The organism is Novosphingobium sp. DS6-6, assembly GCF_057784975.1.
This window is the reverse complement of the sequence record NZ_JBYNTS010000003.1, coordinates 113317-224674: the sequence shown is the minus strand read 5'-3', so window position 1 is coordinate 224674 and position 111358 is coordinate 113317. Positions and strand designations below refer to the sequence as shown.

Genomic DNA, 111358 nt, shown 5'->3' with positions numbered 1-111358 from the left:
CGTTTCAGCCGTTATCCTTCAGCCGCCCGCCGCTGAGCCACCCGGCCAGCGGCGGGCTTGCCTTTTGCAGGACCGCGCCCAGCGCCAGCGTCGCCGCCAGCGCCAATAGCGGCTGGGCGAGCAGGAACAGCGGATAGAGCGGTGCGCCAAGCGGGCCGGTGAGCAGGCCGATAGCCGGGCCGAAGCACCAGATCAGGATCAGGTGGCAGCAGAACAGCAGGAACATCGACGGCTCCAGCCTTGTCAGCCTGGTGCCGGCCCGCGTGGATGCCAGGCGCCAGGCCAGCGCCCAGAAGCAAAGCGCGGTGATCGCCCGCATGGCCAGATCGACGCCGGCTATCAGGCTGGGGCCGGGCCAGCCGCCCTCGCCGATCAGATCGACCCAGATCTTGAGGGCCGCCATCGCCAGATAGGGCACCGCCAGCAGCGGCAGCGGCAGGCCGCCCAGCCGTGCCGCCAGGTCACGCCGCCGCACCAGCATGCCGGCCACGAAGAAGGCAAGGATCGACGGGCGCTGCAACAGCGGGAAAACAGGGGGCGCCAGGCTCCACCCCAAGGCGGCGATCGCCACGACGACCAGCACCCGGTCACCCCGCCGCGCCAGCAAAGGCGCCGCCAGCAGGCAAAGGAACAGATCACGCAGAAACGGCATCTGCACGTTGATTTCGTTGGGATAGGCAAGGCCGGTAAGCTCGTTGGCAAGCCACGCCCACGATGTGGGCTGCGGCGCATGGAGCCAGCCGAAATAGGCTGCGCCCGAGACGATCGCGACGGCGATGGCATTCCATGCGAGCATCGGCACCAGGACGGTGCGGACCTTGCCGGCCAGGAACGCCCGCGCACCGTGCCGGGCAAGCGAGGGGCCGACCAGCCAGCCCGATGCCATGCTGAGAAGCGGCACCGATGCACGGGCAAGAAGTTCGATCATGCCCCAGCGCAACAGACCCTGGGCAGTATGGTCCTGCGCGGTCAGCGCGGGCCCGTAAAGGCCGGTCCAGGCATGGACGTAGACAATGCCCAGAATACACAGCACGCGGGCGATGCCAATGGCGCGGAACGTCCGCATCCGGGCATCGGCAAACGACTGGCTTTCCTGAAACACGGACCCTCGCATCTTCGCAGCCGTGCCCCCGCCGCGGTTCAAAGCGGCAGGGGATGCCATGTCAAACCCGCGAAACGGCTAAACGTGCCGTCAATCAGGCATGCCTGCCCTGCGTGCCGGGGGGGCGGTTGCCGCGCGATTGCTTTCAGAATGCCATATTTCGGGAACCATGGCGCTTTGCGGATCTTTGCCGGAATGCACGGATGCCAAAGGAGATCGGTCGTGCCCCAAGGCAGCAAGGACGCCTATACGGCCAAGCAGAAACGCAAGGCCGAACATATCGAGGAAAGCTACAAGGAACGCGGTGCGAGCCAGGAAGAGGCCGAACGCCGCGCCTGGGCAACGGTGAACAAGCAGGACGGCGGCGGCCGGAAATCAGGATCGGGCCGGAAATCAGGATCGGGCCGGAAATCAGGATCGGGCCGCAAACCTTGAGCGAGCGCGGCTCAGCCGAGCCAGTCCACCACCTGCCGCGCAACATCGTTTGCCGCCTGATTCAGCGCCGGGCCGATCGCCGCCGCATTGTCGTCCACATTCGGCACGCGGCTTTCGAAGCGGCGCGTCTCAATCCGCCGCGCGGCGTTTTCCTTCACCGCGTCAAACCGCACCACCGCACTGCGGCTAGGCAGATCGTAGCCGATGGCCAGCAGCCGGCCGGAAAGGCGCTGCTGCCATTGGCTGACATCGCCTTCCACCACCAGGCGGCTGCCCTTGGCGCGCAGAGTCTCGGCCACCAAATGCTGAAACTGGCGTGAAGGCCGTTCGACCCATTGCGTCTTCTTCAGATAAGCGACCTGGGTGGCATCGATCTGCACGGCAACGCGCAGCACCGCCACGCGCGCATCGGCCGCCGGTTCCATCACCACGGTGGACCTGGCCAGCGTGCCCGAAGCACCCTGCCCGGCCGCAACGCTGGCCTCGGGCGTCAGCGCAAGCAGGCTGCCGGGCGCCTTGGCGCCAATGCTGACGCAGCCGGTCAGGCCAAGAGCGGCAGAAAGCATCGTGCCGAGCGCCAGAGGCGAAACGCGGCGCAGCGAACGAGATGGCATGTCAAATTCCCCTTGCGGCGATCAGTGCTTGTAATCGGGCAGCTTCGAGCCGCCGACGATGCTGCCGACCCCGCGATCGTTGATCCGTTCGGTCAATTCGCGCAGGGACCGGGTCGTGGCCTGAAGATCGTGCATGGCCGCTTCGGCTGCGGGCAGCGTCTTTTCATCGAAACGCCTGAGGCCCGGCTGCGCCGCATTGGCGGCAGCACTCAAGGCATCGGCCGTTCCTTGCGCCGCCTTGAGCGTGCTGCGCAATTGGTCGACCAGGCCGTTCCCCTTCTCGTTCAGCAGGTTATCGGCCGACCCCGCCACTTTCTCGAACGCCGAAAGTGTATAGGTGGCCTGGCGCAGCGTCGCTTGCAGTTCGGCGAACGTGCGCTGCACCTGGGGCGAGGCTTCGGCCAGATTGGCAGTCACCTTGTCGGTATTGGCGAGGATGTTCTCGAACGACTTCTGGTTCTTGTCCGACAGAACCATGGTCAAGCGTTCGGTCAGCGTGGCCAGCCGTTCAAGCAGCAACGGCGCGTTGGACAGGATTTCGCCCAGGCCCGAACGCTTGGTGGGAATCACCGGCGCGCCTTCGGGCCCGGGCTGATCGATTGGCGGTGCCCCCTTGACGGCGCCGGCCAGCTGGATCGTGGAGACGCCGGTGAAGCTGCCCTGGATGCTGGCCGTCGTGCCCATCAGGATCGGCACACGCTTGTCGATGGCGATGCGCACGCGCACGAACTCGGGGTCCTTTTCCCAAAGTTCGATGTCCTTCACCTGACCTGACGGCACGCCCGAGAACGACACTTCGGAACCTTTGGCAAGACCATCGACCGACTGCTTGAAAAAGATGTCGAATTCGTTCTGTTCATGCTGGTTGAGCCGCGCGATCCAGATGGTGAGCAGCGCCGCGCCGACCAGCAGCAGCAGGGTGACGGCCCCGACCCAGATATGGTTTGCCCGCGTTTCCATCGCCTGTTCCTATTCCATCTGCGGGGCAGGTTGTACCACCGTCCCCGCTTCGCGGTCTTGCGCGTCCTTGGCCGCCCGGCCGCGCGGCCCATTGAAGTATTGTTGTATCCAGGGATGATCCAGCGCCAGGAGTTCCGGAATCGTGCCCACGGCGATGACTTTCCTGTCAGCCAGAACCGCCACCCGGTCACAGATTTCATACAGCGTATCGAGATCATGGGTGATCAGGAAGACGGTCAGGCCCAAGGTTTCCTGAAGCCCGCGGATCAGCCGGTCGAAAGCGGCCGCGCCGATCGGATCGAGGCCGGCGGTCGGCTCGTCGAGAAACAGCAGTTCCGGATCGAGCGCCAGCGCCCGCGCCAGCCCGGCGCGCTTCTTCATCCCGCCCGAAAGCTCGGACGGATACTTGTTGGTGGCGTTGGCCGGCAGGCCCGACAACAGGACCTTGTAGCGGGCGATCTCGTGGCGCAGATCCTCGGTGATCTCGGGATGGAACTCGCGCAGGGGTACTTCCACGTTTTCCGCCACGGTCAGCGTGGAAAACAGCGCCCCGCCCTGAAACAGCACGCCCCACTGGCTGCGGATATCGATGTCGTCGTCATCGCGCGCGTCGGTGATCGAGCGGCCCAGCACGTCGATCGAACCTTCGGCGGGAATCTGCAAACCGATGATCGAGCGCATCAGCACCGATTTGCCAGTGCCCGATCCGCCCACGACGCCGATGATCTCTCCCCGCTTCACATCCAGATCGAGGTCTTCGTGAACCGTGTGATCGCCAAAGCGGTTGACCAGGCCGCGCACGCGGATGGGGAAATCGTCAGCCGCATCTGCAAGAACCGGGGCCGTGGGGGCCTGGGGATCAGGCATCGCTCAACCCCACCCGATCTTGGTGAAAAATACGGCGAAGAACGCGTCGAGCACGATCACCGTAAAAATCGCCAGCACCACCGCAGCCGTCGTGCGGGTGCCGACTTCTTCGGCATTGGTCTTGACCTGCATCCCCTGATAGCAACCGGCCAGGGCCACCACCAGGCCAAACACCGGCCCCTTGACCAGGCCGACCCAGACATCGTGCAGCGGCACCACTTCCTGGATGCGCGAAAGGAAAGTCAGGAAGGGAATGCCCAGCGACAGCGAACCCAGCGCCGCACCGCCGATAATGCCCAGAACCGAGGAATAGATGCCCAGCAACGGCAGCATGATCATCGTGGCCAGGATGCGCGGCACGACGAGCGCTTCCGTCGGCGAAACGCCGATGGTGCGCATGGCGTCGACTTCCTCGGTCAGCTTCATCGTGCCAAGCTGCGCGGCAAAGGCCGATCCGGATCGCCCGGCCACCATGATCGCGGTCATCAGAATGCCCAGTTCACGCAAGGTGAGCCGGCCGACCAGATTGATTGTATAGATTTCGGCGCCGAACTGCTGCAACTGCACGGCGCCCTGCTGGGCAATCACGACGCCGACCAGAAAGCTCATCAAGCCGATGATGCCCAGCGCGTTGACGCCCACCAGTTCCATCTGATGGATCAGCGCCAGTGCGCGAAACCGGCGCGGATGGCGCAGGATCGAACCCGCCGCGGAAATCGCCTGGCCCAGGAAACCCACCACCTGCAGAAAACCCGTGCCCAGCGCGATCACCACCTGGCCCACTTCATCGGGCACACGGCGCAGCAAAGGCAGGCGCGGTGCGCGGATGCTCTGCGTATTATCATCGGTTTCGCTGATCGCGCTGATCAGGCGTTCGGCTTCATCGCGGCAATTGACGATGCGGGCATCGAGCTCGCGCGACAGGCGCCACACGATCCAGGCGCCCACGGTGTCCATCCGGTCGACCTCGCGCACGTCGATTTCGGCAACGGGATCGGCGATCTGGCGCAGCCGCCTGTCCACCAGACCCAGCGTGGATACCACCATCGGGCCGCGCAAGCGCAGCACGCCGCCGTGGCCCCCCTGGCCCGGCTCTATGGTGAAATCGGCTGACGCTTTCATTCTGCCCGCTTCATGGGGGAAAATAGCAGGGGCGACAAGTGCATCACGTGCGGTGGAACGCGCCAATGGTCTTTTCCGTTCCTGCCCGTGCTTGCGATGGCAGTCCGCAACTGGCAAGGCGCCCGGCATGAGCGAGACCAATACGCAACAGGAATCGGGCCAGCAACCGTTGGCCCCGGAACCGTTGGCCCCGGAACCGTTGGCCCCGGAACCGTTGGCCAAGACGTTCGAGCCAGGCGCGATCGAGGCGCGCTGGTATGCGCACTGGGAAAGCCGGGGCCTGTTCCGCCCAGAGCGTGGAGCTGCCCAGCCCTTCACGATCGTCAACCCGCCGCCCAACGTGACCGGCTCGCTCCATATCGGCCATGCGCTGGACAACACGCTGCAGGACATCGTGATCCGTCACGAGCGGCTGAAAGGCAAGGACGCGCTGTGGGTGGTGGGCACCGACCATGCCGGCATTGCTACGCAGATGGTGGTCGAGCGCCAGCTTGAACTGAAACAGGACAAGCGCGCCAACTACACGCGCGACGCGTTCATCGCCAAAGTGTGGGAATGGAAAGCCGAGAGCGGCGGCACGATCACCCGCCAGCTGCGCCGCTTGGGCTGCTCGATGGACTGGAGCCGCGAACAGTTCACCATGGACCCGCATTTCACCCGGGCCGTGGTCAAGGTCTTCGTCGATCTCTACAACCAAGGCCTGATCTACCGCGACAAGCGGCTGGTGAACTGGGACCCCAAGCTCAAGACCGCGATTTCCGATCTGGAAGTGGAAACGCGCGAGGTGCAGGGCCACTTCTGGCGCTTCCGCTATCCGCTGGCCGATGGCGTGCGGCTGGACGGGGGCGCCGACCATATCGTGGTGGCAACGACGCGGCCCGAAACCATGCTGGCCGATATGGCCGTGGCCGTGCATCCCGAGGACGAGCGCTACAAGAGCGTGATCGGCAAGCATGTCGTGCTGCCGATCACCGGCCGACGCATTCCGATCGTGGCCGACGAACATGCCGATCCCGAACTGGGCACCGGCGCTGTGAAGATCACCCCGGGGCACGATTTCAACGATTTCGAAGTGGGCAAACGCGCCGGGATCGAACCGCGCGACATGCTCGACATGTTCGATGCCGAAGCCCGCGTGGTGCAGACCGCCGATGGCCTGATCCCGGACGCGTTTCTGGGCCTCGACCGGTTCGACGCGCGCACGGCGGTGGTTGCCGCGCTCAAGGCGCAAGGCCTGCTCGTGCCGCATGTCACCTGGGACAAGGACGGCAATGCAACCGATCACGAGGCCGAACCGCGCGCCATCCAGACCCCGTTCGGCGATCGCGGCGGCGTGGTGATCGAACCCTGGCTGACCGACCAGTGGTATGTGAACGCGCAGGTCCTGGCGCAAAGGCCGATCGAGGCGGTGCGTTCCGGCGCCATCGAGATCGTGCCGAAGAGCTGGGAAAAGACGTTCTTCAACTGGATGGAAAACATCCAGCCCTGGTGCGTCTCACGCCAGCTTTGGTGGGGGCATCAGATCCCGGCGTGGTACGATGCCGAGGGCCAGGTCTATGTGGCCGAGACCGAGGAAGCGGCCATGGCGCTGGCCGGCCGCAAATCGCTTACCCGCGATCCCGACGTGCTCGACACCTGGTTTTCCTCCGCGCTCTGGCCTTTCGCCACGCTGGGCTGGCCCGACGAGACCGAGCTGGTCAAGCGCCACTATCCGAACGACCTGCTGGTGTCGGGCTTCGACATCCTGTTCTTCTGGGATGCGCGCATGGCCATGCAGGGCCTGTATTTCATGAACGACGTGCCGTGGAAGCGGCTTTACCTGCACGGGCTGGTGCGCGCGGCCGATGGGCAGAAGATGTCCAAGTCCAAAGGCAACGTCGTCGATCCGCTGGGGCTGATCGACACCTATGGCGCCGATGCCTTGCGCTTTTTCATGGCGGCGATGGAAAGCCAGGGCCGTGACGTGAAAATGGACGAGAAGCGGGTGGAGGGTTATCGCAACTTCGCCACCAAGCTGTGGAACGCGGCGCGGTTCTGCCAGGCCAACGGCATTGCCGCCTCGGCCACGCTGGAAGCCCCGCCGGCAACCAGCGCGGTCAACCGCTGGATCGTGGGCGAAGTGGTGGAAACCCTTGCCGCGCTCGATCAGGCCATGGACGATCTGCGGTTCGATGCAGCGGCGAATGCCATCTATCACTTCGCATGGGACACGTTCTGCGACTGGTACATCGAACTGATCAAGGGATCGTTCGACGATGAGACGCGCGCCGTGGCCGGCTGGGTGCTGGACCAGGTCCTCGTCATGCTCCATCCGTTCATGCCGTTCGTTACCGAGGAGCTGTGGCACGCGCTGGCGACGCCCGCCCAGCCCCGCAATGGTGAGCTGATCGTTGCCCGCTGGCCCGCCCCCGGGGCCGGGGCGGGCGTCGATGCCGCCGCCAAGGCCGAAGTCGAATGGCTGATCGCGCTGGTTTCCGCGCTGCGCACGGCCAAGAACGAGCTGGGCATCGCGCCCGGTGCCAGGCTGGTAGCCTATCTGGCTGAGCCTGACGCCCGCACTGCCGCGATCATCGCCGGCAATCCCGCGGCGATCGAGCGGCTGGCGCGGCTTTCGGCGATCCACTTTGCCCCGGCACCGGCGGGCGCGGCCATGCAGATCGTGGCCGGGGATGCCACGCTGGTGGTGCCGCTGGAGGGGATCATCGACATCGCCGCGGAAAAGGCCCGCCTGGAAAAAGCGCTGGCCGCCGCGAAAAAGGAAGCCACGGCGCTGGAAAGCCGCCTTGCCAATGCCTCGTTCGTGGAACGCGCCAAGCCCGAAGCGGTGGACAAGGCCCGGGCCGACCATGCCCATCACAGTGCCGAGGCGGAACGCCTGGCAGCGGCACTGGGGCGTCTGGGGTGAAGGCCGTGGTGCCAGGCCAGACGACCGGCCCCGCGCGGCGCCCATGACTCTTGCCCTTGCCACCACCACGCCGGGCGAGCCGGAGATATTCGCCTCGCTGCAAGGCGAAGGCCCGTCGGCGGGGCGACCTTCGCTGTTCATGCGCCTGTCGCGCTGCAACCTGGCCTGCCAATGGTGCGACACCGCCTATACCTGGCGCTTTGCCGGCGACAATCGGCCCCATCGCGATGCCCTGACATTCGACCGCGAGGCGAACCAGGTCCTTCTGCAAGAAGACGATGTGGTGGCCCGGCTGCTTGCCTTTCCGCAATCGCGGCTGGTGGTGACGGGCGGCGAACCCCTGTTGCAGGCGGCAGCGCTGGCCCGCGTACTGGCCGCGTGGAGAACGGCGCGCCCCGGCGTGTACGTGGAGATCGAGACCAACGGCACGATCGCGCCCACAGCCGCCATCGATCCCTGGATCGACCAGTTCAACGTCAGCCCCAAGCTTGCGCATTCGGGCAATGCCGCCGATCTCGCATTGATCCCCACGCGCCTCGATGCCTGGGCGGCGGAACCGCGCGCGTTTTTCAAGTTCGTTGTCGCCAGCCCAGAAGACTGCGCCGATATCGCCGCGTTGCAGGCTGCCCATGCCATTCCCGGCGACCGCCTGTTCGTGATGCCCGAGGGCACCAACAGCGAAATTCTGCGCACCCGCGAAAAATGGCTGGCGCCGTTGGCGCTGGAGCATGGCTGGCGGATGAGCGACCGCCTGCACATCCATCTTTACGGCGACACGCGCGGCACATGAGGCGAAAGGCGGAACCATTCGTCGCAACGCCTTTGTCATTGCCCTCCCGGCCTGGCTATCACTCTCGCCAACACGGCAAAGGAACATGAAATGAGGGTCAATCCATTGCTTGCCGCAGCGCTGCTGGCCATGGCCCTGCCGGTTGCGGCACATGCCGACGATCCCGCCGATCGGTCGATGCGCAGCAGCGCGGCGCGGATGCGCGACCATGAAGCGATCCGCCGCCTGAATCAGGCTCAACTCGATTACGTGCGTCAGCGCGATGCGCGCTGGGCGCGCGAATATCGGGAATCGGTGGCGCGCAGCAGTACCGATGCTCCGAACGGCGATACGGGGTACGCAGAGGCACAGGCCCAGTACCAGCGTGATCTCGCCGCCTGGCGCCAAGCCGTGGCCGCCTGCCACGCCGGCTATTACGAGGCCTGCGCACGCTAATGCCCGTGGCGCGCGCAGCTTGGCACCTTAGCGGCGCGCGTTGTATTCCAGTTGAGCCGCGGTGAGCTGAAACCCGATCAGATGCTCGAAGGTGGCGGAAGCAATCGCCTTTTTCACTTCGGGCAACGAAAGCGGATCGACCGCGGCGTCGGGCTGGCCCGGACGGCGCTTGCGCGACAGGCGGCGGCGCACATCTTCGGGCAGGCTGGCAGCCGCGCGATTGATGCTTGCCCCGGCCTTGGCGCGAACGGCGGCGCGCTCCTGCCCATCGGCAAAGTCGAGCCCCACGGTGCCCAGGCGCTTGGCCACGACGGCCGTGCCGCCCTGCATGACAACCGAAAAATAGGGCAGTTCGACATGGCGCGCGCCGCGCGTATCGGTGCGGCGCGCCAACACGTCGAACGTGGCTTCGCTGTTCACCGGGTCCGCGCCTTCGGCACAGGTCGAACGCAGGTTGGTGATCGTGGCAACCAGATCGACCGCCTGCGAATCAGAGCGGGAAGGATCGGCGAACAAGGTGACGTCGCCGGTCATTTCCGGAATTTCCACAAGCGGGCACGCCGTGCGCAGTGCCGTCACGCCGACCCCGTCTTCCACCACCAGTTCGCCCTTGTTTTTGGCGCAGCCAGTCAGCACCACGGCCACGAGCGTGGTGCCGAACAGGGCCTTGGCAAGCGAGAAACGGCGGCTTTTGGCGATCATCAGGGCAACTTCCTTGGGCGCGAAACAAAGGCGGCGAGGTGCCGTCCGGCACACATAGCGCTTTCCTCTACTCACGCGGTGGCACTTGGGCAATGGCGCTGCCCCGGGGCTATCATGTTTTACGGCATGTTTTACGGCATGTTTTACGCGGGGGCGCTGCGCTGCTAAGGGCTGGGGCATGAACTCCACCTTTCCGCAATCCGCCCCCGATGCCGCCACGCCCGACAAGGGCTTGCCGCCCCTGCAACTTCTCATTGCCGCACCGCGCGGGTTCTGTGCGGGGGTAGACCGGGCGATCGAGATCGTGGAACGCGCGATCGAACGCTATGGCGCGCCCGTCTATGTGCGGCACGAGATCGTGCACAACCGCTTCGTGGTCGAAAGTCTCAAGACCAAGGGCGCGGTTTTCGTTGAGGAACTGGACGAAGTACCCGATGGCAGGCCGGTGGTTTTCTCAGCCCACGGCGTGCCCAAAGTGGTGCCGCAGGCCGCCATCGAGCGCGGGCTCGACTGGCTTGACGCCACCTGCCCGCTGGTCAGCAAAGTGCATCGCCAGGCCGAACGCCGGGTGGAAGCGGGGCGCCACATCCTGTTCGTGGGTCACCGCGGCCATCCCGAGGTGGTCGGCACCATGGGCCAGGTGCCGGAAGGCGCGATGACTCTGGTGGAAACGATGGAGGATGTGGCCAAGCTCGATTTCCCGGCCGACATGCCATTGGCGTTCCTTACCCAGACCACGCTCTCGGTCGACGATACGGCCGAGATCGTCGCGGCGCTCAAGGCCCGGTTTCCGGCCATCTCCGGCCCCCGCGCCGAAGACATCTGCTATGCCACATCCAACCGCCAGGCAGCGGTCAAAGCCATTGCACCGCGTTGCCAGCTGGTGCTGGTGATCGGCGCGCCCAACAGTTCCAACTCGCTGCGCCTGGTCGAAGTGGCCGAGCGCGAGGGCTGCAGCGCCCGGTTGATCCAGCGCGCCAGCGAGATCGACCCTGCCTGGCTTGAAGGGGTGGAAAGCCTGGGCCTGACGGCCGGGGCTTCGGCGCCCGAAGTGCTGGTGCGCGAGGTGGTCGCGCGGCTGGGCGATTGGCGGCAGGTGCACGAGGAACAGGTGACCACGACCCAGGAACAGATGATTTTCAAGCTGCCCCGCCAACTGATGAGCTGAAAACGCGGATATGGCCGTCTACACCAACCTCGGCGCGGAGGATATTGCCGCGCTGCTCGCGCCCTATGGTCTTGGCCAGCTGATCACCGCCAAGGGCATTGCCGAAGGCGTATCCAACAGCAACTGGCTGATCGAAACCGCAGGCCCCGGCGGGCGCACCGCGCGCTTCATTCTGACGATGTACGAATTCCGCATCGCAATTGCCGATCTGCCTTATTTCCTCGGTTTGCTCGATCATCTGGCTGCCAAGGGCTGCCCGGTGCCGCGCTCGATCCACGATCGGCAGGGCAACCTCTATCGCCTGGTCGATACTCCGCGCGGCGAGCGTGCCCTGGCCCTGATCGAATTTCTGCCCGGAGTTTCGTTGCGCGATCCGACCGTGGCCCAGGCCCGTGCCGTTGGTGCCGCGCTGGCCACCCTGCACGGCGCGGCGGCGGACTATGCCACCATGCGCGCCAATGCCATGGGGCTCGCCGAATGGCAGCGGCTGGCCGATGCCTGCGGCACCGGGGGGTTGGCCAGCATCGACCCGACCCTGGCCCGCCTGGTGGCCGAGCATCTGCCCCGCCTGGCGGCTCAATGGCCCCAGGGCCTGCCCGAGGGCGTGATCCATGCCGATCTCTTTCCCGACAACGTGCTGATGCAGGAGGAGACGGTGACCGGGCTGATCGACTTCTACTTCGCCTGCAACGATATTCTGGCCTATGATCTGGCCGTGGCGCACGCAGCCTGGTGCTTCGACGCCGGAGGCACGACATTCCGCGCCGATCTTTCCGCCGCGCTGCTTGAAGGCTATGCCGGGGTGCGCGCGCTGTCACCGGCAGAGCGGGCGGCCATGCCGGTGCTGGCGCAAGGGGCGGCAATGCGCTTTGCCATGAGCCGCGCGTTCGACTGGCTCAACACGCCCTCCGACGCCCTGGTGACGCGCAAGGACCCGATGGCCTTTGCCCGGCGGCTGCAATTCTATGCCGATCCGGCCAATGCCGGCGTCTTTGCGGTATGAAACACGTCGAGATCTTCACCGACGGTGCCTGCAAGGGCAATCCGGGCAAAGGCGGTTGGGGCGCGCTGCTGCGCATGGGCGAACATGAAAGGGAACTGACAGGTTCCGATCCCGAAACCACCAACAACCGCATGGAAATGATGGCCGCGATCCGCGCACTGGAAGCGCTGACGCAGCCCTGCCGGGTCACGTTGCATACCGACAGCCGCTATGTGCTTGACGGTATCACCAAGTGGGTCTTCGGCTGGCAGAAACGCGGCTGGAAAACCGCCGACAACAAACCGGTCAAGAACGAAGACCTGTGGCGGGCGCTGGTTGCGGCGACTCGCCCCCACACGATCGAATGGGTCTGGGTCAAAGGGCATGACGGGCATCCCGAGAACGAACGGGTGGACAAGCTGGCCAGCGATGCGGCCCGCGCCGCCTGATCCGTTTCGGGACACGCTTGCCCCTCGGCTGCTTGGGTGCCGCAAGGCGATATGGTAATTTCCTGGCGCTGCCCGTCGGGGGTAGCCGCTTGCGGGATTTTGCGATGATTGGCCGTTTTCTCCTTCGCCTGACCTTTGCCTGCACTGGCATTGCCGCAGTCACGGCACCAGCCCTGGCGCAACAGCAGGCGTCACTCCCGCCGCCGGCCGCCGCGCCGGCGCAGCCCTATGCTACACAAACCGGAATGGTTCCTTATTCCGCGCCTGCTATGCCATGCACGACAATTAGCGAACCAGATCGGCATGATTGGCCGCCTGCCTGCAGCGGCCCGGCGCCAATGGCTTATCCGGCACCGGTGCCTGGTTATGGCAACACCTGGGTGGCGCCACCCGGCTATTACGTGGCCGGCGTGGTCATGGTGCCCGTACCGGCGGCGGCCACGGCCTGTCAGCCGTGTGGAACACGCACCGTCACGACCACGCGTTTCGTCGATGTGCCGGTTCGCCGGTCGTATCGCGTCTCACGCCCGGCGCCGCGGCACGACAAGCGGATCAAAGTCACGGAAAGGCGCGCGCGGGAAAAGCGCACAAAGGGATAAGGCCAGGTCTGGTTACCGATGCGTTGACCTTGCTGCCTAACCACGTTGCAGGCGCGATCAGGCTTTGGCCAGCATGAAGCGCCCGGGGGCATAGTGCGCCGGCTCCAAAGTCCGGGTCATAGCGTCAGGACCATGACCAAGCAGCAGTTGCGCCGCCAGGCGGGCGGCTGCGGGCGCTGTCTGAATGCCGAACCCGCCCTGTCCGGCAAACCAGAAGAATCCGGCAATCTGCGGATCGAAGCCATAGACCGGTGCACGATCCGCGGCGAAGCTGCGCAAGCCTGCCCAGCGCCGCTCCACGGCCTCCACCCGCCAGTCCACCACGCGGCCCAGTCGTGCCACGGCTGTTGCTACATCGATTTCCTCGGGCGCCGCGTCGCGTGGCACGTCGGGCGTCTCGTCGTGCGGGGAAAGCCACAGGCGGTCGCCCGCTGGCTTGAAATAGAAATCCCCGGCCCATCCGAACGCAAGCGGCAGTGCGGCCGGCACCGGCGGATCTACGCGCAACTGCACGATCGTGCGGCGCAGCGGCGTGATGCCCAGCGGCGTCGCGCCGGCAAGGACGGCCAGCACATCGGCCCAGGCGCCGGCGGCGTTGACCACTAGCCCGGCGCGGGCCTGCCCGCCACGCCAGACAAGACGCCATCCCCCCCTTTCGCGTAACAAATGCTCCACACGCCCGCGCAGCCGCACTACCGTGCCGGCCCGGCGTGCCAGTGCCAGATAGTGCTGGTGGAGGCCGGCGACATCGATATCGGCGCAGCCGGGCTGCCACACACCGACGCTCCAGGATGCCCGCAAACCGGGCACCAGATCAGCCATGGCGCCCCGGCCGACCAGATCGAGGCGCGCACCCAGCGCCGCATATTGCGCCACGAACGCTTCCAGTTCAGCCCGATCCCCCACCTCGCCCATCACCAGCGATCCGCGCGGCTTGAGAAAGCCGTGTTCGGAAAGGTAGGCACCCGAAGCCAGTGTCAGCGGCACTACCGCCGGCCCGCCATAGACTTCATCCCAGAACGCGGCAGAACGGCCGGTGGTATGATAACCGGGCGCGTCTTCGGCTTCGACCAGCAGAACGCGAGCGTGGGAAGCGCATTCGGCAGCAAGACTGGCCCCGGCCATGCCGGCGCCCACGATGGCAATGTCGAACTCCTCCATCCTCGCGCCTTTCCCCCTCACGCCGCCGTGGCGGCCGGCGCTTCGCGTTCGAGGAATTCGTCGATCGCGGCAAGGACGCGATCGCGCACGCCGTCGCTTTCGCGCAGCAGTTCGTGCCGCGCCTCGCGCCCCCATGCCTCCAGCCGTGCATGGGGCAGGCGCCGCGCGGCCCGCGCGATGGCGCGCCACGAAACCAGCCCGTCATAGCGCGTGGCCAAGAGCAACACGGGGGACGTGATCGCTTCGAGCACGCCTGGGGCATCGATCCGGTCGAACGATTCGCTGGCCTTGTGCAGCCAGCGCCAGCTGGCCGGCCCGAGCGCCAGCCACGGCCGCTGCGCCCGCCACCATTGCTCGTCTTCGTACCGGACGGGATCGTGCGTCAAGAGGTTGGCCCGCAGTGCCGCACGCGCACCAGGCTTTTCGCTGGCTTTCCAGGCGGCGCGCGCCGGGTCGCCGATCCGGATCATCAACGCGGCATAAAGGCGCTGAGCCCAGCGTGGCAAAGGCGTCGCAAATCCCAGCATCGGCGCGCTGAGCACCGTGGCGACCGGATCGATTCGCTTCTCCGCCAGCGCCCGCAGCACCAGATGGCCGCCCATCGAATGACCCACCACCACATGGGGTGCGGGCGTCGCAGCCCGCCATGCCTGATAGAGCTGGGAAAGATCGTCCACCCAGATCGCGAAATCGGCAATGTCGCCCACATCCGGTCCGGGCGGTGGCCCGGCGGAGCCGGCCTGGCCGCGCCAGTCGGCTGCCGTTACGCGCCACCCCCTGGATGCCCAGTCATCGAAGGTTTCCAGATACTTTTCATAAAAGTCGCCACGTCCGGGCAGAAACAGGAGCGATCCTCTGAAAGCCTCCGGAGCATGCCAATCAATCCGCCGGATTGCCGTGCCATCGCTCGCCGTCCAGGTCGATTCGGCGACGCCCGCCGGGATCTCGCGGCCGCGCACATTCTTCCAGACATGCTTAATCATCGTTCTGCAATGCCCAGTTTCATGCGCGATTCCGCCATCCGGCTTGGTTACCGTTTGGTAAGTGGTTGTCCGGTATTCCCTCAACATCGAGGGGAATTTCCATGGTTTACGGGTTGGTCGGCCTATTGGCAATTGCACTGCTGGTTGCAGCCACAACAGATCTGCGTCGCAGGCAGATCGACAACTGGCTCAATGCCGCCATAGCCGCTCTCGCGCCCGTCTATTGGTGGGCTTGCGACCTGCAACTGTGGCCCGACATCGCCATCCAACTGGGGGTGGCAGCCGCGGCGTTTACGGTGCTGGCCGGGCTGTTTGCGGTGCGCGCGATCGGCGGGGGAGACGTCAAGCTGCTTACGGCGCTGGCGCTGTGGCTGAAACCCGCACTGTTTGGCGAACTGCTGCTGATCATGGCGCTGGTGGGCGGCGCGCTCACTTTGGCCATGGGGACCTGGCACATCGCGCGCCGGCGCAAGGATCGTCTGAAAATTCCCTATGGCGTGGCAATCGCCACGGCAGGGCTGTGTGTTCTGGGCACCACCTACGGCGCGGGCTTGCACGCCATGGCCGCTGGCTAAGGTCAATTTTAACCATTTTGTCGGATGGCTGCGGCTGTTCTGTAAGGGCGGGATAAGTTGCGATGGACAAGAGAAAGCTGATTCTGCTGGTAGGGGCGCTGATCGTGGCGACGATCACTGCCTTCGCCGGGCTGGGCCTGCTCGGTCGCGGCGGTTCGCCCCAGGTCATCGCCGCCGCCAAGATGGACATGGGTGCCAAAGTGCTGGTGGCGCAACGCGCCCTGCCGGTCGGCACGATCATCACCGCCGATGCCATCGGGTTCAAGGCATGGCCCAAGGAAATGGTGCAGGACGCCTATTTCGTGGAAGGCGAGGCCGACATGCAGAAACTGCTCGGCACTGTCGTGCGCAATCCCGTTACCGCTGGCGAACCGATCACGCAGGGTTCGCTGGTGTCGCCGGGAGACCGCGGTTTCCTTGCCGCCGCTCTCGGGGCGGGCATGCGCGCGGTAACCATTCCGGTTTCCGCGCGAACCGGCGTGGCCGGTTTCGTGTTTCCCGGCGATCATATCGATTTGGTGCTGACGCAGACCGTCAAGGGCAACGATGCCCAGCCGCTCAAGGCATCCGAAACGATCATCCGCAACTTGCGCGTCCTCGCCACCGACCAGTCGGCCACGCAAGAGCAGATCGAAGGCAAGACGAAAGTCAAAGCGTTCAGCACGGTGACGGTGGAAGTGACGCCGAAAATCGCCGAAAAGATCGCCGTGGCACAGACGATCGGCACGATCAGCCTTTCGCTGCGCTCGCTGGCCGACAATTCGGCCGAACTCGAGCAGGCGATCGCTTCGGGCGATATCAAGGTTCCCGCCGGGGCCACGCCGCAGGACGAGGAAAAGCTGCTGAAGCAGGCGCTCGGCCGCCCGCTCGACAGCGGCACCAGCTTCGTCACCGGCGGCGACGTTTCGCGGTTCCAGCGCAAGTCGATGCCGTCCCAAGGCAATAGCGGCTTTGCGGCTCCACCACCGCAGGCACCCGGGCCGATCGCCATGGCCGGCCCGGCGTCACCCCCCCGCCCGCGTGGCCCGGTCGTCAACATCACCCGCGGCAAGAACACCGTTACCGTCAGCGTGGGAGCGCAGTGAGATGACCACGCCTTCCGCTTTCCGCCCGCTCGCCCGTTCGCGGCAGCACGCCAAAGGCCTCAGCATGTCGAACCGCTTCTCTTCCGCTTTGCTGATGGCCATGGCAGCGCCCCTGGCCGTGTCGGTCGGCATCGCATCTGCCCACGCGCAGAGCGTGACCAGTCCCGCCCGATCGATTGCCGTCGGCCTGAGCCGGGGCGAACTGATCACGCTGCCCTCGCGCATGGCCGATGTTTTCGTGGCTGACGAGAGCATTGCCGATGTCCAGGTGAAATCGGCCAACCAGCTTTACGTCTTCGGCAAAGGGCCGGGCGAAACCACCGTCTATGCCAGCAATGCCAAGGGCGACGTGATCTGGTCTGCCAACGTGCGCGTGGGCACCAATATCGACAGTGTCGATCAGATGCTGCACCTGGCGATGCCCGATGCCAGGATCCAGGCCGCGACCATGAACAGCACGGTACTGCTGACCGGCACCGTCGGCGCGCCGGAAGACGCGGCCGAGGCCGAGCGCCTGGTCAAAGCCTTCGTGGGCGACAAGATGCAGGTCATCAGCCGCCTCAAGATGGCAACGCCGCTGCAAGTCATGCTGCAGGTGCGCTTCGCCGAAGTAAGCCGCACGCTGACCCGCGCGATCGGCATGAACTGGGCCAGCGCCGATAGCTCGAGCGGGATGAAGTTCGGCATCGGCCAGGGCTCTGCCGCCACGCAATACGTGTCCGGTGGCTCGCTTGTCACTGGCATGAATACGGCACTCGACACTACCAGCACCGTGAGCGGTTCGGCGACATCGGGTACGCGTCTGACGCTCAATGGCAAGATTTTCGGTCTGGACGTGCTGGGCGCGCTGGACCTGGGCGAAACGATCGGCCTTGCCAACACGTTGGCCGAGCCCAATCTTACGGCGCTATCAGGCGAAACCGCCGAGTTCCTGGCCGGCGGCGAATTTCCCATTCTGCTGTCGCAGGGATTGGGCGCGGTTGCCGTGGAATTCAAGAAGTACGGGGTGAGCCTTGCCTATACGCCCACCGTGTTGGCCAATGGTCGCATCTCGTTGCGCGTGCGCCCCGAAGTGTCCGAGCTTACGACCGATGGCGCCGTGACGACATCGACGTCCACCATTCCGGCGCTGAAAGTGCGCCGCGCCGAAACCACGGTGGAGCTGGGCTCTGGCCAAAGCTTCATGATCGCCGGGCTGCTCAGCAATTCGGCGCAGAACACGATCACCAAACTGCCTGGTGCCGGTGACCTGCCGATCCTGGGTTCGCTGTTCCGCTCCACCTCGTTCAAGAAGGGCGAGACCGAGCTGGTCATCGTGGTCACCCCGTTCCTGGTCAACCCGGTCGATGCCAAGGACATCAAGCTGCCGACCGACGGTTTCCGTGCCGCCGATGCGCTGCAACAGGTTCTGGGCAATCAGGAAACCGTGCCGTTGAAGGGTGAAGCACGGCCGATGCCCAGCGAACGGGAAGGCTCTGTTCAGGCGACGCCGGCCGCACCCAAAGTAGGCGATGCCCGCAATGCCCAGGGGGTGAAGAACCGTCAGGCCAATGCCGACGTCAAGCCGGGCTTCAGCCTGTGAGCGCGCCCATTACCGGTTTCGCGACCGATCCCGCGACGAGGAACCACGCCATGTTCACTTCCCGCAATCGCATCGCCCGCACGGCCATCGCGCTGGGCCTCACCGCTGTTCTGGCTGGCTGCATCGGCGGGCAGCCGACCAACCGTTCGCTCGACAGCGTGCATCAGCCCGTGGTGGAACGCAGCCGCTACACGCTCGACATCAACACGCAGCCCGGCGGCGGCGTGCCGGTGAGCGAACAGCGCCGTCTGGCCGGCTGGTTCGATTCGCTGAGCCTTGGCTACGGCGACAAGGTGGCGCTTGACGATCCGGCCGGGGACCCAGCCACGCATGATGCCGTGCAGGCGGTGCTTGCCGCCCATGGCCTGGCCCTGGGCGATACCGCGCCGGTAACGGCAGGCAACCTGGCACCCGGCACGGTGCGCCTGGTGGTTATGCGCACGACGGCGTCGGTACCGGGATGCCCCGACTGGTCCACCCATAACGATGGCAACGGCAAGAACGCCACGTCCACCAATTACGGTTGCGCGGTGAATTCCAACCTTGCGGCGATGGTGGCCAACAAGGAGGATCTGGTGCGCGGCCAGACCGGCGATGGCCGCACCACGGTGATGAGTTCCAACAAGGCGATCCAAGCCTATCGCGACAGCGCGCCCACCGGCAGCGGTGGTGGTGCGGTCAAGAAAGTCACCACCTCCACAGCAAGCACGAGCAACTGACATGAGCGCACCCTGGAAATCGGGCAACCGCGATATCTTCGCCGCCTTTCTGTGCGACGATGCCGCTCTGGACGTGGTGCGTGCAGTGGCCGCGGACATGGGCTGGGCGCCCGAGAAGTGCGCCCGTGGCGGCCTGCGCAACGCGGTGCAGTCGCTTTCGATCACGGCCAGTCCCGCGATTCTGATGGTCGATCTTTCGGAAAGCGGCGATCCGCTGCACGATATCAGTGCGCTTGCCGAAGTGTGCGAACCGGGCACGGTCGTCATCGCGGTGGGCCAGGTCAACGATGTCCGGCTCTATCGCGATCTGGTGGCGTCCGGCATCCAGGATTATCTGCTAAAGCCGCTGTCGGTGTCGCAGGTGCGCGATGCACTGGGCCAGGCCCAGGCCATTTTCAACGCGCCCAAGAACCAGGACGGCACCACGGCCAGGCGCCATGTCACCACGGCCGTGGTGGGCACGCGCGGGGGCGTGGGCGCTTCGACGCTGGCGACCTCGCTGGGCTGGTCGTTCAGCACGGATTTCAAGCGATCCACCGCGCTGCTCGATCTCGACGTCCATTTCGGCACGGGGGCGCTGACGCTCGATCTGGAACCGGGCCGGGGGCTGACGGACGCGATCGACAATCCCAGCCGCATCGACGGACTGTTCATCGAGCGCGCGATGATCCGCGCCAACGACAACCTGGCAATCCTCTCGGCCGAAGCCCCGGTTACCGCACCGTTGATGACCGACGGCAGCGCTTTCATGCAATTGCAGGAGGAATTTCGCCAGGCGTTCGAGATGACCGTGATCGACATGCCCCGTAACATGCTGATCAATTTCCCGCATCTTCTGGCCGACGTGAACGCCGTGGTGTTGACAACCGAGCTTACGCTTGCCGGCGCGCGCGACGCCATCCGCCTGCTTGCCTGGCTCAGGGCCAATGCCAGCCACGCGCACGTACATGTCGTGGCGAACAAGGTGCACCAGGCGGTCGGGGAAATCAGCCGTAGCGATTTCGAAGCCTCGATCGAGCGCAAGCTGGGCTTTACGATACCGTTCGATGCCAAGGCAGCCGCCAATGCGGCCAAGCTGGGCCAGACGTTCCTGGGTGCCAACCGTGCGACCAAGGCGGCGCTGGCGATCAAGGACGTGGCGCAGGCGATCATCGACCTGACAGAGGAGAGCGACGGCGGCTTGGCGGAAAAGGCCAACGCCAAGGGCGCATCGCTGCTAGGCAAGTTCGATCTCAAGAAGATGCTGCCCAGCAACGCCAAACCGAAACGCAAGACAAAGGCCGGCGCTTCAGCCTAGGCGCATTGGCGGCCAAGCCCGAAACCCGTTCAACCAGCAAGGCGGACCCGTCGATGCTAACACCCCAGCTGATCTTCATTCTTGGTGGGATCACCATGGTCTTTCTGCTGGGCCTGGCGGCATTGTCCGGTCCGAATGCAGCCAAGGAAAGCGCGCGGCGCCTGCAACAGGTGCGGCTGCGCCATTCCGACAGCGCCGTGGACAAGGTCGAAGCGCAGTATCGCAAAGCGATCGCGTCGCGCACGCCCAGAAGCTATCGGGTGGCCGGCTCCGGCTCGCGCATAGAGGCACTGGCGCTGCGCCTGCATCGTACCGGCAAGGGCTGGACCTTGCAGCAATACATCTATGGCTCGCTCGGCCTCGGGCTGGCGGTGACAGCGCTGGTATTCCTTAAATCGGGTTCTCTGCTGTTTGCCCTGGCCACCGGCGTGCTGGTGGGTGCGGGTATTCCGCACATGGTCGTGAGCCGGGCCATCAAGAAGCGCACCAACGCTTTCGTGACGCGCTTTCCCGATGCGCTGGAACTGCTGGTGCGGGGTCTACGCTCCGGCCTGCCGATCAGCGAAACGCTGGGTGTCGTCGCCAGCGAGCTGCCCGGCCCGGTGGGCGAGGAATTCAAGCTGGTGACCGACCGCATCAAAGTGGGCAAGACCATGGAAGAAGCCCTTCAGGATACGGCAGACCGGCTCGACATGGCAGAATTCAGCTTTTTCTGCATCACGCTGGCCATTCAGCGGGAAACCGGCGGCAACCTTGCCGAGACGCTGGCCAATCTGGCCGATGTTCTGCGGAAACGCGCGCAGATGAAGCTAAAGATCAGGGCGATGAGCTCCGAATCCAAGGCATCGGCCTATATCGTCGGTTCGCTGCCGTTCATCGTGTTCGGCCTCATTTACTGGATCAACCCCGCCTATATGGGCAATTTCTTCGTCGACGAGCGCCTGATCATCGCCGCGCTCGGCGGGTTGTGCTGGCTGGGTATCGGCGCTTTCATCATGGCCAAGATGGTCAGCTTCGAGATCTGAGCCAAGGAACGCGCTGATGGACCCGACCCCCGCCCCCACCCTGCTCGGCTTCAACGTCATCCATGTCGGCTCCGTCCTGATGATGATGGCCGCCGGCGCCATGATGCTTGCCATCTATGCCGCGATCACCGTGCGCGATCCCATGGCCAAGCGGGTCAAGGCACTGAACGAGCGCCGCGAACAGTTGAAAGCCGGGATCACCACCGCGACTGCGCGCAAACGCCAGTCGATCGTGCGCGGCAACCAGACCACCGATACCATCCGCAACCTGCTTCAAAGACTGCGCGTCTTGCAGGACAGCCAGCTGGCCGTGGTCCAGCAGAAACTGGCCCAGGCCGGTATCCGCAAGAAGGAATGGGCCGTTGCGGTGATTTTCGGCCGGATGATCGGGCCGATCGTGCTGGGCGGCCTGGCCATCCTGTGGATCTATGTCCTGCAAATCTTTCCGGAATGGGGCGCGTTCAAGCGGTTCATGGGTTTTGCCGTCATGGTCATCTTCGGCTACAAGGCGCCCGACATCTGGGTTGCCAACCTCGTGTCGAAACGCACCCATGCCATCCGCAAGGGCCTGCCCGATGCGCTAGACCTGCTGGTGATCTGTGCGGAAGCCGGTCTTACGGTAGACGCCGCCTTTGGCCGCGTGGCGCGCGAACTGGGCCGTGCCTATCCTGAACTTGGCGACGAATTCGCCCTTACCGCAATCGAACTCTCGTTCCTCACCGAACGACGACAGGCTTTCGAAAATCTGGCCTATCGCGTCAATCTGGACTCGGTCAAAGGGGTTACCACGACGATGATCCAGACCGAGCGTTATGGTACGCCCCTCGCCTCGGCCCTGCGTGTGCTGTCTGCGGAATTCCGCAACGAGCGCATGATGCGGGCCGAAGAAAAGGCCGCCCGCTTGCCGGCGATCATGACAGTGCCGCTCATCCTGTTCATCCTGCCGACGCTGTTCATCGTCATTCTCGGGCCGGCAGCCTGTGCGATCAGCGACCAGTTCATCAACCGCAAGACCCCCGTGACCTGACGCGGTTCGAGCGCGGCGTCAGGCCGGCACGCGCACGGCCTGTTCGATGGCACCGAACAGGCTGCGGCCGGCGGCATTGCGTGCTTCCACGCGCAGGGTTTCGCCCGGTTCCAGGGGGCCGCCAGGCAGCGGGGCGGAAAGACTGACGAGCGTGCCGGCAGCCAGCGCCCGTTCGGTGGCAAGGCCGGCAATGGTTTCGCCCAGCGCCGGCGACAGCCTTATCGCATGCGTATCGTTCCCCCGGATGACCTTGACGGGCATCGCCAGCGCGCCATCGGCCCAGGCTTCGCCCAAGGCCGTAGGCGTGGCGAAGACAGGCGAGAAATGGCCGGTAGCGCCGGGCGCGCTCTGCACCGCGACGGCGTGGGCCAGGCCCACCAGGCGCACCAGCCCCAGCGCTTCGGCCGCATCGACACCCTGCGGCACGTCGGCCGTCATCGCCACCAGCCCCACGGCCGAGGCACCGGGCCGCCGGAGCGGGTCGCGCGCGCCCATAAGGCCATCGCCGGGCTGGTGGCGCAGGGCGTCAGCCGCGTCGGTCCAGTGGAACGTGCGCGGCAGGGGCGCTGCCGCTTCGCGTTCGTGAAAGCGTTTGCGCGGGATGGCGCCGTGGGCCAGTTCGATGCTCAGGCTTTCGAGCAGATCGGCATGGCGGTGCCAGCCATCGAGCAACTGCTGCATGGTGGGCACGATATGATCGGCATCGGCATACCAGGCCAGATCGTCCGACACCACGATAAGGCGCCCGTCGCGCCCTTGCGGCAACGATGCCAGTTTCATGTCGATCTCTCCCGTTATGGCTGCATCGCCGGTATTAGGCGGCGTGGGCAAATTCCACAACGTCTACCCGCCCCTATCTGCCTCTCACGGTCCTGATCGTTACTTTGCCCGGGCTTCGAACCGCCGCACCGCGTTCAGGAGTTTGTCGAGCAGGGTGCGCAGCTTCTCGGTTTCGCGCGGAGTCAGCGCGGAAAAGATCTGCTCGTAAACCGCGATGGCCTGCGGCCAGATCTGGACATGGATGTCGCGCCCCCGCGCGGTCAGTTCCAGGTGATGGGAACGCCCATCGGCAACATTGGGGCTGCGCTGAACCAGTCCGCGCTCTTCGAGAACCTTGCAGGCCCGGTTGACTGCGACCTTGTCCATCTGCGTGGCGCGAACAAGATCGCGCTGAGTCAGCGGGCCGGCATCGCCGAGCACCGTCATGACCCGCCATTCCGAGATTTTCAGGCCGAATTGAACACGATATTCGTTGGCAATCGCCTGGCTCACCGCGCCGGTGGTAATGGCCATGCGGTACGGCACGAATTCGGCAAGGCGGGTCCGGGTTCCAGGCATAGTAGCGTATCTACGGAAACTGGCGCCGATAGCAATAACGATGTTAACTATATTTGCGAATAAGTCTTTTGATCGAACAAGACAAGCTTTCACGTCAACTAACGGGATATGAGAATCTACAACATGTTATGTGCCGAGCACGCGCCCGGCAATGGCACCCAGCCGCGCGACCAGCGCCGGATCGCGCTGTGCCGGTGCTGTCATGATCGCACCGTCGAGCGCGCGATCGAATGGGCTGGGCGTCCGCACCGGCGGAAGCAGGCCGGCCAGCGCCGTTACCGTGGCGCGTGCCGTGGCGGCATTGCCATGCATCACGCGCAGCACTTCGCCCACTTCGACATGATCGCCATCGCGCCAGGCATCGTAATCGGTGACCATGCCGACAAGGGCATAGGGCAGTTCCGCTTCCCGTGCGAGGCGCGCTTCGGGCATGGCCGTCATGCCGATGACATCAGCACCCCCTTGCCGGTGGAGCCGGCTTTCGGCGCGCGTGGAGAACTGCGGCCCCTGCATGGCCAGATAACAGCCCCCGCGGTGCACGATGGCCCCGGCGGCCTGCGCGGCATCGGCCAACAGCGCTGAAAGCCGCGCACAGACCGGATCGGCGAGCGACACATGCGCCACCAGCCCTTCCCCGAAAAAGCTATGCGGGCGGCCGTGTGTGCGATCGATGAACTGGTCTACCGCCACGAAATGGCCGGGCGCCATTTCCTCGCGCAGGGAACCGATGGCCGAAATGGCCACCAGATCGGTCACGCCGCACCTTTTCATCACATCGATGTTGGCGCGATGGTTGATGCTTTCAGGCGGTATGCGATGGCCGGCGCCATGCCGTGCCAGAAACACGAAATCCACGGTGCCGATGCGCCCCAGCGTCACCGGCCCTGAAGGCGCACCGAACGGGGATTGCACGGCAATCTCCTGCACGTCTTCCAGCACCGAAAGATCATAGATTCCCGATCCGCCGATGATCCCGATGCGCCAGCGGGCGCTGCTCTGTTCAGTCTGCAAGAATCCCTGCCATGATGATTTCAACCATGTGCTCGCGATAGCGGTCGCGCAGCCTCGCGGTCAATGAATCCTGCCTGATGCAATATCGCCGCGCGAGGCCCGCGGAAAAGAAACGGTCGGCCGCACCACCGACGGGAAAATAGAACAGGCGCGGATCGGCAAGGGCGGAAAACGCCCGCTTTCATGCCCTCGCCGCCGGCGCGCAGGGACGGACCGGCATTGCCCTGCGCGGGTTGAGATGCTGCCGTGGTCATGCCCTGCTTCACGCACTCTCGGCCGGTCGGTCAGGCGGCCGGGGAACCAGGGGGCAAGCCACTTGCAAAGCCGGGCTGTGTGGCTAGGGCAAGGGCCGATGGATGAAGCCACTTTCATTGCCGCGCTGCGCGCGCTTGCGCCCGATCCCGCCGCGCGCGGCCTGGATGACGATGTGGCCGTCATCGCCATAGGCGGCGAACACCTTGTGCTCACGCACGACATGATGGTCGAAGGGGTGCACTGGCTGCCCGGCCAGGACCCGGCCGACGTGGCCTGGAAGCTCGTGACCACCAATCTGTCCGATCTGGCGGCCAAAGGTGCCGAACCGCTGGGCGTGCTGCTGGGCTATGGGCTGGGCGGCGGCGAGGAGCGATTCCTGGCTGGCCTGGCCCAGGCGCTGGCGGCCTTTTCGGTGCCGCTGCTGGGCGGCGACACGGTGCACCGCGCCGGCCCTGCGGCACATGGTCTTACCGCGCTGGGCCGCGCCACGCACCGGCCGGTGCCCTCGCGCAGCGGCGCCCGGGCGGGCGATGCCTTGTGGGTCACCGGCACGCTGGGCGATGCGATGCTGGGTTTCGAAGCCCTGCGCGACGGGCGCAGCGATCGCGACACCGCGCGTTTTGCCCGACCCGCGCCGCGTCTTGGCGAAGGCCGCATGCTGGCCCCGCTGGTCGGCGCGATGATGGACGTTTCCGATGGCCTGCTGCTCGATGCCGCGCGGATGGCGCGGGCCAGCGGGGTGACACTGTCGATCGAGTCGGCGGCCTGCCCGGTGCCGGCCGACCTGCCGCCTGCGCGGCGGCGGGCGGCCCTTTCATGGGGCGATGATTACGAACTTCTGTTCACGCTGCCCACCGGGATGACCCCGCCCTGCCCGGCCACCCTGATCGGGCAGGCATTGCCCGGCCGCGACGCGCCGCTGCTGCTCGACGGCGCACCCCCGCAGGGCGCGCTGGGATACGAACACCGGCAATAATCACAAATTCCCGACAATACCGCTTGCGAGTAACGACAAATGATTTAGCCTTATCCTTCTGTTTCCCGCCAACACGCAGGAAACGCCGTGTACCTGGCAATTGAAACAAGCCGGGGCACGGGGAGTTAGGGGGATGCCATCGTGAACCTTGTCGTAACCGCCATCGGGTTCGGGTTGCTGGCCATAGTTTATGGCTTCGTCACCAGCCGTCAGGTGCTGGGAAGCCCGGCCGGAAACCGGAAAATGCAAGACATTGCCGGCGCTATCCAAGAGGGTGCGCAGGCCTATCTCAAACGTCAGTACGGCACCATTGCCATTGTCGGCGTGGTGGTGGCCGCAGTCGTCGCGATGACGCTGCACCCGCTGCCCGCCTTCGGCTTCGTGATCGGCGCGGTGCTTTCGGGCGTCGCGGGCTTCATCGGCATGAACGTGTCGGTGCGGGCCAACGTGCGCACCGCGGCGGCCGCGCAAAGCGGGCTGCAGGAGGGACTTACCCTGGCGTTCCGCGCCGGCGCAATCACCGGCATGCTGGTGGCGGGGCTTGCCCTGCTCGCGATCGCCGGGTTCTTCTGGTATCTGGTGCAGGCGGCCGGCTATGCGCCAGGTGACCGCATGGTGGTGACCTCGCTCACCACGCTCGCGCTGGGCGCCTCGCTCGTATCGATCTTCGCGCGGCTGGGCGGCGGCATCTTCACCAAGGCGGCCGATGTCGGCGCAGACCTGGTAGGCAAGGTGGAAGCCGGCATTCCCGAGGACGATCCGCGCAATCCGGCGGTGATTGCCGATAACGTGGGCGATAACGTGGGCGATTGCGCCGGCATGGCGGCAGACCTGTTCGAAACCTATGTCGTCACCGTGGGTGCCACGATGGTGCTGACGGCGCTGCTAATCAAAGGCGTGGGTGACATGCTGCTGCCGCTGATGGCGCTGCCCCTGCTGATCGGCGGGGTCTGCATTCTCACCTCGATCATCGGCACCTATTTCGTTCGGCTGGGCGGCAGCACCAACATCATGAGCGCCATGTACAAGGGCTTCCTGGCCACGGCGGTGCTGTCCATTCCGGCGATCTGGATGGCCATTCAGCAGGCATTGGGCGGCATGGACATTCCGATCGGCGAAGACGGTTTTACCGGCCTCACGCTGTTCTACTGCACGCTGATCGGCCTCGCGATCACCGGGCTGATTATCTGGATCACCGAATATTACACCGGCACGGGCTATCGGCCGGTGCGGTCGATCGCCAAGGCTTCCGTTACCGGTCATGGCACCAATGTGATCCAGGGCCTGGCCGTCAGCCTCGAAGCGACGGCCCTGCCCACGCTGGTGATCTGCGCCGGCATCGTCGTCGCCTACCAGCTCGCAGGCCTCATCGGCATTGCCTATGCGGCGACGGCCATGCTGGCGCTGGCAGGCATGGTAGTGGCGCTCGATGCCTATGGCCCGGTGACCGACAATGCCGGCGGCATTGCCGAAATGGCGGGCCTGGAAGACGCGGTGCGCGAACGCACTGATGCGCTCGATGCGGTGGGCAATACGACCAAGGCAGTGACCAAGGGCTATGCCATCGGTTCGGCAGGCCTTGCCGCGCTGGTGCTGTTTGCCGCCTATACCACCGATCTCCGGGAATTCTTTCCGCAACTGACGGTCAATTTCAGCCTGGAAAATCCCTATGTGATCGTTGGCCTGCTGCTGGGCGCGCTGTTGCCCTATCTGTTCGGCGCCATGGGGATGACGGCGGTGGGCCGTGCCGCCGGTGACGTGGTGGTGGATGTGCGCGAACAGTTCGCGGCCGATCCGGGCATCATGGCCGGCACCAGCCGCCCCGACTATGCCCGCACGGTCGATCTGGTGACGCGCGCGGCGATAAAGGAAATGATCGTGCCGTCGCTGCTGCCGGTGCTGGCCCCGATCGCGGTCTATTTCGTCATTCTGGCCGTGGCCGGGCAGGCCAATGCCTTTGCCGCGCTGGGCGCCCTGTTGCTGGGCGTGATCGTCGGTGGGCTATTCGTGGCCCTTTCGATGACGTCAGGCGGCGGTGCGTGGGACAATGCCAAGAAATACATCGAGGATGGCCATCATGGCGGCAAGGGTTCCGACGCCCACAAAGCGGCCGTGACCGGCGATACCGTCGGTGATCCCTACAAGGATACCGCCGGCCCGGCCGTGAACCCGATGATCAAGATCACCAATATCGTTGCCCTGCTGCTGCTGGCCGCTCTTGCCAGCCACGCCGCGGGCTGATCGACGGGCTTGGTGCGAGCGTGAAGGCATACCCCGCCGGGCCTTGGGTCCGGCGGGGTATGCCTGCCTCCGAACAGGATATTTCACTTTCGTGACAGCGAAATAGGATGCGTTGACGGTGCGCCGGCGGCTGGCATAGGCGCGCGCTCATGCTTGATCCCCTTTCGACAACCCTGCTTTCCGCCTCGAGCGACCCGGCCGCCAGCGTCGCCGGCCTGGTCAGGCTGTTGACCGCGACTGCCGACACCACCCGGCCCGGCCGGTTCGTCGGCCCCGCCAAGCCGGGCGGCACGGGCCGCGTGTTCGGCGGCCAGATCGTGGCCCAGGCCCTGGCGGCTGCGCAATCCACGGTCGCGGCGGACCGGCCGGTTCACGCGCTGCATGCCTTTTTTCTGCGTCCCGGCACTGACGATCACGACATCGGCTACAGCGTGAGCCACGATTGGGACGAGGGCGACCTCGCCAACCGGCGCGTGACGGCCGATCAAGGCATAGGGCCGATCCTGACCTTGACGGCCTCGTTCCATCGCCGGGGCGACGGCGTGCAGCACGCTCTGCCGATGCCTGCCGTGCCCCCGCCCCACGCCTTGCCCAGCGAGGCAGACTTGCTGACGATCTATGCCGACCGGCTTTCCGAACGGCGACGGGCCTTGCTCGCCCGCCCGCGCCCGATCGAGGTACGCCCGGCCGAGCCGCTCAACTGGCTGCGCGATACACCGGCCGAACCGGTTGCCCATACCTGGCTGCGCTGCGTCGCCCCACTGCCCGATCATGCGGCGCTTCACCGCGCGGTTCTTGCCTATATGAGCGACATGACGCTGCTGGGCACCAGCATGCTGCCCCATGGCATGAGCGGCAAGGCCGGCACCGGCACCGGCACCAGCCTGACGCATGCCGTCTGGTTTCACGAAGACGCGCGTGTGGACGAATGGCTGCTTTATGCCTGCGACAGCCCCTGGGCCGGCGGGATGCGGGGGTTCAGCCGGGGGCGGATCTACACGCAGGACGGCCGCCTGGTGGCGGAAACCGCGCAGGAAGGCCTGATCCGCCGGCTGGATTGAGCGAGCGCCAAATGCGCAACGGTCTATCTGCCCGCAAGTGCGCGCCTGGTGGTGGCCATGGCCACTGTCGTTTCGGCGATCGCGCCTGCGGGCTTTGCCGCACTGCCGGGCGTGGTCGGGGCGACGCAGGCCATATGCTCCATTTCCGGGTGGGCAACCATCGCGCCGGCGACAAACCGCAGCTTGCTGCCGGTGGCATCGGCAATGATGCCTTTGACCGTTCGGTCGATCGCCGCGCAGGCGGTGGGGTTGGTGCTGCCGCCGCCATACCGATTGGCCACTTGCGTGGCATACGCATCATACGCATGCTTTGCGGCAAAGCCGTGGGCCGGACTGATATAGCCATGCAGAATCCGTTCGGCTGCCGCAAAGACGACCCGATGCTGTGTCGTCATCTGCGAAAAGCTGGTTTCCACATCGACGCCATAAGCCTTGCAACGAAGCGACACCGTCATGATCATCGTCTGGAACTGATGAACGCGCGCCGCTTCCAGCACGGTCGCTTCCAAGCAAGTTGCCGCCGCAGGTGCAGCCGCCTGGGCCAAAGGGGCATAGAGCGCGGCCGAAAGCATGGCGGCGCGGGTCGATATCACGAGGGGCCGGCGCCACCTCATTGGCCGGCACCGCACGAAACGATCGGAACGGCCATCAGCCCGTCGAACTGGCGCACCAGGGCTTCTTGCGCCTGAAACGTGCTGTCGGCGATCTGCTTGTATTCGCGCCCCTCTCGAGCCAGAGCATTGCGCGCATCGCCATCGCCCAGCGCCATGGCATCGTACCGGGCCTGGATCGTGCGCAGATAAGTGACCGCCTTGGTATTGTTGGCTTCGGCCGCATCGCTGGCCGGGCGAAATATCTGCGCATGGAACGTATTGCGTTCCTGGGCGCTGCAAAAGCGCGCCGGCAGCTGCACGGCAGGCACAGGCTCGAGTTGCGGCCGGCCTGCCGTAAGGGCAGGCGCCGGGGTGACAACGGGCGCAGCCGGGGCCATGGCGACGGGCGGGGGCGCAACGGCGAGCCCACCTGGCGTTTCCTGCGATGCGGCCAGCGTCGCCAGCTCACGTTCTTCGGTAACGCCCATGGCTACCGATGCCAGAGCGGGCGTGCCGGCCGCTGCCGGTTTTGCCGTTGCCGGCGCTGTCATCGCCACGGGGGAAACGATAGCGGCATGAGGCGAGGTGGCCGGTGTCGGGGCAGCGGCCGGGGCGGGAACCGGCGTTACCGGGATTTGCGCCATGCCCGGTGTCGGGCCGTCCGATGCGTCCAGCGTAGCCGCCCCGCGCCGCAAAGCCGCGGCTTTGACCTTGGCAAGCGGGGCGAACGTACCGTTGGGAAACTGCTGAAGATAGGCATCGTACATCTCGGGATCGGTGCTGCCCGCGATCGATCGCCAGAATTCCAGTTCCATTGTCTTATCGGAAACCGGGGCTTCCTGCGCCATCGCCGGAAATACGCTCAACCCGCCAAGAACCAGGCTGCCAAGCACAAAGCTTGGCCCCGCGGCACGCGACGTCAGGCTCAGCGCGAGCCTGACAAGCACACCCGCGCGCATTCTTGCAAGGCCGGCACCCGCCGGCCACGCCGCCTCATGGCTGCTGCGTTCGGTAAACTGCCTCATATTCCCCCGACATCGCCATGTCGATCCGTCCGACTGCCCCCGACTCGGCCCTGTGAAAAGGTCCGGCCAGCGCAGCTACCTTCAGCAGGCAATTACTTGCCTTGAATACTTTAAAAAGTATGTACCACGCTGCCAAACAAGATCAGCGAAAACAGATCATCATCTTCGTTTTCGGGCGTAGCGGGCGACGGCAACCCTATCCCCTGGCATGATAGAAATCGAAAATGGTCTGCGCTACCGCGGCGCTCACGCCCGGCGCGCGCATGAGATCTTCGAGCGAGGCGGCACGCACTTTCCCGGCCGTACCGAAATGCAGCAGCAGCGCGCGTTTGCGCGCAGGGCCGATTCCCGGAATTTCGTCAAGCGGGCTTGCGGTTATGGCCCGGCTGCGCTTGGCGCGATGCGCGCCGATGGCAAAGCGGTGCGCCTCGTCGCGCAGTTGCTGCAGATAGAACAGCACCGGCGAGTTGAGCGGCAGCAGTTTTTCCCGTCCGTCGGGAAAATGGAAGTGCTCGCGCCCGGCATTGCGGTCCGGCCCTTTGGACACGGCGATCAACGGCACATCCTCGATGCCGAGTTCTTCCAGCGTCTCGCGCACGGCGGTCATTTGGCCGCGGCCGCCGTCGATGAGTACCAGATCGGGCCAGGTCCCGCTCTGGCGGTCGGGGTCGTCGGTCTGGGCACGGCCGAACCGGCGGGCCATGACTTCGCGCATCATGGCAAAGTCATCGCCGGGCCGGGTTTCGACACGCTTGATGTTGAACTTGCGGTATTGCCCTTTCTGGAATCCTTCGGGCCCGGCCACGACCATGCCGCCCAGGGCATTGGTGCCCTGGATATGGCTGTTGTCGTATATCTCGATGCGTTGCGGCACCTCGGGCAATTCGAGGAATTCGGCCAGATCGCGCAGGATCCTGGCCTTGGTGCCGGTTTCGGCAAGGCGGCGGTCAAGCGCCTCGACCGCGTTGCGCTGCGCCTGTTCCATCAGGCGCCGTCGGTCGCCGCGTTGGGGCACGGTGATCTCCACCCGGCCATTGGCCGCGCCATGCAGTGCCTCGGCCAGAAGATCGGCTTCGGGCAACACACGATCAACCATGATCAGGCGCGGCGGCGGCACTTCGTCATAGAACTGGGCCAGGAAGCTGGTCATGACTTCGGCCTCGTCCAGCCCCTCGGTGTGAGTCGGAAAAAACGCCCGGTGCCCCCAGTTCTGGCCACCGCGGATGAAAAAAGCCTGGATGGCGATCTGCCCGCCTTTGATGGCCATGGCGAAGACGTCGGCATTGCCCACTCCTTCCGCGTTGATCGCCTGGCTGCCCTGGATGAACGTCGCGGCGCGCAGCCGGTCGCGTAGCATGGCGGCCCGTTCGAAATCGAGCGCCTGGGCGGCCGCGGCCATCTGCAGTTCGATCTCGCGCTGGACGGCACCTGACCGGCCGCCCAGGAACTCCCTGGCCTGGCGTACGAGATCGGCATAGTCGGCCTCTTCGATGCGGCCGACGCAGGGCGCCGAGCAGCGCTTGATCTGGTACAGCAGGCAGGGCCGGTCCCGCCGCGCCATGAATCCGTCGTTGCAACTGCGCAGCAGGAACAGCTTCTGCAGCGCATTGATCGTGGTGTTGACCGAACCGGCGCTGGCAAAAGGGCCGTAATAATTGCCCTTGGCCTTGCGCGCGCCCCGATGCTTCATGATCCGCGGGAAAGCATGATCGGCGCGCAACAGGATGAAAGGAAACGATTTGTCGTCGCGCAGCAGCACGTTGTAGGGCGGGCGATAGCGCTTGATCAGCTGCGCTTCGAGCAGCAGGGCTTCGGCTTCGGAATTGGTAGTGACGATCGTCATCGACCGCGTCTGGCTGACCATGCGGCGCAGGCGGTTGGGCAGTCGTTCGACCTGCACGTAATTGGCCACCCGGTTCTTGAGCGCGCGGGCTTTGCCCACATAGAGCACGTCGCCACGCGCATCGAGCATGCGATAGACGCCGGGCTTGGGCTTGAGTGTCCGCACCACCTCGCGAATGGTTTCCACGCCGCGTTCCAGATCGGGCTGGTCGGTGCCGCGTACTGTGCTGATCGCGGCGTCTTCGCGAAAGCGCTGGGTATCGCGATCGGGGGTGGAATATGCGCTCTTGCGGGCCATGTCCGCCAGATAGGCGCTGTGGCGCGGTTTGGGGAGAGCCGAACCGCCACCCGCGGTGGACAAGGCCATCTGCGCAATTTTTGCTAGCCATGTGCAAGACGGCGTTTACTCTGTATCTGCTATGTTCCCCCGATGTCGCAAGCCGGAATTCCAGGCAATAGCGGCCCGCAGGGCACGCACGGGCGCCGCGCCAATGCGCGGGCGCGGCTGCACATTCCCGGCCGGCTGGTGCTGCGCCAAAGGATCGCGAAATGCCTGGTGGAAGACATTTCCCGCACCGGGGCAAGGATGGCACTGGACCCCTTGCCGGCGCTTGGCGAAACCGGCGTGCTCGAAATCAACGGGATCGAGGCGTTCGGCACGACCGTGTGGATCGGCCGCAACTGCTGCGGCTTTCATTTCGACGATCCGCTCGCCCTGCAACAGGTGATCGACCTGCGCCAGTTTGCTGACCATTTTGCCGAACACAGCCGCGAGCAGGTGCTCACCGCAGCGCGCGAATTCGTGCAAGGCCGGCGGTTCGTCTAACCACTTCAGAATTGCTTGCGGAATTCCAGTTTGAACACCCGCCCGGTGGGATCGAGATAGCCCGCCTGGTAACGCAGCGGAATGTTGCCGTTCTGATCCACCACTTTCTGCTGGGCATCGAACAGGTTGTTGATCGCCAGCGATACCCGCGTGTTCTTGAGAAACGGTACCGCCTTGACCACGCCGGGGCGGCGGCCCAAGTCTGCGAACAGGCGCAAGTTGAACTTGGCGATAGGACGGAAATCCAACGAGGTGGCGCCGGAATCGGCACGAGCGCCGCCGGTATAGGTGCCGGCGATGCGCAGCCCGAAGCTGCGGTAGAACCCGCCGCCCTCCAGCTCTATGCTGTGCCGCGCGACACCGGTGTTCGACAGCGCGTCGCCGCCGAGCAGGTTGTAGACGGCGCCGCCCGGGGTCAGTTGCACGCGGTCCATCAGCATGATCGTGTGAGTCAGCGAGAGGTTCCAGCGTCCGCGCCCGTCAAAACCACCGGGACCGCCAGGGCCGCCGGGCGGCGGGCCGCCCATACCCCCACTCAGGCCGCCGCCCGTCCCGCCACGCGCGCCGCCGCTCGGAAACGGCCGGGGGCCGCCGGGGCCAGGGGCGAACCCGCCCGGGACCATCCCTCGCATGCCCCGGCGCGCCATGGCCGGGTCCGGCGTGCCGAAGCTGCCCGAAAGATTGATGCCATATCGCAAGCTGTCGCTTTCTCCGCGGGCGAACGTCACCGGACTTTCGTCGACAGACACGATCGCGCCCGCGGCGTTGCGGGTCACGCGTCGGGGGAAAGCGGCCTCGACTTCGGCCGTCAGCAGGGGAAAGCTGTTGCTGGTATTGAAGCTGCGATTGCGGAAGTATTCCATCACGAACGTGGAGTTGGCGAGGAATGGCAAAGTCCAGTTGGCGGCCAGCTTCACGTCGCGCTGGCGTTCCTTGAGCAGGTCGGGATTGCCGCCGGTGGTCACCGTGGCCAGCACCGTCCTGCCGGTGGCGAAATCGTAAAGTGCCACGTTGGGCGTGGTCGTGGTCGGCGCGCCGAGTTGCGAAAGCGTGGGTGCCGTTTCGGCGCCGATGAAAGTGGCTGTAAAACTCAACTTTTCGGTCGGGCGCCAGGTCAGGCCGGCACCATAGTTGTACAGGCTGCCGAAGTCGGACAGATGATGAGCCTCGCCATTGAAATTGAGCGACAGGTTGCCCAGAAAAGCCCCGAAATTCTCGCGCCTGCTGGTGATCGGGACGTCCAGGCTGAACCCCGCCTGCGCATCGCCGCGGTTGAGATCGATCGCGCCCGTATCGGTGCGACTATCGGTACTGTGGATGCCGGAATAGGCAAAGCCGGCCTTGACCGTCAGCGATGCTGCCCCGCCGGGCAGGCGGAACGGCTGGCCGTTGAGCGTGGCCAGCGATGTCAGGGTGTTGGTGCGGCTGAGCGCGCGGTCGTAACCGCCGCTCACGATCGCGCCGGCCGGCAGCGCGCCGGTGGCGCTGAACGTGCCGTCATCGACCAGCGATTGCAGGGCCGACAGATCGACGGACCGGTCGATCCGCGTATCGCTGCTCACGTGGCTGCCATCGGCCGTAACCGAAAGCTGCCATGGGCCCACCCCGGTGTTCAGCCCCGCCCCGGCCGAAAGCGTGGTGGTATAGGCGCGGGTGGCCAGCGGCTCGGGCAAAAGGCTGGTGCGTGTCACGCGCGTGCCGTCGGCGTCGATCAGCGTCCCGCTGTTGAGGCCGTTCCAGCTGCGGCTGTAGTCGCGCTGCGCCAGGGCATTGAGCGTCAGGCCCGTGCCCAGGCCAAGCGGCTTGGACCAGGTCGCGTTCAGCGCGGCGCTATCGGCCTTGGGCTGCAGCGTGCGATAGGCGGCCGGGTTGGGATCACCCGGCACGGTCGATCCGCTGGTGGTGCCCGCCTGACTGATGCCCCGCTCCGCCTCGGTGATCGCGCTTTGCGTAGAAGCCGTGCCGGTCACGTTGATCCGGGCCTTGTTGGCAATTCTGGTCAGCGTCGCTTCCTCGCTGACTTCGGAATAACTGCCGTTGCCCGGCAGGCTGACTTCCGTTTCGGTGCCGAAGCTCTTGTAACGGTCCTTGAGAATGAAATTTACGACGCGCTGGTCCGGGCGATAGCCGTATTTGAGCGCCACCTCCTCGGGAAGAACTTCCACCCGGCGGATCGCTTCGGGTGGCAACCCGCGCATTTCGCGAAAGTTGGCAATGCGCATGCCGTTGAGCAATATCACCGGCCCGTCGCCACCGCGGCCCCGCCCCGAACCGGTCTGCGGCGCCAGGGCGGCAAGCAGATCTTGAATCGAATTCGCCCCGTACGAAGCGATGACCTCTTCGTCCAGCGTCACGATCGGCGGCTGATCGGCCCTGACAACGCCTTTCACCGCGGTGCCGGTCACCAGGATGTCGCCGGTGTTGTCGTCCAACCCGTCGCCATTGGCATCGACGCCCAGCTGGCCCTGGCTGTTGACCAGGGCCGTGCCGGTTGCACCAGGCGTCGGGTCCTTGGGCGCGGTGGCGAGCGGGGCGGGCACGGCACTGGCCTGATCGGCCGGGACACTGGCCGCAATCGCCGGCTGGCCGCCCAAGAAGGCCCCGAGCAGGACCCCGAGCATGGCCCGCGCCGAAACGGCACACTGCAGGTCGATACGAAAGGACACGCGCATAAATTCCGATGCTTGTCATGGTCGAGCCGAGCGGGCCCGCCAGTGCCGGCAGCAGCGCCAGCGGCGCCGTCGTGCTGGCCTGAGGCGCTTTTCGAAACAACGCACAAATGGTATCAATTTGTCGTTCCCGGCCAGAACCGCCCCGTCCGTGGGCCGCGTGCGGCAGGCGCGTGATGCCGGGGCTTTTCTTTTCGCGGCTGGAACGCTATGGGCGCCACGCGCGTCGTGTTACCGCGATCCTGAAATCCCGTGGCCATGCAACCAGCATCCTTACGGTGCCGGTTGTGGTTTCGGCCATTTAAGACAAAAAAGGCAACTGACCCCGCCGATGGCGAAAGAAGAACTCCTCGAGATGCGCGGCACGGTTGTGGAACTGTTGCCCAATGCCATGTTTCGCGTGCGTCTGGAAAACGATCACGAGATCCTGGGCCACACCGCCGGCAAGATGCGCAAGAATCGCATTCGCGTGCTGGTGGGCGATGAAGTGCTGGTGGAACTCACCCCTTATGATCTGACCAAAGGGCGCATCACCTATCGCTTCATGCCCGGCCGGGGCGGCCCCGGCCCCGGCCCCTATTGACGCCCGGTTGCCGGTGATGGAGGCCCGCGCGGGCGCCCGTGCGCAGCGTCCGTTGCTGGTGCTGGCGTCGGCAAGCCCGCGCCGGCGCGATCTGCTTGCGCGCCTGGGCCTCGTGCCCGAACGGATCGTCGCCACCGGTATCGACGAAAGCCCTTTGCCCGACGAAACGCCGCGCAGCCATGCGGTACGCCTGGCCGCGGAGAAGGCACGCGCGGCGGCCCGTGTCACGCCCGGTGCCGCCATCCTGTCGGGAGATACGGTGGTGGGCGCAGGCCGCCGCATCCTGCCCAAGGCAGAGGACGAAGCCACCGCCCGCCAATGCCTTGCCCTGCTGTCCGGCCGCCGCCATCGTGTCTATTCGGCCGTGGCGCTGCACATGCCCGATGGCACGCTGCGCCAGGCCTTGAGCGAGACCGTAGTGCGTTTCAAGCGCTTGTCGGATGCGGAGATCGAGGCCTATGTCGCCGGCGGCGAATGGCAGGGCAAAGCAGGTGGCTATGCGATCCAGGGCAGCGCCGAGGGGTTCTGCGCCTGGCTGGCCGGCAGCCACTCGGGCGTGATCGGCCTGCCCTTGTTCGAAACCCGGCGCCTGCTCGTTTCCGCCGGCCTGCTGGGCTGACGCCGTGGCCGCCGTCTGGCTGGTGGAAGAGGGCATTGGCGAAACCCGCGCGGCGCTCGTCGCCGGCGGCACGATCCTGGCAGCCCGGCTGGATTGGCATGCTGGCCTTGTGCCCGGCCTTGTCGCGCCGGCACGCGTCGCCAGCCGGATGGCCGGCACGGGGGCCGGCACCGTGGCGTTCGCCGACGGTGCCCTTGCCATGGTCGACGGGCTGACCCCGGCCTTGCCCGAGGGGGCCACCGGCCTGTTCCGCGTGACCCGCGCCGCCATTGCCGAAAAGGGCCGCACCAAGCTGCCCATGGCCCGCCTGGCCGTGCCGGGTGAGGCGCCACGCCCTGCGCCGTCTCTGATGGAACGATTGGCCGCCACCGGCCATCCCGTGCGCCAGGTCCACATAGCCGATCCCGCACTCGACGAAGCCGGGTGGGACGATCTGATGGACGAGGCGATGACCGGCGAAATTGCTTTCCCGCGCGGCGCCTTGTGCATCAGCCCGACGCCGGCAATGACGCTGATCGACGTGGATGGCAGCCCGCCCCTGCCCGCGTTGGCACTGGCAGCCGTGCCGGCCATTGCCGCGGCGATCATACGGCTGGACATCGGCGGATCGATCGGCATCGATTTTCCGACGCTGGGAGAACGGCGCTCCCGCCAGGCCGTGGACAATGCGCTGGGCGAAGCGCTGGAAAGTTTGGGCGCCCATACCGGCTGGCGCTGTGAGCGGACCGCGATGAACGGCTATGGCTTCGTCCAGCTGGTGGCACGGCTCGAGCGCCCCTCGCTCTGCGCGCTGCTGGCGCGCCATCCGTTGCCGGCCGCAGCCCGACGCCTGCTGCGCCGCGCAGAGCGGGTGCGCGAACCGGGCACGCTGCTGCTCACCTGCCACCCTGCCCTGCGCCGCGCCGTGCTGCCGCAATGGGAAAGCGCATTGGCGCGCCGCACTGGCCGGGCACTGCACTGGGCGCTTGACGAAACCCTTGCGCCCACCGCCGGATTTGCCCAGGCGATAATCCGATGACTACGCCCAAACGCTGCCCGATCTGCGGCAAGCCCCGCAGCGATGCCCACAAGCCGTTCTGCTCTGCCCGCTGCCGCGATCGCGATCTGATGCGCTGGCTGGAAGACGGCTACGCACTGCCCGGCCCGCCCGCCGACGCCGAGGAAGAATCGCCCGATTGATTGCCCCGCAAGCCTGCGCCGAAACGGCCAGATGTGGAAAATAGATGCATTTGAGGGCTGGACAAGCCCAGGCCACCTCGCCATACGGCGCTTCACCAAACGCAAGGCGCCAGGCCCAAGGCCCGCCCTGCACGGCAAGCCCGGGTAGCTCAGTTGGTAGAGCACGTGACTGAAAATCACGGTGTCGGCGGTTCGATTCCGTCCCCGGGCACCATTTCCCTGTCCAGCTATGTCTATATACGGCTAGACATACCCCCAAAATCCGCGGTATTTCAGCCTTTATCAGGCCAGGCACGTCCAGTTGCGTCCACCTCTAGCCACCCGTCTACGGGGGTATGATCGGGGGTAGCGCTCATCGGCCTGGGGGTATGTGAGGGCAGGCAATGGCGCTGACAGATATTGCGATCCGCCAGGCAAAGCCGGTGGCGAAACAATACAAGATCGCGGATGGCGCGGGGCTGTATCTTCTGGTGACACCAGCCGGGGGAAAGCTTTGGCGGTTCAAGTATCGCGTCGCCGGCAAGGAAAAGCTGTTGGCGTTCGGCGCCTATCCCGAAGTGACCCTGGCCGAAGCACGCAAGCGCCGGGATGACGCCCGCGAACAGATTGCGGCCAGCAAGGATCCTTCGCGGGAAAAGAAGCGCGCCAAAGTGCAGCAACAGGCGCAGGCCATGAACACCTTTGCCATTATCTCCGCTGAATACTGCGCCAAGCGCAAAGGCGATGGGCACGGCGGCTGGTCGGACACCACAGCCAAGCGCAGCGAATATCTGCTGTCCTGCTTGAATGCAGGCCTGGGAAACCTGGCCATTGGCGATATCGAGCCGAGCGACATTCTTGCCGCTGTGCGCAAGATCGAAGGCCGGGGAAAGCTGGAAAGCGCCAGGCGCTGCCTGCAACTTGCTGGCGTGGTTTTTCGGTATGCCGTTGCCACGGCCCGCCTGGCAACCGATCCAACGCGCGATCTGCGCGGCGCCTTGGCAACGCCCAAGGTCACACATTACGCGGCGATCCTGGAGCCGGTGAAGGTGGGCGAGCTGCTGCGCGCCATAGACGGCTATGAAAGCATGGGCCTTACCCGGCTGGCGCTGCAACTGGCACCGCATGTGTTCGTGCGGCCTGGTGAGCTGCGCCAGGCCCGATGGGAGGAAATCGACCTGGACGGGGCGCTGTGGACGATCCCAGCCGCGAAAACCAAGATGCGCAAGGATCATCGCGTCCCACTGTCCCGCCAGGCTGTGGCGATCCTGCGCGAGCTGAACGCCATTACGGGTCCGGCCGGCTATGTCTTTCCGTCGATCCGCACCCGCGCCAGGCCCATGAGCGAAAACACCTTGAACGCGGGCCTGCGCCGGCTGGGCTATGCGAGCGACGAAATGACGGCGCACGGCTTCCGGGCGATGGCCGCAACGCTGCTCAACGAAAGCGGCAAATGGCACCCCGACGCGATCGAGCGGGCCTTGGCCCATGGCGATCCCGACAAGGTGCGGGCCGCCTATACGCGCGGCGCATACTGGCAAGAGCGGGTGGAGATGGCTCAATGGTGGAGCGACCATCTCGATACCCTGCGCAAGGGTGCGGACGTGGTGCCGATCGGCAAGGCGAAGGGCGGCAGCAAGTGAGCGAACCGGCCACGAACGTTGTGCCCTTCGCGGTAAAGGGGCGCTGGACTGTCGCCGTCGAGAGTGCCTGGCGCCTGGTCAGGGTTCGGCGTCGCCGCGATTGGTATGCCGTGGCGCGGCGGCTGGGGCATGAGGACAGGCGCTATCGGTGTGCCAGCCGCGCCGATGCTTTGTGGATCGCAGAACAGTTGCGCACTGGCTTCCAGCATCTCGCGGCGACGGGGAACTAAAGCGATGGGCACTGCTCGCAAGCCATCCCTGCGCGGGCTGCGGAACAACCTGCCAGCCAACGTGGTGATATTGCCAAACGCGGCAGCACGCCAGGTGCAGCAAAGGGGCGGCCCTGGCTATATGCGGACCCGCCGCGACCTGGAGGCCCGGCAAGCCATCGCCTTTCCATACAAGGCGCCGTTCATTCGTGAACAGGAAAGGCCGGCGCAATCCCTGACACTCCGGGCAGACGTGCCGGCTTTCGATCCCGGCAACCCCGAACACCTACGGGCCTGGGAAGCACTCTGGGATTTCGGCCAGGGCCAGCCGCCAGGCACAGAGCGATAGGGCAATGCCTGGGCGCGCGGCGGCTGGGGGGTTGGGGGATGCCACACGCGCGCGCCATTCCGCGCCTGTCGCTGGCGGCGCGGCCCGCAAGGCGGGGGGGGTGGTCAAAAGTCCAGAGCGGTGGACCTGGCCAGCACCACGCCTCCCCCCATTGGGAGAGTTTTTTCTTGCTCTGCGCATTTCACAGGGGCGGGCCAAGGATCGCAACCGATGGCGGGCGCAAACCCGCCATCCGCCCGGCTGGGGTCTTTGCCAGCCCGAACGCGGCGCCGATCGCCTGGCACGGCCATGGAAGCGGCAAAGGCGCCAGGGCGGATGGCGGGTTTGCGATCTGGCGAAGTGGTGCCGTTTCCAGCCGTTTATTTTTCCACTTTGGCCGCTGCTATCGGGAGCGAATGAATTACAAGGGAACAATGGGAACATGGGAACAAGCTATAGCAAACAGGCAGAATGCCTTGCTTTGGCGGGCTGCTGATCTGTTCCCGCGCGTTCGGGGCTGGCTGGGAACATGGGAACAGAATGCGCCCTTTCCGAACCTGGAAAATCCGCGCGCGTGTGGCATCCCCCTGCTCCCGCCAGCCGGCGGGCGGGAATGATGGCGCGCGGTCCTGTAGCTACTGAACGGCTGGTTTCAGATGCCTTTGCCGCATTGGCGGGGGCCGGCGATGTTAATGCGCAAGCGGCTCAACAGGCCCTTGCTAATGCGGCAAAGGCGTTAGCGCGGGCGCTACCGGCTCGTGACGGAATGTATGATCCGGCCTTGGACGGGCCACCTATGTCGCCGGAACAAATCAAAGCGGTGGCTATTGATGCGCGATCCTTTCTCGAGCTTGTTGCCGATCTGCTGGGCAGTCCTGGCGATCCCGATTGGATGGGCGATGACTTTGCATTTTCCGGGGCGTTGAAAAGGCGGCCTGACTGGAAACCTAAGGCCGAACTAACGGCAGCTCAACGCAAGCGCCATGCGGCGGCGGCGCGGGTTTATGAGCTGATGGCGGCCGCGTTTCTCGACAATGGCCAGCCGCCGAAACAAGAGGCCGCCATTTCCGGCGCGATGCAGGAATTTGGATTGGCGCGTTCAAAGGTGATGCAGGGTCTTAAGGAATACAGAGAAAGCAAGAGCTGGCTGCAATCACGCATCAGCGACGATGACGGCGAATTGAGGATTCCGCTTGTGCGGGAGCAAATGGCGAGAACCCATCGGATGCTTGTGCACCATGCCATGGAGCGCGAGTGGTTCAGGCGAAATCCCGATGCTCAATTTCTCGGGGTTCCTGCTGGTTCCGCCTTGGAAAGGGAGCTACTTAGCCACGAAAGTCCCCGCGATCCGCAAGAGTGAGGGCATTTCGCAGGGACCGCAATCTTGCTGACTGCGCGCAGGCTGTGCCTATTGATCTGAACTCCCTGGACTTGGGAGTTCACAAATGGATGACACTGTTTCAAGCGCGCCTCTCGCTTACTCGATCAAAGAGGCCAGCCGCGCCACCTCGCTGGGACGTTCCCGGCTCTATCAGTTGATTGCCGCTGGCCAGTTGGAGGCCGTCAAGGTCGGCAAGCGAACGCTGATCCCTGCCCATGCCCTGCGCAAGCTGCTGGGCGCCGGCCAGTGATGGGCGACAGCAGCGCCGTGCGATCCGGCAGGATCAATTTCGAGCGTATCAACCGCGCCGCCCTGGCCAGCGCAACGGCGGTGGTGCGCGGCCTGCTGCCCGAAGGCCGGCTGGAAGGGCATGAATACGTGGCGCGCAACCCGCTGCGCCCGGACAAGCGGCTGGGTAGCTTCAAGGTGAATGTCACCACGGGGCGATGGGCAGACTTCGCCACAGGCGATGGCGGCGGCGATCTGGTGAGCCTGGCCGCGTTCGTGTCTGGCCTGCCCCAGCGCGAGGCCGCCATTCGTCTGGCGGAATCCTTGGGGGTGTCCCCATGGCAATGAGCGAACGCGATGCCACGCGGCTGGCCACGCTGCGCCTGGCGGTGGGCGCCGGCAATTTCTCTGCCAGCGCCCTGGGCGTGGCGATCCGCGATGTTGTCGGCCCCGCCCCCCGGCTGCTCAAAGCCGCGCGCGAGCTGCTGGGCTGGGATATCGAAACCTTGGCCACGGCGGCTGGCATCGCCGCGCTAGACGTGCGCGGCTGCGAGCGGGCGGGCGGGGCATCGGCTCGCACCCTGTGCACCCTGCAACTCTGGTTCGAAGGCAAGGGCATCCGCTTCCACGAATGGGATTTTCACGGCGAATATGGGGTAAGGCTGTCCCTGGGCTGGGCAGACGATCGCCGCGCCATCCGTGCCGCCTGTGCCCTGCTGGGTAGCCCCATCAAGGCCCTGGCCGCCCATTCCGGGCTTTCGGCCACCCGCTTTGAAAAGCTGATGCAGGCCCGGCAAGGCATCGTGCCACCCGTGGCGGCGCGCATGATGGTGGCGCGCCTGGAAAACGCTGGCGCGCGCTTCATTCCCGCTTCCCCAGCCGGCTGGGCAGGCATCCGTGCAGGCCAGGGCGAAGGGGTTTCGCTGTGACGGGTGGCCCCGATCCCTTTGACGGCGTGGCCAAGGCCCTGGCGGGTGGCGGCGATGTGCCAGCCGGCGACCTGCCCGAGACGAAACGCAAGAGCGCGCCAAAGCCCAAGGGCGATTGGGTCTGGCCAGTGCCCCCCGATGCGCCGGACGCTCGAACCTCGCACAACCATCATGGCAAGCCATCCGCGTCCTGGGCCTATCGCGATGCGCAAGGCCGGCTGGTCCATTGGGTCTGCCGCTTCGACAAGCCGGACGGGTCAAAGGAAATCCTGCCGCAAACCCTGTGGCGTGATGGCGGGCGGCTGGCCTGGCGCTGGGGCGCCCCGCCTGTGCCCCGCCCGCTCTATGGGCTGGATCGGCTCGCCTTGGCACCAGCCGCGCCCGTGCTGGTGGTGGAAGGCGAAAAGACAGCTGACGCGGCGGTATCACTGTTCCCCGGCTTTGCCGTGCTGTCCTGGTCTGGCGGTTCCAAGGCCGTGGGCAAGGCCGATTGGCAGGCGCTGGCGGGGCGCCGGGTGGCGATCCTGCCCGATGCCGATACACCTGGGCGCGAGGCCGCGCAGGCCGTGCGCAAAGCCGCCCTGGCGGCTGGGGCGGAGGGGGCCGCAATTGTCCAGCTCCCCGCCGCGCTGCCAGCCGGGTGGGATTGTGCCGATACGTTCCCCCCGGCCCTGTCCCATGCCGATCTGCGGGCCTTGATCGGCGCCGCCCTGGAAGCCGCCAGCGCCGGTAGGCTCGATATGCCAGCCGGCTACACCCTCGATGAAGATGGGCTGTATTGGCTTGAGCCTGGCAAGGATGGCGCGGAAGCGCGGCCCGTGCGCCTGTCCGATCCCTTTGATATTCTGGGGGAAGCGCGGGACGGCGATGGCGGCGATTGGGGCCTGTTGCTGCGGTTCTGGGACCGGGACGGCATGGAAAAGCGCAAGACCATCAAGCGCGCGGCCCTGGCATCGGATGCCGGCGCGGTGCGGGCCGAGCTGGCCGGCGCCGGAATGCTGATCCTGTCGGCGCCAGGCCAAAGCGATCGGTTCATTCGCTTCCTGCGAGCGGTGACGCATAGCGCCCGTCTTACCCTGGCCGAGCGAACGGGCTGGGTCGATTCCAGCCGGTTTGTCTTGCCCCATACGATCATCGCGCCGCCTGGCGCGGAACCGGTGCATTTCGATGGCGCCGCGTCTGCCCTGCATTATCGGGAGCGGGGCGACCTGGACGGCTGGCGCAACAGCCTGGCCGCGCTGGCGCCGGGCAATAGTCTGCTGATGTTCGCCATTTCGCTCGCGTTCGTGGGGCCAATCATGCGCTGGCTCGATATGGAAGGAGGCGGCTTCCATTTCCGGGGCGCGTCCAGCACTGGGAAAACGTCGCTGGCCATGGCGGCTGGCAGCGTGTGGGGTGGCGGCGGCTCGCTGGGCTTTGCATCGAGCTGGCGCGCCACCGGGAACGCTCTGGAAGGCGTTGCCCATGGCCATACGGAAACGCTGCTGATCCTGGACGAATTGGCGCTTGTCGATCCTCAAGAGGCTGGCAGCGCCGCCTATGCCCTTGCCAGCGGCCAGGGGAAGGCCCGCGCGCAACAGAGTGGCGCCCTGCGCCGCCGGGCAGAGTGGCGCGTCATGGTCTGTTCGACCGGGGAAATCGGGCTGGCCGATCACATGCGGGCCGCCAAGCGCGGTGAGCGCACCATGGCCGGCCAGGAATTGCGCCTTTTGGACATTCCAGCCGATGCCGGCGCCGGCCTGGGCGCCTGGGAAATGCTGCACCAGATGGCGGGGCCAGCCGCGTTTTCCGACGCCATCAAGGTGGCCTGCGCTGCCCATTATGGCCATGCCGGCCCGGCCTTCGTGCGCGGCCTGGTGGCCGATCCCGTGCATTGGGAGCGCGAGGCGCGGCGCCTGGCGAAAGCATTCGTGGCAACCGCCAGTCAGGATGGCGATAGCGGCCAGGTGCAGCGCGGGGCACTGCGGTTTGCAGCGGTCGCTGCGGCAGGGGAGATGGCAGCGGCCTTGGGAGTGGTGCCGTGGCGCGCTGGGGAAGCGACGGCAGCGGGGGTTTCGTGCTTCAATGCCTGGGCGGCTGGCTTCGGGCGCGCCGGCCTGCGCGAACATCGGCATATCCTGGAACGGGTGCGCAATGCCATTCAGGCTGGGCAATCCCGCTTCGCCAGCGTTCCCAAGGCCAAAGTATATGGCGCCTATGGGGATGAGCCGGACGAAGGCAGCGCCAGCAACAGGCAAGGCGAAGCGCGCTCGCTCTCCACGCTGGGATACCTGCACGACATCGAGCCGGGAAAGTCCTGCTATCTGTTCCATGACAGCGGCTGGAACGAAATCCTGACCGGTTGCGACCCCAAGGAAGCCGCTATGGTGTTGCAGCAACAAGGCTTCCTGGTGCCGGGCGACGGTGGCCGGCTCAAGCGCAAGCAACGTGTGGGCGATCAAACGCCACGGTTCTACACGGTGCGCGCAACCATCCTGGAATGGGATGCGAGCGACCTGGGCAAGCAGGGCGGCGGCGCGCCTGATCGCGCCCCAGCCGGGCAGGCCGATGCGGGAGTGGGCGCGCTTGATCCTGGCGATTCCTTCGATGCCAGCGGCAACGTAGATCCGTTCGGCTGGTAATGGTCACGCCCGCCAGCTCTTCACAATTGGACTTGTTCGCACCCGCGCCAGAACCGGCCAGGCAGCGTGGTGGCATCCCGCGCCATATCCCCAGCCCGGAAGGCTTGTTGCTGGCCAAAGAGATGAAAGCGGCTGGCGCCCGGCAAGACGCGATCGCCAAGGCGCTGGGCATCTGCACAAGCACCCTCGCCACGCACTATTTCCCCAGCCGCGCCGCCAAGCCTCCCAAGGGGCGGCGGCGGCATGAACCAACGCCAGCAACGCGCAGGATCGTTCGGCGCGCTGTACGGGCTGGGATGGGGCCAGCTTCTATTGCCAAGCTGATCGGCATTTCGCCACCGACGCTGCGGCTGTACTACCGCCAAGAATTACAGATATAGGCGATCGCACCGGCTGGGATGCCGGCCGATCGCCAGGCGCGTCCCTGGACCTGGTGCAGCCGACCGCCCGCCAGCTCGACGCGATCGCGGCCGGCCTCGATCCGCACCAGCCGCACCGCCGCTGCGCTGGCCTGGCGCTCGATCGCACCGGCTGGGATGCCGGCCGATCGCCAGGCGTGTCCCTGGACCTGGTGCGACCGGCCGCCCGCCAGCTCGACGCGATCGCGGCCGGGCCTCGATCCGCACCAGTCGCACCGCCGCTGCGCTGGCCTGGCGCTCGATCGCACCGGCTGGGACGCGGGCCGATCGCCCGGCACGTCCTGGCCCTGGTGCAGCCAGCCGCCCCGCCAGCTCGACAGGATCGCGGCCCACCTCGATCCGCACCAGTCGCACCGCCGCTGCGCTGGCCTGGCGCTCGATCGCACCGGCTGGGACGCGGGCCGATCGCCAGGCGCGTCCCTGGACCTGGTGCAGCCAGCCGCCCGCCCGCTCGACACGATCGCGGCCAGCCGATCCGCACCAGCCGCGCCGCTGCGCTGACGCTATACACCTGGCGCCGTCTCAAATGGGTATACCCAAGCGGCGCGGGACAATGAGACGCCAAATATGTCTCATTAGGATTGACATTTAATTTTGAGACGACTAGTCAGAGATGGTCTAGAGGCTATTGAGACATTTTCCCATGCCCGCGATCATCGGTTACGCCCGCGTCAGCACAGACGATCAAGATTGCGCCATCCAAGAGGCAGCATTGGCTGCGGCCGGCTGCACCATCATTCGATCGGAAAAGCGCAGCGGCACGGCGCTGGCAGGACGCTCCGAGCTTGAGACAGTTTTGGCCTTCCTTCAGGCGGGCGATACCCTGATGGTGACGCGCATTGACCGGCTGGCGCGTTCGGTTCGGGATTTGGAAGCCCTGGTGGACACGATCAAGGAACGTGGTGCCTTCCTGCGGGCGACGGAACAACCAATCGACACCGCTACGCCAGCCGGGAAAGCATTCTTGCAAATGCTGGGGGTGTTTGCCGAGTTCGAAACCGCGCTGCGGCGGGAACGCCAGTTGGAAGGCGTGGCGAAGGCCAAAGCCGCTGGTGTCTACAAGGGCCGCAAGCCGTCTGTGGACGTGGCACAGGTGAAGGCCCTTCACGGCGAGGGCCTGGGGGCAACGGCCATTGCTGCCCGCTTGGGCATCGGGCGCGCCAGCGTCTATCGGGCTTTGGAAAGCGAGTGATGCTGGCCCGGCGCGATCGGGCGGCGCGCTCGATCGCACTGGCCGGCAGCGCCGATGCCTGGCGCCTCGCCACGGCGATTGCATGGCGCAGGTGCCGAACAGCCCCGCCGCCGATCGCGCCGGTTGTTCCCAACCATGGCGGCTGGGAACGGATGCGGGCGCGGCTGGGAACATAGTTTAGCCTGCCAAATCATCGCCTTATAGGACGTGTTCCCAATTTCCCAGCGTTCCCGGCATTTCATGAGCATTCCCACAACGCTCCGCGAGCGGCCGGACAAATGGCAGCGGCGATCAAACGTGCGATTGGCACCGGTTCGATGGATCGAACGCCCCAAGGGCGAGCTGGCGGGGGTATGATTGGGGGTATCGTATCGGCCGCCCTTCACGATCACCCAACATTATAAATAGCTTATCGGGATTTTGCGGTTCCGTCCCCGGCACCATCGCCCGCACCCATTTCCCCACTCGCCAGCATCCGCCAAATGTTGGAAAAATGGCAGAAATCTGCTATTTTCCTCATTGGCCTAACCGCTGATGACCACCTTTGTTCGCCCGCAGCCGAGTGATTCTGGTATTACGGTATTACGGCGGGTATTACGGTGACAGGTATTACGGTGACAGGTGCGTAAACCCCGAAATATCCTTCGGCTTTGGCCCCCGCTTCCCGGGAATGAGCGCCAGTCCGGTTTTCCGCTGCATATCTTCCAGCCACTCCCGTGATCCGACTGGACGACCAATGGTCTCGGCATGACGCAGGGCAGCATAGGTGAACGCTTCGTCGAACGCTTCTTCAAGGAATGCGGGAAAGTCCGCGATCCGCTCCAGCGCCGGCGCGACCTTGACGACATGGTCATCCGCCCCGGCAAAATGCGCCCTTACGCTCGACCACGCCCAGTCCTGCGCACGCGCAACCAAACGTGCCCGTACAGGGTTGAGCGCCACATAGCGGAAGGCTGCGTGCAGGTATTGGGGATGATCAGGCTTTGCCCGGCCACCAGGTTGCTCGAAGGCGAGAGGCCGTTGGCATCGGCGATCATGTACCAGAAGCTGGCATCGCCCCACACTTCCAGCGCGATCGATTCCAGCGTGTCGCCCGCTTCGACCGTGTAACGCGAGGCGGTCGCTTCGTAGGTCAGCCCGTTGATCGGGTCATAGCTCTGGTCGAAATCGGCATAGTTCGAGGAATAGGTGCTGCCCCCGCGGAAGGCTCCGGTGCCGCCGCTGGCGGTGTGGCTGGCGATGCTGGTGGCTGGAGCCTGGCCCTCTTGCCCGATATGCCAGAAACCCGTTTACAGCGCTTTGGCAGCCCTATAGACCTGATGCATGACGCGCCCTCGGACCCTTAGCGATGAGCAGATCATCGCTACCGCCCGCGAAATGTTCAGGGAATATGGCCCGGACATCACCGTCGATGCCATCGCCAGTGCGTTGGGCGTTACCAGCCCGCTGATTTTTCAGCGGTTCGGCAAAAAAGCGGACCTGATGATCGCCTGCTTTGAATCGCCGATGACGCAGATGGCGATCTCGGATCTCATACCGGGCCGTCCCGACGAGAGGCCGATCGAAATACAGCTTACTGAAATCGCGCAACGCATCGTGAACATGTATCAGATAGTCGGTCCGCTGCTCAGGATCGCGCAGCAGGGTGTCATGCCGCTTTCGAGATTATTGGATTCCTCGAAAGTCCCTCCGGCGGAGGAGATCATCCAGGATTTGGCCCGCTGGTTTGGTCAGGCGAAAGAGGCTGGGCTGATTTCCGTTCCCTCCCCGGCCACGGCCGCCGCCGTGCTGCTGGGCGGGCTTATCTTCGAACACGGTTTCAATCGCGATCCGAAACTGACTTGGCGCGACGAAGATGAAAACGGGCCGATCGGGTCTTCGATCGCGTCTGAAGTTGTGACTGTCGTTATGCGCGGAATCCGTTGACGATCTGCGCGCGGACCGGGGCCCGCCTGGCCCCGATCCGCCGCGACGGCGCCGTTATCCGGTGGTGAATTGCGGCATGATTTCGGCGGCAAAACGCCGCATGGATCTTTCGGCGACTTCGACAGGCATCAAGCCGATCTGAAACCCGGCCATCATATGCCGCACGCCCATGTTGGCCATATCCTGGATCCGCGCGGCGACGGTTTCGGGCGAACCCGTCGGCATGCCCATCGATGCGCCCCCCGGTCCCATGCCCAGGCCCGCTTGCGGCGGCCCGAAACGGTCGCGGCCGAGCGGGACATCGGGATAGTAGGTGGGGGCCAGGTCTTCCTGCCGGTTGACCCAGATGCCGAATTCCTCGAACGGCTTCTGCAGCGCCGCCAGCGCCTCTTCATCGGTATCGGCGACATGAAAGAACGACGGTATCACGCACCAGTCGAGGCAGAATTCGATCAGTTCGTCGGCATGCCCGGCCGAGCGCAGCACTTGTTCATACGTCGCGTCCTCTCCGGCATCGGCCGAAGGCAGGCCGAAAATGGGCCAGCCGCTGAGCGCCGCATGGCGCACACTTGCCGGACGCTGCGATATGCGGATGATCTTCGGGTGCGGCGCGCCATTGTAGGCAGCCGGGACGATCCGCTCGAACACCTTGCCTTTGAAATAGGGGCCGCTGATGTCCAGGGGCGGGTCCTCGCGCTTCTTGGCCCACAGTTTCATCAGCGCATCGATCGTCGCCGCGTTGCGCTCGTTCGCCTCGTCATGATGAAAGCCCAGCCCCAGGGTCTCGCCCGGAATGCCGCCCTTGCCGAAGCCCAGAAGCAGCCGCCCTTCCATGAGATTGTCGAGCAGGTTGAGATCTTCGGCAAAGCGCGCCGGATGGTAGTTGGGTGGCGAGACCGTCGCAAACGACAAGTACATGCGCTTGATATGCGCCGCGATGTGCGCGCCGAAAACGATCGGATTGGAATAGGCGTTATAACCGCTGAAATGATGCTCACTTAAAAAAACGCCGGCAAATCCCAGTTCCTCGGCAACCTTGACAAGGTGGATGGTATCCTGGATTGCCTTCTGATCCTGATCAGGTTCCAAAGTCAAAGGACAAACGAACAAAGAAAACTTCATAAATTCTCCTGCTTATCAGAATTTCAATGTGCTTATAATACCCCAGCGGGCAATGGGAGCGGGCAAAAGATCTCCGCTGGAATAATCCGCGAAGTATCTCCTATCGAGAATGTTCTTGCCGAACAGGCTAAGGCTCCAGCGACCGCCGATCGATCCCAAGCTCGCCGTAAGGTTGACTATTGCGTAGGGAGAACGGCGACTTTGCGGCGTATTACTGGCAAGCATATAGGTCTCGCCGGTATAGCTCACATCCGAGCTGAAAGTGAAATTAAGCTTGGAGCTTATTTCACGCATATAGTCCATCCTTAGCGATCCAGTGAATAATGGTGCGTAATAAAATCTATTTCCAGCACAGTTATAATTTGGATCATTTGTGCAATTAGGATAATCCAGATATTTTGTCTTGTTATATCCGAATGAGCTGGCAAGCATCAGCCCCTTGAAAACGGCGGCTTGCAGTTCCAGCTCGACGCCGGACGAATAGGCATTTCCGGCATTCGTGATATAGACCGTCTGGAGCAGCGTCGGCGTCACGAAATTCTGGATATGCTTGTAATCTATGTAAAAAACGTTCGCTCCGTAACTCACTCGTCCGTCAAGTATCTTTCCTTTGATACCAAACTCATAGTTGAGCGAGGTTTCCTCACGATAATAGCGAAGCTGGCTTTCCAGATTGGGGGGCAAAGCACCGCCGTTGGGACCACCGGGCTTGAAACCCTGCGCCACGGTTGCGTAGATCGCGTTGTCGTCATCGATGGTATAGCGCAGAGCCGCTTTTCCAGCGATATTGGTTTGGGAATTGGAAAACAGCGTCCGCGGGCGGTCGGTGATGAACGTTTGAAACAGGCCCTGCGTATAATTGGTTTGCGACACATAGAATGTATAAGTGTTATAAGAAAACCGCTCACCCAATATCAATGAGAGCTTTGGCGCGAATTGATACGTCAGCTGTCCGAATATCGCTGCTTCCTGCAAATGCTTGTCGCTGCTGTTGATACCCGATCCGGCAAACAATCCCAGATCTATCAGCACGTCCGACTTGCTTTTTTCGTCATAGGCGAAGGCCCCGACGGTCCATTGCAATGCGCCTCCTCCGCCATTGCCAAGGCGCAATTCCTGGCTGAGCACGCGCTGGTTTTCTCCTTCCTTCGTCAGCCAGGATTCGATTGGCCCGGTATCGACATCGTTGGCCGAAATGCCCGTCCCCTTGCGATACCCGGTAATGCTGGTGAGACTGAGCGGGCCGAAGTTGTGGTCGATCCACAAGGCCACAGAAGTGACCGTCCGATTTCGGTCCCTGGCGGTGTTGTAATCGACACGCAGGGTTTTCAGCGGGTCCGGATCGGTCGGCGTGACCTTGAGGAAGGTAACCGGGGCCGAATCTTCGTTCAGGTGCTCGATCACCAGATTGATGTCGGTGCTGGAATCGGGTCGGTACCGCAGCGCCCCACGTACGGCATGAGACGAGATATAGCCCAGGTCTCTGCCCGCGCCGTCCTGTTTCACGAAGCCGCCATCGTTCGATTTGACGAACGTGATGCGGCCGGACAGCCCATCCACGCCCAGACCGCCATTCGCGGTGGCACGCAGCTTGAAATAGCCGTTCTGGGCGAGTTCCGGCCGGAAGATCAATTCCGGGTCGGACGTCGGCCGCTTGCTGATAATGTTGATCGCGCCCGACACCGTGTTGCGGCCATAAAGTGTCCCCTGCGGGCCACGCAGCACTTCCACCCTGTCGACATCGTAAAGCGATTCGTTGCCGGCCAGACGCCCGCCGGTGTACAGACCATCGACATAAGTGGCCGACGAATTGTCGGAATCAAAGCCGCCGCCGGCCACGCGGATGCCACGGATGACCGTCAGCCCGTTGGACAAGCGGAAATTGGGAATATTCCTGGACAGTTCATCGATATTGCTGATGGAAATGGCGTCGAGATAGTCGCCCTCGAAAGCAGAAACGGCAACTGGAACATCCTGGATTTTTTCCAGCCGCTTTTGCGCGGTCACGATGATGTCACGGATCATATTCCGTTCAGTTTTTTCGTCCGACTGTTCTTGGGACGACGCGTCCTGAGCATGAACAATGACAGGTGAAAGTGCAGAGCAACATAGAATACAACTCACTATTATTTTATCTGTTTTTTTACGTGACATACGTCCCATCCCCTACCCATTTTTGATTTATTTTTTATAGAGGCGAAATTGGATTTCGATTTTCAGGTAGTCAAAGTAAATCCATTAATTATCAGGCTTATTATCTAACGTACGAAATTTGCTGGGCGCGCGCCGGTTCTTTCCCTCCTTATTTATGGAATGTTCGCCAGCGCAGGGCCGGCCAGAGCGCGTGGCCAATGCTCCGGCGGCGCACTCTTCGCGAGGACGGGATCTTCGGTCGCGCTTTGGCGGATACTTCACGAAGCCCGAGCGTTGGTTCACTTGCAACGATTCTGGAACCAACAATCCCCGCGGTGCGGAGACCGGCGGCGGCCTGGGTGGCAGCGGCCCCCATCGGCCTCGCCGGGCACCGGTGATGAAAACCCGACCTCCGATCGCAACGAAAGCAGATGACATGAGCAAAGACCAGCCTCGCAAGGTCGCTATGCAAGCCATGGGAGACGGTGGCCGCCAAGGCGCGCCCGATGGCACGAACACGGCCCCGCCCAATGGCGGACAAAGCAGCGGGGGGCCCTATCCCAATCCTCATACGGGAAAGGACCCGGGCGAGAATCCGCGACCGGACTGGGAAGGAGGGCAGACCGAGGCCGGCTATCACGGGACCGGACAACTCGGGAAACAGGACGTGCAGCCCGGCGGAAATGGCAATTCAGGTGCGAAACGATAACCGCGCAAAGAATGCCCGCGTCAGCAGGTCTGCCAGTCAAAAATCAAGCGATACCCGCGCCGTGATCCGGTCGCGGGCGTGATCCAGGTCGGCAAGGGAGGAAACCGGGGCGACGCTCGAAATATCCGTGCCGGTGTATTCCAGACCGAGCGTAAGGGATCCGGACACCCGCTCCACCCCCAAGGACCAATCGTGATAGCGGCCGGCCGGACGCAACCGGGCCGCCCGGACAGGATCGTCGGTATGCCCGTTCGAGCGGCCTAGGCTCGCCGCTGCCGTATAGCGCGTTCCGGGAATGCCCAGGCGGCCGCGTAGCGAGAGATGGAGATTGCTGCCGCCGATGGCGCGCTGTGCCGGAGCATAGCGCGCCATCGCGGTGATCTGTGCCGGGCCGAACGCATAGCGCGCGCCTGCGCCGCCTTCGACATAGGAAAGCGGCCCCTGCCCACCGGCGAACAGATAGGCTGCAAAGAAGCCATCGAGGCGGACGAGGCCGATTTCGCGCGAATAGCCCAGTGTCGGCTCGACAACCGCATCCGCGCCACCATGGCGGGGGGCTGCCCGCGTTGCCGTGACCCGCACCTCGGCATCGAACCCGGCCGGTAGATCGACGCTTGCCCAAGCCGTTGGGGCGAGTTTCCCCGCGCTCCAGCTGATACCCCGGCGGCGCTCGTCAAGTGCGACTTCGATCCCGCCGTGCGGCACTACCTGGGCGGCTGCCGGCAAGGCCACCGCGCCCGAAAGCGCGGCAGCCACACTCAACCGCAGGGGCACGCCTAACCGCGCGTCCGATCGTGCGCGGCATCAAGTTCGGCCAGCACGGCCGCCTCGTCCCGCGCGGCAACCGCCAGCAGATGATCGCGCACGGCTCCGCTTCTGGCCGCCACTTCCTGCGCGATCGCGTCGCGATGCGTGTCGCACCAGCCCAGACGCGTGCCTTTCAGCGGCGCATCGGCATTGATGTGGCGGGTTGCGACATAGCCGGCGGCATGGCGTGCCTCGCGATGGACATTGACCGACGCTTCCCACGTGCAGCCGAGGGTGCTCTGGCGGCCCGGCGCGCCTACGGCGCCGACCTGGCGGTGGCGGACAGCCACGTCGCTGCGATAGACAACGTCGACGCGCTGGCCGCGATGATCGAGCTGTACCTGATGCGTTTCGGCGGCAAGCGGCGATGCCAGCGCGGCGGCAGCGGCGGCTGCGGCAATGAGCATGGTCATGGCATTTCTCCTGTTGCGATGCCCCGGGCCATCCTGCCCGGTGGCCTGTCCGAGATAGGCGCGCCTCGCCGGACGACAACGCCTGCGGCGCCCCCCGCAACATTACATTACATGCACCCGGCATTACTGTTGGCGCAGGGCTGCGCGTCGCTGAACCATGTCGGCTCAGCGCAATTGGTCGATAAACTGCTTGCGATCGGGGTCTGCATCAATTTGATACATTTGGATTCAACCAGGGGGCCGCGTCGATGGGCAGTATCGCGGCCTCGCCGATGGCGCGGTATCGTTCCGTTTCGGAGATCTCGGGTAAGGTCATGCCTTTGCCTGAGGCGCACTTACCCTGGCAACGCCAATCCGGCGGCCAGCATGCGCGCCAGCCGGCGGACATCGGCAATATAGACGTCCTCCGGCAGGCCGGCGTGCTTGAGCCCGGCAGCGGCATTGACGACCATGCGAGCCGTCTGCGTGCTTTGGGCAGCGCCTGCTTCGGCCAGGCGATTGGCAAGAAGCGCTGCAAAGCGGGCGGCACATTGCGCGTGCATATCCGCTAACTGCACCTCGGCCTCGGCCAGAATCTCGGGCGCGTGCGGTGTTGCGGCCAGAAGGCGGACAAGGGGCAGATCGTGCGCCAGGATGGCGGCTGCCAGACCTTCGGCAACCGGAAGCGCTTGTGGCCATGCCGCTTCGGCAGCGGCAACCGAATCGCCCAGCAATTGGTCGGCAACCGCTCTGAACACTTCCGCCTTGCCGGCAAACAGCGTGTAGAGCAGCGGCCGGGAGCAGCCCGCCGCAGCTGCGATATCGGCCATCGAGGCGCGGCGATAGCCGTACTTGCTGAATGCTTCGAGGGCAGCACGCAGAACGGCGGGCCGGCGCGCGCCTTTGATGGACGCTTCTTCATTTGACATTTCAGACTCCATTTGTCATGATGTATACAGCAATCATGGAAAAGGAAATAGTGACATGTCGCAGGGCAAGGTTCTGGTTACCGGTGCTTCGGGCTATATCGCCGGCTTTGTGATCAAGCACCTCGTGGCCGAAGGATGGACGGTGCGGGGTACGATCCGCAACCTTGCCAAGGCTGAACAGGTTCGCGCCGTGCTTGGCATGCCTGAGCTCGAACTGGTGGCTTGCGACCTTACCTCGGACGATGGCTGGGCAGAGGCCATGGACGGGATCACTTTCGTGCAGCATATCGCGTCACCCTTTCTGGACCGGGAACCGCGCGACGACCAGGAGTTGATCGTACCTGCCCGGGAAGGCGCCTTGCGCGCTCTGCGTTTCGCCAAGGCGGCCGGCGTGAAGCGCGTGGTGATGACGTCGTCCATCGCAGCGATCGCTTATGGCCATCCCGAGCCGCTGCCCGTTTTTACCGAGGCCCACTGGACCAATCCGGCCGATCCCGACAGCTATGCTTATATCCGGTCAAAGTATCATGCCGAAAAGGCGGCGCGGGAATGGATGGCGGAACACGGCGCGCCTATGGAATTCGTCACGGTCAACCCGGCCGCCGTGCTCGGCCCCGTCATGGGTCCGGACTTTTCGACATCGCTGGAAGTGATCAAGAAATTGCTGGACGGGGCGCTGCCGGGTCTGCCGCGCATGGGCTTCGGCATTGTCGATGTTCGCGATGTGGCAGCGATGCATGCGCAGGTGATGACTGCGCCGGGCATGGACGGCGAACGCTTTCTGGCTATCGAGAAATTCATGTGGATGCGCGAGATCGCTCAGGTCCTCAAGCAAGCGCTGGGCCCGCGCGCGAAGCGGGTGCCCCGCCGCGGTCTGCCGGATTGGGTTCTCCGGCTTTCCGCGCTTTTCGACCCCACGGTGCGAATGGTCGTTCCCGAACTGGGAAAACGGCGCGAATGCTCGTCGGACCATGCACGGACGGTTCTGGGCTGGCATCCGCGGTCAGCCGAGGCGACGATCGTCGAGACTGCAAAGAGCCTTTTCGAACAAGGCCTGATCCGCGCCTGAGCGATTAGCCCCACCTGTTCGATATTGTCCTACATTCAGCGATGAGCTATGCCTGTGCGATGACTGATCGCACGTTACACGAGCCCCCTTTCGCACCGGCAACGACAGTGCCCGGCAGAGTGGGTTTTATCGGCCTCGGACGCATGGGCGCGGTCATGGCGGCCCGCCTGATCGATGCCGGGTTCGATCTCGCCATCTGGAACCGGGATGCCACGAAATGCGCGCCTCTTGCCGAAAAGGGTGCAACGATCGCCGTGTCCGCGCAGGCACTGTTCGCCATGGCTGACACGGTGTTCATGATGACCGATGAAGCCGGGACCGGCGCCGTGCTCGCGGCTGCGGAACACGCTGTTGCCGATACGCTTATCGTGCCGCTGGGCACATTTGCGCCCGCTGCGATCGCCCGGCTTTGCCAGACGATCGAAAACGCGGGCGGGCGCTGTCTCGAAGTGCCGGTGCTCGGCACCGTTGCCCCGGCCGCCAATGGGCAGCTCATCGCTCTTGCCGGCGGACACGTGCAGGATCTGGAGACAGTCCGCCCTTATCTGGCGGTGCTTGCCCGGCTTGTGGTCCACACCGGCCCCATCGGCACGGCCGCAACCATGAAGCTGGCGCACAACCTTCTGCTCAGCAACTATTGGGCGGCGCTTGGCGAAACCATCAGCGTTGCTGCGGCCGGCGGGCTCGAACGATCGACCGTGCTCGAAGTGCTGGGCGAAAGCGCTGCCGCCAACGGCGCCTTGCGCATCAAGATCCCGTTGCTTTCCGGGCAACCGGGCCCGGTGGCGTTCGACATTGCCGGCATGGCCCGGGAAATGACGACGATTTGCGCTTTCGCCGAACAACAGGGCCTGACGCTGCCTTTTGCATCCCGAACACGCGATCTGGCGATCGAGGCGACAAACCAGGGAAGCGGCGGCCAGGACGTGGCCATGCTGACATTCGCCGCGCAAGCGCACACTAAGAGCCGCTGAATAGAGTCAAAGTCTGGCTGGAACAGCGGGACGTCAGGCAGCGTCGCCCAATCCGGTTGCCTCGATCCGCAGGCGTACCGCCTCGGCTGCGTGGCGCGCGCCCAGCTTGCCCATCATTTTCATCCGGTGAATTTCCACGGTGCGCGGGCTGATATCGAGATCGCGCGCAATGGCCTTGTTGCTGCACCCCTCGGCAAGGCGATCCAGCACTTCGCGTTCGCGCAGTGACAGGCGGGCAATGCGCTGGCGCGCCTCGGCCGCGCGGGCACGCTGCACGCGATGGGTTTCGGCCTCGTGCGCAGCGCGGGCAATGGCCTCGTTGAGAGGGGCGATCTGGTTGGGAAAGGCCAGGTAATCGAGCGCCCCGGCCTTGATCGCGCGCACCACGGCCCAGGTTTCGGGCGCATCGCCGATGGCGATCACCGGCAGCCAGTGTCCGGCGCGCATCATCGCTCCGATCAGGGCAGGCACGGCCTCGCCCGGCGGGTCGTCATGCGCCAGCAGCAGCCCGGTGCCGGGGGCGTGCGCCAGCAGCTCTTGCGTGTTGCCGTATATCTCGGCGTGATGCCCGGCCGCGAAAGCAAGGCGCGCGAGCTGTGCCCGGCGGGCAGAGTCGCTATCGAGGATGTGGAGTGTGACACGTTCGACCATGGAGACGACGTAATCACCCGCAGGCCCCATCGCGCCATGCGCGAAAGCTTCGTTCTGAACGCTTCCGTTCCGACCTGTGGCGATTACTTGCCCATATTGCTTAGGGATTTCGGCTCCGAAGCGGAGCCGATTAATCATTCGAAGTTCGTCGGAATGTGTCAGATCCTGTCCCATACCGACAATTTGCAGCGGGAAAGTAAGTCAAGTCTTATCAGCGATGCTTGCCGCTTTCTGGCAGAAACCTACGCAAAACAATCAAGTAAATGTGCTAAGTGATTCTACTACGTCGCCTTCCAGAGGCTCAATCGAAGCGGTAATCGGGCAATTGATGGAAGGCGTTACGCAAAGCCTCGCTCCAGCTTGACGAAATCGCATTGAAATAGGGATCGTCGGCACGGATCCGGCGCTGGTGCAGCGGCTCGAACTGATCGCGCGCAATCACCGTGAGGTCGAAGGGCAGGCCTACCGAAAGGTTGGCCGCCACGGTGGAATCGAACGAGACCATCAGGAGCTTGACCGCCTGCTCGAACGCCATGGCCTTGTCATACCCGCGCAGCAGAATCGGGCGGCCATACTTGGTTTCCCCGATCTGGAAGAACGGGGTGTCGAAATTCGCCTCGATAAAGTTGCCTTCGGGATAGATCATGAACAGGCGGGGTTCCATGTCCCTGATCTGTCCGGCCACGATCATCGTGGCGGTAAAGCGCGCGCCTTCGCCCTGCACCGGGCCGGACTGGCGCCTTTCGATCACGTTGCGCAGCAGATTGCCGACGTGCGTGGCAACCTGAAACATGGTCGGTTCTTCCAGAATCGACGGGCGGCGTTCGCTGGGGGCCTTGTTGCGTTCCTCCAGCTGGCTGATGACCGATTGCGTGGTCGCCAGATTGCCCGCCGTCATGATCGTGATGATGCGCTCGCCCGGCACAGACCAGGTGAAGCTTTTGCGGAACACGGAAATGTTATCGACGCCCGAATTGGTGCGGGTGTCGCTCATCAGGACAAGCCCCTTGTCGAGCATCATCCCCACGCAATAGGTCATCGTCCGTCCCCGTCCGGGCGGCCCCTGCCGTGCCCGGTTCCCCTGTTCACACATCCCTGGCCGTTTCCCCAGCCCCCATCCGGGGCGGGGGCGACTCCGCCCGACCCTTATTGTTCCATACGCTGCTGTTCGACGGCAAGGCTGACGTGCATCGCTTCGTCGCGCGCGCCATAGCGGATGCCCGTGATCGGCGCGCAGGCCGCATAATCGCATCCTGTGGCGACATGGACATAGCGCGCATCGGGGCAGATCGCGTTAGCCACATCGAAACCCACCCAGCCCAGGCCCGGAACATGGGCCTGGGCCCAGCCGTGGCTCGCTTCCTGCTCCACCCGGTCGTCCATCAAGAGATAGCCGCTGGCATAGCGGGCGGGTATGCCCGCCAGCCGCGCGGCGGCGATGAACACGTGGGCCTGATCCTGGCACACTCCACGACCCGCCGCGAGCACCTGTTCGGCAGTGGTGGCCACGTCGGTGTGCCCCGCCTCGTAAACGACCGCCGCCCGCACCAGCGCCGAAAGGGCATGCAGGCGGGCAAGTGCGTCTTCCGCCTCAGGCGGCAGTGCATCGACCAGAGCGCGCAGGCGCGGTCCAGGGCGGGTCAACGCGGTCTGCTCGGTAAAGTGCCACAGCGGCAGGCGCCCCTGCTGCCTGCCTATGATGCCCGCACTGTCCGATGTCTCGACCACGCCCTGACTGTGGATCGCCACTTCACGCACGCCCGGCACAAAGGAAATAAGCATGACCCGATTGCCGTTCTCATCGTCGTAAGACACCTCGGGCCTGGCGCCCTCCAGTTCGATCTCCCAGAATTCCGTGTTCTGTCCGCGGCAGGCAAGCGGGGTAAGCCGCAAGCGTTGCAGCCCATGCGTCACCGGGTTGGAAAAGGCATAGCGCGTGGTGTGGGTGATCGCGAGGCGCATGGCTGGCGTTCCCTTTCCTTTATTCGTTAAAGCGGTAATCGCGCTGGATTTGCTGCGCTAGCAAGTTGTTGGCGGCAATGAACTGACCGATCACCTGGTGCAGGCCCTGCTCGAACACGGCATCGATTGTCTGGCTTTTCAACTGCTCATGGGTACGCGCGACAATGGCGTGGGTTTCCAGCCGATCACCGTATTCGGCCGCCAGCCGGTCGAGGTATTCGCGCAACTGGGCATAGCAGAACGCCAGGCTGCGCGGGAAACGCCTGTCGAGCATAAGGAACTCGGCAATGCCGCGCGCCTCCATCCGCCCTGCGTTGAGCCAGCGATAGGCACGATCGCCCGATACCGCGCGCAACACATTGTCCCACTGGACGTTGTCAAGGCTCGAACCGACGTAGGACACCGAAGGCAGCAACACATAGTATTTCACGTCGAGCAGGCGCGCGGTGTTGTCGGCCCGTTCGATGAAACTGCCGGCACGGGCGAAGTAATAGATGTCGTTGCGCAGCATCGTGCCTTCCATTGCCCCGCGCACCAGCGTCGACTGGCGGCGGACCACGTCGAGCACGCCACCCAGGCGCGTTTCGGTCACCGGGCGTGCCAATTCCTGCTTGAGAATCATCCAGCTTTCGTTGACCGCCTCCCACACCTCGCGGGTGATCCCGGTGCGGACCATGCGCGCGTTCTGCCGCGCCTGTTCCACCATGCGCAGCACGTTGCCGGGGTTGTCGCGATCGCGGAGGATGAAATTGATCACGCTGCCGGCCGCATAATCGCTGCCGAACTTGGCCTGATAAGCGCCTTGCAGACCCAGCGTGACGACCACGGAACCCCACTCGTCGCTGGCATCGGCCGCGTCGCGGGTCAGCGCCATGCGAAATCCCGCTTCGACAAGGCGCGCGGTGTTTTCCGCGCGCTCCAGATAGCGGAACAGCCAGAAGATGCCGTTGGCGGAGCGTCCGAGCATTTATCGTTCTTCCTTCCGCCTCAATCTTCCAGCACCCAGCTGTCCTTGGTGCCGCCGCCTTGCGACGAATTGACCACCAATGACCCCTTTTTCAGCGCCACGCGGGTGAGTCCGCCCGGCGTGATGTCGATCCCCTGGGGCGAAACCAGCACGAAGGGCCGCAAATCAACATGCCGGGGGGCAAGGCCCGCTCTGGTAAAAATCGGCACGGTGGACAGCGAAAGGGTGGGCTGGGCGATATAATTCTCGGGATTGGCGCGCAGCTTATCGGCAAACGCCGCGATCTCGCGGCGCGACGACGTCGGGCCGATCAGCATGCCGTACCCGCCGGAGCCGTGCACTTCCTTGACGACCAGCTCGGCCAGATTTTCAAGAACATAGGCAAGCGAATCCGTCTCCGCGCAGCGCCAGGTCGGCACGTTGGCAAGGATCGGTTTTTCGCCGGTATAGAATTCGACGATATCGGGCATGAAGCTGTAGATCGCCTTGTCATCGGCAATGCCCGTGCCCGGGGCGTTGGCAATGGTGATGCCCCCGGCGCGGTACACGTCCATGATCCCCGAAACGCCCAGCACGCTTTCCGGCTTGAACGTGAGCGGATCGAGGTAATCATCGTCGACGCGACGATAAAGCACGTCGATCGCCTGCCAGCCGCGCGTGGTGCGCATGGCGATGCGCCCGTCCTCGACCTTGAGATCGCTGCCTTCCACCAGTTCGGCGCCCATCTGGTCGGCCAGGAACGCATGTTCATAGTAGGCGCTGTTGAACGTGCCGGGGGTAAGCACGGCCACCACCGGCTTGTGCCCACCGGCTGCCGGCGGCGCGCATGCGGCCAGGCTGCGCGCCAGGCGCCGGGGATAATCGGATACGTCGCGCACCCGGACCTTGGTGAACAGTTCCGGAAACATGGCCATCATCGTTTCGCGGTTTTCAAGCATGTAAGATACGCCCGAGGGGGTCCGCGCATTGTCTTCCAGCACCATGAATTCGTCTTCGCCGGTGCGAACGAGATCGATGCCGACGATATGGGTATAGACGCTACCGGGCGGGGTGAAGCCTGCCATCTGCGGCAGAAACGCCTTGTTGCCCCTGAGGACGCGCTCGGGCAGGCGGCCGGCACGAACGATTTCCTGGCGATGATAGAGATCGTGGAGAAACGCGTTGAGCGCGCGGACTCGCTGCTCGATGCCTCTGGACAAGCGGCGCCACTGCGCGGCATCGATAATCCGCGGCACCATGTCGAAGGGAATGAGGCGCTCTTCCGCGTCCTCGTTGCCATAGACGTTGAAAGTGATGCCGGTCTTGCGGAAGAAAGCTTCGGCTTCACCCGATTTCCGTTTCAGCAATTCCGGCGGCTGCTGTTTCAGCCATTCAAAGTAGCCGCTGTAGGCGGAGCGTGTGGCGCCGTCGGCATCAAGCATCTCGTCATAAGACGAGAGCGAGGATTTGGTCATGCAGAACCTCCCGTCCCGTGCATTGCTTGCATACGATGCAGCCGCCTGCAAGCGCCGATGCTGCGCGTGCGAGACAATTGGCTCGCGCGCGGAGGACGCCCTTGCGCGGCGCGCTTTCGCATGGCAGCATCTTTGCCGCTTGGCCGCCCGCCGCTTTTCTCCCGTTGGTTGGCAGAAACGGCTGTCATGCGCCAGGGCCATGATCCCGGCCCGTGCTGGCCTGCCCGATTAATAGCGGCCGACAAGATCCACCAGCGTGCGCGCCACCTGGGGATGGGCGGCAAAGCCCAGGTGAGTGACACGCAAGGCCACCGCCAGGTCGCGCTCGCCCGGCCGCCCGGCCGCGCTGCGCGGCGCCACGATGCCGTCGCGGGCACTCCACAAGGCAATGGTCGGCACCGGCGGCTTGGTCGTCAGGTCTTCGGCCATCGGCGCTTCGTCGACACTGTGCCCCGCCACGATCTGATACGCGCGCCAGGCATTGTTGGCGCGGCGGTCGCCGGAAAAGGGCGTGCCCATGGTGATGACCAGCGCCACATGCTGAGGGCATTGCTTGGCCAGTTGCCGGGCGAACAGCCCGCCCAGGCTCCACCCCACCAGCACCAGCGGCTCGCCCTCGCGCCGGGCCATGGTTTCGATGCGTTCCGCCAGCCGGGCAAAGCGGTCTTCGCTGGAACCGAAATTGAAGCCCAACCCCCAGTCGCTGACGCGATGCCCCGCGTTTTCGAGCGCCGCCGCCAGGGGCCTCATCCGCACCGGATGCGTGCCGAATCCGGGCAGCAGCATGATCGCCCGCGAACGCGGCGCCGGCGGCACGGCCGCCACCAGCTTGGCCCGCGCAGCCTGCCAATGATCGAGCGGCGTCGCCAGTTCACCGAGAAGCCGTTGCCAGGCCGGCCCGCGCACGCCTTCCGGCCGCCGCGCAAAAGCCAGCGCACGCCGCCGCGCCATCGCCGCGCCCAAGGCTTCGAAATGAGCCAAGGCGCCGCGGGGCAGGAAAAAGGAGTTGGGTACGATCTCGTTCATCGGCAGGAGGCTATCCCATGCCCCAGATGAACGCCACGAATACAGAATTGTTTCAAATTCAAGTCACATTGCGATCGGCAACGGAATGCCCGGGCGCGCCGGCTCGCCGCATCAGATGGCTGCGGCCTTTTCGTCGGCTTCGGCCTGGGCCTTTTCCTGGGCTGTGCATTCGCCCACGCGCGTGGATTGCGTGGCGATGTGCATGCGCATCGGCCGGCCGTTGGGGCCGCCGCCGCTCAGATCCATGTTCATCGCGAAATGATCGGCGCCGTAAGTGCCTTTGAGCGTGACGGTCTGGGCGCTGCTGCCTTTCCCGCAAGCCAGAACGCCATCGATCCGCCCCCCGGCCATGGCGAAAGTCTTGTAACGGCAGGCCTTGTCGGCCTGGCCGAAGAAATCGCCGTCAGGGCGCGCGGCCTTTTCCCGGGTGAGGCAGGAACGCTCCGCCCGGGCATGGCCCAGTGCGTCTTTCATGCGGGCGACGGCTTCGGGCGGCATGCCGGGCATGTCGATATCGATCGCCTTGACTTGCGTGTTCCATGCGCCCGGCTGAAACTTGACGCCTGCCCCTGCGACCTTGGCGGCGACCTCGCCGGCGTCGGCATCCCGGGCGACCACCGCCTGCTCTTTCTTGCAGCCGGGAAGCAGCAGGGCCAGCCCGGCAAAGGCTGCGCCCGACAGGAAGCGGGAGGGCATGGTCTTGGCAAGCATCGTCTCTCTCCCGAATGGGCGGGCTAGGCCTAACACGGCGGGCTGGCCATAGCCATATGGGCCGCGCTGCAAGACGAAGGCATCGCCGCGGCCGATTGCATCCACCGCCGATGTTCCCCATATGTTGCCCATGGCCGAAATCATCATCCGCAGAGGGCTGGACGAGCCCGATACGTCGGGCAGCTTTGTGCCCCACAAGCCGCAACGCCCGCAAAAGCTGGAGCCGGGCCGGCCATTCAAGGTCGTATCGGATTATCAGCCTGCCGGCGACCAGCCCACCGCGATTGCCGATCTCGTGGCCGGCGCGCGCGAGGGGGAGCGCACGCAGGTTCTGCTGGGGGTGACCGGTTCGGGCAAGACTTTCACCATGGCCAAGGTGATCGAGGAACTGCAGCGCCCCGCCCTGATCCTGGCGCCGAACAAGATTCTTGCGGCGCAGCTTTACGGCGAAATGAAGAGCTTTTTTCCCGAGAACGCGGTAGAATATTTCGTATCGTACTACGATTATTATCAGCCCGAAGCCTATGTGCCGCGGTCCGATACCTATATCGAGAAGGAAAGCTCGGTCAACGAAGCGATCGACCGCATGCGCCATTCGGCCACGCGGGCCTTGCTCGAACGGGACGATGTGATCATCGTCGCTTCCGTTTCATGCCTCTATGGCATCGGTTCGGTCGAAACCTATTCGGCCATGGTCTTCGACCTGAAGAAGGGCACAAGCGTCGACCAGGGCGAGATCGTGCGCAAGCTCGTGGCCCTGCAATACAAGCGCAACGACCATGCGTTTCAGCGCGGCACGTTCCGCGTGCGGGGCGACAATCTGGAAATCTTTCCCTCCCACTACGAGGACACCGCCTGGCGCGTGACGTTCTTCGGAGACGAGATCGAGGAAATCGCCGAGTTCGATCCTTTGACCGGCAAGGCCGATACCCGGCTCAACCAGGTGCGCGTCTATGCCAATTCGCACCACGTGACGCCCGGCCCCACGCTGATGCAGGCGCGCGAAGCGATCAAGTTCGAACTGGCCGAACGGCTCAAGGAACTGCAAGCCGAAGGCCGGCTGCTGGAAGCGCAACGGCTGGAACAGCGCACGCATTTCGACCTGGAAATGATGGCCGCCACCGGATCGTGCGCGGGGATCGAGAACTATTCCCGTTTCCTTACGGGCCGCCTGCCCGGCGAACCGCCGCCAACCCTGTTCGAATATCTGCCCGACAACGCGCTGCTGTTCGTGGACGAAAGCCACCAGACGGTGCCGCAGATCGGTGCGATGGCCCGCGGCGACCACCGCCGCAAGCTGACGCTGGCCGAATACGGCTTCCGCCTGCCCAGCTGCATCGACAACCGCCCGCTGCGTTTCAACGAGTGGGATGCGATGCGCCCGCAGACTTTTGCCGTTTCGGCCACGCCCGGCAATTGGGAAATGGAGCAATCGGGTGGCGTCTTTGCCGAACAGGTCATTCGCCCCACCGGGCTGATCGACCCGCCTGTGATCATCCGCCCGGTGGAAGACCAGGTACAGGACTGCATCAACGAATGCCGGCAGACCGCGCAGGCCGGCTATCGGACGCTGGTTACCACGCTGACCAAGCGCATGGCCGAAGACCTGACCGAATTCATGCACGAGGCGGGCCTGCGCGTACGCTACATGCATTCCGATGTCGAAACGCTGGAGCGCATCGAACTGATCCGCGATCTGCGCCTGGGCGTCTATGACGTGCTTGTCGGCATCAACCTGCTGCGCGAAGGGCTGGACATTCCCGAGTGCGGCCTGGTCTGCATTCTCGATGCCGACAAGGAAGGTTTCCTGCGTTCGGAAACCTCGCTTATCCAGACCATCGGCCGCGCCGCCCGCAATGTCGATGGCCGCGTGATCCTCTATGCCGATCGCATGACCGGCAGCATGGAACGGGCGATTGCCGAAACCGACCGGCGGCGCGAAAAGCAGCAGGCCTATAACGAGACGCACGGCATCACGCCCGCCACGATCAAGCGGCAGATCGCCGATATCATCGCCGATACCGCCAGCCGCGATGGCGTGCTCGTCGATCTTGACGACGAAAGCACCAACAATCTTGTTGGCCACAACCTGCGCAGCCACATCGAAGACCTGGAAAAACGCATGCGCGAGGCCGCCGCGGACCTGGAATTCGAAGAAGCCGGCCGCCTGCGCGACGAAATCCGCCGCCTGGAAGCGACCGAACTCGGCCTGCCCGAGGCGGACCGCAAGGCGCCCTTGGTGGGCCGCAGCAACGAAGGCAAGCCCGGCACCCGCAAGACGCGCTTTGGCAAAGTGCAGAAGAAATGGGGGCGGTGAAAAGGTCGATAGCATCACATGACATGCCACCCCAACCCCTCCCGCAAGCGCAAGGGTTGGGGTGGCACTGCAGGCCGATGGTGCGGAGCTGCAATTACGTTGCCGCGCCCCTGTAATCTTCGATCTTGAGGATCAATGAAACAACAAGTCTGGTTCTGTTCTCGAAACTGGCCCAGACACGACGCATGCTTCACTTTGCCTGCCGAGAAACCGAAACTATCTGGCGGGGTCACCGCAGCCGTAAGCTGCCGCCGGATATCCAGAATCGCGCGCTCGACAAGCTGCGCATGCTCAATCGGGCTCGCACTATCGACGATCTGCGCAACCCGCCCTCCAACCGTCTGCATGCGCTTGGTGGCGATCGTAACGGGCAACATTCCATTTCCATTAACAAGCAATGGCGCATATGTTTCGTCTGGAAGGATGGAAATGCGCGCGATGTCGAAATCACCGACTACCACTGATTCCGATTATCTGCACAACAGCCATGCCGGCGAGTTGCTGGTTAGGGAATTCTTGGAGCCGCTCGGTTTGTCAGCATCCGCTCTGGCAGCGAATCTGGGCGTGACGGAATCCCGGATCGAGGCGATGATCGGGGGGAAGAACCGAGTTGATGCCGAACTCGATCTGCGCCTTTCGCGCTATTTCGGTGTGTCTGAGGGGTTTTTCCTCGGGCTTCAGGCAGACTTTGAATTGTTGGAAGCAAAGCGCGCCCATCACGACGCGATAGACCGGATTGTGCCACGCGCAGCATGAACCAATTCCGTTTCAAGCGTCATCTGCTTTGTGTGTTCACTCTGATGGCGTCCGCCGCCTGTTCGCAGCAGGCGCCGGCGCCGCAGGAAAGCGGCACACCGCTCAACGCCGTGCGCGTGCCCCTGCCCGAAAGCCAGCCGCTTCCCCCTGCGCCCAGCGGGGACGGCAAGCCCATCTGGGCCGGAGCGCCCGGTGGGGACAGCGTGCGGTTCGGGCAGCCCGGGGCAGGCCCGGACCTGTCGATCGCCTGCCGCCAGGGCGTGTTGATCGTGACGCGCCACGTTCAGGCCGAAGTGGGCGCGCAGGCGCTGTTTGCGCTACAGGGGCGCAAGCGGATCGTCCGCCTGGCCGTGGATGCCACCGCCATACCCGGATCGCAGGGTTACCTGTGGCAGGGAAGCCTGCCGGCCGGCGATCCGGCCGCCGACGTGTTCGAAGGCCCGTTCGTGGGCACGCTGCCCGATGCCGGCAAGATCAGCGTACCGGGCAGCGCGCTTGTGCGCGAGCTGATCCGCCGCTGCGGCGCGCGCCCGGCAATCGGGGCGACGCCTGCCGCGCCCCAGGCCCAGGAATAGGCTAGGCCGTAAACTCATAGATGCCGCCATCGAGGTTTGCGGCAAAACGGTCAGGTGCGAGGAAGGAGGGCGCAGGAACGTGTCGATATTTCAAGCCCGACTGACGCGGCAGATGGCCGTTTGGTCAAATCCCGCAGGGACGCCGGAATGACGCCGCGATGGTGGCATTCATGATTTTACGGCCTACAACTTCCCGAACTTGTCTTCGTAGGCGGTGGTCTCGCCGCTGCTGAGCAGCTTGGCCTGCTCCACCCAGTTGTCGCGCGCGGGGCGGCCGGCAAACGCGCCCAGATGCCCATCGATGCGCGCCAGGTCTTCCTCCGTCCACGCGGCAATCTGGGCGAAACGCGTGATCCCCTGCCCCGCCAGAACGGCCTTGAGCTTGGGCCCCACGCCTTTGATGCGGGTCAGGTCGTCGCCCCCGTCGGCGTCTGCTGTCCCGGGCGCCGGCGCTAGTGCCGGAGTTGGTGCCGGAGCTGGTTCCGGTGTGGCAATGGCGGCGGCAGGGGGGGTGTCAATCAGGGCCGTGTTGCGCTGGGCAGGTGCCGCCCCTTCCGACAGCACATCGTGAAATTCGCTTTGTGGCGGGGCCTTGTTGCCGCGGCGCAGCAGCAGGAAAGCCACCATCAGCCCCAACACCAGCACGCCTGCGAGCAACGGCCAATTGGCTTCGATCAGTTGCAGCATTGTCTCAGGATCCATGTCATCGAAAACAGGAACCCGCCATGGCAACAACGGCGGCCCAGGGCAAGCATGCGGCGCGGCGGCCGCCGTGCCCCGCCTTGGGCACCGCGCCGCGCTGTCAGGCCGGCTCCGCCACGTGCGCCGCCGCTTTCTTGCGCCGCCGCCAGGCGTGAAGCAACGGCTCGGTATAGCCGCCGGGCTGCGCCACGCCCTGGAACACGAGGTCGCAGGCCGCGCGGAAGGCAAAGCTTGCCTGCCACCGGCCGGCCATGGGTTCGTAATGCGGGTCCCCCACATTCTGCGCATCGACCTTGGCCGCCATGCATTGCAACGCATCCATCACCTGGTCGTGCGTACAGACGCCGTGGAGCAGCCAATTGGCCAGATGTTGGCTGGAAATGCGCAAAGTGGCGCGGTCTTCCATCAGGCCCACGTCATCGATGTCGGGCACTTTGGAACAGCCCACGCCCTGGTCGATCCAGCGCACGACATAGCCGAGCAGACCTTGCGCGTTGTTGTCCAGTTCGCTGCGGATCTCCTCGTCCGACCAGTTCGCCCCTTCGACCAGCGGGATGGCGAGCAGCCTGTCGCGCGATGGCAGCGGCTGCGCCGCAATCGCGGGGCGCCGGCCGAAGACGTCCACCTGGTGATAGTGCATGGCATGCAGCGTCGCGGCCGTGGGCGATGGCACCCAGGCCGTGTTGGCGCCGGTCAGCGGATGGCGGATCTTTTCAGCCACCATTGCCCGCATCCGGTCGGGCGCGGCCCACATGCCCTTGCCGATCTGCGCCTTGCCCGATAGCCCGCAGGCAAGGCCGATCGCCACGTTGCGCGCTTCATAGGCGGCGATCCAGGCCGATTGCTTCATGGCCCCCTTGCGGATCATCGGCCCGGCCTGCATCGAGGTGTGGATTTCATCACCGGTGCGGTCAAGGAAGCCGGTGTTGATGAAGACCACCCGATCCTTGACCGCCGCGATGCAGGCGGCAAGGTTGGCACTGGTGCGGCGTTCTTCGTCCATTACGCCCACTTTCACCGTGTGGCGCGGCAGATCGAGCAGATCTTCCACCGCATCGAACAGCGCATCGGTAAAGTGCACTTCGTCTGGCCCGTGCATCTTGGGCTTGACGATATAGATCGAGCCTGTGCGGCTGTTGCGATAGCGTCCGGCTTTCCTGACATCGTGCATGGCGATGGCCGCCGTGATTACCGCGTCCATGATGCCCTCGTAAATCTCGTGCCCGTCGGGCAGCAACATGGCCGGGTTGGTCATCAGGTGCCCCACGTTGCGCACGAACAGCAAGCTGCGCCCTGGCAAAGTGAAAGCCGTGCCATCGGGCGCGGTCCAGGCGCGATCGGGTTCCAGCGCGCGGCCCATGGTCTTGCCTGCCTTGGCAAACTGCGCGACAAGATCGCCGCGCATCAGGCCCAGCCAGTGACGATAGGCGATCAGCTTGTCTTCCGCGTCCACCGCCGCAACGGAATCCTCGAGATCGACGATCGTGGTCAGCGCCGCTTCCAGCACGATATCGGCCAGGCCGGCCTGATCGAGGCTGCCGACGGGATGGCCGCGATCAAGTACGAGTTCGATATGCAGACCATGATGGCGGAACAGCAGGCCATCAGGCTTCTCGCCCACCCATTGCGCCGGATCGGCCAGCGCCGGAACGCCCTTTCCGTCCCAACCTGCCCACGATCCCTGCGCCAGTGGCAGCGTCGCGTCGAGGAACGCACGCCCGGCCGCGATCACCGCGGCACCCCGCTCGGCATCATAGCCGCCCGGCCGCGCCGGCGCCGCGTCGAGCGCATCGGTGCCATACCAGGCATCGTAGAGGCTGCCCCAGCGCGCGTTGGCGGCATTGAGCAGGAACCGGTCGTTGAGCGCCGGTACGACGAGTTGCGGCCCAGCCATCGTGGCGATTTCGGGATCGACGCCCTGCGTGGCGACAGCGAACGGGGCCGGATCGGGCACCAGATAGCCGATATCGGTCAGGAACGCGCAATAGGCGGCCGGATCGTGGGGCTGCCCGCCACAGGAAATATGCCAGGCATCGATTTTTGCCTGCATGGCCTCCCGCGTTTCCAGCAGAGCCCGGTTGCGGGGCGTGAACCGCGCCACCAGCGCGGCAAAGCCTGCCCAGAACGCGTCCGTGTTCAAGCCAAGCGACGCCAGAACCTCATGTTCGAGAAACGCCGCCAGCGCGGCATCCACTTTGAGGCCTGCCCGATCGGCACGGGGGCGCAGGTCGGCAAAATCGGTCAACTCACCCATGATCATCTGCCTTCGTCGTCAAAAACCGGCGAGGCAGCCCGGCGTCGTCCCGATATTCAAGCGAATATCGGGACGGCCGCTCTGCCAATCGAACCTGGGGAGGAACGGGAAGTTTGTGCCCGATTCGCCAGGGCTTGGCAACAGGGGTTCACCCCGCAGCCCGGAACGGCTAGGGACGGTTGCCGATGCAACAGCTTTCCCCGCCCGAACAGGCCCTGCTCGCTCCGATCGACGGCGCTCCTCTGCTGGACCAGGTTCTGGCATGGAGCGCGATCAATACCGGCACCCGCAATCTGGCGGGCCTTGCGACGCAGGCGGCCGTGCTGGCCGATGCCTTTGCCGCCCTGCCCGGCGCGGTGCGGCTGGAGCCCCCCGCCCCGGTGCAAACCATCGCCGCCGACGGCACGGTGGGCATGCTCAATCACGGCGCACATCTGGTGGTATCGGTGCGGCCACAGGCGCAGCGGCGCTATCTGCTCACCGGCCATATGGACACGGTCTTTCCACTGCACGACCCGTTCCAGAACACCACCTGGCTTGACGACACGACGCTCGGCGGGCCTGGCGTCGCCGACATGAAAGGGGGCATCGCGGTCATGCTGGCCGCGTTGCTCGCGTTCGAACGCAGCCCGGCTGCGGCCCATGTCGGCTATGACGTGATGCTCAACGCCGACGAGGAGACCGGCAGTCTGTCCTCGGCGCCGCTGATCGCGCAGTTGGCGGCGGGGAAGGCGGCGGCGCTCACGTATGAACCATCGGCCCTGCCTGACGGAACGTTGGCAGGCGCGCGCGCCGGCAGCGGCAACTACGCGGCAGTGATCACCGGCAGATCGGCCCACGCCGGGCGCAATCCGGATGACGGGCGCAACGCGATCGTCGCCGCTGCCGATCTGGCGCTGCGGCTCAAGGCGCTGCACCGGGCGGGTCTTTCGGTAAACCCGGCCCGCATCGACGGCGGCAGCGCCAACAACGTGGTGCCCGATAAAGCCATATTGCGCTGGAACATCCGCCCTGCGACCGAGAGTGACGCACAAGGCTTTGCCATAGCGCTGGGCGAAGCGGTCGCCGCCTTGGAGCAGGCGCATGGCGTTGCCATCCACGTTCATGGCGGCATCAGCCGCCCGCCCAAGCCGCTTACCCCGCCGGCGCTTGCCCTGTTCAGGCTGGTGCGCGATTGCGGCACGGCCCTGGGGCAGACGATCTCATGGAAGGATACGGGCGGCGTGTGCGACGGCAACAACATCGCGGCGCTCGGGGTGCCGGTGGTCGATACCATGGGCGTGCGCGGCGGATCGATCCATTCGCCGCACGAATTCCTGATCGTGCCCTCTCTGGCAGAGCGCGCCGCACTTTCGACGCTGGTGCTGCATCGGCTTTCGGGGGGAGAATGACGGCTGTGGCTTTTCGCATCCGCGCGGCGCGGCTGGCCGATCTTGAAGCGATGTACGAGATGGCCAAGCTTGGCGGCAGCGGCTTTACCAACCTGCCGGCCGACCGCGCCACATTGCGCGCCAAGCTGGAGCGCACGGCAGCCTGCCTTGCCGACGCGCGCGAAAGCCTGCCCGATGGCCCGGGCGATGAATTGTTCGTCGTGGTTCTGGAAAACGCGGCCACCGGCGAATTGCGTGGAACAGCGCAGATTTTCGCCTGCGTCGGGCGCAGCGGGCCGTTCTATTCCTATCGCCTGACAACGCTGACCCAGCATTCCAAAGAGCTGAACCGTACGTTTCGCGCCGAAATGCTGCATCTCGTCACCGATCTGGAGGGATCGAGCGAAGTGGGCGGGCTGTTCCTGCACCCGGCCGAACGGGCGGGCGGCCTCGGCCTGCTGCTTGCGCGCAGCCGCTATCTGTTCATCGCCATGCACCGCGCGCGGTTTGCCACGCGCATTCTGGCCGAATTGCGCGGCGTGATCGACGAGCGCGGCGGGTCTGCCTTCTGGGATGCCGTTGGCGGCAAGTTCTTTGGCATGGGCTTTCACGAAGCGGATCATTTCAACGCGTTGCACGGCAACCAGTTCATTGCCGACCTCATGCCCAAGCATCCGGTCTATGTAGCGATGCTGCCCGAAAGCGCGCGCACCGCGATCGGCATGCCGCACCCCAACGGCCGGCCTGCCATGCGCATGCTGGAGGCCGAGGGCTTTGCCAATGAAGGCTATGTCGATATTTTCGACGGAGGTCCGACGCTTACCGCCCGTACCGACCAGGTGCGCTCCATTGCCGAGGCAAAGCCCGAGACCGTGGCGCATATTGCGCCTCCTGCCGGCGCCGAGCCGCCGCGGCGTGTGCTCGTGGCGACCGGCCGGCTTGCCGATTTCCGCTGCACTTTGGGCGAAGTGGCCCATGGCCCCCAAGGCCTGACGCTCGATCCGGTTGCCGCCGCCACGCTCGATGTCCAGCCGGGCGACGCGGTGTGGCACGTGGACCGCTGAACTCTCACGAAGACGGACAGATAATGGCACTGGTGGAAATCAATTTCGACGGGCTGGTCGGACCCAGCCACAACTATGCCGGATTGAGCCTGGGCAATCTCGCATCGGCCAGCCACGCGGGGCAGGTGTCGTATCCCCGGGCGGCGGCGCTGCAAGGCCTTGCGAAAATGCGGCACAATCTGGGCCTTGGCCTGGCGCAGGGGCTGTTCGTGCCGCTGCCGCGGCCCAACCCCGCGTTCCTGGCGGCGCTGGGCCTGGAAAACCGCGAGCCGGCCGATGAAGCCGAACGCCGTCTGCGCGCTGCGGCTTGGTCAGCCAGTGCCATGTGGACGGCCAATGCGGCCACCGTGAGCCCCGCGCCGGATACCGCGGATGGGCGCTGCCACCTTTCCGCCGCCAACCTGGTGACCATGCCGCATCGCGCCCAGGAATGGCCCGATACCGTGCGCCAGTTGCGCCTGGCCTTTGCCGATACCGCGCACTTTGCCGTGCACGATGCCGTGCCCCCCTGCTTTGGCGATGAAGGCGCGGCGAACCATATGCGCATGGCCCCGCGCCACGATGCGGCGGGCCTGGAAATCTTCGTGTTCGGGCGTCAGGGTGGCGCTTTTCCGGCGCGTCAGCACGAACAGGCCAGCCGCGCTGTGGCGCGCATTCACGGGCTCGATCCCGCGCGCTGCCTGTTTGTGGAGCAAGCCCCGGAAGCGATCGCGGCCGGCGCGTTTCACAACGATGTGGTGGCCGTGGCCAACGAACGGGTGCTGTTCGCCCATGAACAGGCCTTTGCCGATCCCGAAGGCACCTATGCCGCGATCCGCGCCCGCCTGCCCGAAGCCGAAATCGTGATCGTGCCGGCAAGCCAGGTCAGTCTTGCCGACGCGATCCGGTCCTATCTTTTCAACGCCCAGCTATTGACTCTGCCGGGCGGCGAAATGGCGCTGGTTATCCCGCTGGAGGCCTGGGAAACACCCTCGGTGCGCGGCTGGCTGGAAACGATGCTGGCCGGCAACGGGCCGATTCGTCAAGTCCTGCCGGTAGACGTGCGGCAATCGATGGCCAATGGCGGCGGCCCGGCGTGCTTGCGCCTGCGCGTGGCAGCCGATCCGGTCACGGTCGATCCGCGCTTCCTGCTCGATCCCGCAAAGATCGACCGGCTTGAACAGGTGGTCGCCGCATATTGGCCAGATCAGATCGACGCTGGCGATCTGGGCAATGCCGCCCTCGCCACCACAGTCATAACCGCGCGCGCGGCGCTGCTTGATTTGCTGGGCCTTGAGGAATTGGCCTGAGCCGGAACTGCCAGAGCCCGAACTGCCAGAGCGGAACTGGCCTGAATGCTTGTGCGTTGCAACAGGGCTGACGCAGTTGTCGCTGGCCTTTACACCCGCAGGTTTGCCATAAGGAGCCAGGCCCGCAAACAGGCAATTGGCATGAAGGTTGCGAAGCTTTGTACGGGTCGCAGCCACACGTGGATTTCCACGAGAGAACAAAAAGGACAGGCATGTTCCGCAAGATCGGCCGCCTCTTCATGATCAAGACTCGTTTCGAGGCGTTTGCGGTGATCTATGCACTGGCACTGGGCGCGATAGAGCGAGGGCAGGCCTATCTGACGCGGTTTCCTGGTTTAAGCGGCAAGCTGCTGTTTCTGGCGACGACCTGCGCCGTGTTCATGGCCGGCGCCAAAATCCTGGATTGCCTTCGCCTGGAACGGGCGCTGAATGCCGCCGGAAAAGATCCGCAGGCTTGATCGCTCGTTCCCGTATAAGCTTCCGGTAGACGCCAGGCTTGTTAGACATCAGGCCTGGTAGAGATCAGGCAGCGTGCGACGCGGGCAGGAAACCAGGGTTGGCGCCGTCGCAATTCCGCGGCGGCTGGAGATCGAGCGCATAGCCCAACGTCGGCGCCAGGCTTTCCCGCGCGGCGCTGGCACCCAGCCGGATCTCTCCGGTCGAACGGAACCCCAATTTGGCCAGAACCCGGCGCGAGGCCGTGTTATCGAGAAAATGGCGCGCGGCCACGCGGCGATGCCCGAGCGTCGCGGCCAGGCTGAGCACGGCACGGGCCGCCTCGGTAGCAAAGCCGCGGCCCCAGTGCGACCTGGCGATCCAGTAACCCAGCAAAGGCGGCGCGCCCTGCGGATCATAGTCATCGGGCATCAGGCCGACGCAGCCGATCAATTCGGCGCCCTTTGCATCCGGCAAGGTGATGAAAAAGTGCGGATGCCGGCCATCCTGCGCCTGTGCGGCAAAAGTGCGGGCATCATCAGGGCAATATGGCCAAGGCGCCCGCGCCAGGTGGCGCACGACGGCCTCGTCGTCGATCAGGGCCAACAATTCGGCCCAGTCTTCCGGCCAGCCCGGCCGCAGGAACAGCCGTTCGCTGCGAATGAACATCGGTTATCTCCAGTCAACCGCTCCCTATCGCCGAATGCTTATGCACATCCGGGTGACAAGGATATTGCGTGGTGCGCCAGGTGCTTCGAAATTCGAGGCAAATGGCGCCGGTGCGAATGAGGGAGACAAAGAAAAAGGGAGACGGGACTAAGGCCCTCTCCCTCGATCAACCGGTGCGAAACCGGCGGGGCCATCCCGTCAGGATGGCCCACGGCATGACCATCCGATTATTCGGCCGCCTGGGCCATCACGTCGACCGACACGTATTTGCGGCCGAGCTTGCCGGCGTGAAAACGCACACGGCCATCGGCAAGCGCGAAAAGCGTGTGATCCTTGCCCAGGCCGACATTGGCGCCCGGATAGACACGGGTGCCGCGCTGACGAATGATGATGTTGCCGCCCACGACATCCTGGCCACCGAACTTCTTCACGCCCAGGCGCTTGGACTGCGAGTCGCGACCGTTGCGCGACGAGCCGCCTGCTTTCTTGTGTGCCATTTCTAGCTTCCTTCCGAACCGGCTTCAGGCGACCGACACGATGCGCAGCAGAGTCATCTGCTGGCGGTGGCCGTTCTTGCGACGATAGTTGTGGCGGCGGCGCTTCTTGAACACCACGACCTTTTCCGACTTGGCCTGGGCGATGATTTCCGCCGAAACGGTAATGGCCGAAGCATCAGCCAGTTCGCCGTCCTTGCCAGCCAGCAAGACATCGCCGAGGGTGATGGTTTCACCGGCTTCGCCAGCCAGCTTTTCCACCGCGATCTTGTCTCCGGCGGCTACCCGATATTGCTTGCCGCCCGTGCGCACAATTGCGAACATGGTTCTGCTATCCGTTTCAAATGCCTGGCCCACCAAGCACCCCGATCGGCCAATTCCGAATCGCGGACAGCGGGCAATACGCCGGTTCCCCGCCAATAAGCGAAGCCCCGGAAAGAGCGGCGCGGATAGTCCAAGCGGACGCCCGTGTCAACGCCACGCAGGCAAGGATATGCCATGCTTTCGCCGGCATCCATCAGGGCAGCCATCGGGCCGGGTAACGGGCCAGGTAACGGGCCAGGTAACGGGCCAGGTAACGGGCCAGGTAACGGGGTGGCCATCGCCAACGACCATGCTATGGCACCGCCATGGCCCGCTTGTCCAAACGTGCTTTCATTCTGCTGCGGCTCCGCCATCCTGCGCTGATCTTGAGCAGCCTGGCGCTGCCCGCGCTGCTGGCGGGCGGCTGCACGTCTGATCGCGGGCGTTACCCGTCCCTGGCGATTCGACCGCAGGAGCGCGCGTTCGGGAAAACCCAGGCCTCGACTGCCGCCACTCGCCCGGCGCCGCTTGCATCCGACCCTGCCTTGCCCCAGCGCCTCTCGGCGCTGGAACGCCGCGTGCAAGAAGCCGAAAGCCGCTTTGCCGCGATGGTGCCCGAAATCAGCCAGGCGGTGGAACGCGGCCGTGGCGCGGCTATCGGCAGCGAAAGCTGGAACCTTGCGCAGATTGCCTTGGCCCGGCTCGAATCGGCACGCAGCGAAACGGCCGTTGCGCTGGCCGATCTCGACCGGATGGCGACGCAGGCCGCCATTGCCACGGTCGATCAGCCCGGCCCCGACGCGGCGACCATTGCCACCCTGCGCGACGCCGTCGCCTTGCGTGTTGCGCAGCAGGATGCGGTGCTGGCGCAATTGAAAGGTTAGGTATTACCAGCGGGCGCGGTCGACAAGATCCTGGGCGCGCGGTTCGATCCAGCGCCAACCGGCCGCGGTTTTTTCCCGTTTCCAGAACCAGCTGTCGCTTTTGAGGTGATCCATCACGAAATCGGCCGCGGCAAAGGCATCGCGGCGGTGCCTGGCAGCCGCAGCCACCATGACGATCGCATCGCCCGGATACATCACCCCGTGGCGGTGAACCACCAGCAGGCCTTCGAGGACCCAGCGCCCGAGTGCCGTTGCCGCGACGCTTTCCATGCCCGGCAGCGTGAGCGGGGCATAGTGCCGCAATTCCAGCGCCTCCACCCCGTCGCCCGCGCGGACCTGCCCCACGAAGCTGACGATCCCGCCGGCATTGACCATCCGCGCGGAAAAGGCAGAGAGCCGCGCGGCGGGATCGAAAGCCGCATCGGCCAGACAGACATCGGCCAGACAGACATTGGCAGGGCAGACATCGGGGGGGCGAATGTCGACAGTCATGAACAAGGCGTTGTCATGCCGCCGCGCCGATTTCAACCGACGAACGCGCGTTCGATCACGAAATCGCCCGGCTTGGCGTTGGACCCTTCGACAAAGCCCATGCCTTCGAGCAGCGCGGCAAAATCCTTGATCATTTCCATCGAGCCGCACAGCATCACCCGGTCGGTGGCCGGATCGAGCCGCGCTTCGCCCGGAATGCCTTCAAACAGAGCACCGCTTTCGATCAGTCCCCCGATGCGCGCATTGTTCCGGAACGGCTCGCGCGTGACGGTGGGCACGTAATGCAATTGCTGCGCGGCCTGTTCGCCAACCAGCGGGTCTTCGGCAAAGCCGCTCGCCAATTCTTCTTGGAACGCCAGTTCGCTGACTTTGCGCACCGAATGCACCACGACCGCCTGCTCGTAGAATTCGTAGACGTCGGGATCGCGCGCCAGTGACAGGAACGGCGCCAGGCCCGTGCCGGTGGACAGCATGAACAGCCGCTTGCCCGGCAGCAGGGCATCGGTCACCAGAGTGCCGGTGGGCTTCTTGCCGAGATAGATCTGGTCGCCAGGCTGGATTTTCTGCAAACGGGAGGTCAGCGGGCCATCGGGCACTTTGATCGATAGGAATTCCAGTTCCTCTGCCCAGGCGGGGCTGGCCACCGAATAGGCGCGCAGCAGCGGGCGGCCGTTCTCGCCCTGAAGGCCGATCATAACGAATTCGCCCGAGCGAAAACGAAACGAAGCGGGACGGGTGATCGTGAAGCTGAACAGGCGCTCGTCCCAGTGCCTGACCGTCAGCACGGTTTCGACCGTGGCGGCGGCCGTGGGTTCAAGCTGGGCAACTTCCACCTGGGGCTCGGACATCGAAAAGGCTTTCCTTGGCAAGCGGCCCCATTCCGGAGGATTGGCAGCCACGGGGCCGGGCAAGCTGGCCCGGCAAGCGCGGTCCCCATAGGGATACGAGGCCGCGCTGTCAAAAATTCGCCCTGTTAGAATAGCTTTCAAGGGGCGAAAATAGCGTTCAGGCCAGAGTGGCGAAGTCGGCAAGGTCTGCGGGATCAAGGAGCCCGAGCTAACCGCCGCTTACCGGCGGCAGGAACGCCAACTCGTCGCCCTGGGCCAGAACCATCGCCTTGTTTTCGCCTACCAGCTTTCCGTTGAGCGCCCAGCGCACACGCTCACCGAGAAGATCGAGCGCCAGGGCCGGATCGAGGCCCGCCAGGATATCGGCAAGCGGGCCCGGCGCCACGGCCATTTCCGCGCAACCGGCGCGCTCTTCCAGGCGGCCGAGAAAAACCAGCCGGGCCATCGCGCTCAGCCCCCGGTCATCGACATATGGCGCGAAACCGCCGGGGCCGCGCCGGGGCGATCGATGACGAAATCATGGGACTGCTGTTTTTCGCCCATGGCCCGGGCAAAGGCATCGGCCAGCGCGGCATCGGGATCGGGCCCGCGCAGGGCGGCGCGCAGATCGACCCGCCCTTCCCCGCCCAGGCACATATAGAGCTGGCCGGTGGCGGTAACGCGCACGCGATTGCAGCCGGCGCAGAAATTGCCGGTGAGCGGCGTGATGAAGCCCAGCCGCCCGCCGGTCTGCGCCACGTCGACATAACGCGCCGGGCCGCCGCTGTCGTGTGCGCTGGGCACCAGGGTCCAGCGCTGTTCCAGACCGCGGCGCACGGCGTCGAGCGGCAGGTAATGATCGAGCCGGTCCGCATCCACGTCGCCCAGCGGCATGACTTCGATCAGCGTGACATCGTGCCCCTGGCCATGGGCCCACGCAATGAGATCGGGCAATTCGTCGGCGTTCACGCCCTTGAGCGCGACGGTGTTGAGCTTGACCTTGAGGCCTGCCGCGCGGGCCGCCGCCAGCCCTTCGAGCACCTGTGGCAGGCTGTCGCGCCGGGCGAGCGCGGCAAAGCGCCCACGATCGCGCGTGTCGAGCGAAACGTTGATCCGCCGCACGCCGGCGGCCGCCAGATCCTCGGCAAATTCGGCCAGGCGCGTGCCGTTGGTAGTGAGCGTGAGTTCCTGCAGGCTGCCGCCCGCATGCCCGCTGCCCAGATGCCGCCCCAGCGCCCGGACCAGATCGATCACATCGCGCCGAACCAGCGGTTCGCCCCCGGTAAGCCGCAGCTTGGTGACCCCGCGCGCCATGAATGCCAGGCTCAGGCGATAGAGCTCTTCGAGGCTCAGCACGTCGGCCCGCGGCAGGAATGTCATCCGTTCGGGCATGCAATACGTGCAGCGCAGATCGCACCGGTCGGTCACCGAGAGGCGCAGATAGGTTATCGCCCGCGCGAAGCGATCGACCAGAGGGGCTGCCGGGGCGGCGGACGACATCATCTTGCCAGATATACGAAGTCGCGCGGGTAGGATTCAAGGCTGGCGCCGGCATCCACGAAAAGAGTCTGCCCCGTGACCGAGGGGGCGACCGCCAGGTAATGCACGGCATCGGCAATCTCGTCAGCGTCGGCAAGCCGCTGCAACGGCATGATCGCTTCTAGACGGTGCCATTGCGCGGCGTCGTAATCCTGCGTCGGCAGGATCAGCCCCGGCGCCACGCCGTTTACCCGCACGCGCGGCGCCAGTGCGCGGGCAAGCGTGCGCACCGCTGCATGAAGCGCCTGTTTCGACAAAGTATAGCTGAGTTGATCGGGCACCGGGTTGTGCACCCGCTGGTCGAGAATATTGACTACGGCGCCGGTGCCCGCGCCCAAAGCCTCGGCAAAAGCGCGGGTCAGCAGCAGGGGCGCATGGAGATTGACGGCGAAATGCGCGTGCAGAGCCTCCGGCTGGAGCGAAGCGATCGTATCGTCGCGAAACAGCGAAGCACAATTGACCAGCAGCGAAGGGGCCCGGCCGGCGCGTTCAGTCAGATCGGCCAGCAGCGCGGCCGGAAAGGCCGGATCGCCCAGATCGCCCGCCAGCGGAAAGACCTCTGCCCCCGCCTCCTGCAACTGCGCTTCGAAAGCCGCATCGAACGTATGCGCATGGTGCGCGTGCAGCGCCAGGTCCCACCCTTCCCGTGCGAGCTTGCGGGCAATCGCCGCCCCGATCCGGCGCCAGCCGCCGGTCACGAGCGCGAGCGAGCGGGCCGGGGTTTCGCTCATCCGCGGCGGACACGGGTGAGCGTCATGCCGATTTCCTCGCCCGCCTCGCTGATGGCCAGCTTCACGATCTTCACTTCCACCTGCTGCACGCGGACATCCTGCACGAACACGGTCTCGCAGATATGATCTGCAACCGATTCGATCAGCTGGAAATGCACGTCTTTGGGCAGGCCTTCGCCCGCCGCATGCTTGAGATCCATGTAATTCTTGCTGGCGCTGAGCGGGCAATCTGGGGTGTAGTGGTCCTGCGGGCGCACCCAGGCACGAACCGAAATGCGCAACGGCTGCGGGCGGCCGGTCTCTTCCGAATAGATCCCGGTAAGGACATCGGTTTCGACATTGGCGACTTCGAGGATCAGGCTGTCAGACACGCGCGGGCCATTGGCACCTGGCCGCGCGAATGTCCAGCATGCGCGCTGTTCAAGCCTCGCCGGTCCAGCGCGCGAAAATGGCCGTGGGCAGAACGCGCGCGCCTGGCCCTTCCTCGACTATCGCCAGATCGCCATGCTCGATCCGCCCGGGCAGGTGGGCCAGGGCCTGTGCCAGCAGGCCACCGATGGCAAGGCTCGACATGCGCACGGCATAGACCGTCAGGAACAGGAAGCGGCTGTTCCCGTCCAGCAGCTTCGCACAATCGGCAATCAGCCCCGGCAGGCTTTCTTCCAGCCGCCACACTTCCCCTTCCGGTCCGCGCCCGAATTTGGGGGGATCGAGGATAATCCCGTCATAGCGCTTGCCGCGCCGCACTTCGCGCGCCGCGAACTTGGCCGCATCGTCCACGATCCAGCGTATCGGCCGCGCTTCCATGCCCGAAAAGGCGGCATTGACGCGGGCCTGGGCCACCGATTTCTTCGACGCGTCGACATGGGTGACGGGGCCGAAGCGCGACAACGCCAGCGTGCCGACCCCGGTATAGCCGAACAGGTTGAGCGTCACCGCATCGCTCCGCCCATCGAGGCGCGCGCTCATCCAGTCCCACACCGGGGCCATATCGGGAAAGAAGCCCAGGTGGCGGAACGGGGTGCAACTGGCGGCAAACCGCGCGTCGGCCCAGGCCAGCGGCCAGCCTTCGCGAGGGATGGAACGCGCAAACTGCCAGCGGCCACCGCCATCTTCGTCGGAACCGGGCACGAATTCCCCGTCCGCCTGCCAATCGGGCAATGCCGGCGTCCACATCGCCTGCGGTTCGGGCCGAATGAAACGATAGGGGCCATAGCGTTCGAGCTTGCGACCATGGCCCGAATCGACAAGCGCGAAATCAGCCCACGGCGATCCCACCATCAACTGTGGCTGAAGCGCAAGCGCGGCCATCAGGCGTTCTCGAAGCCCGTCTTGGGCGTTGCCCGCTTGGCCACATAATCGGCCACCGCATCATAGGTGCCGGGCAGGTAATCGCACCGCTCGGCCCGCTCGAACAGGTTTCCCACCCGCGCGGGCAATGGCGGGCGAACGCCCGTGGCGCGCTCCACCGCATCGGCGAATTTGGCCGGATGGGCCGTGGCCAGCGTGACCACCGGCACGTCGGCCGGCAGGTCCTGCGCCGTGCGCGCGGCATGCAGGCCGATGGCGGTATGCGGATCGAGCACTTCGCCTGCCGCTTCATAGGCCCAGCGCATCGCCTGGGCCATCTGCACGGGATCGCAGCGCGCGCTGGAAAACAACGTGCCGATCGTCGCGCGCTGGGCATTGGTCAGTTGCAGGGCCTTGGTCGCGTCGAACTGCCGCATCTGCGCGGCAAGCGCCGCAGCATCGCGACCACCGGCATCGAACAGCAGCCGTTCGAAGTTCGACGAAACCTGGATGTCCATCGAAGGGGCGGCCGTCGGCGTGACCGTGCCGGCCGAATAATCGCCGGCCGACAATGCACGGTGCAGAATATCGTTGATGTTGGTGGCGACAATCAGCCGCTCCACCGGCAAGCCCATGCGCGCGGCGACATAACCGGCGAAGACGTCACCGAAATTGCCCGTCGGCACGGCAAAGGCAACTTTGCGATGCGGCGCGCCCAGTTGCAGCGCGGCGGCAAAGTAATAGACCACTTGCGCCATCAGGCGCGCCCAGTTGATCGAATTGACCGCGGCGATGCCGAACGTGCCGGTCATCGCGGCATCGTTGAACATCCGCTTCACCATAGCCTGGGCATCGTCGAAACTGCCATCGATGGCGACGTTATAGACGTTGGGCGCAATCACCGTGGTCATCTGCCGGCGCTGCACGTCCGAAACGCGGCCGTGGGGGTGGAGCATGAAGATATCCACCTTGGCGCGGCCGGCCACGGCATCGATCGCCGCCGATCCGGTATCGCCCGAGGTGGCGCCAACGATGGTCAGATGATCCTCGCGCCGGGCCAGGAATTCCTCGAACAGGAGGCCGAGCATCTGCAGGGCAACGTCCTTGAAAGCCAGCGTGGGGCCGTGGAACAGCTCCAGCAGCCATTGGCGCTCGTCCAGTTGCTTGAGCGGCGTGACGGCGGCATGGGCAAAGCGGCCATAAGCCATCGCCGTCAATTCCCGCAGGCGCGCAGGCGCAAGGCTTTCGCCAACGAACGGTTCCATGATCCGCGCGGCCAGTTCGGCATAAGGCAGGCCAGCCATGGCAGCGATCGCCTCGGGGCTGAATTGCGGCCAGGTCTCGGGCACGTAAAGCCCGCCATCGGCCGCCAGGCCTGCCAGCGTGACGCTTTCGAAATCGAGCGCGGCGGCCTGGCCCCGCGTGCTGACATACTTCATTGCCAATCCCCGTGTGCCGCACCCGCCGCATGCAGCGGAGCGCCCAGTCAACCTGGCGCGCCTAGCGCCCCGGCAGCAGCGTGACAACCGCCACCGCGCCTTTTGCCCGCCGGCGCAGGGCCAGCGCATAGATGACAAGTGCCAGGCCGGCAAAAAGGAACCATTGCACGGCATAGGCAAGGTGGTTGTTGGGAATGTCGGAAGGATCGGGGCTCGCATTGGCGTCGAGCCCGCCCAGCGGGCGATCGGCAACCAGGCGGGTGACGGCATGGAAAGGGGCAATACGGCCGGCAACGCGGCCGCCGTCCCATTGCGGCGGCTGAGGACCCCGCGACCAGCCGATCTGGACGAGCGCCGGAACGCCGCGGGGGCCATCGCAATGCGCGATGTGGACATAGCCGCCCTCGCCGCGCGCGTTGCGGCCCGCCACCGAATCCCACAGGCCGGGCTGCACCCGGCAATCGAACGTGGCCCGGCGATAGAGAACGGCGGCGCCATCGCCGGGCGGCGGGAAGGCCACAGGCGCAGGGTTTGCCAGCGCGGTGGCATAGCGGGCGAGCAGCGCTTGCTTCCTGTGCAGACGCTGCAGTTGCCAGAAGCCCAGGCCGATCATCACGGCAACCGCCAGCAGCACGACCAGCGTGGCCACGACCGGAACGCGGCGCATCAGCCCTGCCCTCGCGGCGGGACCCGCCCGGCCAGGACGGCGGCACGTTTCGCGCGAACCGCCAGGCCCACCAGCATGGCGCTGGCCGGACCCCACACCAGCGGATAGACCCACAGCGGCAGCCGCCAGATATCATCGGCCCTGAGCGCGGAAAACACCAGCAGCGCCATCAGCGGGATCACCACGGGATAGAGCGCGCGGCCGCTCGCCTCGTATGCGGACAGCGGCTGGCCGCAGGCGCGGCAATGATCGGCAAGGCGCGGCGGTTGCCAGACCCTTCCGGCCCAGACCATGCCCGGGGTGCCACACGATGGGCAGGTGCCCTGGCGCGCGATCTGCCACCAGCGCGGCCCGGTGGCCGGTTCCATGCCGCTCGTTTCCTTCATCCTGCCCGCGATAGCGGCGCGTTGCGATCCGGTCCAGCGTGCACAGGGCTGCGGTGAAACTGCCTGTGCGTGCAGCATGATGCATCACCGATTCCGGGAACAGACGTTTAAGCTGCTAAGCTGCTATCGGCAGGCAGAGCGTTGCCGTGAGGCCGATGACCCGCCCGCCCTGCCAGCGGTTTTCGAGAACGAGCGAGCCGCCATGCTGATCGGCAATGGCCCGGGCCAGCGTCAGGCCAAGGCCGGTGCCGCCCGTGGCCGTATTGCGCGAGGCTTCCAGCCGGGTGAACGGCTCCATCATCCGCAAGATCTCGCCTTCGGGAATGCCGGGGCCGTCGTCCTCGATGCGCAGCACCGCCTGGGTTCCTTCGCGAACCAGCGAGACTCGCGCCCGCCGGCCATAGCGCAGGGCGTTGGATACGAGGTTGCGCATGGCGCGGCGCAGCCAGGTGGCCCGCAGCGGCAGGACGATGCGCACGGTATCCTCCAGGGTGACATCCTCGCCCATGTCTTCGTATTCGCCCACGACATCGGCCACCAGCGCGGAAAGCTCGGTAACTTCCAGCGGGTCGGAAGGGCGGCCGACCCGGGCAAGCGAAAGAATGTCGTCAAGCGTGTGATTGATATCCGCGATGGTTGCGGCCATGCGCGCGCGCTCGGTTTCCTCCTCGACGGCTTCGATCCGCACGCGCAAGGCCGCCAGCGGGGTTTTCAGATCGTGGCCGATGGCGCCCAGCATCACGTCCTTTTCATCGAGCAGGCCCACGATGCGCGCTTCCATCGCGTTGTGTGCCACGATCAGGCCGCGGATATCCTCTGGCCCTTCCGGTTCGAGCTGGCCATCGGCGCGGCGTTCGCGGGCAAAGGCTTCCACGCGCAGGGTCAGTGCTTTCAAGGGCCGGGCGATCCGCCGCAAAATCAGCGCCACCGCGCCGACCAGCACGAAATAGAGCACCACGGTCTGGATCAAGAGCGAACCGAGCACCTGGCGCTCGTTGGCCGGAACCAGCATCCGCGCCGTCAGCCAGGTACCATCCGGACGCTGGATCGTGGCAATGATCAACCGGGCATCGAGGCCGCGATCACCATAGCTTTCGAGGCGGTGCCGGATGGCGTCGAACCAGGGATTGACGATCACGTCCGCTCTGGGATCGCGCTCCATCACCAGCACCTGACGATGTGTCAGCCCTTGCGTATCGAGCACTTCGTGAAGGGCAGCCGCCACATCGGCGCGGCTGCGGTCTCCCGGTTGTTCGGGCGATCGGTCATCGACCCGTACGCGCAGCGCACGCGGCAGGCGCCAGATATCGTCGGGGGGTGGGCGGTGCGGACGATTGTCGGCGCCATGGCTTTCGCGCGGCGACTGGCTGATCAGGCGAAAGGCTGCCTCGTTGACCGTGAGTTGCAGCCGGCGGGCATTCTGTTCGCGCCAGATGAGCGCCGCCGACAGACCCTGCGCAACGAGCAGGGCCAGCGCGATCGCCAGCAGCATCTGCCCCTGGAGGCTGCGCGGCGAGCGCGAAATCGTCCAGTGGGGAAAGCGGGGCATCAATCGCGGCCCGCAACCTTGCGCACTTCGGCGGCCAGCATATAGCCCCCGCCCCACACGGTCTGGATCAGTTGCGGGTTGCGGCTGTCCTGCTCGATCTTGCGGCGCAGGCGGCTGATCTGGTTGTCCACCGCCCGATCGAACAAGTGCGCTTCGCGGCCCTGGACCATATCGAGCAGGCGATCCCGATCGAGCACCTGACGCGGATGATCGAGAAACGCCATGAGCAGGCGGAATTCTGCGGACGAAATCGCCACGACGGCCCCTTCGCGGTCGGTCAGCCGGCGCTTGAGCGGATCGAGCGTCCAGCCTTCGAATTCGTAAACCTGCACCTCGGCAGCCTCGGGTGGCTGGCGAAGACTGCGGCGCAGGACGGAACGGATGCGGGCCACCAGTTCACGCGGATCAAACGGCTTGACCACGTAATCGTCGCCGCCGATTTCCAAGCCGACGATGCGATCGGTGGCCTCGCCCTTGGCGGTGATGAAAATCACCGGCAATGCGCGGCTTTCGGCCAGGTGGCGACACAACGAAAGGCCATCCTCGCCCGGCATCATGATATCGAGCAGGACCAGATCGAAGCTTTCCCCGGCAATGCGCGTGCGCGCATCGGCGGCGCTGCCGGCCTGGGCCACGGCAAACCCCTGGCGCGCCAGATAATCGGCCAGCGCTTCGCGCAAGGCGGCTTCATCGTCGACCAGCAGGATGCGGGTTGCCGCCGTATCGTTCATGCGCAGCCGGTCCCGTGCTCAATCGTCGGCCGGCGGCGGCATGCCCTCGGGCGGCGGACCCCACCCCTGGCCGTCGCGGCCGAATGCGGCGTGCATTTCATCGCGGAGAAGTATGCCATCGTGGTTGGTATCGGCCTTGTCGAACTGTGCCTTGACCGCGGCATCATACGCGGCGTGCGTCATGACGCTATCCTGATCGAACATGATATCGTGCAAAACCGGTCCGACGAGCGCCATGCCCATGGGACGCTTGCCGCGATGACGGCCGTGCGGCGCATCGCCGGCGCCGGGCGGGGGCGGCATGCCGGCACCCGGCCCCGCAGCCATCAGCGCATCGCGGTCCGCCTGGTCGATCCTGCCATCCTTGTTGGCGTCGAGATGTTGCCACAAGGTATCGGCCTGCGCCTGGGCCTGCGCCCGGGTGATCGCGTCTTCACCGGCCTGTCCGGGCGCCGGCGCCGCGGCGGGCGGTACGGCATCGTCGGGCGCGGCAGCATGCAGCGGGCCGGCGCCGGCCAGTGCAGCGGCCGCGACAGCGACAGACACCCAAAGGACGCGTTTCTTCATCTCGGCAAGCTCCGAACATCAACGCCGTGCACCACGGTGGCACCGGCCCGGCAAACGGGGGGACAAGGAAACTGCGGCGCCGCCTGGCCGAAAGAGGCTAGGGACTAGGGGGGAGGGAAGCCCCTTCCGGCTGGGACCGAGGTGGCCGGCACCGCAGTTTCCATGCACCATTCACTAGCGGGCGGATGTCGCGCGATTATGTCGGCGAAGGGGGTATTTTGTCGCCAATTGTCGCATCCGTGCCGGCCAGGATCACGCCAGGTCCGGATGGGTGCCCTCGCCCTGCCTGTCCGGCACCTCTGCAAACCGTCAGTGTGCGCCCATCACGAATGCGTTGAGCTTGTTGCCATCGAGATCGCGGAAATAGGCGGCATAGAATCCGCCATCGCCGCGCGGCCCGGGTGCCCCTTCGCAAGTGCCGCCCTGCGCCAGCGCAATGGCATGCACGCGATCGACCTGCGCAGGGTCCTTAGCCTCGAACGCCACCATGACACCGTTGCCGACCGTTGCCGGCTGCCCGTCGAACGGCTTCATCAGCGCGATGCCGGGTGCACCCCCGGCGGTACCCCAGGCAATGGCGCCGGGCCATTCGAACATGCGTCCGGTGCCCAATTCGGCCGCGATGGCATCGTAAAACGGCGCGGCGCGCTCAAGGTCATTCGTTCCCAAAGTGACATAGCCAATCATAACTGCTCTCCTTACGGGTGAGTCGCGATGACGGAACGTATCAGGAACAAAAGATTCGGCAACCGCTAGATCGGCGCGCATGCGGCATCCAGCCAGGCAAGGTCTTCCCCATCCAGCTGCGGCGCCAACAGCTTATGGGTGCGCGCGTGATAAGCATTCCACCAACGGCGCTCGGCCTCGGTCAGCAGCGCCACGTCCACCAGCGCGCGATCTATCGGTACGAAAGTAAGAGTTTCAAAGCCGCAGAACGCGCCTTCTGCGCCGGCAATCTTGCGCTCTTCCACCAGCACCAGATTTTCGATGCGAATGCCGTATTCGCCGGCCTTGTAATAGCCCGGCTCGTTGGACAGGATCATCCCCGGCAACAGCCCCTGGCCCGTACCCGCCTGGCCGCCCGAAGCCTTGGCGATCCGCTGCGGCCCTTCGTGAACCGCCAGGAAGCTGCCGACGCCATGGCCGGTGCCATGGGCGTAATCGAGGCCCGCGGCCCACAAAAACTGGCGAGCAAAGCTGTCGAGCGCGCTGCCCGGCGTGCCCAGCGGAAAAACCGCCTGATCGAGCGCGATATGGCCCTTTAGAACGCGGGTGAAGCGGTCCTTCACTTCGGCCGGCGCGTGACCCGGCCCGATCCACACCGTGCGGGTAATATCGGTCGTCCCGTCAAGATACTGGCCTCCCGAATCGACGAGGTAGACGCTGCCGGGCGCGATGGCGCGATTGGATTGGTCATCGACGCGGTAATGGGGAATGGCGGCGTTGGGGCCGGCCCCGGAGATCGTGTCGAACGACAGGTCCTTGAGCAGCCCGGTCTTGTCGCGTTCGGCCCGAAGGCGCGCCGCGGCGGAAAGCTCGGTCTCTCCACCGCGCGGCGCCGCAACGGAAAGCCAGTGCAGAAAGCGGGTGACAGCCGCGCCGTCGCGCACCTGCGCGGCGCGGTGGCCGGCCTGCTCCACCGTATTCTTGCAGGCCTTGGGCAGAACGGTGGGATCGGTCAGCGTGAGGACCCGCGCCCCCGCTCCTTCCAGTGCATGGAAAACAGCCGATACGGCGCGTTCGGGATCGACCGCCACGGTCTTGCCAGCCATTCCCCGCAGCGCGGGCAGGAATGCGGCGCGATCCTGGACGCGCACGGCATTGCCCAGGTGCGCGACGAGTTGCGGCGTGACCTTTTCAGGCGCGATGAACAGATCGATCGTGCCGTCGGCATGGGCCAGCACGAACGAGAGCGCCACGGGCGTGCGATCGACATCCTGCCCACGGATGTTGAGCAGCCAGGCCACGCCATCGAGCGCCGTGACGACGGCGGCATCGGCGCGGTTGTCACCCAGCCACTGCGCCAGCACGGCACGCTTTTCCGCCACGGTCTGCCCGGCATATGCATCGGCATGCGGGACAGCCGGAGCAGTCGAAGGCGCAGGCCGATCTGCCCAGACGGCGTCGATCGGGTTGCTGTCCACGGCCACCAGGCTCGCGCCCCGGGCCGCGAGCGCACGGGCCACGCCATCGGCCCAGGGCTTGGCATGCAGCCAGGCGTCATAGCCGATCGCGCCGCCGGGCGCGGCATTCTCGCCCAGCCACGCCGCCGGGCTGGTCTGCGGCACGGACTGATATTCGTAAAGCCGGCCGTCCACTTGCTCGCGCACCTGGATGGTATACCGCCCGTCGACGAAAATCGCGGCTTTGTCTTTCAGAACCACCGCCGTGCCGGCCGATCCGCCAAAGCCGGTCAGCCAGGCCAGCCGCTGTGCATAAGCGCCGACATATTCGCTCATGTGTTCGTCGGAAATGGGAATGACGAAGCCGTCCAGCCCCCGCCGCGCGAGTTCGGCGCGGAGCGCCTCCAGCCGGGCTTCGTGAGTGTGCATGAGCATCGGGGTGATCCTTGGCGTTATGAAGCAAAAGGAAATGGTTCATCCTGTAACCATCTTGGCATCCGCGCGCCAGAGGCGCGCCTTGCGGTGACGGCGTTCGCACCATAGATGGCGAGGATGACCATGTCCGCCAAGCCCCCAGTCTCCAAGCCCCCGGTCTCAAAACCTCCGATCGCTGCGAAAAGACCGCATAGCTATACCCACCACGGGGTCACGATCACCGACGATTATGCCTGGTTGCGCGATCCGGCCTATCCCGAGGTCAAGGACCCCGAGATCCTGGCCTATCTCGAAGCGGAAAACACCTGGTTTGACGCGCACATGGCGCCGCACCAGCCGCTCATCGATACGCTGTTTGCCGAAATGCGCGGGCGCATCAAGGAAGCGGACAAATCCGTGCCGCAAAAGGATGGCAACTGGTTCTACTGGATCGAATACGAGGAAGGCGCCGAGTACAAGAAGTGGTGGCGCCGCCCGGTCGATGCGCCCGACGATGGCAGCGCGGATGAACTGCTTCTTGATGAAGTGGCGCTGGCGCACGGCCTCGACTACTTCCGCCTGGGCGCCATTTCCGTTTCCAACGACGGGCGCCTGCTCGCCTGGTCCATAGACGACAACGGATCGGAGCGGTTTACTGCACGGATCAAGGTCATCGCCAGTGGGGAGATTCTGGCCGATGAAATTCCCGGCACCAATTCGGGCCTGATCTGGGTGAAAGGCGATACGGGCCTGGTCTACAGCCTTGCCAACGAAAACTGGCGGACGGACAACGTGCGCCTGCACTGGCTGGGCCAGCCGCTCGACCAGGATGTAGAACTCTATCACGAAGACGACGAAGGCTTCCGGGCCGGAGCGGCGCTTTCCGCCAACGAGAAATGGCTGATCATCTCCACCGGCGATCACGAGACCAGCGAAGTGCGCCTGATCCCGGCCAACGATCCGCTGGCGCCACCCCTGCTGGTGCGGCCGCGGGAGAAAGGCGTCGAGTACGATGTCGACGAGCGCGACGGCACGCTGTTCATCCATGCCAACGACACCCACGAGAATTTCCGGTTGGCAACCGCGCCCTTGTCCGATCCGGCGAGCTGGACGACGCTGATCGAAGGCAGCGACGATTTCTATCTTACCGGGTTCGAGCTGTTCCGCGATTTCTACGTGATCGAAGGCCGGGTGCGCGGTCTCGACCGGATCGAGGTCCGCTATTACGACGATCCGGCGCGGATCGAGCCGATCGCCTTTCCCGAAGCGAGCTATGAAGCAAGCCTGGGCGAAAACCCGGAATGGGCGACGCAGACCTTGCGCGTGGGCTATGAATCGATGGTCAGCCCGTCTTCGGTCTTTGCTTACGACGTGCCCACGCGCATGCTCACCTGCTTGAAAGTACAGGAAATTCCTTCTGGCTATGACGCCAGTCGCTATGCCACCGCACGGCTCGACATTCCGGCGCGCGACGGCACGCTGGTGCCGGTCTCGGTGGTCTGGCGCAAGGACCGCGCGCCTGGCGGGCCGCTGCATCTCTATGGCTATGGCGCCTATGGCATTGCCGTAGGGCCGGGCTTTTCCACCACCCGCCTCTCGCTGCTCGATCGCGGCATGGCCTATGCGATCGCCCATATCCGGGGCGGCGACGATCTGGGGCGCGGCTGGTACAAGGCCGGCAAGCTCGACGCGCGCACCAACACCTTCAACGATTTCATCGATGTGGCCCGCGGGCTGATCGCCCATGGGTTTACCGCGGCCGGCAAGATTTCCGCTTCTGGCGGCTCGGCCGGGGGCGAACTGATGGGCGCGGTGATCAACCAGGCGCCCGAACTGTTCGGCGCGGTCGTGGCCGATGTGCCGTTTGTCGACGTGCTGGCAACGATGCTGGACGAAAACCTGCCATTGACGCCCGGCGAATGGCCCGAATGGGGCAATCCGATAGAGGACGAGGCTGCGTTCCGCCTTATCCGCTCCTATTCGCCCTACGACCAGGTAAGCGCCCAGGCCTATCCGCCGTTGATGGTGACGGCCGGGCTGAACGATCCGCGCGTCACTTATTGGGAGCCCGCCAAATGGGTCGCGCGCCTGCGTGCATTGAAGACCGATGCCAACGCGCTGATCCTCAAGACCAACATGGGGGCCGGGCACGGAGGCAAGTCAGGCCGGTTCGAAAGCCTGAAGGAAGCGGCGGAGGAGTTTGCGTTCGTGCTGACCGAACTGGGGATCGCGTAGGCTGCATACGTTTCGAAGACGCTGCCATTATCGGGGTTGCCTGCGACGGCTGCAAACGTGCGGAAAGATGTCCGCGTCCGCAAAGTCCGGTTCCCGGACAAATGGCTGAAATGACCTACGGATGGCGCAAACAAAAACCCCCGCCGCTGCCGACGGGGGTTCTGTAAGCAAGCAGGCCCAATGGCTCAGGCCGCCTGTTCCTTGCCCTTGAGCACTTGGACCGGTTCCTTGCGGCCGTCGACTACGTCCTTGTCCACCACCACTTCGGTCACACCGTCGAGCGTCGGCAGATCGAACATGGTATCGAGCAGCAGGCCTTCGACAATCGAGCGCAGGCCGCGGGCGCCGGTCTTGCGGTCGATGGCTTTCCTGGCAATGGCTTCCAGCGCATCGTCCGTGAAGGTCAGCGTCACGTCTTCCAGCTCGAACAGCTTGGCATATTGCTTGACCAACGCGTTCTTGGGTTCGCGCAGGATCTGTACCAGGGCCGGCACGTCAAGATCGTTGAGCGTGGCGATGACCGGCAGACGGCCGATAAATTCAGGGATCAGGCCGAACTTCTGCAGGTCTTCGGGTTCCGCCTTCTGCAACAGTTCGCCCACCCGGCGTTTGTCCGGATCGGCGACATGGGCGCCGAAACCGATCGAACGCTTCTGCAGGCGATCGGCAATGATCTTTTCCAGCCCGGCAAACGCCCCGCCACAGATAAACAGGATGTTGGTGGTGTCCACCTGCAGGAATTCCTGCTGCGGATGCTTGCGTCCGCCCTGCGGCGGTACCGACGCGGTCGTGCCCTCCATCAGCTTGAGCAGTGCCTGCTGCACGCCCTCGCCCGATACGTCGCGCGTGATCGAGGGATTTTCCGCCTTCCGGCTGATCTTGTCGATCTCGTCGATGTAGACGATGCCATGCTGCGCCTTTTCGACATTATAGTCGCTGGACTGGAGCAGCTTGAGAATGATGTTCTCGACATCCTCACCCACATAACCGGCTTCGGTCAGCGTCGTGGCATCGGCCATGGTGAACGGCACATCGAACGTCCTGGCCAGAGTCTGGGCCAGCAGGGTCTTGCCCGAACCGGTGGGGCCGACCAGCAGGATGTTGGACTTCGACAGTTCGATGTCCCCGCCCTTGCCGCTGTGCTTGAGGCGCTTGTAGTGATTATGCACCGCCACGGACAGCACGCGCTTGGCACGATCCTGGCCGATCACGTAATCGTTCAGCGTTTCGAAGATATCGCGCGGCGTGGGCACCCCGCCATCCTTCTTGCCGGCAATGCCCTGCTTGGTTTCTTCCCGGATGATGTCGTTGCACAGCTCGACACATTCATCGCAGATGAAGACCGTCGGCCCGGCGATGAGCTTGCGCACCTCGTGCTGCGACTTGCCGCAGAAGCTGCAGTAGAGCGTGCTTTTTGAGTCCGATCCGGAAAGCTTTGTCATTCTTCAATCCCAGGCACCCCTCCACGAGGGGCGGGCCCGGCTATCCTACTACCGCAAGGGTATTAATCAACCGGACACGAAAAAACGACACGTTTCCTGCCATACGCCTCCTTTCGCAAGGCTTAAGGAGGCAGGCAGAAAGCGAAGTCAGGCCGCAGGCGCGCCGCCGCTACCGTCTTGAACGCCAGTCTGTTCGGATTGGGGACGCGACTCGAAAACCTTGTCGACGAGACCGAAGGCCAGCGCCTCGTCCGCTTCGAGGAAAGTATCCCGGTCCATCGCCCGCTCGACCTCTTCCAGGCTCTTGCCGGTGTACTTCACGTAAAGAGTATTCATGCGATTCTTGATGCGCAGGATCTCGCGTGCCTGGATTTCGATATCCGAGGCCATGCCCTGCGCGCCGCCCGAAGGCTGGTGAATCATGATGCGCGCCTGCGGCAGCGCGATGCGCATGCCCGGCTCGCCGGCCGCCAGCAGGAAGCTGCCCATCGAGCAGGCCTGGCCGATGCACACGGTGGAAACGCGCGGGCGGATATACTGCATGGTGTCGTGGATCGCCATTCCGGCCGTCACCACCCCGCCAGGCGAGTTGATGTACATCGAGATGTCCTTCGAGGGATTTTCCGATTCGAGGAACAGAAGCTGGGCGACGATCAGCGAGGCCATCTGGTCTTCCACCTGCCCGGTGACGAAGACGATGCGTTCACGCAGCAGGCGGCTGAAAATGTCGAAGCTGCGTTCGCCGCGGCTGGTCTGCTCGACAACGACCGGGACGAGCGCACCGGTCACGGGATCGGCGTTGAACTTTCCTTGGGCAGAATGGCTGCCGAACAGGTCGAGCATGGGAATCCTCATCTGGTTGCGAGCGTCTATGTCGCGTGCCAGCAAAGGATGTTCAAGGGCATTAACCGCAATTGCGCGGGAATGCGTGGATAGTGGTGCAGATTTCCGCGTCCTGCCCGCCTCAGGTTTTCAGCCGCGCGCGCAGGGTTTCGAGCGCGGCGAGTTGCGCTTCCATCGCGCGCAGCCGCGCTTCGGCGCGGGCCACCCGCTCGCGCAGTTCACGGCCGCGCCTGGCACCGGGCATCAACCTCGCCAGAAAACGTCCGGCATCACCAAGGCTTGCACTCAGCACGTCGAGCAATCCGTGGTGGGGAACGGCGAGTGCGCGGTGGCGCGGCAGCGGGGTGCGATCGTCGGGCGCCGTCCAGAGCGCCGCGGTCGGCAGCATTGGCTGGGTCGGAGGAACAGGGTCGGCAGCGATTGGCCTGTCGCGCAGCGGTGCGACCGCGACGGGCGCGGCATTCTTTTCGTGCAGCGCGGGCGAGGCTGACTTCGCTGCGCGCGGTGCCGCCACCTTGGCCTTTGCCGGGCGCCGTGCCTTGCCGGCGGTGCCGACGCCGGGTTGCGACGGCGATGCCCGGCGACGATCGCGGCCGGGTGCGTCGCGATGCGGCTGCCCTTGCGGATCGGCGGCTGGCCCGCGCGGCAGGATCAGAGGCGCGCGGAGCGGTGGTGCCATCGGCGCTGGGGCGGGAATCGTGGCGGCAGGCCAGGCGGCGGTGGCGATGGTCGGGCCACAGTGCGACGGCAGAATCAGATCTGCGGGGAACGCCGGCGTGCTGGCTTCGGCCAGCAGGAACGGCGTTTTGAAATCAGGCCTGGCGACGCGGCCGGTCTTGGCCATGGATTTGGCCGATGGCGGCGGGCCGGGTAGGACCGGCGGCTTGGCCGGCGTGGCATGTTCCGGGCGAGCGCCCTTGCGATTGCGCACCGTATGCACCGGCAATTCCCCTCCTGGGTTTCCGATGCAGCGATTCTCTCACGGCGGGAATCACGCTGCCAATCCGCACGATTCCTGCGGAAGATTACGTGAATGCAAAAGGGCGCCACCGTTGCGGTAGCGCCCCCGATTGCTGGTCACGTCTTTCCACAGTCAAGGCGATGGATCAGGCCTCGTCGCCTTCGGCAGCGGCCTTTTTCACGGCCTTCTTTCTCGCCGCAGGCTTGGCCTCGGCGTCAACCGGTTCGGCTTCGCCTTCGGCAGCCGCCTTTTTCCGGGCCGGGGCTTTCTTGGCGGGCTTGGCGTCCTCGGCCTGGACCTCGGCCGCAGGTTCGCTTTCGGCCTTCCTGGCTGCCGCCTTCTTGGGCGCCGGCTTGGCTTCGACCGGCGCGGCAGCGGTGCCTTCCTCGGCCTCGATCGCGGCTTGCAGCTCTTCGCGGGTCACTTCCCGCGTGGTGACTTCGGCCTTGTCGAACAGGAAGTCGACAACCTTGTCTTCGTAGAGCGGGGCGCGAAGCTGTGCCGCGGCAAGCGGTTCAGAGCGCACGTAGTCTATGAACCGCTGGCGATCCTGTTCGCGATATTGCTGGGCCGCCTGGCGGATCAGCATTTCCATTTCCTGCGCGGTGACGACCACACCGTTGGCCTGGCCGATTTCCGACAGAAGCAGGCCCAGGCGCACCCGGCGCTCGGCGATCCTGCGGTAATCGTCCTTTTCGGCCTCGATTTCCTTGAGCGCCTCTTCGGGGTTTTCCTCGTTCTGCGCTTCCTGGGTCAATTGCTGCCAGATCTGCTCGAACTCGGCTTCCACCATCGAGGGGGGAACGGCAAAATCATGCCCCGCGGCCAACTGGTCGAGCAGGGCACGCTTCATCTGGGTGCGGGTAAGGCCGGCGGTTTCCTGTTCCAGCTGCCCTTTCAGCAGGCCGCGCAGCTGTTCAAGGCTTTCCAGACCCAGCGACTTGGCGAACGCGTCGTCCGCCACGAATTCACCCGGATGCTTCACCGCCTTGACCTTGATGTCAAAGGTGGTTTCCTTGCCGGCCAGATTGGCGGCCGGATAATCGGCCGGGAAAGTCACGGTGATCACTTTCTCGTCACCGGCCTTGGCGCCGACAAGCTGCTCTTCGAAACCGGGAATGAACCGGCCGGCGCCGATTTCCAGCGGCTGGTCTTCGGCAGCGCCACCGTCGAACGGTTCGCCGTCAAGCTTGCCCAGGAAATCGATGATCAACTGATCGCCGTCCTTTGCCTCGGTCCCTTCGGGCGCGTCGGAAAACGTCTTCTGGCCGGCAGCGATGCGGTTCACCGCTTCGTCCACCTGCTCGTCGGTCACCGGAACGACCAGCTTGTCGAGCTTGAGGCCATCGAGCGCGGGCGCTTCCACCTTGGGCAGCACTTCCAGGCTGACGGTCAGTTCGGCATCCTTGCCTTCTTCATAGCCCTCGCCCAGCGAAACCGCCGGCTGCATCGCCGGACGCAGCTGGTTGTCGGTCACCAGCTTGTCCATCGCCTCGCGAATCGTCGTCTGCAATGCTTCCTGGTGGAGAGCCGGCCCGTGCATCTTCCTGACGAGATTGGCCGGAACCTTGCCCGGACGGAAGCCCGGCATGCGCACCTGGGGGGCAATCTTTTTGATTTCACCGTCCACGCGCGCGGCGATGTCTGCTGCCGGGATGGTCACGGCATAGGCGCGCTTCAGGCCCTCGTTGCTGGTTTCGACGATCTGCATCCTGATCCAACTTTCTTGACTGGCGCCGCGACAAGGCGCCCCGAAATCCGTGCATAACCGGCTGGGGATGGACCCTGGTGCGGGCGAAGGGACTCGAACCCCCACATCTTGCGATACTGGAACCTAAATCCAGCGCGTCTACCAGTTCCGCCACGCCCGCATCCGGCAAAAAGCGAGCGGTGCCCCTATCGCAGCCCGGTCAAAAGCACAAGCCCGACGGATACGGCACGGAACAAGCGTTTTGCGCGACGGTTGAAAGACAGAGGCCGCCCATCACGGGCCGGCACCGAGGAACCTCTGCCATGGCCAGCACGCCCCCGCCCGACCACATCGAGCCGCAATCCCCGCCCGACGTGCCGCCGACGATCAGCCCGCCCGAAACGCCCGTGGAGGAACCCCAGGAAACGCCGCCGGTCACGCCCGACCGTATCGAGCCGGTAACGCCGGTGGAAATCCCGCCGCCCGACTGACCCTTGCTGCCTAGAACAGCTTGCCGAGCAGGCCGAGCCAGCTGGACCCCGCCAAAAGGCTTTGGGCCGGAAGCGGGGCGGTCTCGAGGAAACTGCCGCATTCGAGGCAATAGACCTGTGCGCCGGCAGTACCGTTCAGACGTTCCATGTCGAACAGAATGCGCCGGCCCAATGCCTGCTGACGCCGGGCGAGAAGGCCGATGACATCTCCCCCGATCCGCGTTTCGCTGGCGCTGTCATCGTTTATCAGGTCGGCCAGGAAATTCTGCCAGCCAGCGGAACCGGCACCCAGGAATTCGGCGTGCCAGGTCTGTGCATCGGCCGCCCTGGCGGCCCAGGCCATGGCATCCTCAAGCTCGCCGAACTGGTCCACCAGGCCCAGCTGGCGTGCGGTGCCCCCATCCCAGACGCGGCCCTGGGCAATCTTGTCGGTGTCTTGCGTCGATTTATGCCGGGCATCGGCCACCAGGCGCAGGAAGCGCGTGTAATAACTTTCGACGGACGCCTGCGAGAATGCCTCGAACTGCGGGCTAAGGCCGCCAAACACGTCGGGCTGGCCCGAAAGCGGCGTGGTGCGTGCGCCATCGGCGGTTACGCCATAGCTGGCCAAGGCGTCTTCAAAGCTGGGGATCACGGCAAAGACACCGATCGAGCCGGTGATGGTCGCCGGTTCGGCAAAAATCCGCTGCGCCGGCGTGGAAACCCAGTAACCGCCACTGGCCGCCAGGTTCGCCATCGATACGGCCACCGGCAACCCGGCCGCGCGGGCGCGAGCAATCGCGGCGCGAATGCGTTCGGCCGCCGTCACCGATCCGCCGGGTGAATCCACCCGCACCACCAGCGCGGCATAATCGCCGCTCGTCACGGCCTCGTCGATCAGCTTGGCAATTCGCGTACCGCCGGCCGAACCGGGCCCTGCCTCGCCGTCCACGATCGTGCCGGCCACGGTCACGACCGCGATGGCTTTCCCCGTCTTGGGCGCGGGCCTGTCGGCCAGATATTGCGCCAGCGTGGTGCCCCGATAGCCGCCTTCCCCGGCAGCGGCATCATGGCCCACCAAATCGCCCACGCGGCGCCCGAAACTGATCTTGTCTCCCACTTTGTCGACAAGCCCGGCCTTGACGGCCGCCTGGGCCATGTCGCCGCCATTCTGCGCCAGCCATTGCGCGGGATCGCGGGTCACCAGGTCGATATCGGCCTTGGGGCGGCCTTTCCTGACATCGGCTTGCCAGGCAGACCACAGCGCCTGGTAGACGGCGGAAAGGTTTTCCTTGGCCTCGGGCGAGGCATCGCTGCGGGAATAGGGTTCGACGGCAGATTTGTAAGTACCCACTTTGAAAATGTGCGCCTTGATTTTCAGCCGATCCATCAGGCCCTTGTAATAGAGCTGCGAACCGCCCGGACCGATCACCACCGCGCCGCCGATGGGATCGATCCACGCTTCGCTGGCATGGGCCGCAAGCTGCACGGCATCGTCGGTATAGAGCAGGGCGCGCACCAGCACCGGCTTATGCGCCGCCCGCACTTTGTCCATCGCGGCGCCGATCCGGTTCAGATGAACCTGGCGTCCGCCGGTGAACTGCTCCAGATCGAGCACAACCGCCTTGATACGGGTATCATCGGCTGCCGCCTCGATCGCGCGCGCCACGTCGCGAACCTGATATTCCTTTTCGGGCACTTCGCCCGACAGCAGCAGCTGCGTCGGTTGCACGGCGCTGCGCTCTTCAACCAGACTCCCGTCGAGCGTGATCGTCAGCGCCCCTTCGCGCACCTGGCCGGGCACCGGCCGGATCGTGAGCGCGGCATAGAGCACCCAGAAAAACAACAAAAGGAACAGGAGAACGAGGCCGTCCTTGATCGCGACAAGGACTTTCCAGACCGAACGGGCGAATTTCATGGGGGATATCTAGCCCCCTGCCCCGCCTGGCGCCAGCCGAAAGACTTGTCGGACCGTTTGGGCAGGTCTAGGGCATGATGCTCGATGCCGCCATCGATCCCATCATCCTCGCCAGACGACCAGGCGCACAATGGCCAGGCCCGCAGCTATCCCGCCGGCAGCCTGGCTTTCCCCCATCGCGATCTCACGGGGATCGGCCAGCTTGCCCGGCACGAGATTCTCTATCTGCTGGACGAGGCCGAGCAGTGGGTAGAGCTCAACCGCCAATCGCAGAAGCGCGCCGATCTGCTTGCGGGCCTGACCATTATCAATGCCTTTTTCGAAAACAGCACGCGCACGCTGCTGTCGTTCGAGATTGCCGGCAAGCGGCTGGGCGCCGACGTGGTCAACATGCACGCGGCCACGTCCAGCGTGAAGAAGGGGGAGACTCTGATCGACACGGCGATGACGCTCAACGCCATGCGCGCCGATGCCATCGTCATCCGCCATGCCAGCTCGGGCGCGGTGCGGCTGATTGCCGAAAAGGTCGATTGCCCGGTGCTCAATGCCGGCGACGGGCAGCACGAGCACCCGACACAGGCACTGCTCGACGCGCTGACCATCCGCCACGCTCTGGGCCTGCCCAAGGGCAGCGATCTCAATGGCCTGCGCGTGACGATCTGCGGCGATATCCTGCACAGCCGCGTGGCGCGCTCCAACATCCTGTCGCTGACCGCGCTGGGCTGCGATGTCAGCGTCTGTGCCCCGCCCGCGCTGATGCCCGCTGGAATCGAGGCCATGGGCGTTACCGTGTTCAACGATTTCGACGCCGCGCTCAAAGGCGCACAAGTGGTGATGATGCTGCGCTTGCAGATGGAGCGAATGCAGGGCCAGTTCATCCCCTCGCCGCGCGAATATCGCCATCTTTACGGGCTGTCGCTCGATCGCCTGGCCAAGGCCGCGCCCGGCGCCCTGGTCATGCACCCCGGCCCGATGAACCGCGGCGTTGAAATCGACAGCCAGGTGGCCGACCATATCGAACGCAGCCTGATCACGCGGCAGGTGGAACGCGGCGTAGCCATCCGCATGGCCTGTCTCGAAGTGCTGACCCGCCGTGCCCGGCAATTGCCCGGCTGGGAAGCCCCGGGCGGAGGCAAGGCATGACGCCGCAATCGCTGGTGATCACCAACGGCCGCCTGGTGCTGCCGTCCGGCAAGCCGCAACAGAGCGATCTGCGCTGCGAGGGCGGCCGCATCGTGGCGATCGGCGCCGAGGCGGCCCCGCGCGCAGGCGATGCCGTGTTTGATGCGGGCGGCGCACTGGTGGCGCCCGGCCTGGTCGATCTTGGCGTCTTCGCGATCGACAAACCGGCATTCCATTTCGGCGGGATCACCCGCGCGGCGCTCATGCCCGATCAGGGCCCGCCGCTCGATCACCCGGCGCGGGTGCGCTTTGCCGCGCAATCGGGCAAGCCCGATTTCTGGGTGCACCCCCTTGCCGCGGCAACGCGCGCGCTGGACGGCACGGAACTGGCCGAACTGGCCCTGATGCGCGAGGCGGGCGCCCGTGCGGTGAGCACCGGGCGCCGCTGGATCGCCGACTCGGGCGTGATGCTGCGCCTCCTCTCGTACTGCGCGATGCTCGATCTCATGGTGGTGAGCCATGCCGAGGACGCAGGGCTTGCCGGGCAGGCCGTGGCGACCGCCGGCGAAGTGGCGACGCGGCTGGGCCTGCCCTCGGCCCCGGCCGAGGCGGAAAGCCTGGCCGTGGCGCGCGATATCGCGCTTGCCGAAATGGCCGGGGCGCGGCTGCATATCCGCCAGGTCACCACGGCCAGGGCGCTCGATCTGGTGCGCGCGGCCAAGCTGCGCGGAGTTCAGGTCACGGCCGGGGTGACCCCTGCGCACTTCATGCTATCAGACCTGGAACTGATGGATTTCCGCACGTTCTGCCGCTTCTCCCCGCCCTTGCGGGCCGATGCCGATCGCCGGGCGGTGATCGCGGCCATTGGCGATGGCACGATCGACGTTATCGCCTCGGGCCACGATCCGCGCGGGCCGGAAGACAAGCGCCTGCCCTTTGCCGATGCCGAACCGGGCATGGCCGGGGCCGAAACTCTTCTGGCGCTGAGCCTGACCCTGGTCCGCGACGGAGTGATCGACCTTGCCCGCGCCTTTGCCCTGCTAGCCGGCAATCCCGCGGCGCTTCTGGGGGTCAATGCAGGACGGCTGGCCGTGGGGGCGGAGGCGGACATCGCGGTGATCCACCCCACCCGGCCCTGGGTCGTCAATTCCGACAAGATGGCGGCGAGCGCGGGCAATACCCCATTCGATCGCCGCCCGGTGGAAGGCCGCGTGCTGGCGCTGTGGAAAGGCGGCGCGCGGATCGACTGACCGACGCGCGCGGTTTCGCTAGGGCGTGACTGCCGGCCCATGGCTGACCAGCCATACGCGGATGGCGCTGGCCAGGCCCGGCGGCGTGGGGCTGACGATGCGTTCGGCATCGATCCGCGCCACCAGCGCATTGACCGGCAGCCCCTCGGCTTCGGCCGCGCGTCGCAGCCAGTCCCAGAACAGCGGCTCCAGACTGATCGAGGTCTTGTGCCCGGCAATCTCGACCGAGCGCTTGACCGGGGGATGATAGGGATTGGCCATGCCTACCGCGACGCGTGCCGCGGTCAGTACATGTGCTGCCCGCCGTTGATCGACATTGTCGATCCGGTGACGAAGCCGCCATCTTCCGATGTGAGGAACGCCACGCCCCGCGCGATTTCGCTGGCCTGGCCCAGGCGCCCGGTGGGGATGCGAGCCACGATCTTTTCCAGCACCGTCGCCGGCACGGCGGCCACCATGTCGGTATCGATGTAACCCGGGGCAATGGCGTTGACTGTCACGCCGTACTTGGCCCCTTCCTGGGCCAGCGCCTTGGTAAAGCCATGGATGCCCGATTTGGCGGCGGCATAGTTGACCTGGCCATACTGGCCAGCCTGGCCGTTGATCGATCCGATGTTGACGATGCGGCCCCAGCCCCGTTCGCGCATGCCGGGGAAGGTGGCCTTGGCCATGTTGAAGCAACCGCCGAGGTTGATGCGCATGACTTCGTTCCAGTCTTCGAACGTCATCTTGTGCAGCACACCGTCGCGGGTGATCCCGGCATTGTTGACCACGATGTCGATCGGGCCCACTTCGGCCGCCACGCGTGCACAGGCTTCCTGCGTCGCTTCGAAATCGCCGACGTCCCAGCGATAGGCTTTCATGCCGGTGCGATCGGTGAAGGCCTTGGCCTTTTCTTCGTTCCCCGCATAGTTGGCAACGACGGTGCGTCCCTGTTCCTGCAAGGCGAGGCAGATTGCTTCGCCGATACCCCGGGTTCCGCCCGTTACGATGGCCACTCGCGTCATTCCGGCACTCCCATACCGCCTGGTTTGCAGAGCCGCTAGGCTAAGGTCATGACAGTTGCACGACAAGCGCCATGATACCGGATTGATAAATTTCCTTATCGCATATCGATAACCGGATGCAGAGGTAGGGCGGGCCGCGCAGAACCCGGCCGCACTGCATTCAAAGCCGCATGTCCCGCGCGTTCGCCGCAGGTAGAAAAGCATTGCCGCAAGGCAAAAAAGCATCGGCAACAGGCATAAAAAGGCCCGCCAAAGCGAGCCCCTTCAGTCCACGATCGTGAAACAGTCAGAAGCGGAACTGGGTTCCGAGATAGACCGCCTGGCTGTCTTGCCGGCCATCGGTAAGCGGGCGGAGCCGGTCGCGGTCCGAGGAGTAACGGATACCCGCCGTCACATCGAGGTTGCGCGTCAGGCTGTAGCTGCCGCCGAAATCGACCTGATAATTGCCCTGGCTTTCCAGCGTGCGCGGCGCCCGGCCGGCGCGCTCCTTCTCGTCGAGCGCGAGACGCGGACCAAGACGCCCGACCGTGTTCGTCGCACTCGGCTGCGGCGCGGCAATGGCGAAACGGTTGAGATCAGCCGTGGCAATGCGCTGGGCATCGCGATCGGCGTTGCCGGGCGTGGCAAGGCCCGTCGTGACGGCGAAGCTCTGATAGCCGCGGGCCATGCCAAGGTTGAAAGCATTGGGCACAATGCGCATCGGCGCGCCATTGCCGGCGGCGCCATTGATATTGCCCAGCACGCCGCGCACCGAAATGGCGCGGGCCACGTCGGGATTGACGCGCACCGCCACCGTAATCGCGCGATCTGCGCGCGAATCAAGCCCTGCGGGAGTGAAACGGAAAAGATGGCGGTTGGCCAGCCCCCGCACGGTGATCGCTGCAGCGAGCTTGGGATCGCCCGAAGCCGGGGTGAACGAACCGATGCCGCCACGCGCCGCGAGGCTGACTTGCGGAAGCGCCTTGAACGAGCCAGTGACGGCGCTGCTGACCGTCGGCGCGATCACCAGGCCGCTGGCAACGCAGGTTGCCGCCAGCAATGGCGCGCGGACCGCACGCGGCAGCACAAAGCGACGCGACTTTCGCGCATTCGCCATATTGCTGCCCCTGCCACTCATGGTCCTGCCTGCTTCCTGTATTCGTTGCGAATCGCCCATTGTCGATATGCGATCCGGTTTATATCCAAGGCGTCACAAATATGACACCCGCATGACACATGCACTGGTGTATTCTTTCATTCCCGCGATTTCCAGCATGGAAACGTCGAAAGCGGCCAGGATTTCCCGGCCTGTGGCGAAGTGGTGACACCATGCCGACCGCAACCGCCCGAAGCATGCCCCGAAGCAGCCCCGATGCGAGCGCGTTAGCGGCGCCGCCCGCGCTTGCGAAGGGTTTGCGCGGCGTGGGCCGCGGTGATAGAGGCGTGCACCGATCAGACGTGCAGCCGCACGGAATTTTCATCGCCGCGGGAACGATCGCCGCGGCGCAGACAGGACAGGATTGACGTGACGATCAGCGCCACCGCACGCCGTAACACCATCGCCGCTGCCCCGGTCGCCACGCCGGCCAAAGGCAGCGTCTTCGTCAAGGCGCGCCGCACCGGCCGCCTGGCCGGCCGCACGCTGGCGGTGGGTCTGCTCGCACTGGCGGTTGTCGGCTGCGCGGGCAGTGGCAACAAGCGGACGGCCAAGCTTGCACGGGCACGCGCCCAGATGGCGTCGAGCAAAGTGACGACGATCGGCGTCAATGCCTATCTGTGGCGCGCCAGCCTGGACTCGCTCTCGTTCATGCCGCTGCTCCAGACCGACAGCAACGGCGGCGTGATCGTGACCGACTGGTATGCCAACCCGCGCAATTCCGGTGAGCGACTCAAAGTGACAGTCTCGATCCTTGACCAGGACCTGCGCGCCGATGCGCTGCGCGTCGCCGCCAGCCGTCAGATATTGCAGAACGGCAACTGGGTCGACGTTCCGGTGCAGGCCGCCACCGTGCAGAAACTGGAAGACGTGATCCTGACCAAGGCGCGCGACTTGCGCCGCCAGGCCCTTCCCTCTGCGATCAATTGATCCCGGCAAGACCAGGCACGCCCGATAGCGGCACGCGCTTGCGGTAAGGCGTGCCGCTTCCTAAAGAGCGCGCCATGACTTCTGTAACGCCTTCTGTAACGCCTTCCGCAACGCCGTCTGCCGCGCCATCCGGGCCAACCCGTTTCGATCCTGTGAGCGCCGATCTGCGCTGGCAGGAAGCGTGGGATGCGGCGCAGTCTTTCCGCGCCGACGATGCGAGCACCAAGCCCCGCAGCTATGTGCTGGAAATGTTTCCCTATCCGTCGGGACGCATCCACATCGGCCATGTGCGCAACTACACGATGGGCGATGTGCTTGCGCGCTACAAGCGCATGATCGGCCATGAAGTGCTGCATCCGATGGGCTGGGACGCCTTTGGCATGCCGGCCGAAAACGCGGCGATGGAAAAAGGCGTGCATCCGGGCGGCTGGACGCGCGAGAACATCGCCACCATGAAAGCGCAGCTCAAGCGCCTGGGCTTCGCGCTCGACTGGAGCCGCGAGATCGCCACCTGCGAGCCGGATTATTACGGGCACGAACAGGCCTTGTTCCTCGACCTTTACGAGGCGGGCCTGATCTATCGCAAGGAATCGGCGGTCAACTGGGACCCCGTCGACCAGACCGTGCTGGCCAACGAACAAGTGATCGACGGGCGCGGCTGGCGCTCGGGCGCGCTGGTCGAAAAGCGCAAGCTGAACCAGTGGTTCCTCAAGATCACCGCCTTTGCCGACGAATTGCTGGACGGGTTGGACAGCCTCGACAAGTGGCCCGAAAAAGTGCGCCTGATGCAGGAAAACTGGATCGGCAAGAGCCAGGGCCTGCAGTTCGCGTTCGACCTTTCGAACGGCGAGACGCTGGCCGTCTACACCACCCGCCCCGACACCATCTTCGGCGCGACGTTCGTGGCGGTTGCCGCCGATCACCCGATCGCGCAGGGCCTTGCGGCTGGCAATCCCGCCGCGCAGGATTTCATTGCCCTGTGCAAGCAGGGCGGCACCACCGCGGCCGAACTGGAAACCGCCGAAAAGCTGGGATTCGATACCGGCCTCACCGCGCGCCACCCGCTTACCGGCGCGCCGCTGCCGGTCTACATCGCCAATTTCGTGCTGATGGATTACGGCACCGGGGCGGTGGTGGGCGTGCCCGGGCACGATCAGCGCGATTTCGACTTTGCCACCAGGTATGGCCTGCCGATCCTGCGCGTGGTCGCGGCCAGCGCCGAGGATGCCGGCAAGCCTTTCGGCACGGAAGCCGAGGCGGGCGATGGCGTGCTGGTCAACTCGCAGTTCCTCGATGGCCTGGGCGTGGCCGACGCCAAAAAGGCCGTGATCGCGCGCGCTCAGACCGAAGGCTGGGGCCAGGGCCAGACGGTCTGGCGGCTGCGCGACTGGGGGGTGAGCCGCCAGCGCTATTGGGGAACGCCGATCCCGTTCGTGCACTGCGAGGTCTGCGGCGTGGTGCCCGTTCCCAAGAAGCACCTGCCGGTCACTTTGCCCGAAGACGTCGATTTCTCGGTGCCAGGCAACCCGCTTGATCGCCATCCCACGTGGAAGCATGTCGATTGTCCGCGGTGCGGCCATGCCGCGCGGCGCGAAACCGACACGCTCGATACCTTCGTCGACAGTTCCTGGTATTTCCTGCGCTTTGCCAGCCAGCCGGCCGACCGGCCGTTCGATCCGGAGGTGGTCAGGCAATGGCTGCCGGTGGAACAGTACATCGGCGGAATCGAACATGCGATCCTGCACCTGCTCTATGCCCGGTTCTGGACCCGCGCCCTGACCCGCATCGGCCAGATTGCGGTGCAGGAGCCGTTTGCCAGCCTGTTCACGCAAGGCATGGTCACGCACGAGACCTATTCGCGCGTCGATCCGGTCAGCGGCCAGCCGGTGTGGTATGCGCCGGCCGAGGTGGAGCGCGGCGGCGATGGCGCCACGCTCAAGGCTGACGGGCAGCCGGTCGATATCGGCCGCGTCATCAAGATGTCCAAGTCCAAGAAGAACGTGGTGGACCCGGATGACATCGTCGCGCGCTATGGCGCCGATGCGATCCGCTGGTTCATGCTGTCGGACAGCCCACCCGAACGCGACCTGCCGTGGTCCGAAGCCGGCATCGAAGGCTGCGCCCGCTTCGTGCAGCGGCTGTGGCGCCTGTTCGGCCAGGCCGAGACGGCCGCAACGGGCGAAGATAGGGCGCTGGATCGCAAAGTGCATCAGACCGTCCATGCTGTCGCCCGGGACATCGAGGCGCTGAGCTTCAACAAGGCCGTCGCGCGCGTTTACGAACTGACCGGGGCAATCGAAAAGGCTGAGGCTTCGGCCAGCCGCACCGCGGCGATCGGCAAACTGCTGCTGCTCGTCGCGCCGATGATGCCGCACCTGGCCGAGGAGGCCTATGCCGCAAAGGGTGCCGGGCTGGTGGCCGATGCCGCCTGGCCCGAGGTGGATCCCGCGATGCTGGTCGAAGACGAGGTGACCGTGGCGCTGCAAGTGAAGGGCAAGCTGCGCGATACGCTGACCGTTACCAAAGGCACCGCGCGCGAGGAGCTGGAAGCGCTTGCGCTCGCGTCCGACAAAGTGCAGCGTGCGCTGGACGGGGCAAGCGTGAAGAAGGTGATCGTGGTGCCCGACCGGCTGGTGAACCTCGTTGTCTAGGCCCCTCATTGCGCTGACGCTGTCGGCGCTTTGCCTGCTGAGCGCCGGATGTGGCCTGCAGCCGATGTATGCGGGCGGCGGATCGGGCGCGGTGGCGCGGGCTGTCGAAAGCGTGGAAGTGGCGGCGATCCCGGGCAAGTCCGGCTGGCTGGTGCGCCATGCCCTGTCCGATCGTCTGGGCACGGGCCAATCGCGCTATCGCTTGGACGTGCGCCTCGATGAAAAGCTGCAAGGCCTGGGCGCGCTGTCCGACGATACGATCACCCGCGAACGCCGCACGATGCGCGCGCGCTATCAGCTGGTCGATCTGGCCTCGGGCGCGGTCGTGCTCGATGCGACGGCCACCGCCGATGCCGGGCTCGATGTTGTTTCCAGCGAATATGCAGTGATCGCGGCCGAACAGACAGCACAGGAAAACCTCTCGCGCGAAATCGCCGATCAGATCGTGACGCGCGTCGCGGCACGCCTGCGCGAAGCGGCGCAGGGCACCGCCGCCGTTGCTGTGCCAGCCGCCGCACCGGGCGTGGGGCAACCGGCGCGTCCGTGAAAGTCACCCAGAAAACCTTTGCCGGCATGGCCGCAAAGGCGGCCCGGGAATGCCGCATCTTCTATTTCTGCGGCCCGGATGAAGCGGGCGCCGCCGATGCGGCAGCACGCATTGCCGCCTTGCTGGGCGATGCCGAACGGGTAGAGCTGGCCGGCGCCGCGTTGCGCCACGACCCGGTGCGCCTGGCCGACGAGGCGCGATCGGTCTCGCTGTTCGGCGACCGGCGCCAGATCCACGTGCGCACTGCGGGCGACGAAGCTTTCGACGCGGTGGAAGCTTTGCTTGCCAGCCCCGTGGATGGCTGGCCCGTCGTCATCGTGGCGACATCGGCAACCGACAAGTCACGCCTGGCCAAGTTGCTGGGCGACCGAGCCGACGCCCTGGTCGGCATGTTCCACCCCGCCGATCTGCGCGCCGTGGCCGACAGCGTGCGCGACATGGCGGGCGCGGCGGGATTGCGGATGAGCGGCGATTTGGCAGAGCGCATGGCGCGGGCCGCCGGGCTCGATACGCGGATGGCCCGCAGCGAAGTGGAAAAGCTGGCGCTCTATCTCGATGCCAGCCCGCAGTCGCCGCGCACGGCTGATGCCGCCGCGCTCGACGCCATTGGCGCCGTGAATGACGATGACAGCATGATGCCGGTGGTCAACGCGGTGCTTTCCGGCGATTCCCGACGGCTCGGCACGGAGCTGGCCCGGGCTCGTTCCATGGCCATGAACCCGGTTGGTTTGCTGCTCGCGTTTGAACGGCGTGCCGCACAATTGGCACAACTCGCCGGGCGAATGGATGGCCGCACTGACGTCAACCGCTTTCTTGAACAGGAGATGGCGGCGCGACGTGTCTTTTTTCGGGACAAACCGGATCTTGCCGTCCAACTCGAACGGTGGCGCGGACGCCGCCTCGAAAGGCTGATGGAACGCATTATATCTTTGCATTCCAATATCTTGTCCGATAGCCGCAATGCCGATCTGATCCTGTCTCACGCTCTGGCGGAGTTTGCCCGGGTCGCTGCTCGCTAAATCCTCAGGCTTTTTCAAACGTGGATCGATATCCGTACGCCTGCTAAGCAGAAACACTTGCCATCACCGCGTAAGCATGTAGATATTGCACCGCAACAAAGACCTGGTCCGGCGCTTTGACAGCCACGGGCAGGCCGGTGAAGCACGCTTTGCCTATGTGCAATCCTGGGGACTACGACCGTTGGCATAACCATGCCTACATCGAAGGACAGCGATAGCGGCATGACCACGCTAGATCTTCCGGCCCAGACGGCCCTAGCCAAACCGGGCGAACATCGTCCGGTTGCCGCTGCGCGCCTCAAGCTGCCGCTGGCAGCGTCGCTCGAGCGCCGGCGCCTGCAATGCTACCTCCTGCTGGTCGTTGCCGATGCGCTGGTGATCGCGGCCGCCATGCTGGGCGTGGGCAGCTTCCACTATGGCAGCATCGTACCGATGCTGCGCAAGCTGACGCTGCTGCTGCCTTTCTATGTCATCGGGGCGCTGGCTTTTGACGCCTATTCGCTGAACGCTCTCATTTCCACGCGCTTCAGCCGCAACCGGGCGTTCATCTCGCTGCTTTCAGCTTTTGCGATGCTGATTTTCGTCGCCTTTTTCGCCAAGGCATCCGATCAGATTTCGCGCCTTGCCGCAGGCTTCAGTTTCCTGGCCTGTGCCATCGGGCTGATGCTGTCACGAACCTGGATGCAGCCGCTGATCCGCAGGTTGTGTGGCCCGACAGCGCAGAACGTGCTTATTCTCGATGATGGCGGCCAGCCCGTGCGCATTCCGCACGCCTGGCATATCGATACGCGGCAGCATCGCCTGGTGCCTGATCGCAACGATCCGCACATGCTGGATCGGCTGGCCATGTTCATGACCAACATGGATCGGGTGCTGGTCAGCTGTCCGCCCGAACGCCACATGGAATGGGCCATGGTGCTCAAGGGCGCCAATATCACCGGCGAACTGATCGATCAGACGGTGGTTTCCATGGGCGTGCTCGGCGCCCGGCGGGTCAACGATACCGGTTCGCTGGTGGTTTCGGCGGGACCGTTGGGCATTCGCGGCCGGGCCGCAAAACGGGCAATGGATCTGATAATCGCCGGGTCGGCCGTGCTGTTCCTGGCGCCGTTGCTGATCACCGTTGCCACGCTGGTCTATCTCGAAGACCGCGGCCCGGTCTTTTTCAAGCAGCAGCGCCAGGGCCGTAACAACCGCCTGTTCTGGATCTACAAGTTTCGTTCCATGCGTGTCGCGCAGCTTGATTCGGCCGGTACCCGGTCCGCCAGCCGCGACGATGATCGCATCACCCGGATCGGCCGCATCATTCGCCGCACCAGCATCGATGAATTGCCGCAGTTGCTGAACGTCCTGCGGGGGGACATGAGCATCGTGGGGCCCCGCCCCCATGCACTCGGCTCGCTTGCCGGCACCAAGCGATTCTGGGAAGTGGACCCGCGCTACAACCAGCGCCACTCGCTCAAGCCCGGCTTGACCGGCCTTGCTCAGGTGCGCGGCTTTCGCGGCGCAACAGATACCGAGGCAGATCTCTCGGGCCGTCTTCAGGCTGATCTGGAGTATCTCGATGGCTGGACGATCTGGCGCGACGTGCAGATCATGTTCGCCACTTTCACTGTGCTCGTGCACGACCGCGCTTTCTGAGCGTGGCTCCGTTGAACTGCCGCTGCGGTGCGGCAAAAAGGCTTTCGACACCTTTGTTGATTGTTGA

Annotated in this window: 112 protein-coding genes and 2 tRNA genes; 56 read left to right on the top strand and 58 right to left on the bottom strand. The window is 65.0% G+C overall.

Annotation, left to right across the window (positions count from 1 at the left end):
• Positions 1-4: 4 nt before the first annotated feature.
• Positions 5-1114, bottom strand: a complete 1110-nt coding sequence (locus tag AC3EDY_RS05270; RefSeq protein ID WP_488571421.1) for an acyltransferase family protein — start codon at positions 1112-1114, stop codon at positions 5-7.
• A 210-nt stretch (positions 1115-1324) separates the two neighbouring features.
• On the opposite strand from AC3EDY_RS05270, the gene AC3EDY_RS05265 reads away from it, so the two are divergent.
• Positions 1325-1537: a plasmid stabilization protein gene (locus tag AC3EDY_RS05265; protein ID WP_488571420.1), complete on the top strand. Its 213-nt coding sequence runs from the start codon at positions 1325-1327 to the stop codon at positions 1535-1537.
• Between the two features lie 11 nt (positions 1538-1548).
• Here AC3EDY_RS05265 and AC3EDY_RS05260 read toward each other — a convergent pair whose 3' ends face one another.
• Genes AC3EDY_RS05260 through AC3EDY_RS05245 form a run of 4 tightly spaced genes read right to left on the bottom strand, consistent with a single transcriptional unit; the run spans position 1549 to position 5100 of the window.
• Entirely contained in the window at positions 1549-2151 is a 603-nt protein-coding gene (locus tag AC3EDY_RS05260; protein ID WP_488571419.1) for an ABC-type transport auxiliary lipoprotein family protein, read from the bottom strand.
• A 21-nt stretch (positions 2152-2172) separates the two neighbouring features.
• A complete protein-coding gene (locus AC3EDY_RS05255; RefSeq protein WP_488571418.1) occupies positions 2173-3111 on the bottom strand; it encodes an MlaD family protein in 939 nt (312 codons plus the stop codon).
• A gap of 9 nt (positions 3112-3120) precedes the next feature.
• A complete protein-coding gene (locus tag AC3EDY_RS05250) occupies positions 3121-3978 on the bottom strand; it encodes an ABC transporter ATP-binding protein (protein WP_488571417.1) in 858 nt (285 codons plus the stop codon).
• A 3-nt stretch (positions 3979-3981) separates the two neighbouring features.
• Positions 3982-5100 carry an MlaE family ABC transporter permease gene (locus tag AC3EDY_RS05245; protein WP_488571416.1) on the bottom strand — a complete coding sequence of 373 codons (1119 nt, stop codon included), beginning with the start codon at positions 5098-5100 and terminating at the stop codon, positions 3982-3984.
• A gap of 127 nt (positions 5101-5227) precedes the next feature.
• Between AC3EDY_RS05245 and AC3EDY_RS05240 the strand changes: the two genes are divergently transcribed.
• From AC3EDY_RS05240 to AC3EDY_RS05230, 3 genes are all read left to right on the top strand, one after another.
• Positions 5228-8005 (top strand): valine--tRNA ligase, encoded by a 2778-nt coding sequence (locus AC3EDY_RS05240; protein WP_488571415.1) that lies wholly within the window; start codon positions 5228-5230, stop codon positions 8003-8005.
• A 43-nt stretch (positions 8006-8048) separates the two neighbouring features.
• Positions 8049-8795, top strand: a complete 747-nt coding sequence (locus AC3EDY_RS05235; protein ID WP_488571414.1) for a 7-carboxy-7-deazaguanine synthase QueE — start codon at positions 8049-8051, stop codon at positions 8793-8795.
• A gap of 90 nt (positions 8796-8885) precedes the next feature.
• Positions 8886-9230, top strand: coding sequence for a hypothetical protein (locus tag AC3EDY_RS05230; RefSeq protein ID WP_488571413.1), 345 nt, complete (start codon positions 8886-8888; stop codon positions 9228-9230).
• Between the two features lie 27 nt (positions 9231-9257).
• Here the strand turns inward: AC3EDY_RS05230 and AC3EDY_RS05225 are convergent, their stop codons facing one another.
• Positions 9258-9932, bottom strand: coding sequence for a hypothetical protein (locus AC3EDY_RS05225; RefSeq protein ID WP_488571412.1), 675 nt, complete (start codon positions 9930-9932; stop codon positions 9258-9260).
• A gap of 178 nt (positions 9933-10110) precedes the next feature.
• Between AC3EDY_RS05225 and ispH the strand changes: the two genes are divergently transcribed.
• From ispH to AC3EDY_RS05205, 4 genes are all read left to right on the top strand, one after another.
• The gene (ispH, locus tag AC3EDY_RS05220) at positions 10111-11100 is read left to right on the top strand and encodes a 4-hydroxy-3-methylbut-2-enyl diphosphate reductase (protein WP_488571411.1); all 990 of its coding nucleotides are present in this window, start codon (positions 10111-10113) and stop codon (positions 11098-11100) included.
• Between the two features lie 10 nt (positions 11101-11110).
• Entirely contained in the window at positions 11111-12103 is a 993-nt protein-coding gene (gene thrB, locus AC3EDY_RS05215) for a homoserine kinase (RefSeq protein WP_488571410.1), read from the top strand.
• Positions 12100-12531 (top strand): ribonuclease HI, encoded by a 432-nt coding sequence (gene rnhA / locus AC3EDY_RS05210; protein WP_488571409.1) that lies wholly within the window; start codon positions 12100-12102, stop codon positions 12529-12531. The genes thrB and rnhA overlap by 4 nt, the downstream gene beginning before the upstream one ends.
• Positions 12532-12869: 338 nt before the next feature.
• Positions 12870-13130 (top strand): hypothetical protein, encoded by a 261-nt coding sequence (locus tag AC3EDY_RS05205; protein WP_488571408.1) that lies wholly within the window; start codon positions 12870-12872, stop codon positions 13128-13130.
• A gap of 57 nt (positions 13131-13187) precedes the next feature.
• Here the strand turns inward: AC3EDY_RS05205 and AC3EDY_RS05200 are convergent, their stop codons facing one another.
• Together AC3EDY_RS05200 and AC3EDY_RS05195 are read right to left on the bottom strand one after the other, a co-directional pair.
• Positions 13188-14291, bottom strand: coding sequence for an NAD(P)/FAD-dependent oxidoreductase (locus AC3EDY_RS05200; protein WP_488571407.1), 1104 nt, complete (start codon positions 14289-14291; stop codon positions 13188-13190).
• 17 nt (positions 14292-14308) lie between these two features.
• A complete protein-coding gene (locus AC3EDY_RS05195) occupies positions 14309-15274 on the bottom strand; it encodes an alpha/beta fold hydrolase (RefSeq protein ID WP_488571406.1) in 966 nt (321 codons plus the stop codon).
• A 101-nt stretch (positions 15275-15375) separates the two neighbouring features.
• On the opposite strand from AC3EDY_RS05195, the gene AC3EDY_RS05190 reads away from it, so the two are divergent.
• The 7 genes from AC3EDY_RS05190 to AC3EDY_RS05160 all read left to right on the top strand — a co-directional run bounded on the left by AC3EDY_RS05190 (position 15376) and on the right by AC3EDY_RS05160 (position 22584).
• Positions 15376-15849 carry an A24 family peptidase gene (locus tag AC3EDY_RS05190; protein ID WP_488571405.1) on the top strand — a complete coding sequence of 158 codons (474 nt, stop codon included), beginning with the start codon at positions 15376-15378 and terminating at the stop codon, positions 15847-15849.
• A 62-nt stretch (positions 15850-15911) separates the two neighbouring features.
• Positions 15912-16934, top strand: a complete 1023-nt coding sequence (gene cpaB, locus AC3EDY_RS05185) for a Flp pilus assembly protein CpaB (RefSeq protein ID WP_488571404.1) — start codon at positions 15912-15914, stop codon at positions 16932-16934.
• Between the two features lies 1 nt (position 16935).
• Entirely contained in the window at positions 16936-18516 is a 1581-nt protein-coding gene (locus tag AC3EDY_RS05180; protein ID WP_488571403.1) for a type II and III secretion system protein family protein, read from the top strand.
• Positions 18517-18566: 50 nt separating this feature from the next.
• The gene (locus AC3EDY_RS05175; RefSeq protein ID WP_488571402.1) at positions 18567-19235 is read left to right on the top strand and encodes a CpaD family pilus assembly protein; all 669 of its coding nucleotides are present in this window, start codon (positions 18567-18569) and stop codon (positions 19233-19235) included.
• A 1-nt stretch (position 19236) separates the two neighbouring features.
• Positions 19237-20532, top strand: a complete 1296-nt coding sequence (locus AC3EDY_RS05170; protein WP_488571401.1) for a CpaE/TadZ family protein — start codon at positions 19237-19239, stop codon at positions 20530-20532.
• A gap of 53 nt (positions 20533-20585) precedes the next feature.
• Positions 20586-21557, top strand: a complete 972-nt coding sequence (locus AC3EDY_RS05165; RefSeq protein ID WP_488571400.1) for a type II secretion system F family protein — start codon at positions 20586-20588, stop codon at positions 21555-21557.
• 16 nt (positions 21558-21573) lie between these two features.
• A complete protein-coding gene (locus tag AC3EDY_RS05160; RefSeq protein ID WP_488571399.1) occupies positions 21574-22584 on the top strand; it encodes a type II secretion system F family protein in 1011 nt (336 codons plus the stop codon).
• 18 nt (positions 22585-22602) lie between these two features.
• On the opposite strand, the gene AC3EDY_RS05155 is transcribed toward AC3EDY_RS05160, so the two are convergent.
• From AC3EDY_RS05155 to AC3EDY_RS05140, 4 genes are all read right to left on the bottom strand, one after another.
• Positions 22603-23364 (bottom strand): fumarylacetoacetate hydrolase family protein, encoded by a 762-nt coding sequence (locus AC3EDY_RS05155; RefSeq protein ID WP_488571398.1) that lies wholly within the window; start codon positions 23362-23364, stop codon positions 22603-22605.
• 99 nt (positions 23365-23463) lie between these two features.
• Positions 23464-23922, bottom strand: a complete 459-nt coding sequence (locus tag AC3EDY_RS05150) for a MarR family winged helix-turn-helix transcriptional regulator (RefSeq protein ID WP_488571397.1) — start codon at positions 23920-23922, stop codon at positions 23464-23466.
• Positions 23923-24048: 126 nt separating this feature from the next.
• Entirely contained in the window at positions 24049-24933 is an 885-nt protein-coding gene (mtnP, locus tag AC3EDY_RS05145) for an S-methyl-5'-thioadenosine phosphorylase (protein ID WP_488571396.1), read from the bottom strand.
• A complete protein-coding gene (locus AC3EDY_RS05140; protein ID WP_488571559.1) occupies positions 24923-25081 on the bottom strand; it encodes a hypothetical protein in 159 nt (52 codons plus the stop codon). Before AC3EDY_RS05140 ends, mtnP begins: the two co-directional genes overlap by 11 nt.
• A gap of 204 nt (positions 25082-25285) precedes the next feature.
• Here AC3EDY_RS05140 and thiL point away from each other — a divergent pair, with 204 nt between their 5' ends.
• From thiL to AC3EDY_RS05125, 3 genes are all read left to right on the top strand, one after another.
• Positions 25286-26164: a thiamine-phosphate kinase gene (gene thiL, locus AC3EDY_RS05135; protein WP_488571395.1), complete on the top strand. Its 879-nt coding sequence runs from the start codon at positions 25286-25288 to the stop codon at positions 26162-26164.
• 141 nt (positions 26165-26305) lie between these two features.
• Complete coding sequence (locus tag AC3EDY_RS05130) at positions 26306-28405, top strand: sodium-translocating pyrophosphatase (RefSeq protein ID WP_488571394.1); 2100 nt, start codon at positions 26306-26308, stop codon at positions 28403-28405.
• A 149-nt stretch (positions 28406-28554) separates the two neighbouring features.
• Positions 28555-29466: an acyl-CoA thioesterase gene (locus AC3EDY_RS05125; RefSeq protein ID WP_488571393.1), complete on the top strand. Its 912-nt coding sequence runs from the start codon at positions 28555-28557 to the stop codon at positions 29464-29466.
• 23 nt (positions 29467-29489) lie between these two features.
• On the opposite strand, the gene AC3EDY_RS05120 is transcribed toward AC3EDY_RS05125, so the two are convergent.
• The 3 genes from AC3EDY_RS05120 to uvrC all read right to left on the bottom strand — a co-directional run bounded on the left by AC3EDY_RS05120 (position 29490) and on the right by uvrC (position 33224).
• Entirely contained in the window at positions 29490-30059 is a 570-nt protein-coding gene (locus AC3EDY_RS05120) for a hypothetical protein (RefSeq protein ID WP_488571392.1), read from the bottom strand.
• A gap of 17 nt (positions 30060-30076) precedes the next feature.
• Entirely contained in the window at positions 30077-31006 is a 930-nt protein-coding gene (locus tag AC3EDY_RS05115; protein WP_488571391.1) for a hypothetical protein, read from the bottom strand.
• 274 nt (positions 31007-31280) lie between these two features.
• Entirely contained in the window at positions 31281-33224 is a 1944-nt protein-coding gene (uvrC, locus tag AC3EDY_RS05110) for an excinuclease ABC subunit UvrC (protein ID WP_488571558.1), read from the bottom strand.
• Between the two features lie 132 nt (positions 33225-33356).
• Between uvrC and AC3EDY_RS05105 the strand changes: the two genes are divergently transcribed.
• Positions 33357-33752 carry a PilZ domain-containing protein gene (locus AC3EDY_RS05105; RefSeq protein WP_488571390.1) on the top strand — a complete coding sequence of 132 codons (396 nt, stop codon included), beginning with the start codon at positions 33357-33359 and terminating at the stop codon, positions 33750-33752.
• A 5-nt stretch (positions 33753-33757) separates the two neighbouring features.
• On the opposite strand, the gene AC3EDY_RS05100 is transcribed toward AC3EDY_RS05105, so the two are convergent.
• Complete coding sequence (locus AC3EDY_RS05100; protein WP_488571389.1) at positions 33758-36424, bottom strand: TonB-dependent receptor; 2667 nt, start codon at positions 36422-36424, stop codon at positions 33758-33760.
• Between the two features lie 328 nt (positions 36425-36752).
• On the opposite strand from AC3EDY_RS05100, the gene infA reads away from it, so the two are divergent.
• From infA to AC3EDY_RS05025, 15 genes are all read left to right on the top strand, one after another.
• The gene (infA, locus tag AC3EDY_RS05095) at positions 36753-37004 is read left to right on the top strand and encodes a translation initiation factor IF-1 (protein ID WP_488571388.1); all 252 of its coding nucleotides are present in this window, start codon (positions 36753-36755) and stop codon (positions 37002-37004) included.
• A 16-nt stretch (positions 37005-37020) separates the two neighbouring features.
• On the top strand, positions 37021-37623 hold the full coding sequence (locus AC3EDY_RS05090) for a Maf family protein (RefSeq protein WP_488571557.1): 603 nt from the start codon (positions 37021-37023) through the stop codon (positions 37621-37623).
• 4 nt (positions 37624-37627) lie between these two features.
• The gene (locus AC3EDY_RS05085) at positions 37628-38641 is read left to right on the top strand and encodes a ribonuclease E/G (RefSeq protein WP_488571387.1); all 1014 of its coding nucleotides are present in this window, start codon (positions 37628-37630) and stop codon (positions 38639-38641) included.
• Positions 38638-38802 carry a DNA gyrase inhibitor YacG gene (yacG, locus tag AC3EDY_RS05080; RefSeq protein WP_488571386.1) on the top strand — a complete coding sequence of 55 codons (165 nt, stop codon included), beginning with the start codon at positions 38638-38640 and terminating at the stop codon, positions 38800-38802. The genes AC3EDY_RS05085 and yacG overlap by 4 nt, the downstream gene beginning before the upstream one ends.
• Before the next feature lie 138 nt (positions 38803-38940).
• Positions 38941-39016: transfer RNA gene (locus tag AC3EDY_RS05075), tRNA-Phe, on the top strand.
• A 169-nt stretch (positions 39017-39185) separates the two neighbouring features.
• Entirely contained in the window at positions 39186-40424 is a 1239-nt protein-coding gene (locus AC3EDY_RS05070; protein ID WP_488571385.1) for a tyrosine-type recombinase/integrase, read from the top strand.
• Positions 40425-40658: 234 nt separating this feature from the next.
• The gene (locus tag AC3EDY_RS05065) at positions 40659-40982 is read left to right on the top strand and encodes a hypothetical protein (protein WP_488571384.1); all 324 of its coding nucleotides are present in this window, start codon (positions 40659-40661) and stop codon (positions 40980-40982) included.
• Between the two features lie 592 nt (positions 40983-41574).
• On the top strand, positions 41575-42321 hold the full coding sequence (locus AC3EDY_RS05060) for a hypothetical protein (RefSeq protein ID WP_488571383.1): 747 nt from the start codon (positions 41575-41577) through the stop codon (positions 42319-42321).
• Between the two features lie 85 nt (positions 42322-42406).
• A complete protein-coding gene (locus AC3EDY_RS05055; RefSeq protein WP_488571382.1) occupies positions 42407-42592 on the top strand; it encodes a helix-turn-helix domain-containing protein in 186 nt (61 codons plus the stop codon).
• On the top strand, positions 42592-42918 hold the full coding sequence (locus AC3EDY_RS05050; RefSeq protein WP_488571381.1) for a hypothetical protein: 327 nt from the start codon (positions 42592-42594) through the stop codon (positions 42916-42918). The genes AC3EDY_RS05055 and AC3EDY_RS05050 overlap by 1 nt, the downstream gene beginning before the upstream one ends.
• The gene (locus tag AC3EDY_RS05045; RefSeq protein WP_488571380.1) at positions 42915-43499 is read left to right on the top strand and encodes a hypothetical protein; all 585 of its coding nucleotides are present in this window, start codon (positions 42915-42917) and stop codon (positions 43497-43499) included. The genes AC3EDY_RS05050 and AC3EDY_RS05045 overlap by 4 nt, the downstream gene beginning before the upstream one ends.
• Positions 43496-46120 carry a DUF927 domain-containing protein gene (locus AC3EDY_RS05040; protein ID WP_488571379.1) on the top strand — a complete coding sequence of 875 codons (2625 nt, stop codon included), beginning with the start codon at positions 43496-43498 and terminating at the stop codon, positions 46118-46120. Before AC3EDY_RS05045 ends, AC3EDY_RS05040 begins: the two co-directional genes overlap by 4 nt.
• A complete protein-coding gene (locus AC3EDY_RS05035) occupies positions 46120-46500 on the top strand; it encodes a hypothetical protein (RefSeq protein WP_488571378.1) in 381 nt (126 codons plus the stop codon). Before AC3EDY_RS05040 ends, AC3EDY_RS05035 begins: the two co-directional genes overlap by 1 nt.
• Positions 46501-46518: 18 nt before the next feature.
• Positions 46519-47040: a hypothetical protein gene (locus AC3EDY_RS05030; protein WP_488571377.1), complete on the top strand. Its 522-nt coding sequence runs from the start codon at positions 46519-46521 to the stop codon at positions 47038-47040.
• 142 nt (positions 47041-47182) lie between these two features.
• Positions 47183-47731 carry a recombinase family protein gene (locus tag AC3EDY_RS05025; protein ID WP_488571376.1) on the top strand — a complete coding sequence of 183 codons (549 nt, stop codon included), beginning with the start codon at positions 47183-47185 and terminating at the stop codon, positions 47729-47731.
• Positions 47732-48340: 609 nt separating this feature from the next.
• Here the strand turns inward: AC3EDY_RS05025 and AC3EDY_RS05020 are convergent.
• Positions 48341-48673 carry a hypothetical protein gene (locus AC3EDY_RS05020; RefSeq protein WP_488571375.1) on the bottom strand — a complete coding sequence of 111 codons (333 nt, stop codon included), beginning with the start codon at positions 48671-48673 and terminating at the stop codon, positions 48341-48343.
• Positions 48674-48703: 30 nt separating this feature from the next.
• Between AC3EDY_RS05020 and AC3EDY_RS05015 the strand changes: the two genes are divergently transcribed.
• Positions 48704-48841 (top strand): hypothetical protein, encoded by a 138-nt coding sequence (locus tag AC3EDY_RS05015; RefSeq protein ID WP_488571374.1) that lies wholly within the window; start codon positions 48704-48706, stop codon positions 48839-48841.
• 213 nt (positions 48842-49054) lie between these two features.
• Positions 49055-49657 (top strand): TetR/AcrR family transcriptional regulator, encoded by a 603-nt coding sequence (locus tag AC3EDY_RS05010; RefSeq protein WP_488571373.1) that lies wholly within the window; start codon positions 49055-49057, stop codon positions 49655-49657.
• Between the two features lie 54 nt (positions 49658-49711).
• Here the strand turns inward: AC3EDY_RS05010 and AC3EDY_RS05005 are convergent, their stop codons facing one another.
• From AC3EDY_RS05005 to AC3EDY_RS04985, 5 genes are all read right to left on the bottom strand, one after another.
• Positions 49712-50779 carry an LLM class flavin-dependent oxidoreductase gene (locus AC3EDY_RS05005; RefSeq protein WP_488571372.1) on the bottom strand — a complete coding sequence of 356 codons (1068 nt, stop codon included), beginning with the start codon at positions 50777-50779 and terminating at the stop codon, positions 49712-49714.
• 15 nt (positions 50780-50794) lie between these two features.
• Positions 50795-52804 carry a TonB-dependent receptor gene (locus AC3EDY_RS05000; RefSeq protein ID WP_488571371.1) on the bottom strand — a complete coding sequence of 670 codons (2010 nt, stop codon included), beginning with the start codon at positions 52802-52804 and terminating at the stop codon, positions 50795-50797.
• 853 nt (positions 52805-53657) lie between these two features.
• Entirely contained in the window at positions 53658-54377 is a 720-nt protein-coding gene (locus AC3EDY_RS04995; protein WP_488571556.1) for a TorF family putative porin, read from the bottom strand.
• Positions 54378-54397: 20 nt separating this feature from the next.
• Positions 54398-54841: a hypothetical protein gene (locus AC3EDY_RS04990; protein ID WP_488571370.1), complete on the bottom strand. Its 444-nt coding sequence runs from the start codon at positions 54839-54841 to the stop codon at positions 54398-54400.
• Between the two features lie 335 nt (positions 54842-55176).
• Positions 55177-55749, bottom strand: coding sequence for a TetR/AcrR family transcriptional regulator (locus AC3EDY_RS04985; RefSeq protein WP_488571369.1), 573 nt, complete (start codon positions 55747-55749; stop codon positions 55177-55179).
• 55 nt (positions 55750-55804) lie between these two features.
• Here AC3EDY_RS04985 and AC3EDY_RS04980 point away from each other — a divergent pair, with 55 nt between their 5' ends.
• Together AC3EDY_RS04980 and AC3EDY_RS04975 are read left to right on the top strand one after the other, a co-directional pair.
• Positions 55805-56818: an NAD-dependent epimerase/dehydratase family protein gene (locus tag AC3EDY_RS04980; RefSeq protein ID WP_488571368.1), complete on the top strand. Its 1014-nt coding sequence runs from the start codon at positions 55805-55807 to the stop codon at positions 56816-56818.
• A gap of 59 nt (positions 56819-56877) precedes the next feature.
• Positions 56878-57792, top strand: a complete 915-nt coding sequence (locus AC3EDY_RS04975; protein ID WP_488571367.1) for an NAD(P)-dependent oxidoreductase — start codon at positions 56878-56880, stop codon at positions 57790-57792.
• A gap of 33 nt (positions 57793-57825) precedes the next feature.
• Here AC3EDY_RS04975 and AC3EDY_RS04970 read toward each other — a convergent pair whose 3' ends face one another.
• The 7 genes from AC3EDY_RS04970 to AC3EDY_RS04940 form a co-directional block, all read right to left on the bottom strand.
• Positions 57826-58443, bottom strand: a complete 618-nt coding sequence (locus AC3EDY_RS04970) for a response regulator transcription factor (RefSeq protein WP_488571366.1) — start codon at positions 58441-58443, stop codon at positions 57826-57828.
• Between the two features lie 301 nt (positions 58444-58744).
• A complete protein-coding gene (locus tag AC3EDY_RS04965; protein ID WP_488571365.1) occupies positions 58745-59482 on the bottom strand; it encodes a proteasome-type protease in 738 nt (245 codons plus the stop codon).
• A gap of 107 nt (positions 59483-59589) precedes the next feature.
• Complete coding sequence (locus AC3EDY_RS04960; RefSeq protein WP_488571364.1) at positions 59590-60405, bottom strand: transglutaminase family protein; 816 nt, start codon at positions 60403-60405, stop codon at positions 59590-59592.
• Positions 60406-60424: 19 nt separating this feature from the next.
• The gene (locus AC3EDY_RS04955; protein ID WP_488571363.1) at positions 60425-61372 is read right to left on the bottom strand and encodes an alpha-E domain-containing protein; all 948 of its coding nucleotides are present in this window, start codon (positions 61370-61372) and stop codon (positions 60425-60427) included.
• A gap of 20 nt (positions 61373-61392) precedes the next feature.
• Positions 61393-62826, bottom strand: coding sequence for a circularly permuted type 2 ATP-grasp protein (locus AC3EDY_RS04950; RefSeq protein WP_488571362.1), 1434 nt, complete (start codon positions 62824-62826; stop codon positions 61393-61395).
• 228 nt (positions 62827-63054) lie between these two features.
• Entirely contained in the window at positions 63055-63852 is a 798-nt protein-coding gene (locus AC3EDY_RS04945) for an esterase/lipase family protein (protein WP_488571361.1), read from the bottom strand.
• Positions 63853-63963: 111 nt separating this feature from the next.
• The gene (locus tag AC3EDY_RS04940) at positions 63964-64548 is read right to left on the bottom strand and encodes a DUF3617 domain-containing protein (protein ID WP_488571360.1); all 585 of its coding nucleotides are present in this window, start codon (positions 64546-64548) and stop codon (positions 63964-63966) included.
• A 145-nt stretch (positions 64549-64693) separates the two neighbouring features.
• Here AC3EDY_RS04940 and uvrB point away from each other — a divergent pair, with 145 nt between their 5' ends.
• The 4 genes from uvrB to AC3EDY_RS04920 all read left to right on the top strand — a co-directional run bounded on the left by uvrB (position 64694) and on the right by AC3EDY_RS04920 (position 68211).
• Entirely contained in the window at positions 64694-66880 is a 2187-nt protein-coding gene (gene uvrB / locus AC3EDY_RS04935) for an excinuclease ABC subunit UvrB (protein ID WP_488571359.1), read from the top strand.
• Positions 66881-67065: 185 nt separating this feature from the next.
• Positions 67066-67344, top strand: coding sequence for a type II toxin-antitoxin system RelE/ParE family toxin (locus AC3EDY_RS04930; RefSeq protein WP_488571358.1), 279 nt, complete (start codon positions 67066-67068; stop codon positions 67342-67344).
• Positions 67310-67636 (top strand): HigA family addiction module antitoxin, encoded by a 327-nt coding sequence (locus AC3EDY_RS04925; RefSeq protein ID WP_488571357.1) that lies wholly within the window; start codon positions 67310-67312, stop codon positions 67634-67636. Before AC3EDY_RS04930 ends, AC3EDY_RS04925 begins: the two co-directional genes overlap by 35 nt.
• Before the next feature lie 32 nt (positions 67637-67668).
• Complete coding sequence (locus tag AC3EDY_RS04920; RefSeq protein WP_488571356.1) at positions 67669-68211, top strand: hypothetical protein; 543 nt, start codon at positions 67669-67671, stop codon at positions 68209-68211.
• A gap of 183 nt (positions 68212-68394) precedes the next feature.
• Here AC3EDY_RS04920 and AC3EDY_RS04915 read toward each other — a convergent pair whose 3' ends face one another.
• The gene (locus AC3EDY_RS04915) at positions 68395-68913 is read right to left on the bottom strand and encodes a helix-hairpin-helix domain-containing protein (RefSeq protein WP_488571355.1); all 519 of its coding nucleotides are present in this window, start codon (positions 68911-68913) and stop codon (positions 68395-68397) included.
• A 100-nt stretch (positions 68914-69013) separates the two neighbouring features.
• Positions 69014-71167, bottom strand: a complete 2154-nt coding sequence (locus AC3EDY_RS04910; protein WP_488571354.1) for a malate synthase G — start codon at positions 71165-71167, stop codon at positions 69014-69016.
• 185 nt (positions 71168-71352) lie between these two features.
• Between AC3EDY_RS04910 and AC3EDY_RS04905 the strand changes: the two genes are divergently transcribed.
• The 4 genes from AC3EDY_RS04905 (at position 71353) to AC3EDY_RS04890 (ending at position 75348) form a co-directional block, all read left to right on the top strand.
• Entirely contained in the window at positions 71353-72558 is a 1206-nt protein-coding gene (locus tag AC3EDY_RS04905) for a hydrolase (RefSeq protein WP_488571353.1), read from the top strand.
• Between the two features lie 5 nt (positions 72559-72563).
• Positions 72564-73601, top strand: a complete 1038-nt coding sequence (locus AC3EDY_RS04900) for an arginine N-succinyltransferase (RefSeq protein ID WP_488571555.1) — start codon at positions 72564-72566, stop codon at positions 73599-73601.
• A gap of 23 nt (positions 73602-73624) precedes the next feature.
• Entirely contained in the window at positions 73625-74890 is a 1266-nt protein-coding gene (locus tag AC3EDY_RS04895; protein WP_488571352.1) for an N-succinylarginine dihydrolase, read from the top strand.
• A 212-nt stretch (positions 74891-75102) separates the two neighbouring features.
• Positions 75103-75348: a hypothetical protein gene (locus tag AC3EDY_RS04890; RefSeq protein WP_488571351.1), complete on the top strand. Its 246-nt coding sequence runs from the start codon at positions 75103-75105 to the stop codon at positions 75346-75348.
• 64 nt (positions 75349-75412) lie between these two features.
• Here AC3EDY_RS04890 and AC3EDY_RS04885 read toward each other — a convergent pair whose 3' ends face one another.
• From AC3EDY_RS04885 to rplU, 3 genes are all read right to left on the bottom strand, one after another.
• Positions 75413-75994: a GNAT family N-acetyltransferase gene (locus tag AC3EDY_RS04885; protein ID WP_488571350.1), complete on the bottom strand. Its 582-nt coding sequence runs from the start codon at positions 75992-75994 to the stop codon at positions 75413-75415.
• Between the two features lie 227 nt (positions 75995-76221).
• Positions 76222-76491 carry a 50S ribosomal protein L27 gene (rpmA, locus tag AC3EDY_RS04880; protein ID WP_488571349.1) on the bottom strand — a complete coding sequence of 90 codons (270 nt, stop codon included), beginning with the start codon at positions 76489-76491 and terminating at the stop codon, positions 76222-76224.
• A 24-nt stretch (positions 76492-76515) separates the two neighbouring features.
• Positions 76516-76812, bottom strand: coding sequence for a 50S ribosomal protein L21 (rplU, locus tag AC3EDY_RS04875; protein WP_022678098.1), 297 nt, complete (start codon positions 76810-76812; stop codon positions 76516-76518).
• A gap of 314 nt (positions 76813-77126) precedes the next feature.
• On the opposite strand from rplU, the gene AC3EDY_RS04870 reads away from it, so the two are divergent.
• On the top strand, positions 77127-77675 hold the full coding sequence (locus AC3EDY_RS04870) for a hypothetical protein (RefSeq protein ID WP_488571348.1): 549 nt from the start codon (positions 77127-77129) through the stop codon (positions 77673-77675).
• Between the two features lie 3 nt (positions 77676-77678).
• On the opposite strand, the gene AC3EDY_RS04865 is transcribed toward AC3EDY_RS04870, so the two are convergent.
• The 15 genes from AC3EDY_RS04865 to AC3EDY_RS04795 form a co-directional block, all read right to left on the bottom strand.
• Positions 77679-78167 carry a molybdenum cofactor biosynthesis protein MoaE gene (locus AC3EDY_RS04865; RefSeq protein ID WP_488571347.1) on the bottom strand — a complete coding sequence of 163 codons (489 nt, stop codon included), beginning with the start codon at positions 78165-78167 and terminating at the stop codon, positions 77679-77681.
• Between the two features lie 32 nt (positions 78168-78199).
• On the bottom strand, positions 78200-79015 hold the full coding sequence (locus tag AC3EDY_RS04860) for a ferredoxin--NADP reductase (protein ID WP_488571346.1): 816 nt from the start codon (positions 79013-79015) through the stop codon (positions 78200-78202).
• A 208-nt stretch (positions 79016-79223) separates the two neighbouring features.
• Complete coding sequence (locus tag AC3EDY_RS04855) at positions 79224-79460, bottom strand: MoaD/ThiS family protein (RefSeq protein ID WP_488571345.1); 237 nt, start codon at positions 79458-79460, stop codon at positions 79224-79226.
• A gap of 5 nt (positions 79461-79465) precedes the next feature.
• Positions 79466-80497: a GTP 3',8-cyclase MoaA gene (moaA, locus tag AC3EDY_RS04850; protein WP_488571344.1), complete on the bottom strand. Its 1032-nt coding sequence runs from the start codon at positions 80495-80497 to the stop codon at positions 79466-79468.
• Positions 80494-81264 carry an SDR family oxidoreductase gene (locus tag AC3EDY_RS04845; RefSeq protein WP_488571343.1) on the bottom strand — a complete coding sequence of 257 codons (771 nt, stop codon included), beginning with the start codon at positions 81262-81264 and terminating at the stop codon, positions 80494-80496. The genes moaA and AC3EDY_RS04845 overlap by 4 nt, the downstream gene beginning before the upstream one ends.
• Positions 81261-81635 carry a dihydroneopterin aldolase gene (locus AC3EDY_RS04840; protein ID WP_488571342.1) on the bottom strand — a complete coding sequence of 125 codons (375 nt, stop codon included), beginning with the start codon at positions 81633-81635 and terminating at the stop codon, positions 81261-81263. The genes AC3EDY_RS04845 and AC3EDY_RS04840 overlap by 4 nt, the downstream gene beginning before the upstream one ends.
• A gap of 49 nt (positions 81636-81684) precedes the next feature.
• Positions 81685-82575 carry a class I SAM-dependent rRNA methyltransferase gene (locus AC3EDY_RS04835; RefSeq protein WP_488571341.1) on the bottom strand — a complete coding sequence of 297 codons (891 nt, stop codon included), beginning with the start codon at positions 82573-82575 and terminating at the stop codon, positions 81685-81687.
• Positions 82575-83993: a threonine synthase gene (gene thrC, locus AC3EDY_RS04830; RefSeq protein ID WP_488571340.1), complete on the bottom strand. Its 1419-nt coding sequence runs from the start codon at positions 83991-83993 to the stop codon at positions 82575-82577. The genes AC3EDY_RS04835 and thrC overlap by 1 nt, the downstream gene beginning before the upstream one ends.
• A 61-nt stretch (positions 83994-84054) precedes the next feature.
• Positions 84055-84660: an SURF1 family cytochrome oxidase biogenesis protein gene (locus tag AC3EDY_RS04825; RefSeq protein WP_488571339.1), complete on the bottom strand. Its 606-nt coding sequence runs from the start codon at positions 84658-84660 to the stop codon at positions 84055-84057.
• Positions 84660-85028: a DUF983 domain-containing protein gene (locus AC3EDY_RS04820; RefSeq protein WP_488571338.1), complete on the bottom strand. Its 369-nt coding sequence runs from the start codon at positions 85026-85028 to the stop codon at positions 84660-84662. The genes AC3EDY_RS04825 and AC3EDY_RS04820 overlap by 1 nt, the downstream gene beginning before the upstream one ends.
• 133 nt (positions 85029-85161) lie before the next feature.
• Positions 85162-86595 carry a sensor histidine kinase gene (locus AC3EDY_RS04815; protein WP_488571337.1) on the bottom strand — a complete coding sequence of 478 codons (1434 nt, stop codon included), beginning with the start codon at positions 86593-86595 and terminating at the stop codon, positions 85162-85164.
• The gene (locus AC3EDY_RS04810; RefSeq protein ID WP_488571336.1) at positions 86595-87326 is read right to left on the bottom strand and encodes a response regulator; all 732 of its coding nucleotides are present in this window, start codon (positions 87324-87326) and stop codon (positions 86595-86597) included. Before AC3EDY_RS04810 ends, AC3EDY_RS04815 begins: the two co-directional genes overlap by 1 nt.
• 18 nt (positions 87327-87344) lie before the next feature.
• On the bottom strand, positions 87345-87872 hold the full coding sequence (locus AC3EDY_RS04805; protein WP_488571335.1) for a hypothetical protein: 528 nt from the start codon (positions 87870-87872) through the stop codon (positions 87345-87347).
• 330 nt (positions 87873-88202) lie between these two features.
• Positions 88203-88580, bottom strand: coding sequence for a VOC family protein (locus tag AC3EDY_RS04800; protein WP_488571334.1), 378 nt, complete (start codon positions 88578-88580; stop codon positions 88203-88205).
• A 65-nt stretch (positions 88581-88645) separates the two neighbouring features.
• Positions 88646-90445: an aminopeptidase P family protein gene (locus AC3EDY_RS04795; RefSeq protein WP_488571554.1), complete on the bottom strand. Its 1800-nt coding sequence runs from the start codon at positions 90443-90445 to the stop codon at positions 88646-88648.
• A gap of 123 nt (positions 90446-90568) precedes the next feature.
• On the opposite strand from AC3EDY_RS04795, the gene AC3EDY_RS04790 reads away from it, so the two are divergent.
• Complete coding sequence (locus AC3EDY_RS04790) at positions 90569-92665, top strand: S9 family peptidase (RefSeq protein WP_488571333.1); 2097 nt, start codon at positions 90569-90571, stop codon at positions 92663-92665.
• Positions 92666-92850: 185 nt separating this feature from the next.
• Here AC3EDY_RS04790 and clpX read toward each other — a convergent pair whose 3' ends face one another.
• The 5 genes from clpX to AC3EDY_RS04765 form a co-directional block, all read right to left on the bottom strand.
• A complete protein-coding gene (clpX, locus tag AC3EDY_RS04785; RefSeq protein WP_488571332.1) occupies positions 92851-94107 on the bottom strand; it encodes an ATP-dependent Clp protease ATP-binding subunit ClpX in 1257 nt (418 codons plus the stop codon).
• 147 nt (positions 94108-94254) lie between these two features.
• Complete coding sequence (gene clpP, locus AC3EDY_RS04780; protein WP_488571553.1) at positions 94255-94950, bottom strand: ATP-dependent Clp endopeptidase proteolytic subunit ClpP; 696 nt, start codon at positions 94948-94950, stop codon at positions 94255-94257.
• Positions 94951-95071: 121 nt separating this feature from the next.
• On the bottom strand, positions 95072-95881 hold the full coding sequence (locus tag AC3EDY_RS04775; protein ID WP_488571331.1) for a hypothetical protein: 810 nt from the start codon (positions 95879-95881) through the stop codon (positions 95072-95074).
• 175 nt (positions 95882-96056) lie between these two features.
• A complete protein-coding gene (tig, locus tag AC3EDY_RS04770; protein ID WP_488571330.1) occupies positions 96057-97622 on the bottom strand; it encodes a trigger factor in 1566 nt (521 codons plus the stop codon).
• A gap of 75 nt (positions 97623-97697) precedes the next feature.
• Positions 97698-97782: transfer RNA gene (locus AC3EDY_RS04765), tRNA-Leu, on the bottom strand.
• Positions 97783-97924: 142 nt separating this feature from the next.
• On the opposite strand from AC3EDY_RS04765, the gene AC3EDY_RS04760 reads away from it, so the two are divergent.
• Positions 97925-98092 (top strand): hypothetical protein, encoded by a 168-nt coding sequence (locus AC3EDY_RS04760; RefSeq protein ID WP_488571329.1) that lies wholly within the window; start codon positions 97925-97927, stop codon positions 98090-98092.
• Positions 98093-98102: 10 nt separating this feature from the next.
• On the opposite strand, the gene sppA is transcribed toward AC3EDY_RS04760, so the two are convergent.
• A complete protein-coding gene (gene sppA / locus AC3EDY_RS04755) occupies positions 98103-99989 on the bottom strand; it encodes a signal peptide peptidase SppA (RefSeq protein ID WP_488571328.1) in 1887 nt (628 codons plus the stop codon).
• Between the two features lie 84 nt (positions 99990-100073).
• Here sppA and AC3EDY_RS04750 point away from each other — a divergent pair, with 84 nt between their 5' ends.
• Both AC3EDY_RS04750 and AC3EDY_RS04745 read left to right on the top strand, forming a co-directional pair.
• Positions 100074-101132: an aspartate carbamoyltransferase catalytic subunit gene (locus AC3EDY_RS04750; RefSeq protein ID WP_488571327.1), complete on the top strand. Its 1059-nt coding sequence runs from the start codon at positions 100074-100076 to the stop codon at positions 101130-101132.
• Positions 101129-102361: a dihydroorotase gene (locus tag AC3EDY_RS04745; protein ID WP_488571326.1), complete on the top strand. Its 1233-nt coding sequence runs from the start codon at positions 101129-101131 to the stop codon at positions 102359-102361. The genes AC3EDY_RS04750 and AC3EDY_RS04745 overlap by 4 nt, the downstream gene beginning before the upstream one ends.
• 18 nt (positions 102362-102379) lie before the next feature.
• Here AC3EDY_RS04745 and AC3EDY_RS04740 read toward each other — a convergent pair whose 3' ends face one another.
• The 3 genes from AC3EDY_RS04740 to AC3EDY_RS04730 all read right to left on the bottom strand — a co-directional run bounded on the left by AC3EDY_RS04740 (position 102380) and on the right by AC3EDY_RS04730 (position 104464).
• Positions 102380-102622: a ribbon-helix-helix domain-containing protein gene (locus AC3EDY_RS04740; protein WP_488571325.1), complete on the bottom strand. Its 243-nt coding sequence runs from the start codon at positions 102620-102622 to the stop codon at positions 102380-102382.
• Positions 102623-102645: 23 nt separating this feature from the next.
• Positions 102646-103368 carry an acetoacetyl-CoA reductase gene (gene phbB, locus AC3EDY_RS04735; RefSeq protein ID WP_488571324.1) on the bottom strand — a complete coding sequence of 241 codons (723 nt, stop codon included), beginning with the start codon at positions 103366-103368 and terminating at the stop codon, positions 102646-102648.
• Positions 103369-103654: 286 nt separating this feature from the next.
• Complete coding sequence (locus AC3EDY_RS04730; protein ID WP_488571323.1) at positions 103655-104464, bottom strand: hypothetical protein; 810 nt, start codon at positions 104462-104464, stop codon at positions 103655-103657.
• Between the two features lie 537 nt (positions 104465-105001).
• On the opposite strand from AC3EDY_RS04730, the gene AC3EDY_RS04725 reads away from it, so the two are divergent.
• From AC3EDY_RS04725 to AC3EDY_RS04705, 5 genes are all read left to right on the top strand, one after another.
• Positions 105002-105433, top strand: coding sequence for a DUF3576 domain-containing protein (locus AC3EDY_RS04725; protein WP_488571552.1), 432 nt, complete (start codon positions 105002-105004; stop codon positions 105431-105433).
• Between the two features lie 74 nt (positions 105434-105507).
• A complete protein-coding gene (leuS, locus tag AC3EDY_RS04720) occupies positions 105508-108084 on the top strand; it encodes a leucine--tRNA ligase (protein ID WP_488571322.1) in 2577 nt (858 codons plus the stop codon).
• 64 nt (positions 108085-108148) lie between these two features.
• Positions 108149-108631 (top strand): LPS assembly lipoprotein LptE, encoded by a 483-nt coding sequence (lptE, locus tag AC3EDY_RS04715; RefSeq protein WP_488571551.1) that lies wholly within the window; start codon positions 108149-108151, stop codon positions 108629-108631.
• Positions 108628-109650: a DNA polymerase III subunit delta gene (gene holA / locus AC3EDY_RS04710; RefSeq protein WP_488571321.1), complete on the top strand. Its 1023-nt coding sequence runs from the start codon at positions 108628-108630 to the stop codon at positions 109648-109650. The genes lptE and holA overlap by 4 nt, the downstream gene beginning before the upstream one ends.
• A gap of 192 nt (positions 109651-109842) precedes the next feature.
• Positions 109843-111291: an exopolysaccharide biosynthesis polyprenyl glycosylphosphotransferase gene (locus tag AC3EDY_RS04705; protein ID WP_488571320.1), complete on the top strand. Its 1449-nt coding sequence runs from the start codon at positions 109843-109845 to the stop codon at positions 111289-111291.
• Positions 111292-111358 lie beyond the last annotated feature (67 nt).

What these genes read in the sequence shown, in the direction of transcription:
- uvrC (WP_488571558.1), bottom strand. Translation starts at nt 33,224, where the DNA reads ATGGCCCGCAAGAGCGCATATTCCACCCCCGATCGCGATACCCAGCGC.
- AC3EDY_RS05005 (WP_488571372.1), bottom strand. Translation starts at nt 50,779, where the DNA reads ATGAAGTTTTCTTTGTTCGTTTGTCCTTTGACTTTGGAACCTGATCAG.
- AC3EDY_RS04885 (WP_488571350.1), bottom strand. Translation starts at nt 75,994, where the DNA reads ATGTTCATTCGCAGCGAACGGCTGTTCCTGCGGCCGGGCTGGCCGGAA.
- AC3EDY_RS04965 (WP_488571365.1), bottom strand. Translation starts at nt 59,482, where the DNA reads ATGACCTATTGCGTGGGGATGATGCTCGACAAGGGGCTTGTCCTGATG.
- thrB (WP_488571410.1), top strand. Translation starts at nt 11,111, where the DNA reads ATGGCCGTCTACACCAACCTCGGCGCGGAGGATATTGCCGCGCTGCTC.
- AC3EDY_RS05175 (WP_488571402.1), top strand. Translation starts at nt 18,567, where the DNA reads ATGTTCACTTCCCGCAATCGCATCGCCCGCACGGCCATCGCGCTGGGC.
- AC3EDY_RS04790 (WP_488571333.1), top strand. Translation starts at nt 90,569, where the DNA reads ATGACCATGTCCGCCAAGCCCCCAGTCTCCAAGCCCCCGGTCTCAAAA.
- AC3EDY_RS05090 (WP_488571557.1), top strand. Translation starts at nt 37,021, where the DNA reads ATGGAGGCCCGCGCGGGCGCCCGTGCGCAGCGTCCGTTGCTGGTGCTG.
- cpaB (WP_488571404.1), top strand. Translation starts at nt 15,912, where the DNA reads ATGGACAAGAGAAAGCTGATTCTGCTGGTAGGGGCGCTGATCGTGGCG.
- rnhA (WP_488571409.1), top strand. Translation starts at nt 12,100, where the DNA reads ATGAAACACGTCGAGATCTTCACCGACGGTGCCTGCAAGGGCAATCCG.
- AC3EDY_RS05065 (WP_488571384.1), top strand. Translation starts at nt 40,659, where the DNA reads ATGGGCACTGCTCGCAAGCCATCCCTGCGCGGGCTGCGGAACAACCTG.
- AC3EDY_RS05045 (WP_488571380.1), top strand. Translation starts at nt 42,915, where the DNA reads ATGAGCGAACGCGATGCCACGCGGCTGGCCACGCTGCGCCTGGCGGTG.
- AC3EDY_RS05230 (WP_488571413.1), top strand. Translation starts at nt 8,886, where the DNA reads ATGAGGGTCAATCCATTGCTTGCCGCAGCGCTGCTGGCCATGGCCCTG.
- AC3EDY_RS04950 (WP_488571362.1), bottom strand. Translation starts at nt 62,826, where the DNA reads ATGACCAAATCCTCGCTCTCGTCTTATGACGAGATGCTTGATGCCGAC.
- AC3EDY_RS04795 (WP_488571554.1), bottom strand. Translation starts at nt 90,445, where the DNA reads ATGCACACTCACGAAGCCCGGCTGGAGGCGCTCCGCGCCGAACTCGCG.
- AC3EDY_RS05180 (WP_488571403.1), top strand. Translation starts at nt 16,936, where the DNA reads ATGACCACGCCTTCCGCTTTCCGCCCGCTCGCCCGTTCGCGGCAGCAC.
- ispH (WP_488571411.1), top strand. Translation starts at nt 10,111, where the DNA reads ATGAACTCCACCTTTCCGCAATCCGCCCCCGATGCCGCCACGCCCGAC.
- AC3EDY_RS04915 (WP_488571355.1), bottom strand. Translation starts at nt 68,913, where the DNA reads ATGGATCCTGAGACAATGCTGCAACTGATCGAAGCCAATTGGCCGTTG.
- phbB (WP_488571324.1), bottom strand. Translation starts at nt 103,368, where the DNA reads ATGACGCGAGTGGCCATCGTAACGGGCGGAACCCGGGGTATCGGCGAA.
- AC3EDY_RS05260 (WP_488571419.1), bottom strand. Translation starts at nt 2,151, where the DNA reads ATGCCATCTCGTTCGCTGCGCCGCGTTTCGCCTCTGGCGCTCGGCACG.
- AC3EDY_RS04855 (WP_488571345.1), bottom strand. Translation starts at nt 79,460, where the DNA reads ATGGCCCGGCTGGTTTTTCTCGGCCGCCTGGAAGAGCGCGCCGGTTGC.
- AC3EDY_RS05025 (WP_488571376.1), top strand. Translation starts at nt 47,183, where the DNA reads ATGCCCGCGATCATCGGTTACGCCCGCGTCAGCACAGACGATCAAGAT.
- thrC (WP_488571340.1), bottom strand. Translation starts at nt 83,993, where the DNA reads ATGAAGTATGTCAGCACGCGGGGCCAGGCCGCCGCGCTCGATTTCGAA.
- AC3EDY_RS05125 (WP_488571393.1), top strand. Translation starts at nt 28,555, where the DNA reads ATGCTTGATCCCCTTTCGACAACCCTGCTTTCCGCCTCGAGCGACCCG.
- AC3EDY_RS05155 (WP_488571398.1), bottom strand. Translation starts at nt 23,364, where the DNA reads ATGAAACTGGCATCGTTGCCGCAAGGGCGCGACGGGCGCCTTATCGTG.
- AC3EDY_RS05030 (WP_488571377.1), top strand. Translation starts at nt 46,519, where the DNA reads ATGCCGGCCGATCGCCAGGCGCGTCCCTGGACCTGGTGCAGCCGACCG.
- AC3EDY_RS04760 (WP_488571329.1), top strand. Translation starts at nt 97,925, where the DNA reads ATGGCCAGCACGCCCCCGCCCGACCACATCGAGCCGCAATCCCCGCCC.
- uvrB (WP_488571359.1), top strand. Translation starts at nt 64,694, where the DNA reads ATGGCCGAAATCATCATCCGCAGAGGGCTGGACGAGCCCGATACGTCG.
- AC3EDY_RS05010 (WP_488571373.1), top strand. Translation starts at nt 49,055, where the DNA reads ATGACGCGCCCTCGGACCCTTAGCGATGAGCAGATCATCGCTACCGCC.
- AC3EDY_RS05000 (WP_488571371.1), bottom strand. Translation starts at nt 52,804, where the DNA reads ATGATCCGTGACATCATCGTGACCGCGCAAAAGCGGCTGGAAAAAATC.
- AC3EDY_RS04980 (WP_488571368.1), top strand. Translation starts at nt 55,805, where the DNA reads ATGTCGCAGGGCAAGGTTCTGGTTACCGGTGCTTCGGGCTATATCGCC.
- AC3EDY_RS05060 (WP_488571383.1), top strand. Translation starts at nt 41,575, where the DNA reads ATGATGGCGCGCGGTCCTGTAGCTACTGAACGGCTGGTTTCAGATGCC.
- AC3EDY_RS04825 (WP_488571339.1), bottom strand. Translation starts at nt 84,660, where the DNA reads ATGCGCCGCGTTCCGGTCGTGGCCACGCTGGTCGTGCTGCTGGCGGTT.
- AC3EDY_RS05165 (WP_488571400.1), top strand. Translation starts at nt 20,586, where the DNA reads ATGCTAACACCCCAGCTGATCTTCATTCTTGGTGGGATCACCATGGTC.
- infA (WP_488571388.1), top strand. Translation starts at nt 36,753, where the DNA reads ATGGCGAAAGAAGAACTCCTCGAGATGCGCGGCACGGTTGTGGAACTG.
- AC3EDY_RS04910 (WP_488571354.1), bottom strand. Translation starts at nt 71,167, where the DNA reads ATGGGTGAGTTGACCGATTTTGCCGACCTGCGCCCCCGTGCCGATCGG.
- AC3EDY_RS05235 (WP_488571414.1), top strand. Translation starts at nt 8,049, where the DNA reads ATGACTCTTGCCCTTGCCACCACCACGCCGGGCGAGCCGGAGATATTC.
- AC3EDY_RS05050 (WP_488571381.1), top strand. Translation starts at nt 42,592, where the DNA reads ATGGGCGACAGCAGCGCCGTGCGATCCGGCAGGATCAATTTCGAGCGT.
- yacG (WP_488571386.1), top strand. Translation starts at nt 38,638, where the DNA reads ATGACTACGCCCAAACGCTGCCCGATCTGCGGCAAGCCCCGCAGCGAT.
- clpX (WP_488571332.1), bottom strand. Translation starts at nt 94,107, where the DNA reads ATGACAAAGCTTTCCGGATCGGACTCAAAAAGCACGCTCTACTGCAGC.
- AC3EDY_RS05035 (WP_488571378.1), top strand. Translation starts at nt 46,120, where the DNA reads ATGGTCACGCCCGCCAGCTCTTCACAATTGGACTTGTTCGCACCCGCG.
- AC3EDY_RS05205 (WP_488571408.1), top strand. Translation starts at nt 12,870, where the DNA reads ATGGCTTATCCGGCACCGGTGCCTGGTTATGGCAACACCTGGGTGGCG.
- AC3EDY_RS05195 (WP_488571406.1), bottom strand. Translation starts at nt 15,274, where the DNA reads ATGATTAAGCATGTCTGGAAGAATGTGCGCGGCCGCGAGATCCCGGCG.
- AC3EDY_RS04730 (WP_488571323.1), bottom strand. Translation starts at nt 104,464, where the DNA reads ATGGCGAATGCGCGAAAGTCGCGTCGCTTTGTGCTGCCGCGTGCGGTC.
- AC3EDY_RS05225 (WP_488571412.1), bottom strand. Translation starts at nt 9,932, where the DNA reads ATGATCGCCAAAAGCCGCCGTTTCTCGCTTGCCAAGGCCCTGTTCGGC.
- AC3EDY_RS05200 (WP_488571407.1), bottom strand. Translation starts at nt 14,291, where the DNA reads ATGGAGGAGTTCGACATTGCCATCGTGGGCGCCGGCATGGCCGGGGCC.
- AC3EDY_RS04970 (WP_488571366.1), bottom strand. Translation starts at nt 58,443, where the DNA reads ATGGTCGAACGTGTCACACTCCACATCCTCGATAGCGACTCTGCCCGC.
- AC3EDY_RS04835 (WP_488571341.1), bottom strand. Translation starts at nt 82,575, where the DNA reads ATGGCCGCGCTTGCGCTTCAGCCACAGTTGATGGTGGGATCGCCGTGG.
- leuS (WP_488571322.1), top strand. Translation starts at nt 105,508, where the DNA reads ATGACTTCTGTAACGCCTTCTGTAACGCCTTCCGCAACGCCGTCTGCC.
- AC3EDY_RS04960 (WP_488571364.1), bottom strand. Translation starts at nt 60,405, where the DNA reads ATGCGCCTCGCGATCACCCACACCACGCGCTATGCCTTTTCCAACCCG.
- AC3EDY_RS04890 (WP_488571351.1), top strand. Translation starts at nt 75,103, where the DNA reads ATGTTCCGCAAGATCGGCCGCCTCTTCATGATCAAGACTCGTTTCGAG.
- AC3EDY_RS04845 (WP_488571343.1), bottom strand. Translation starts at nt 81,264, where the DNA reads ATGAGCGAAACCCCGGCCCGCTCGCTCGCGCTCGTGACCGGCGGCTGG.
- AC3EDY_RS04860 (WP_488571346.1), bottom strand. Translation starts at nt 79,015, where the DNA reads ATGTCCGAGCCCCAGGTGGAAGTTGCCCAGCTTGAACCCACGGCCGCC.
- AC3EDY_RS05015 (WP_488571374.1), top strand. Translation starts at nt 48,704, where the DNA reads ATGATCAGGCTTTGCCCGGCCACCAGGTTGCTCGAAGGCGAGAGGCCG.
- AC3EDY_RS05245 (WP_488571416.1), bottom strand. Translation starts at nt 5,100, where the DNA reads ATGAAAGCGTCAGCCGATTTCACCATAGAGCCGGGCCAGGGGGGCCAC.
- AC3EDY_RS04975 (WP_488571367.1), top strand. Translation starts at nt 56,878, where the DNA reads ATGACTGATCGCACGTTACACGAGCCCCCTTTCGCACCGGCAACGACA.
- AC3EDY_RS05100 (WP_488571389.1), bottom strand. Translation starts at nt 36,424, where the DNA reads ATGCGCGTGTCCTTTCGTATCGACCTGCAGTGTGCCGTTTCGGCGCGG.
- AC3EDY_RS05160 (WP_488571399.1), top strand. Translation starts at nt 21,574, where the DNA reads ATGGACCCGACCCCCGCCCCCACCCTGCTCGGCTTCAACGTCATCCAT.
- AC3EDY_RS05190 (WP_488571405.1), top strand. Translation starts at nt 15,376, where the DNA reads ATGGTTTACGGGTTGGTCGGCCTATTGGCAATTGCACTGCTGGTTGCA.
- AC3EDY_RS04800 (WP_488571334.1), bottom strand. Translation starts at nt 88,580, where the DNA reads ATGATTGGCTATGTCACTTTGGGAACGAATGACCTTGAGCGCGCCGCG.
- AC3EDY_RS05170 (WP_488571401.1), top strand. Translation starts at nt 19,237, where the DNA reads ATGAGCGCACCCTGGAAATCGGGCAACCGCGATATCTTCGCCGCCTTT.
- AC3EDY_RS05150 (WP_488571397.1), bottom strand. Translation starts at nt 23,922, where the DNA reads ATGCCTGGAACCCGGACCCGCCTTGCCGAATTCGTGCCGTACCGCATG.
- AC3EDY_RS05105 (WP_488571390.1), top strand. Translation starts at nt 33,357, where the DNA reads ATGTCGCAAGCCGGAATTCCAGGCAATAGCGGCCCGCAGGGCACGCAC.
- AC3EDY_RS04865 (WP_488571347.1), bottom strand. Translation starts at nt 78,167, where the DNA reads ATGACTGTCGACATTCGCCCCCCCGATGTCTGCCCTGCCAATGTCTGT.
- clpP (WP_488571553.1), bottom strand. Translation starts at nt 94,950, where the DNA reads ATGCTCGACCTGTTCGGCAGCCATTCTGCCCAAGGAAAGTTCAACGCC.
- rpmA (WP_488571349.1), bottom strand. Translation starts at nt 76,491, where the DNA reads ATGGCACACAAGAAAGCAGGCGGCTCGTCGCGCAACGGTCGCGACTCG.
- tig (WP_488571330.1), bottom strand. Translation starts at nt 97,622, where the DNA reads ATGCAGATCGTCGAAACCAGCAACGAGGGCCTGAAGCGCGCCTATGCC.
- AC3EDY_RS04895 (WP_488571352.1), top strand. Translation starts at nt 73,625, where the DNA reads ATGGCACTGGTGGAAATCAATTTCGACGGGCTGGTCGGACCCAGCCAC.
- thiL (WP_488571395.1), top strand. Translation starts at nt 25,286, where the DNA reads ATGGATGAAGCCACTTTCATTGCCGCGCTGCGCGCGCTTGCGCCCGAT.
- rplU (WP_022678098.1), bottom strand. Translation starts at nt 76,812, where the DNA reads ATGTTCGCAATTGTGCGCACGGGCGGCAAGCAATATCGGGTAGCCGCC.
- AC3EDY_RS04815 (WP_488571337.1), bottom strand. Translation starts at nt 86,595, where the DNA reads ATGCCCCGCTTTCCCCACTGGACGATTTCGCGCTCGCCGCGCAGCCTC.
- AC3EDY_RS05250 (WP_488571417.1), bottom strand. Translation starts at nt 3,978, where the DNA reads ATGCCTGATCCCCAGGCCCCCACGGCCCCGGTTCTTGCAGATGCGGCT.
- lptE (WP_488571551.1), top strand. Translation starts at nt 108,149, where the DNA reads ATGTATGCGGGCGGCGGATCGGGCGCGGTGGCGCGGGCTGTCGAAAGC.
- AC3EDY_RS04940 (WP_488571360.1), bottom strand. Translation starts at nt 64,548, where the DNA reads ATGCCCTCCCGCTTCCTGTCGGGCGCAGCCTTTGCCGGGCTGGCCCTG.
- AC3EDY_RS04750 (WP_488571327.1), top strand. Translation starts at nt 100,074, where the DNA reads ATGCCGCCATCGATCCCATCATCCTCGCCAGACGACCAGGCGCACAAT.
- AC3EDY_RS05240 (WP_488571415.1), top strand. Translation starts at nt 5,228, where the DNA reads ATGAGCGAGACCAATACGCAACAGGAATCGGGCCAGCAACCGTTGGCC.
- AC3EDY_RS04990 (WP_488571370.1), bottom strand. Translation starts at nt 54,841, where the DNA reads ATGACCATGCTCATTGCCGCAGCCGCCGCTGCCGCCGCGCTGGCATCG.
- AC3EDY_RS04820 (WP_488571338.1), bottom strand. Translation starts at nt 85,028, where the DNA reads ATGGAACCGGCCACCGGGCCGCGCTGGTGGCAGATCGCGCGCCAGGGC.
- AC3EDY_RS04745 (WP_488571326.1), top strand. Translation starts at nt 101,129, where the DNA reads ATGACGCCGCAATCGCTGGTGATCACCAACGGCCGCCTGGTGCTGCCG.
- AC3EDY_RS05055 (WP_488571382.1), top strand. Translation starts at nt 42,407, where the DNA reads ATGGATGACACTGTTTCAAGCGCGCCTCTCGCTTACTCGATCAAAGAG.
- AC3EDY_RS04905 (WP_488571353.1), top strand. Translation starts at nt 71,353, where the DNA reads ATGCAACAGCTTTCCCCGCCCGAACAGGCCCTGCTCGCTCCGATCGAC.
- sppA (WP_488571328.1), bottom strand. Translation starts at nt 99,989, where the DNA reads ATGAAATTCGCCCGTTCGGTCTGGAAAGTCCTTGTCGCGATCAAGGAC.
- moaA (WP_488571344.1), bottom strand. Translation starts at nt 80,497, where the DNA reads ATGATGTCGTCCGCCGCCCCGGCAGCCCCTCTGGTCGATCGCTTCGCG.
- AC3EDY_RS05255 (WP_488571418.1), bottom strand. Translation starts at nt 3,111, where the DNA reads ATGGAAACGCGGGCAAACCATATCTGGGTCGGGGCCGTCACCCTGCTG.
- AC3EDY_RS04925 (WP_488571357.1), top strand. Translation starts at nt 67,310, where the DNA reads ATGCGCGCGATGTCGAAATCACCGACTACCACTGATTCCGATTATCTG.
- AC3EDY_RS04955 (WP_488571363.1), bottom strand. Translation starts at nt 61,372, where the DNA reads ATGCTCGGACGCTCCGCCAACGGCATCTTCTGGCTGTTCCGCTATCTG.
- AC3EDY_RS04705 (WP_488571320.1), top strand. Translation starts at nt 109,843, where the DNA reads ATGCCTACATCGAAGGACAGCGATAGCGGCATGACCACGCTAGATCTT.
- AC3EDY_RS05070 (WP_488571385.1), top strand. Translation starts at nt 39,186, where the DNA reads ATGGCGCTGACAGATATTGCGATCCGCCAGGCAAAGCCGGTGGCGAAA.
- AC3EDY_RS04810 (WP_488571336.1), bottom strand. Translation starts at nt 87,326, where the DNA reads ATGAACGATACGGCGGCAACCCGCATCCTGCTGGTCGACGATGAAGCC.
- AC3EDY_RS04930 (WP_488571358.1), top strand. Translation starts at nt 67,066, where the DNA reads ATGCTTCACTTTGCCTGCCGAGAAACCGAAACTATCTGGCGGGGTCAC.
- AC3EDY_RS04945 (WP_488571361.1), bottom strand. Translation starts at nt 63,852, where the DNA reads ATGAACGAGATCGTACCCAACTCCTTTTTCCTGCCCCGCGGCGCCTTG.
- AC3EDY_RS04985 (WP_488571369.1), bottom strand. Translation starts at nt 55,749, where the DNA reads ATGTCAAATGAAGAAGCGTCCATCAAAGGCGCGCGCCGGCCCGCCGTT.
- AC3EDY_RS04740 (WP_488571325.1), bottom strand. Translation starts at nt 102,622, where the DNA reads ATGGCCAATCCCTATCATCCCCCGGTCAAGCGCTCGGTCGAGATTGCC.
- AC3EDY_RS05270 (WP_488571421.1), bottom strand. Translation starts at nt 1,114, where the DNA reads ATGCGAGGGTCCGTGTTTCAGGAAAGCCAGTCGTTTGCCGATGCCCGG.